The organism is Chitinophaga dinghuensis, from assembly GCF_003259435.1.
Taxonomy (GTDB): Bacteria; Bacteroidota; Bacteroidia; order Chitinophagales; family Chitinophagaceae; genus Chitinophaga; species Chitinophaga dinghuensis.
The window spans coordinates 346,028-461,370 of sequence record NZ_QLMA01000003.1; the positions used below are offsets into that span (position 1 = coordinate 346,028).

Consider the following 115,343-nt stretch of genomic DNA (forward strand, 5'->3'; position numbering starts at 1 on the left):
GTAATGAGATTATTTTGTAGCTTGATTAGGGGCTGATTTGTTCAATCATGAAAGGATAGGGCGAGCATTCGCAGTTTATAAAAGGCATTCATATTTTAATCAAAATAATATCCTTGTACCTTATGCAGCATACCAGTTTTAAAAAATATCCTCTTCCCTTTTTGTTGTGTGGCTTATTCCTTTCAATGTCAGGTTGCGTACCACCACAGCAGAAAAACGTTAAAATAGCAGTGGGAAATACGTCACTCAGTGAACAGCGACTTAAAATTCTTGACAGTGTGGTGTCGTTTAAAGTAGCTTATGAACGATCTCTCAACAAAGCGGAATACAGTAGTGGGCTGGAGGCTGACAAGAAGGCTTATTACAATGCTTTACATCGACTTAAATCCGCCAGGGAGGAGGTCTCCGGCAGTATCAATTTGTTATTGGCTGATACTTCTTATGGAATAAAGGAGATGGTGTCTTTCACATTTGTAGATCCATTATCCTCTTATATAAGTCCTTGCGCTTTAATTTCCAGGAGAGAATTGCTGAAGTTAACCTTGTATAATTTGAAATATATTTCATCCGATTCTGCTTTTGTTTGTCCTGGAGAACATCGATGAAGCAGGAGTGAGGAGGAGTGGGGTTTGAATTTTTTTTTTCTTTTCCTGTGATTTTTTCCTCTCTTACGCGAATAATAAAACAGTAGTGAGATGACAGCTGCACCTCACTACTGTTGTTTCACTTAGAAACCAATATTTACGCCGGCAAAGAAGTTAAATCCTGCCATTGGATAGTAATAATTATCTGGGACTACTTTCCCATTAGCATACATACCATAGGTACTGCCATTGGGTTGGTAGAGATTATTGAAGATGTTATTCAACATCAGTTGCACACCTAATTCGCGGAATAAAGGTTGTGGAATGATGTAATTGAATCGCAGGTCATTTACATAATAAGGATCAAGGCTACTTGCTTTATTGCCAGTGTTGTCCATGTATTGTCTGCTTACATATTTTCCTACCAGATCAATGTTCAGGTTTTTGATGGGTTTAGCGGTCAGGATATAACCGCCAACGAATGCAGGGGAGTAGGAGATATCAGTATTCCCGAATTGCAACGTATGAGGGGTGTTGTCCGCATCGTAGTAGATACCAGCAAAGTCCAGCACTTTGTTTTGGCTGAGGGCTGCATTGGCAGAGAGGGAGAAGATGTGATTTAATTTTACATTTCCCTGGATTTCTACACCGAGGCGGTAACTTTTAGGAATATTGGTACGTACGTAGGCACCTACATCATTGAGTTTGCCGGTTTGAACCAGTTGATTGCGGTAGTTCATGTAGTACACATTTCCTTGGATAGAGGCAATGCTATTACTCCAGTTGTATCCGGCTTCGAGGTCGCGGAGTACTTCGGGTTTCGGTTCATTAGCGCCGATATTGGATTCGAAATCCGTACGGTTAGGTTCTTTATGTCCTACAGCAAAGGAAGCAAATATCCGGTTATTGGTATTGATGTAATAATTGATACCTGCTTTAGGATTAAAGAAATTATAATTCACGTGTGGCTTGTAATCTGGCGCATCATCGAAGCCGTTCATGTTATACTGTACATTCCGGTATTGCATGTCTACAAATAATTGGAAGGCAGTGGTGAGTTTATACTGTCCCTTCCAGTAGATATTGAAATCGTTTTTGTCCGCAGGAAAGCGGTTGTATTCATGATCTTTATCGATGCCGGCATAAGCCCAGATAATTTTATCATAATGCTGACCTTCGTAACGGTTCCAGCCGCCACCGAGGCTCCAGTTGAAGCGGTTACCAGTACGATTTACAGAGAAGATACCGCCATAGAAGTAGTTGTCCAGCCAGAGTTGACGAACAAGATCTGTGGTGTCAACAGTGGCGCCATTGATTTGTACAGGCGTGAGGCCGTAATCCGAAAATGCCTGCTTCGCTTTGTACTCTTCGTAGTATCCGCGGCCACGGGTAAGGTGTCCGGCAACATTGAAATTAAGATGTGAATTAATTTCCTGGTTAAGGAATAACTGGTAATGATCTTGTTGGTAGTTATCAGTTTGATTGTCGTAAGGCGTACCTGGTTTTTCTGTACCGGCAGGATTATAGGTGCGGTCTGTTGACAACAATGCTTGTGGAACGCCATACCAGGCCTGATAAGTTTTCTCTTTTCCGGAGAATACATTCAGTCGTACTGCCGTTTTCTTGGAAATATACGCAGCTGAGGTATAGAATGATTTCAAGTCAGAAGAAGCACGATCAATATAACCGTCAGAAGATATTTTTGACAGACGTGCATCGATGGTGAAGTGATCATTGATTAATCCGGAACCCACTTTAACAGTGTGTTTCCAGCTATTGAATGAACCGAAGCTGTTGCTGATGTCGCCATAGGCTTTGTCGCGGAATTCGTTCGTACTCAGATTGAGCGTTGCACCGAATGCACCAGCTCCATTGGTAGACGTACCTACGCCGCGCTGTAACTCAATACTGTTCACAGAACTGGCGAAATCCGGCATATTCACAAAGAAAGTTCCCTGTGATTCCGCATCGTTGATGGGAATACCATTGACAGTAACATTGATACGCGTAATGTCGGAGCCGCGCACACGCATACCAGTGTAGCCAATGCCTGTACCTGCATCAGAGCTGGTCACTACGGCTGGAAGCTGACTTAACAGAATAGGTAAGTCCTGGCCAAGATTTTCTTTTTTAATCTCCTCAGCAGAAAGTGTACTGTTGACAAAAGGAGAGTTCTTGCCTGCACGGAGACTGCTGATTTCAACTGGTTTCACAAATAGGCCAGTTTCTTCCAGATGAATATCCTGTTTGGTATTGTCAGCTGTCTCAATAGGGGCGGAATATGCTTTGAAGCCTAAATATGTCGCCTGTAATTTGAATTGACCTTTCTTTTTCAGGTGGATGCTGTAATGCCCTTTGCTATCAGTCAGTGTGCCTTGTTGGTTGATGGATACGGATACCCCTTCCAAAGGTTGGCCGTTGGCTTTGTTAGTAACGGTACCGGTTACAACGGATTGTGCTTGTAAAGTACCTGCTGTACCCAGCAGTACCCACAACAGTAACTGTTTCATGTATGTGTATATATTAACTGTTTTTCACTTTCCTAACCAGCATTACCTGGTCCAGGTTCTTTGGGTGTGATCTCAGCCTGAAAGTAAGGCACCCCATGTGAAAGCGACTGAAAGTCGTTTCCGATGCAAAGGTATGCATGACCCAACGAAAAAAATAATAATTTTTATATATCCATGTCCGCAATGAAGAATGAACCACAAGATGTAAAGCAATTCGGATAGTGAAATATAGCATAATAGAGAGATACTATTCATCGCCTTGCATTTGATCATCATCGTTTCAGTCTAAATAGCGCCCACCCTGAAATGTATTGTTTAACCCGTTTAATTTTTTAATGAGATGATTAAACTACAATTGATTGGCCACCTGGGCCGCGACGCCGTATTGAAAGAAGTAAATGGCGTATCCGTATTGAATTTTACCGTAGCCGCCAATGAACGCTTTCGGAATGCAGCCGGCGTACTCCAGGAACGAACTACCTGGGTCGACTGCTCCCTCTGGGACCGACTGAATATGGCGCCTTATCTGTTACAGGGTACAATGGTCTATCTGGAAGGCTCTCCCAAAGTAGACGCCTATATTAGTAATAATACGGGGGCATTGTCAGGAGCGCTACACCTCCGCGTAGGCGCCATTCAACTACTCAGTCGTAAAGAAGAAGAAAAACGAAAAGCAACCGCCTCCAATATTCCTCCAATGCCAGAAGCGGTGCAAGAACAGGAAATGCCCGCAGATGATCTTCCTTTTTAGATCGTGAGAAGGAACCATGTCCCTGTTGCCGATGGGTGAAATTCATGTTTCGCATCCATCAAAATCCAGATCTAACCATAAAATCTAATAGTAAATATATTTATTTATCCCTCGCAAAAATGCCTTTGATCTTGGTCGGTAAATAGCCTGTAATCCGCTGCTATCAATCATTTTGGGGTTTAGTTATATAGTTGTTATCTACTATAAGTCACGCTGTTTAGCGTGACTTATTTGTGTTTTTTGAAAATATATTTGGCGCGAATAGAAAAAAACCTATCTTTGCACCCTCATTGCGAGGTAGAGCAGAGGTAGCTCGTCGGGCTCATAACCCGAAGGTCAGTGGTTCGAATCCGCTCCTCGCTACAAATAGATGCTAAGTGCATCAAAGAAACAGAGCCGAAGAAATTCGGCTTTTTTTATTTGCAGGGAGTTCATACAGCGTTTTTCTCGCATATATATACACAGCGGCGTAGATACAAAGCAGATTGAACCGGATTTTTCCGGGAATACAATATCGACAACAAGAATTTTTGATGGATATTTGAGTAAGATTACACCTTACTCCTTTGCGCTGCTACAGGAAACAACACACAACTAAACAGGGATATGATGCATAAAGCAGGTTTTGTAAACATTTTCGGTAAGCCCAATGCGGGAAAAAGCACACTGTTAAACGCTATCATCGGCGAGAAACTGGCTATTATTTCACCTAAGGTGCAAACCACCAGGCATCGTATTACCGGCGTTCTTACCGAACCTGGATACCAAATCGTTTTTTCCGATACTCCCGGAATCATCGATCCTAAATATAAACTCCATGAAAAAATGATGGGCGCCGTGAAGTCTGCCCTCGAAGATGCAGACGTCGCTCTCCTCATCATGGACGCTAAAGATAACCTGGAAGAAAACCTCGAACTCTTCAGCTCCCTTAAATTAAAGGTTCCTACCATCCTCGTCATCAATAAAATGGATAACCTCCTCCAGGAAGACGTAGATGCTCTCGTGAAAAAATGCGAGGAATGGGGCAAAGCCAAAGTAGTCGTTCCCATCTCTGCCAAACAAGGCAAAAATGTGAAAAACCTCATGGCGGAAATCGTGAACCTCCTCCCGGAAGCAAACCCATTCTATCCGGAAGATACACTAACGGATAAGTCTACACGCTTTTTCGTAGCAGAAATGGTGCGTGAAAAAATCTTCCAGTTATTCGAAGAGGAAATTCCTTATCATACTACAGTAATCGTGACACAGTTCCAGGAAAAGGAAACACTCACAAAAATTACTGCCGAAATAATTGTTACCAGAGAATCACAGAAAGCAATCATCCTTGGTGAAAAAGGAAAATCTATCCGTGAGCTGGGAACAAGAGCCCGTCAGGATATAGAGAAATTTATCGAACGTAAAGTATTCCTTGAACTGTTTGTGAAAGTAAGAGGAAAATGGCGCGATAATGACACCTTCCTGAAAGAATACGGGTACTGATTAATAAATTCCTGGTCTCCACTCCGTAGAGATACAGGTGATTACGACAATCAATTAATTACTAAAAGAGATTATCATGGCTGGATTTACTATTGCCATCGTTGGTCGCCCAAACGTGGGTAAATCAACATTGTTTAACCGCCTGCTGGAACAACGCAAGGCGATTGTGGATGATCAGAGCGGCGTAACCCGCGACCGCCAATATGGTGTGGCTGATTGGAATGGAAAAACCTTCAACGTAATCGATACCGGTGGATTCGTTGCCGGCAGCGATGATGTTTTTGAACGCGAAATTCGCAAACAAGTGAAAATCGCTATGCAGGAAGCAAATCTCCTCCTCTTCCTGACAGATTGTACTACTGGTATCACCGACCTGGACTCAGAAGTAGCAGACCTGCTGCGTCGTAGCTCCAAACCTGTTTACCTCGTAGTAAATAAAGTAGACAACCAACAACGCGCCCTCGAAGCTACAGAGTTTTACAGCCTCGGCTTCGAACATATCTTCTTCCTTTCTTCTATGACAGGTAGCGGTACCGGCGAACTCCTGGATGAGGTGGTAAGTCATATCACAGACGATATGGGCGAGGCCTCTATGGAAACAAACATCCCTAAAATTGCGATCATCGGTCAGCCTAACGTAGGAAAATCTTCCCTGCTGAATGCCCTGATCGGTGAAGAACGTAATATCGTGTCTGATATCGCTGGTACCACCCGCGATACCATCCACACCCACTATAACATGTTCCAGAAAGAATTCATGCTCATCGATACGGCCGGTATCCGCCGTAAAACGAAAGTGCAGGAAGACCTGGAATTCTATTCTGTTATCCGCGCTATCAAAGCCCTGGATGAAGCAGACGTAGTTATGCTCCTCCTCGATGCCGAAAAAGGTATCACTGCGCAAGACCTGAACATCTTCAGTCTCGCTGCCAGAAAAGGGAAAGGCGTAGTGGTACTGGTCAACAAATGGGACCTCATGGAGAAATCCACCAATACGGCACGCGACTATGAGAAAGAACTCAAAAATCGCCTGGCTCCATTCTCTGACGTACCTATCATCTTCACCAGCGTAACAGAAAAACAACGTATTTTCAAAGCCATTGAAGCAGCGCTGGAAGTTTATGAAAACCGTACCCGCAAAATTCAGACTTCTAAACTGAATGATGTGATGCTGAAAGCAATTGAAGCATATCATCCTCCTGTGGTACGCGGTATTCCTATCCGAATCAAATATGTTACCCAGCTGCCTACGCATACGCCTGCGTTTGCGTTCTTCTGTAACCTGCCGGACGATGTGAAAGCGCCTTACAGAAACTACCTGGAAAACCAGATCCGTAGCCATTTTGACTTCCGTGGTGTACCAGTGAAGATTTTCTTCAGAAAGAAATAATTATCAAGTTGTGGGTATAAATATTTTGTAATTTGAAATTATTCTATACCTTTGCGCCGGTTTTAACAAACTATAAACAACACAAGATGAAAAAAGTATTTGTATTCGCAATCGCTGCTGGTATGTTCTTCGTAGCTTGCAATGGCGGTAAATCTGCTAACACTGACTCTACTGCTACTACTGTTGACACTATGGCTGCTCAGCCAGTTGCTCCAGTTGTTGCTGATAGCGCTGCTCACGTTGATACTACTGTTCACGCTGCTGCTGATTCTGCTGCTGCTCAGGCTCCAGCTGCTAAGTAAGAGATTATTTATTGATAATATCTTTCTTGCAAGAAATTGAGAAGCTCATCGCCACGCGGTGAGCTTTTTAATTTTATGAAAGTCGCAACGTCGCAAAAAAAGACCGGGTCTACTCAGTAGACCCGGTCTTTTTTATATATCTGCTATTACAATTAATCGTCCAGTAAACTGCACAGATTCGTCAATTCATCCTGCCTGTAGGCGTCTTTATCTTCCCGGAAACACTTGGAAAGCTCTTCCAGCAATAACTGGATAATCCGCTTATTAGATTGCGGCTTGAAGAAAGACGGCATCGATGGTACAGAAACCCGCTTTAAATAGGTATCCACATCCTGTTGAGTATAAATCTGGCCCTGTATAGGATCTATAAAGAACAGTATCCGGTAATCATCCGGCTCTATAGGCTCTGAAAAGTCCACAAAGGTGTCGAAATAGGCGAGGATAAACTGCCGCGGTATATTCACCGCATAAACCGGTAAATCCAGCATATTACAGAGCGCCTGGTATATGATTCCATTTGTGAATGGATTACCTTTCTTGGATTCTATGACCTGGTTAATGAAAAACTGATTCTTACGCTGGTAAGAGATTTCCTCTCCCTTTAAACCAAAGTAGTTATAAATCATGCTGTTGAGCACGTTTATCTGCTCCAGTGGAGTAAGATAGTTGTTCAGCTCCAGCCAAATATTTCGCTTAATACGTTCTATTTCACTGTTTACCTGTCCTGCTGCCAGATCAGGAAACTGATATCTGGCAGTGAGAATAGCTCCCTGCAAAAGGTCCTGTGCCTCAGATAGGCTCCAATCTCGTAATGCGACCTGCAAATCCTGATAGTGCACACGATGAATGAGCAACTCTATTCGTTCCTGTATAGATTCGTCAATTGTATTCTCCCACAGGTTCTCCAGGTTCGGAATAATTTCTTTACCATACAGCAATATCTTGCTGGCAACGGTATCAAATACTTCCTGATCCGGATCATCCAACAGGTGGAACAAAGCGTTTATTTCTCTGTTTTCGTGCATGTCGACTGTGTAACAATGGTCAATCCCCTCGCCAGTTCCATGAAAATGGCTGTGATTAAGCCTTTTTCTTCCTTGGCGGAGCTTTCTTCTTCGGCGGATTAGCTTTGGCTTCTTCAATAATCGCCTTGGCTTCCTCCACGGTAATGTCTGCGGCCTGGTCTATCCTTTCTTTAGGAATCTTGAAGTTCTTCAGTCCCTGCTTAATATAAGGTCCGTAAGGGCCTTTCAGAATCTGAATTTTCTCTTTCTCAAATACTTTGATAGTACGCTCGTCTTTCGCAGTACGTTTTTCCACGATCAGTGGGGCAACTTCATCCAGTTCCACGGTGTATGGGTCCATTTCCTTCTTCAGGGAATAGAATTTCTTGTCGTGCTGTGCATATGGTCCAAAGCGACCAATATTAATGATCACATCGGAATCTTCGAATTGTCCGAGGTTACGAGGTAAACGGAATAACTCCATAGCCTCTTCCAGGGAAATAGTCTCAATGCTTTGTGTCGGTTTCAGTTTCGCGAAACGTGGTTTCTCTTCATCTTCCGCCTGACCAATCTGAATCATCGGGCCATATCTTCCCATACGGGCTACGATAGGCTTACCGGTCGACTCTTCCACTCCCAACTGACGTTCCCCTTTTACGCGCTCGGCTTTTTCCAGAGTGTTTTCTACATCCTGATGGAAAGGCTGGTAGAATTCTGCCAGCATTTTATTCCAAACCTTACGGCCATGAGCGATTTCGTCAAATTCCCCTTCAATTTTAGCGGTAAAGCCATAATCCATTACGGAATTGAAGTATTGATTGAGGAAATCTGTTACAATCATACCCAGATCGGTAGGGAACAACTTGGACTTTTCAGCGCCGGTGTTCTCGCTTTCTGTCTGCTTGGTGATCTTATCCGCTTTCAGACTCAGAATGCGGAAATCTCTTTTCACACCTTCTTTATCTCTCTTTTCTACATATCCACGTTTCTGAATAGTAGTAATAGTTGGAGCATAGGTAGACGGACGACCAATACCCAGTTCTTCCAGCTTTTTAACGAGACTGGCCTCAGTATATCTTGGCGCAGGACGGGAGAAACGCTCTGTAGCTTTCATCTCCTTCAGGTCCAGTGACTGTTTCACAGACAATGGAGGCAGAGAACCTTCCTGGCTGTCATCTTCATTTACATCTTCATCGTCATGGCCTTCCATATATATTTTCAAGAAGCCATCGAATTTCAGCACCTCTCCGCTGGCTGTCAGCTCTTCATGATTGGTGGAAATATCAATTTTGGCAATGGTCTTCTCCAGCTCTGCATCTGCCATCTGGCTGGCGATCGTACGCTTCCAGATCAGTTCATACAGCTTACGGGCATCCGCATCGTTTACAGTGGTGTTTTCCATGTAAGTAGGACGGATGGCCTCGTGCGCTTCCTGGGCCGACTCATTCTTATTCTTGAATTTTCTATGCTGGTGGTATTTCTCTCCATAGTTACCAGTGATCGCTTTCTGGATATCTGCCAGCGCTGTATCAGAGAGGTTTACGGAGTCAGTACGCATATAGGTGATGTTACCGCTTTCATACAACTTCTGCGCGAGCAGCATGGTTTTAGAAACGCTGTAACCCAGTTTGCGGCTGGCTTCCTGTTGGAGAGTAGAAGTAGTGAAAGGAGCTGCGGGAGATTTCTTCCCTGGTTTTACCTGGATATCCTTTACGGTGTAAGCCGCGCCTACACACTGTTGCAGGAACTTCTCAGCATCCTCTGCAGTCTTGAATTTATTCGGACCTTCCGCCTTAAAGGAAATACTTTTGCCATTGATATCTTTACCGGTAAACCAGGCTTCTACCTTAAATGTACTGACAGCAGAGAAACCATTGATCTCTCTTTCCCGCTCTACAATCAACCGAACAGCAACAGACTGTACACGTCCGGCAGACAAAGAGTTACGCATACTCATTTTGCGCCAGAGAACAGGAGATAATTCAAAACCTACTATACGATCCAGTATACGACGGGCCTGCTGTGCATTGACACGGTCCATATCCAGCATACGCGGATGTTGAACGGCATTTTCAATGGCAGGCTTGGTGATTTCATGGAAAACAATACGTTTGGTACTTTTCGGATCGAGGCCCAATACCTCGCACAAATGCCATGAAATGGCTTCCCCTTCACGGTCCTCATCCGTTGCTAACCATACCTCATCGGTATCTTTGGCCAGCTTCTTCAGGTCTTTTACAACCTTTTCCTTATCTTCCGGTATTACATATTTAGGCTTGAAGTTATTATCGATGTCAATGCCCATGTCATCCTTCTCCAGGTCACGTATGTGACCAAAGCAGGATTTGACTTCAAAGTCCTTTCCCAGAATCTTTTCAATGGTTTTGGCCTTTGCTGGGGACTCAACTATAACTAAATTTTTTGCCATGTATGCTTCTTTAATATGCTGCTAAATACGCAAAATTTCGTAAAATAATAGGTATACGAATTCTGCAAGTATATAAAAGTACCTTGAAAATAAAAAATAAGGTACGCGATTGCTTTAAAATCAGTTGTAATGTAATGAAAAAAACGGGTACCGGCGCAAACGCTGTATATTGGCGGTCTGAATCCCTGTTTATCTACCATCAAATAAATTAATATTAATGGATATTGTAATAGTTGGTACCGGAAACATTGCTCATTGCTTCGGACATATGCTCAAGCTGCATGGTCATCAGGTGTTACAGATTGTAGGCCGTAATCAGGCCAATGCGGCTGAGCTGGGTGACCTGCTCCATGCTCCCTATACGACGGATCTGATGGATATAAATATGGAGGCAGACATGTACCTCCTCGCCGTATCCGATAGTGCCTATCCCATATTAAATGAAGAGTTGCGCCTGGGACGCCGGATGGTAGCTCATACTGCCGGTGCAGTCCCGTTGAGTGCTATCTCCCGTATATCTACTAATATCGGGGTCATCTACCCATTGCAATCTATCAGAAAGGAACTGAAGAATTACCCGCCAATACCCATCATGCTGGAGGCGAGTAATGAAGATGTTTTAAAGAGACTACAAGCCCTCGCGCAGAGTATTGCCTCCCGAATTGCGGTGACAGACTCTCACCAGCGACTCCAATACCACCTGACGGCGGTCCTCTGTAATAACTTTACCAATCATCTCATCGCCAGGGCTAAAGCATACTGCGATAAAGAGAACCTCGACTTCACTTTGCTGCAACCTATTATCAGGGAAACCTTCGACCGGTTGGAGAAATTCCCGCCGGAATCAGTGCAAACCGGCCCTGCCCTTCGTCAGGACGAGGCTACCATGGAATTACACCGCAACCTCCTGGCGGGAGACGAATACCTCCAGTTGGTATATAGCGTATTGTCAGACAGTATTTACAATTTCCATGACAAAGCCAGCAAATAACAGTCTAATCCATAATTCGTAATTTCGCCGCCAACTATGAATATATTATCGCTTTTTAAACCGGTAACTACATTTGTGCTGGATGTAGATGGCGTACTCACGGACGGTACGCTTCAGTTATTACCAGGTGGGGAAATGTCCCGCAAAATGAATATTAAAGATGGCTATGCCATGCAACTGGCTGTGAAAAAAGGTTATCGCGTGGTCATCATTTCAGGCGGAAAGTCTGAAAGTGTGGTAAGTCGCCTCCAGGGCCTCGGCATTAAAAATATATATGTAGGTGTGCTGGATAAAAAAGAAAAACTGCAAGACTACGTATTTGAACATGATCTCCGTTGGGATGAAATCCTCTATATGGGCGATGATATTCCTGACTATGCGCCTATGCAGCTGGTGGGTTTGGCTACCTGCCCTGCCGATGCAGCGCCAGAGATCAAAAGCATCTCCAGGTATGTATCCCCGCTGGGTGGCGGACAAGGCTGTGTAAGGGATATTATGGAAAAGGTGCTCAAACTGAACGGCCACTGGCTGCTGGATGAAGGAATTGCATCCAAATAGCTGTATATCTCACTACAATTATTAATTACTTATCCCATGAAACGCTGGGCTGCATTTTTTAAACTGGTAAGATATCCCAATCTGCTCTATATCGCACTTACCCAGTTCCTGCTGCAGTATTGTGTAGTAGCGCCTGTACTTGCAAGTGTTGGGGAAGAACCCTCCCTGTCGGTACCTCAGTTCGTCCTACTATGCCTGTCTACCGTATTCGTAGCTGCTGCAGGTTATATTATTAACGATTATTTTGATATCAACATCGATATTATAAATAAGCCAGATAAAATGGTATTGGATAAGGTCATTAGTCGCCGCTGGGCGATGGCCTGGCATACCATTTTGAATATGGCGGGTGTGTCTTTAGGCTTTATCGTGGCCTGGAAAACCGGACAGATCTACCTGGGCTTTACGCAAGTAATATGTTCCCTGTTACTGTGGTTCTACAGTACTTCTTTTAAAAGACAGGTATTGATCGGGAATGTAGTTATCTCTCTGCTCACGGCCCTCTCAGTTGTAGTCGTTGGTTTCTACGAAAAGCAGATTTACCATAGCTTCGAGGCGATCATGTCGCCGGTTGGTAGAAAACTCATTCAGATCATCGGTGTTTATGCCCTATTTGCTTTCATTATATCTATGGTCCGGGAAATTGTAAAAGACCTGGAAGATATGATCGGCGATAGTAAAGACGGCTGCCAGACCATTCCTATTATCTGGGGCGTATTGCCTGCAAAGCGTCTTTGTAATTCCCTGCTGTTGATTTTAATGATTACGGTGGTAATGGTCGAAATCAGAGTGGGACTGTTTGGCTGGTTTATGGCGATCGGTTACCTGGTACTTTTTGTTCAGGCGCCACTGGTATATGTTTACCTTCAACTGAAGAAAGCCACTACCGCAGCAGATTATCATAAAGTCAGCTCTATGGTCAAACTCGTTATGCTGACAGGCATCTTATCCATGATCTTTTTCAAAATATTACTCTAAAAATATTACTATAAATGTATACAGGCTCGCCGGTAATTCTGGCATCACAATCGCCCCGCCGGAAACAACTGATGGAACAGGCAGGCATTCCTTTTGTCATTAAAGTGGCAGATACGGATGAATCTTTCCCTGCCACGATGCCTATCCCGGAAGTACCGGTTTTTATCGCCAGACAAAAAGCTGCCGTCATACAAGCCATCTCTTCACCAGAGGAAATCGTAGTAGCTGCGGATACGGTAGTTGTATTGGATAATACTATCATCGGCAAACCCAAAGACAGAGAAGATGCTATCCGCATCCTCACTGCCCTCAGCGGCCGTGAACATCTCGTAATAACGGGTGTGGTTATACGTAGAAATGAGAAAGAAGTGGCCTTTTCCAAAGAAACGGGCGTCTTCTTTAATCCGCTGACACAGGAACAAATAGCCTATTATGTAGATAACTACAAACCTTATGATAAGGCAGGCGCCTATGCTATCCAGGAATGGATCGGTGCAGTAGCTATCGATAAAATCGAAGGTTGTTTCTACAATGTAATGGGCTTGCCTGTGAGCAGAGTAGTAGAGGAGCTGGAGAAATTCGATGCTTAGCTAAATCCCGCGAGGGCGCCTTCGGCGGCTTTGCTCGCAGAGCAGCAAAAGCAGCAAAGCAGCATAAGATTGCGTTTGCTGGTTTCCCGCGAGGGCGCCTTCGGCGCTGTTTCATTTCACGCAAAGCAGCATAAGCAGCAAAGCAGCATAAGCAGCAAAGCAGCATAAGATTACGTTTGCTGGTTTCTCGCAAAGGGCGCAAAGGGCAAAGGATTATGCTGTGTTGTTTGATTGTGTTTTGTTTTAGCTCGCAAAGACATATGTACTATCTCACTAAATCAATTTGCGCTAAAGTATTTGAAGACAAGTACCCAGGAGAGCAGCAGCAAAGCAGCATAAGATTGCGTTTGTTGGTTTCTCGCAAAGGTCGCAAAGGGCAAAGGATTATGCTGTGTTGTTTGATTGTGTTTTGTTTTAGCTCGCAAAGACATATCTACTATCTCACTACATCAATTTGCGCTAAAGTATTTGAAGACAAGTACCCAAGAGAGCAATTGCGGGCTTAACCAAACAACAAAACATACTCCTTTGCCCTTTGCGCCCTTTGCGAGAAACCCCATCGCAACTATCCAACAAACTTCATTGCTGCTTTGCTGCCTGTGCTGCTCTGCGAGCGAAAAAATTATCGGGCAAGTACCCAAGAGAGCATTTGCGCTTTGCGAGAAACCCCATCGCAACTATCCAACAAACTTCATTGCTGCTTTGCTGCCTATGCTGCTCTGCGAGCAAAAATATTAGCGGGCAAGTACCCAAGAGAGCAATTGCGGGCTTAACTAAACAACAAAACATACTCCTTTGCCCTTTGCGAGAAACCCCATCGCAATTATCCAACAAACTTCATTGCTGCTTTGCTGCCTATGCTGCTCTGCGAGCGAAAAAATTATCGGGCAAGTACCCAAAAGAGCTTATGCTGCCCTGCGAGCAAAAAAATACGGCGCAGAGAACTGCGCCGCCGATGGTTGGTTCCGCACTGCGGAAAATGCATTACGGTTGGTGTTTGATCGATTTGTTTTCCTTATACTGAATCCTGACAATACTATTCCAGTACCAGCAGATTCACATCTTTATTTTTCAGCCACTGTGCATCTTTCAGTTTCTGTAGATTGATGGTACCTACTACATAGCGATAAGTAGAAGACTCATATTTTTCAGAGATATTGAAAAACTCGGTCAGATCCACCTGATCAGGAGATTTGTAGCGGAGGTATACTTTCAATTTAACATCGTTGCTGAAAGCAGGCTGATTATTTTGTTTGATTTTTTTATACTCGTAGCGGTAGTTATACAGCAGTGCAGAGATATCGGAGAGTACTGCGCTACCAGTGGCGGTACCACCTGCGCCTTTACCTACAAAGAATTGTTTATCGGTGAAAGCACTTTCCAGTAAGATACCGTTGTATTCGTTGTACACATCATAGAGCAGATTATGTTCTTTCACGAGATGTGGCAGTACGAAAGCGTGTACATTACCGTTATTACGGCGACAGTGACCAATCAGTTTGATGGTACAGTTGCGGGATTTGGCGAATTCGATATCGAAATCGTTCAGGTGATGAATACCGAAGTTGAACACTTCTTCCGGTTTTACGAAAGTACCGAAAGCGTGCAGGAGGAGGATAACGATTTTGAATTTCGGATCGAAACCTTCGATGTCGAGGGTAGGATCAGTTTCAGCGAATCCGAGATCTTGCGCTTGTTGAAGTGCAGTTTCGAAGCTGAGATTTTCTTCAAATATTTTTGTGAGTATATAGTTGGTAGATCCGTTGCAGATCCCTTCTACAGCGTTCAGCAGGTCATTATCATAGTATTCTTCCAGGTTACGGATGATAGGAATACTGGCGCAGCTGGATGCTTCGTAGAGGAAAGGTACTCTGTTTTCAGATTGCAGTTGGTACAGAGAAGCCATGTTTTCAGCAATCATACGTTTGCTGGCGCTAACTACAGCTTTACCATTACGTAATGCAGTGCTAACGATTTCGAATGCTGCATCTGTTTCGTTGATGAGTTCCACAACCACGTCAATGGTAGGATCTTCGAGGATTTCATTTTTATCAGTAGTAAAGTAACTGCTGTCGATTGGTCTTGCTTTGTTAGGGTCTTTAATGCAGATTTTTTTAATTCTTGCATTAATACCTTTTGTTCTGTTCAAAACTTCGTACAATCCTTGTCCTACACAGCCGAATCCGAAAATACCCAAATTGATGATCTTGTTTTCCATACTTTTTTCAAACTTGTTGCGGTCATCAATCAGCTTTGCAGCTATCTGTACCGCCTTTTTATTGTAAAACAGTTATTTGCTTTCCGGCAGGAGAGTTTAATCTGTCCAGTGCCTGTTTAAGGTCGTTGATGAGGTCCTCCGCGTCTTCGATTCCTAGGGAGAGGCGAATGGTGGAGTCCTGCAGACCTGTTTTTTTCCGGAAGTCTTCCGGTATGTTGCGATGTGTCATAGTGGCCGGATGGGCCAGCATGCTTTTTACGCCGCCGAAGCTTTCCGCGAGTTTAAACAGCTTGGTAGCGTTTACGATGCGGATTGCATTTTTGATGTTATCGCTTTTCAGAGAGAAGCTAACGAGTCCGCCGTAGTTCTTTTGTTGTTTACGTGCGATGTGGTGATTTTTATGGGTGGCGAGCCCAGGATAATACACTTTGTCTATCGCAGGATGTGTGCTGAGCCAGTTGGCCACAGCAGTAGCGTTGGCGCATTGTTTTTCCAGTCGGAGTGCAAGCGTTTCGATGCCTCTGATGGTGAGCCATGCTTCGAAGGGGCTGAGGATACTTCCGGAAATATTCTGGTTGTATCTGATCTGGTCAGCGAGTGCTTTGGAATTGGCGACTACCAGTCCTGCAATGACATCGCAATGTCCGGCGAGGTATTTGGAAGCGCTGTGAATCACGATATCGGCGCCTAGTGTGAGCGGTTGTTGCAACAGCGGAGTGCTGAAGGTATTATCTACCACCAGGAGGATATTATGTTGTTTGGCAATTTTGCTGACAGACTTGATGTCTGTAATGCGCAAAGTGGGATTGGTAGGGGATTCCAGCCAGATGACGCGTGTTTTGGGCGTGATAGCTGCCAACACTTTATCCATGTTGCTGGTGTCTACAAAATTCACTTTGATGCCAAAGCGTTCGAACATATGGTTGAATATCTGGAAGATGCCACCATAGGTGTCTTCCACAGCCATAATTTCGTCGCCGGTTTTGAGTAATTTTAAAACAGCATCAATGGCAGACATGCCACTGGCAAAGGCGAAACCTGCATAACCTTCTTCGAGGTTGCAGATCAGGTCTTCCAATACTTTCCTCGTAGGGTTGTTGGCCCTGGAAAATTCGAAACCTTTGTTAATGCCTGGTGATTCCTGCACAAACGTGGACGTTTGATAGATAGGTACGGAAATCGCACCTGTCAGTTCGTCTACCGGAATGCTGTGAATCAGTTGTGTTGCTGTTTTCATTGTCAGAACTGTTTTAATGATGTCAGAATAAGGAAATATATTCTGCAACTTTATCATTAAAAATCAACTTAAACAACCACAAATCCATGAGGGGGTGGGAGAGAGCAAAAAAAAGCTCTTCCTGGTGTTGGAAGAGCCTTTCAAATATATTTATCAGGTGAAGATTAATCTCTGCCAACTTATCTTTCTCCCGACATAGTCAAGAGCAGGAATTAGCACCTTTTTCCTGATGATCAATCAGGAAAGGTTGCTAAGGCATCATTGGGCCAGACCCTCCGCCTTTCTGGATAAGTGATGTGTAAGAACTGGGTGCAAAGGTAAAGGCAGTTTCATCAATTTTCCAAATACTGCGCTGAAATTTTTTTTTAGGGAGACACGTTTCCCTCCATTTTCTGACATATTTTCGTATTAACCAACCATATCTGTATGCCTGTTAACCCTTTGCTCCCAGAGGAGCTACTTCATTTTATCTGGCAGCACCGGCTGTTCCGTCAGCAAGCATTATTTACCACAAATGGAGATCCTGTCAGGGTCCTCTGCCCCGGTATCTATAATCATCATGATGGACCCGACTTTTCGCATGCCAGCATCCATATCGGTACTACCCGATGGGTCGGAAATGTAGAATTGCATGTACGCAGCTCCGACTGGTACCGGCATTTCCATCATCATAATCCAAAATATGCTAATATCATTTTGCATGTCGTATTCCTGGATGATAAGGAAAACAAACCTTTTCCCGCTCCCTGTCTGGAATTGCAGCAACATGTTTCCAAACTGATGTTACGGCATTACTCGGCGTTGAAGAATAATGCCGACTTTATTCCCTGTGCCGGCCTGGCTTCCAGGGTGCCTCCTCTGCATTGGATGGCCTGGGAAGAGCGACTGCTGGCAGATCGCTGGGAACTGAAAATGGAACAATGGCAACAATGGCTGCTGCAATCCAGGTTTAACTGGGATGAAGTCTGTTACCTTGTGCTGGCAGAGGCTTTCGGACTTTCCCAGAACACGGCGCCCATGTTACAACTGGCCCAGTCTCTCCCGTGGAAATTGTTGCTGCGTTACCGCCATGATCTGGTACTGACAGAAGCATTGCTATTCGGACAAGCAGGCATGCTTGCCTGCGATAATCCGGATGCCTATACGCAGGAATTACAGCGGCAGTATACCTGGCTGGCACATAAACATCAGCTGACGCCCCTCCCGGGATCTGTCTGGAAATGGCTGCGGATAAGGCCTTCCAGCTTTCCGGCGATGCGCATCGCCCAACTGGCCACATTACTGCATCATTATCCCCGCTTATTTGCAACCCTGCTGGATATGACTACTCTCTCCGGTTTACAGGAAATCTTTTTCGTAGCGCCATCTCCGTATTGGCAGACACATTATCGCTTAAGTAGCAGCGAAAAGCCTGCCACGGCCACTATTGGCAAACAAGGAGTAAACAGTATTATTATCAATGCCATACTCCCATTGCTGTTTTTTTATGGTAAGGTATGTCACTCATGGTATCGGCGGCAACTGGCCCTGGAATGGCTGTTGCAGCTGCCCGCAGAAGATAATAAGGTGATGAAAGAATGGAAGAAAATTGGAATATATCCACACAATGCACTCGAATCCCAGGGGTTATTACATTTGAAAAAATACTACTGTAATGAAAAGAAATGCCTGCAATGCGCAGTAGGCGCCAGATTGATGATGAAGGAAGGAATTGCAGTGTAGGCAGTGGGGAGATACGGTTACTTAGCCGGCTATGTTGTATTGAAAAACAGTAACCTTTCTTTCAGGCGGCGCCTGAAAAAAGGTTACTGTTTCGCAAGATCGGCATTACCAGTTGAATACTACATTCTGTGCGATATCCGGATGGATACTGTAAGCTACCGGACAAGTATGGGCCGCTCTTTCCAGGATGGTTCTTTCCTTTTCTCCCAGTCCATGGCCGGCAGGCATATCAAAAGTCACGTCTATACCTACGATGCGGCGAGGGTCCGTACCCATGATTTTCTTGATGCTCACTTTGGTGCCTTCAATTTTCCACTCGTTATCTCTTGCCTTGATACCCATGATCGTGAGCATGCAGGAACCAAGAGCGGTAGCCACGAGGTCCGTCGGAGAGAACTTTTGGCCAAGTCCTTTGTTGTCAATTGGCGCATCGGTTTCAATGACAGTACCTGACTGGAGGTGAGTAGCCACTGTGCGCAATTCTCCCTGGTATATAATTTCAGCTGTTTGCATGGTAAATGTTTTGATTTTATTGCAAGTTACAGATTGTGATCAAACCATAAAATAAGTGTATTTTTAATATTCATAACATAACAATACCTTTATCCAAGCGTTTTAATAATATATCAACAGCCCAATTACTGTGAAAAAAATATACTTGATCATCCTTATTTCAGCTATCAGCGGGTCTTTAAGCGCCCAGTCCACGTCTTCGGGAAATCCTTCCAGAACCACTGCTAAGTCAGAAAAAGAGCAGCGAAAGCTGAAACGCATAAAAGTATTCAAGGAACAGGAAGAAGGAGAGAATGTTTTCCAGCGCGATTTCTCGCTGGGCGGCCGCCTCAATACAGACGGCTGGAGCGGTTTTTTTGAGCTGGGATATCGTAAGAGCCGGAAGGTAGTTAACTATTTCCAGTTTGAATTCTCTGAAAAAAAGAGCCTGAAAGAGTATAAGCAACAAGGCTATGCCCCTACTGATATGGGTATTGCCTCCCGTCCTTATGTGTATGGCAAGCAAAATAATTTCTATCCGGTAAAATTGGGCATAGGTCAGCGTTACCTGATTGGAGGTAAAGCGAATAAGAACGGTGTGGAAGTAAGCGCCATCTATTATGGTGGTATTTCCATCGGCCTCCTCAAACCATATTACCTGAGCGTGAATGTAGGCAACGACCAGATCAAGGAAATAAAGTATGATCCCAACGGCCCCTATAAAGATGCCTTCCTGGACCAGTACGCCGTTACTGGCGGTGGCGGCTTTGGTAAAGGCTGGAGCGAAGTGAGTGTGGTTCCTGGTTTACATGCTAAACTGGGTATGCGATTCGACTGGGCCCATTTCAATGAAGTAGTGAGCGCACTGGAGTGCGGGGTGAATGCTGAAATGTATACCAAAAAGATACCTATTATGATAAATGAAGGTAATAAACAGTTCATTTTCAATGCATATGTAGGCCTTCAATTTGGTAAGCGCTGGAATAAGAGATAAGTTATTACCTTTGTTTTCCTAAAGAAAGGAGTAAGCGATGCAAGAATTACCCGTAATAGCTGCCGAACCGGCCACCGCAAGAGTGAAAAAGCCCGAATGGCTGCGTGTAAAGTTACCAATAGGCGAGAACTACAAACAGGTTAGAAACCTCGTAGATACCCATAAATTACATACCATCTGCGAAAGCGGCAACTGCCCTAATATGGGCGAATGCTGGGGCGCCGGCACTGCTACTTTCATGATCCTGGGAAATATCTGTACCCGCAGTTGCGGCTTCTGTGCTGTAGCTACCGGCCGTCCGGACCCCGTTGATCACGATGAACCACAACGCGTAGCGGAAGCTATCTACCTGATGAAGGTAAAGCATGCCGTTATCACCTCCGTAGACCGCGATGAACTGAAAGATGGCGGTTCCATCATCTGGGCAAATACCATTAAAGCCGTACGCGCCCTGAACCCAGACACCACCATGGAAACACTCATCCCTGACTTCCGCGGTCAATGGGAAAATCTCCAACGTATCATTGATGTGGCTCCTGAAATCGTTTCCCATAACCTGGAAACCGTAGAACGCCTCACCAAACAAGTACGTATCCAGGCGAAATATCACCGTAGCCTGGAAGTAATCCGTCGCCTGAAAGAAGGCGGTATGCGTACCAAATCCGGTATCATGCTGGGCCTCGGCGAAACAAAAGAAGAAGTAGTTCAGGCAATGCAGGACCTGTACGATAATGGTTGCGATGTAGTAACACTCGGCCAATATCTGCAACCAACTCCAAAACATCTGCCCGTAGTACGCTTCGTACATCCCGATGAATTTGCAGAACTGCGCGAAATAGGATATCAAATGGGTCTCGACTACGTAGAGGCTGGCCCGTTAGTAAGATCTTCCTATCATGCAGAAAAACATATTTTTAGCGGTCGTAATCAAGGATGATCGGCCCCGTTTTTCACCTAATTGTTAAAATCCACCCATATGGGTGGATTTTTCTTTTTAGAATATTATCTTAGCGCCTCGTTTGAAATAACCTGAGCAACAGTGGACCTACTGTTACCCACTACAAATTCGTTTTACCTGAATACCTACCTGTTACCTGCGGCTGCACTGCATTAGCAATACTATGCACTAAAATTAATTTTGTTGTGCCTGAAAGGGGCAACATACTTGGACGATAATCTGGCTAACACTATGTATCTGCGTATATACATATACGTTATCTCCCTTATTGTCTGCGATTGGAACAAAGAAGAACTGAATGTCAAAAGCCTTTTATGAAAAGAGCATTTTACCTGTTAGCTGTGTCGTGCGGAGTAACGTTTTCCGGCCAACTTCACGCACAGCAACCTACGGACTCTCTGCCAACTACCGCCTCCCTGCAGGATTGTATCCGATATGCATTGGAGCATCAGCCGGTGATTCACCAGTCCGTTATCGATGAAGCAATTACGGATCGCAGTGTAAAAAGTAAACTGGCCGATTGGTACCCACAAGTACAGCTGGACGCCAACTTGCAGCATTACCTGGAATTACCTACGTCTATCTTCGGTGGGAATCCTACCAAAGTAGGCGTGGCCAATAACTCCGCTGCTACCTTTACACTGAACCAGAACCTGTTTACCCGCGACCTCCTCCTTGCTACCAATACGGCAAAGGATGTACGAAAACAGATCAAACAGACCACTACCCGTAACAAAATTGATGTGGTGGCAGATGTTAGTAAAGCATACTATGACGTGCTGCTGACCCAACAACAGATTAATGTGCTGTCAGAAGATATTGTGCGACTGGAACGTAGTCTGAAAGATGCTGTAAACCAATACCAGAGCGGTGTGGTGGATAAAACAGATTCCAAACGGGCTACCATCTCCCTAAACAATGCCAAAGCACAACGTAAGTCTGCCCAGGAATTGCTGAATGCCAAACAAGCATACCTCAAGAACCTGATGGGGTATCCTGCCAATATTGGAGATATCCCTGTGTCCAGCGATACCACTAAAATGGTCGCGGAAGTGAATAACAGCGATACAGCCGTAGTAGCGGACCCTCACAACAGGATTGAGTACCAGTTGCTGAAAACTCAGGAAAGCCTGCTGGAGGCAAATGTGAAATACAACAAGTGGGGCTATCTCCCTTCTGTATCTGCATTTGTTAACTATGCCTTCGCATGGCAGAACCAGAGCTTCGGACAACTATACAGCAACAATTATCCGAACTCCCTGATGGGCATCAAATTGTCGCTCCCCATTTTCCAGGGCGGAAAACGCGTCCATAATATCAGAATGGCCGAGCTGCAACTGGAACGTAATAAATGGGACTTCGAAACGCTGAATAATGCGGTCAATACCCAGTATACACAGGCAATGGCTGCGTACAGGAGTAACCTGAATGACTATCTGACGCTGAAAGAGAATGTGGCGATGGCACAGGATGTATATAATATGCTGCAACTGCAATACAAGGAAGGTATCAAAACCTACCTGGATGTACTGATCTCAGAAACAGAACTGCGTACTGCGCAACTCAGCTACTATAATGCCATGTACCAGGTACTGAGCAGTAAGATAGACTTGCAGAAAGCATTAGGAACCTTAACAGTAAATTATTAAATGGTAACCGGAACGGATATGAAAAAAATGAATCACCTTGTCTTTTTAAGCGCTGCTGGCATACTGGCCTTTTCTGCCTGCAAGGGCCCTGGTCAGAAAGGCGCTCCTGCAATGCCGCCAACATCGGTGAGTATCACGGAGGCTACCGTGGCGCCAGCCGTTTATTACGATAAATACCCGTCTTCAGTGGTGGCACTGAACCAGGTAGAACTGCGCTCACAGGTAGCTGGTTTTATCACCGGTCTCTTTTTCAAAGAAGGAGAAGTGGTACAGAAAGGCAAGCCCCTATATGAAATAGATCGTCGTAAATATGAGGCGGCCTTCCGTCAGGCAGAAGCTGGCGTTGCCAGCGCTCAGGCCAACTACAACAAAGCAAAAAAAGATGATGACCGCTACAAACGCCTGGCAGAACAGGACGCCGTAGCCCGTCAGATCCTCGATAATGCAGAAGCGGCCCTGGAAACCTCCCGTAGCCAACTGGCTGCTGCACAGGCAGTCCTGCTTGCTGCCCGTACTGATCTCGATTACTCTCTGATCAAAGCGCCTTTTACTGGTCGCATCGGCATCTCTCAAGTGAAACTGGGCGCTCAGGTGAGTCCTGGTACCACTCTGTTGAATACCATTTCCAGTGAAAATCCAATTGCGGTAGACTTTGTAGTAAATGAATCCGATGTGTCCCGCTTCGCGGAGATGCAAACCAAACCGGCCGGCGATAGTACTTTCCGCCTCACGCTGCCAGATGGCGCCAATTATCCGCATGCTGGTCATATTCTCGCGATTGACCGTGGTATCGATAATCAGACAGCCACTATCAAGGTTCGCGTAGAATTTGCCAACCCGGAAAATAAACTGATTGCAGGTATGAGCGCAGTATTGAATGTACTGAATCAGCAGTCGGGCCAGCGTCTCATCATCCCTACTAAAGCCCTCACAGAGCAAATGGGCGAATACTTTGTATTCGTGGCAAAAGATAGCATTGCAATCCAGCGTAAAGTACATCTCGGACCAAAAATGCGCGACCAGGTCGTGATCATGGATGGAGTAGATGCAGGCGAAAAGGTAATTACAGAAGGCTTCCAACGTCTGCGCGACAGCGGGAAGATAATGATTGGCATGCCTCCGGCAGGAGCTGCACCGAAGAAATAAGTTCACCAGATTCAACTTTAGATCATGATTGCAAATACTTTTATTAAAAGACCGGTAACTGCAATAGTTATTTCTGTTGTGTTGGTACTGGTGGGATTATTGGCAATGACCAACCTGCCAATAGGACAATATCCGGAGATCTCTCCGCCCACTGTACAGGTAACCGGTACCTACACCGGCGCGGATGCGCAAACCGTTGAACAAACGGTGGCCACGCCCGTGGAAGTACAGGTAAACGGTACTCCCGGTATGACTTATATCTCTACCAACAACACCAGCAGCGGCCAGATGAGCATGACGGTGAACTTCGAAGTAGGTACAGATATCAATATCGCTGCACTGGATGTACAGAACCGTGTGGGTATCGCACAGCCTACCCTGCCACAGGAAGTACAGCGTTTAGGGCTCACCGTTAGAAAGCGTAACCCGAGCATCCTCATGCTGGTAGCGTTGTACTCACCCAAAGGCACACACGATATCACCTTCCTGGACAACTACACCAACGTATACGTGAAGGATGCATTGCTGCGCGCAAAAGGGGTGGGCGATATCTTCACCCGTGCAGACGACTTCTCCATGCGTATCTGGCTGAAACCGGATAAGCTGGCGCAGATGGGCGTTACGGCTGATGATATACGCGCTGCACTCCAGGAACAAAATGCCCAGATTACAGCAGGTTCTGTAGGTGCTCCTCCGCAACCCACCGGACAAACATTCGAGTATAATATCTTCACACAAGGCCGACTCCAAACACCGGAAGAATTCGGAAACATCGTGGTGAAAACCCGTCCCAGCGACGGTTCTCTCGTATATCTGAAAGATGTGGCCCGTATTCAACTGGGTAAATTCAACTACGCTGGTAACAACTTCGTAGACGGTAAACGTGCTGCCTATCTCCTGATCTATCAGGCGCCTGGTAGTAACGCAATCGAAACCGCCGCCAACGTAACTGCCGCTATGGAGGAACTGAAGAAATCATTCCCCAACGACGTAGAATACGTGGTGCCTTTCGAATCCGTTTCCGTGGTGAAAGTATCCATCGAAGAGGTGGTACATACCCTCGTGGAAGCCTTGATACTGGTGGTATTGGTAGTATTCCTCTTCCTGCAAAGCTGGAGAGCGACTATCATCCCTATCCTGGCTATCCCGGTATCGATCATTGCTACCTTTATTTTCTTCCTCCCATTAGGCTTTACCATCAATACGCTTACTCTCTTCGGTTTCGTACTGGCGATTGGTATCGTGGTGGATGATGCCATTGTGGTGGTGGAAGCGGTACAGCATAATATAGACCATGAGAAGATGACGCCGAAGGATGCTACCATCCAGGCGATGAAGGAAATTTCCGGACCGGTAATCGCTATTGCCCTGATTCTGGCAGCTGTATTCGTACCAGTAGGATTCATTCCTGGTATCGTAGGCCGACTCTATCAACAATTCGCTATCACTATCGCGATTTCCGTACTGATTTCTGCTTTCGTGGCATTGTCCCTTACACCGGCGCTTTGTATCCTCATCCTGCGTCCTATGCATCTGGATAAAGACTCCAAAGGTTTGAACAAGTTCTTCTACAAGTTCAACCGCTGGTTTGGTCATACTACTTCCAGGTACTCTATGGGCGTGAAGAAGAGTATCAAATATGCCCGTTACGTAGTGATTCTGCTGCTCTGCATCTTCGTGGGTACGGTGATGTTATTCAAGGGCAAACCAACCGGATTCATCCCTACAGAGGATGACGGACGTATCATCATCACTTTTGACTTGCCGGAATCTTCTTCTACAGAACGTACGGTGGAAATCCTGCATAAGATGATGAAAGATCTGGATGGTACGCCGGGTATTGCGCACTATGCTGCATTGGGTGGATTGAATGCGGTAAGCTTCTCTACCAAATCCAACAGCGGTACCTTGTTCTGTCAGCTGAAACCTTGGAGCGAGCGTAAAGCGGATTCCTTACAGGTATTCGGATTGGTGGCTACCTTACAGAAGAAACTCTCGAAATATAAGGAAGCGAATGTCGTAGTAATTCCTCCTCCGGCCATTCCGGGGCTGGGGCAAACGGCAGGTTTCTCCTTTGTACTGCAACAACGCGCTGCCGGCGATATTAAAGCCTTTGAGAGCGTGCTGCGTACTTTTGTGGATTCTGTGAACAGACGCCCTGAAATAGCCAAAGCGTTCACCTTCTTCACTGCCCGTACGCCAGGTTATCAACTGGATATCGACAGGGAGAAAGCGAAGAAAATGGGTGTGAAAATCTCTGACATTGCCTCTACGCTGCAAACCTATATGGGTAGTGCATATATCAATGATTTCACTATCTATGGGCGTAACTTCCGCGTGGTAACGCAGGCGGATTCCTCTTATCGTGGCGATATTAAGAACCTCAGCGGATTCTTTGTGCGCAATAGTGCTGGTACCATGGTGCCACTGAGCGCCCTCACTTCATACAGGGTGGTGGAAAATGCGCCGGTTATCTCCCATTATAATCTCTTCCGCTCTGCTGAGATCAACGGTAACCCTGCACCAGGCTATAGTTCCGGGGATGCTATCAATGCCCTGAAAGAAGTGGCTGCGAAAGTATTACCTGCAGGTTATGGTTATGAGTTCTCTGGTTTGAGTCGCGAGGAAATATTATCCGGAAGTAAAACGGTATACATCTTTGCGTTGTCTATCATCTTTGTGTTCCTCTTCCTGGCAGCATTGTACGAGAGCTGGTCTGTACCATTCTCTGTACTGCTGGCGGTGCCTATCGGTGCCTTCGGCGCGATTACGGTACTAACGTTCTTGCCTAAACTAAGTAATAACGTATATGCACAGATTGGTCTGATTACGTTGATTGGTTTGTCGGCTAAGAACGCGATCCTGATCGTGGAGTTTGCGAAAGAGCGTGTCGACAGAGGGATGGATGTTGTGACTTCTGCTGTGGAAGCTGCCAAGCTGCGTCTGCGACCAATTATCATGACATCGCTGGCCTTCTTGTTGGGTATCATGCCATTGGTGCTGGCCTCCGGCGCAGGTGCGGAAGCGCGTAAAACCATGGGCTGGACCGTATTGGGCGGTATGTTCACGGCCACCTTCCTGGCCATCTTTATTGTACCTGTACTCTTCGTAGTGATTACGAAACTGGCTTACGGTAAAGAGAAGTTAGCGAAAATGAAAGAAAACTATCAGGCAATTCCTGATCACGATGTTCAAGGACATGGTTGATAATTTCAACTTTATTATCGGCTGTAGTCCCTGCCCGTAGTCCATACTCGGGTATTACATTCCAACCTGTAGTCCCTGTCCGTAGGGCAGGGACTACTAAAAAAATAAAAAAAGGGAATTGACGTCGCAGACGTCAATTCCCTTTTTTTTAATAAAACATATGTTTATGCCTTCAATGTAGCCAATTCCTTCCTCGACAACCAAACCCATTTACGAATAGTCCTCCTGATATACCTAGGATGCAATCCAATCTCCGCTTTTGTTCTTTCAAACTGAGCTTTAGCCTCCTGATTGCGCCCCTGCTTGCGAAGCATCAAACCATAATCGTACATGGCTTCCAGTGAGTGATGCACCTGGATGATTCTCTGATACGCTTTCTCTGCTTTTTCTGTCTCCATGGTGGCTTCCAGTGCTTGTGCATACATCAGTTCATCTGCTACATTACTCATTCTTACACCAGGCATTTTGTTTAGTCTGTCGAAGTTCACCAAACTATCTGCATACTGTTGATGCAGGAACTGAAACCTGGCCAGTTGCAGGATAATCCCCTGATCGGTAGAATAGGAATTTAAGCAGGACTGAGCAAGGCTGATGGCCTTATCGTAATGCTTTTGCTCCGCATAGGCTTCTGCCAGTTGCATTCTGTTGGTAATAGTGTCGGATAACTGCACCCGATTTTCCCATTCCCGGATACGACCGTTGGGAGAAATAAGTCGCAACAGCTGTTGACCGAATGTACCATTGGTAATATCGGGCAATATTTCCAGTACAAAATATACGGCCGCTCCTAATCCTGGTAGAAATATCAACAGATAAATGGCATCGCGGTTCCCACTTCTGAAAGCATGAATGATACACGCTAATTGCAGGACAATAACAAGATAATAATAATCACTCCAAAATGGAATCATAGGTTTCTGGACAATCAGGGGTTCTGTGACTGATTGCGGTAAAAATAATTAAAATAAGAATGGTTTAGTGAGACGCGTTTTTTTTGTTTAATACGTTTACCCTGTACATAACGGCAATGGAAGCCAGTATTAGCAGCAGATAGCTCACCCCCAGGTTGCCGCCGTCTTTGGCGGGTAATACATAAGTGATCAGGTAACTCAAAAAAGACACAATTACATAACATAGTCCACCTGTTAATCCACCTGCGATTCCTGCATTTTTTGGAAACTTCGCCAGACAGTAAGTGAAATAGTTGTTATAGGTAAATCCTGCTCCCACATGGATCAGAAAGGCAAAAAACAGTATGACAGGCAAGGTGTTCAGTCGTTGTAAAGTTAATAACAACAAAGTGGCAAACAGTAACTGTAATACTACGTTGGTATTCATCTTTCGGGTGAAAGGCCGGTTGATCAAGGCTTTCCCGGTGAAGCCGCCTACCATCCAGGCCAGTCCCAGTAGTAGAGAGCAATAACCGGTCACCACTGGAGAGAGGTTAAAATGATGCTCGATGATAAAAGGACCGGACATGTTATATACCATGATCATGCTGTAGCCAAGGCCCAGCATAAGTATGCCCAGCACAAAGCTGCCGGTACGCAGCATACTGGTGTAGATACTGGTGATATTACCCAAATGAAATGGGACGGCATGTTGTAATGTTTCTCCGCTGAATATGACTTCTCCCAGGAATAATACGCCTGCAATGGCTGCGAGGAAGTAGAAATTGGATTCCCAGCCAAAGCTAACTTCCAGATATCCACCTATGAAAGGGGCTACTATAGGGCCTGTAGACCAGATAATGGTGAAAAGACTCAGATAGTGTTTTAGTTTTTCTCCACTGAATAAATCCACGAAGAAAGCGCGTTTGGCCACTACCATCGCGGCAATGGTGATGCCATGAATGATACGCATGGCATAAATAACATAGATATTATGCGTATTGGCAATCGTTATGCAACTGATAAAAAATACAAGTATTGCTGCCAGGGAGATACGATATCTTCCATAGCTATCCAGTAACCCGCCTACAAAAAGTTGGGATACGCCATAGCTGATTAAAAAGAGACTGAGCGTCAGCTGGGCCTGACTGCTGCTGATACCGAGTGCAGCGGTCATGCCTGGCAGCGAGGGCAGGTAAATGTCTGTAGCGAACCCCGACATGGGGATCATGGCAAAAGCCAGTAGGGTAGCGATTCCTATGTTCTTCTTCTTAATTGAGCCTAATTGAATGGTGCTGTCTGTCATGGATTCCTTTATTGTTTCTTCAGACAGCAAAGTTGAGTTATAAGAAAATAAGAATTGTCATATAACCTACAGTTTTGGTGGGATACGGCGTTGACCTTCTTCATCAAACTCATTACTCAACATCCATTCCGTATAACCGGTAATATAGAGGACTCCTGCTACTACAGCGCCTACGGTGATGTACATGAACCAGTCCGACTGCCGGTCAAAAAATAAGGCGCAGCAAATGCCTAATAACACCAGGATACTGCCTACCTGCCTGGAAACCATCGCTGCATCTTTGTTGCCGGCATCCCACATTTCCTGATTACGGGTGGAAAGAAAAGTACGGTATCCATACCAGGTGTTGATACTTTTAGGAGGATAGTGTTTGATAAGGTAGCCCATTAACAGGAATATTAGTCCGCCAAGTAGGGCTGCATTACACCAGGTACTGTGTAGGATATTTACTATCATGGCTTAACGGGGTTTTGGGTTATTATAAGTTACGAATATTATGCCAGTAATAAAAGAGAGGGAGAACCCAAATTTCCCATAAAATGATGCCTAAATGCGCTGGCAGGGACGACTATAAAAGGAAAAGGATTGACGTCGCTGAACGTCAATCCTTTTCCTTTTATATAGTTGTTTACGCTACAATTAGTGTTTGGTGGAGTCTGTAGCTGGTTGCTTTTTCTTTCCAAAGAGGCCATTCAGCACGCCTTTGGCAGATTCGCCTGCCTGCTTGCCGAGGTTTTGTACCCCGTTGCCGCTGGAGGTGCTGTCTTTCTTGCCCAGCAACTGATTTTTCAGTTCATCCTTAACGCTGTTAACTGCCTGATTTTTCAGGGAATTAACGGAGTCGCGCACTGTGCTCTTGATGGTGTCTACCTTATCTTTCACCAACTGTGTAGCTTGTGCTTTCAGGTTATTGGCACTTTCACGAAGGTCTGTTTTCAGGGAAGGTTTCATGATATTACCACCCATCGCTACTGCCAGGTGAACGCTGTCGCCCACATTGACATTCACGCCTCTGCTCTGTGCCTGTGAAGCCAGGCTGTTCACCAGGTTATTGCCGGCAGTACCCATCAGACTGCGTGGCAGCGCCAGTTGGAGACTATAATCCAATGATTGGTCAAAGCCGTGAGATCCGGCAATATCCATGCGGATACCAGCTACCGTCACTTTGAATGGATTCACTTTTACGCGGCCGTTTTCGAAAGCGAAGTAGTTTTTAATATCACGGAGACTGATATCTTTCAGCTGAGAGATATTCAGAGAGCTGGCGAGCTGATCTACCGGTGCGAATTGTTTGAGTACACCTTCAATCAGCAGGAGATTACCATCGCCAGTGAGGGTATTCATATCCGGCATCATATCCTTGCCCAGTTTACCATGCATGGTCAGCTGGGAAGTGATCTTACCATTCAGGAACTTACCGATAGGCATCAGGCTGCGAACAGTGTTGAACGCATTAAATGCCTGTTGTATATCGATGCGTTGTACATCGTAGGTCAGGTTGATATCTGGATTCGCTTTGCTCACTTTAGTGCTGTAGCTACCAGTGATAGCCATCGTACCTTGCAGCGCTTCCGCTTTCAGTTGTTGCATAGACACGGTTTCATCTTTTACCGTCAATGCACCAACGAGATTATTCAGGTCTACTTTATCGTAGTGTACTTTACCTACATTGGCATTCATCGCGATATTCAGATTGGCAGGAACCGGGAATGGCGCACTGCTGGCAGCGGCAGCATCTCCTTCTTTCTTCGCCGCAGGAGTGGCTGCTGGTGCGGTTTCTGTAGCAGGCATCCATTTATCCAGGTTGATCTGGTCTGCTTTCACGTTGAATTTACCGTCCAGCGCTTCGTTTTTCAGCGCATAGGCGAGGAGGTTATTCACTTCTCCATCTGCCTGGAAGTGAGAACCCAGGTATTCTGCATTCAGGTCCTTCACTGTAACGTTTTTAGGATTGAATTGCAGGGCGAGGTTATTCACTTTTACGCCATCAGGATAATCTTTGCTTTTGTATAGCATATTGCTCAGTTGCAGAGAGCCCGCAGCATAGAACTTATCGTATTGCTGCTTTTCGATGGCGCTCATATTACCTTTTGCGCTGATGTCTGCATCGAGAAGACCTTGCAATGCCGTACCTGAAGCCAGTTTAACATACTGGGGAATGGTAGAGAGATCCAATTTACCTTTTGCAGCCGCGTCTACATACATGTCGGAAATAGGTGTTTGCACCAATACCCGCATGTCTACCGGGGTATTATCCATTTCCAGATGGCCTTTGGACATATTGATCACGGTATGATCCGGAACGCCGTCAGGGTTGGATATTTTCACTGCCAGCTGGATGTTTTTAACAGGCTTTGGCAGGTCAGGATACTGGAAGAAACCATCTGTTACAGCGAGGTTCAGACCGAAGGAAGGCATTTGTACAGGAGAGTAATTACCTTTTACATAACCATCGAAAGCGGCTTTACCACTGGTTTTGATCTTGTTGAAATCAGCTGCGTAGATGGCAGGAACCAGCGACAGTAAGTCTTTAAATTCGTTTCCAGGCGATTTGAAGTTGAAATCCATGCCGTAGGTGGAATCATTCACAATACGGAACAGACCCGCGAAATTCAATACCAGGTTGTTTAAAGATGCTTTGGCATCTTTCAGCGTATAAGTGCTGGTGGTATTATCTATCTGGATATCTGCATCCAGTGCAGTTTTTACGCTACTCAGATACGGAATCAGTCCATATTTGAAGGTAACGCCGCTGGCATCTGTATGGGTATTCAGGGTGAATTTATCTTGTGTGAAATCGCCGCTACCTTTGTGATTCAGGCCGGCTACTTCCATGAACATATTTCCCTGACGGTCGTCGTAGCTGATATAGGCATCTTCGATGCTATATTGTTTGAGACTGAGGGCGAAACTGGTTTTGCTGGTATCAGTGGAGGTTTTGGCAGCGGTATCGGGTTTGGTAATATCCCAGTTGGCATGGCCGTCTTTATCTACAATAGCGTGTATACGAGGCTGTATCAGCGCAATATTATAAATGTCCATCTGTTTACCTTTGATAACGCTCATGAGATTGAGGGCTACATCAATTTTGTGTACAGAGAGGAGGGTATCATCTTTGAAACTATCCTTGCCGATGACTTGCAGGTCTTCCAGACCTACCGCCAGGCGGGGAAAATGCCTGATCAGGCTGATGTCTACATCTTTAAAGTCTACTTTGGCATTCAGGTTGTCGTTGAGTTCCGACTTCACTTTGGCCATAATTTTGTCCTTAAAGAAGTAAGGAATAGCAATAGCAGCTAGCAGCAGGATAATAAAGGTGATGCCCGTAAATTTGAGTATCTTCTTGAGCATAGGTTTTGTCTGATTTTAAGATTGTGCGGTGAAATTACCTTATTTCGTAATTTTACGCCCTTCAGGATAAATATTTTTTTTATATGACACCAGAAAGACGGGAAAGATTATTGTCTGTACTTAATAAACGGCAGGGAAATCTGACGGTGGTATTGGAAAATGTGCAGGACCCGCACAATATTTCCGCTGTTATGCGTACATGCGATGCTGTTGGTATACAGGAGATCTATGTACTGAACACCAAAATTCCCCGGCATAAAAAATGGGGCGCCAAAAGTAGCAGTTCTGCCGCCAAGTGGCTGACCGTGCATCAATTTGACAATATTGATGCCTGTTTTGCAGCTTTGCGCGCTAAATATGATAAAATTTTAGCCACACACCTGGCACATGATGCGATAAGCCTCTATGATATTGACTTTACAGGTTCTGTAGCCTTGGTTTTCGGCAATGAACATGCTGGTGTGAGCGAAGAGCTGATCGAAAAAGTAGATGGCAATTTTATCATCCCTCAGATGGGAATTATCAAATCGCTCAATATTTCAGTGGCTTGTGCGGTGAGTATCTATGAAGCGATGCGTCAGAAATCACTGGCCGGGCATTATGATAAACCCGGATTACCAGAGGCGCAGTATAATACACTCCTGGAGCAATGGGGATTTGAAGAAGAGGAGTAACCGTGTCTCCCTAATACATTATATACAAAGAAGTTGTATAAAAAGAAAAGGATTGACGTTGAAAGCGTCAATCCTTTTCTTTTTAGTTTTTACCGCATCGGTATTATCTGAAAGAGATATACTTCTGCTCTGCTTTTATAATCCCATTGAAGAACGTTTCCAGTTCTTTCAGCTGGGCAGCTTCCAATGTTTTGTTACTATTGGTGGTAAAGCGTCTGGTTACTAACAGATGATCATCCGTTACCTTCTTGAATTCCAGCGCATAAGACATATCGCCCATTTTTAGGGTGGTGGTGGAAGGTACCTGGTCAAACTTCTTGCCGTCAGAAAGACGTATATGTATTTCCGTTAGGTAGTTATCTACCGCTTCGTAATCGTGATACATAAATGGATACTGTCTTGGCTCCGGAGTGAAGATATTAGCGGTGGCCACCACTTCCATAAACGGCAGTTTGATCATGTTGATATCGCCCACGTTGATGATCTCGTTCTTCACTGTGAAGTTGGTATTGAGCCACAGGGTGTCTGCCAGGTTATCCAGGTTGTTGAAGTTATACTTATCCAGTACTACCTGGTTTTTGAACGTTCTGCTTACTTGTGCTTGCACGCCGTCTTTGATGTCATCCGGCGTTTTATGGAGATAGTCGCCCCTCAGACCTTCCGTCAGTTCACCAATATATGCACAGTTGGAGTTAATCACCGCATCAGCATCCTTCAATGTCACATCCATCTTACGATACATGGATTTGGCGGTGTAGTTGCTGGCTGGGATAGTTGTCAGTCGCTCGCCTGGTTTGTAATCGTACGGAATATTCAGGATCTGTGCGCCGGCCAGGGAAGACGGTACTATTCCAAATGGCAGCATGTTGGAGGTCAGTTCCTGGTAATAAGTTTTATTATTCGCTTTGAAGGCAATAATGCAATGATTGAAATCCAGCGAAGGTAACTGCATATTATGCTCTCCGTTGTCGCGGGTACTTACGAGGATTAGATTGGCCGGCAGATTCGCTTTGCGGGCAAATGCGAGGAACAGGGTAGACAGGTCTTTACAGTCGCCCAACTTGGTTACCAAAGTTTTACCTGCTTTCTGCGGCACATATGCACCCTGTCTGAAAGATACAGAACTGTAAGAGATATTCTTCTCGATATAATCGTAGATATGCTTCGCTTTCGTTAGGTCGTCAACGTTAGCAACTCCTTTCGGGAAGATTTCCTTGAAGGCCTCATTGATCTCGTAATCTTCTTTGGATTGTTCGCGGGTGATATCGCTGTACCATTCGCCGATTACATCCCAGTCTTTCACGGTGGAGATGTGCAGTACCTTACCTACTTCCGTAATGCCAGGCATGTAGTATTCGCTGCGGATAGGAGGAACATTCTCTTCTCTCCAGCTATACATTTTATACTGCTCATGCTGCGTGATTTTTGGTTTTGCATTGCCGCCATTTCTGTATTCAAAATACAACGGAATGGTATCCGCAACGAGGATATTGTAAGTAGATATGTTGGTAGGCACATAGTCGGAGAGATAAAATTTATCCCAGAACTCCCGCTTCAAACGGCCACGGCCTACGCTTCTTACTTTATAGCTATAGTATACCACATCGCCTACATCCAGTTTGGTGAAGACGATCTGGTTATCATTTGTTTCTGCCGGAATCCTTGCTCCGCTTGGTTTTATGACCTCCGCTTTGGAGATAATCATGTCCTGGTAAACGCCGTTATAGGGGAGTGATATTTCTTTCCAGCGACTAATACCTTTCTTGTTACTGATATAGATAGCGGTATTGATCAGTTGTTCGCCTGCGCCTTCCGGATAGAGGATGACATTTTTTTCATCGAAGATGAATGCGTAGGGTTGGGTGCTGTCTTGCGGTTTCTGGGAATACTTTTCAATCTCTTTGTAGTAATCCATAGCAGGAAAATACTTATCTACTGGTTGTCTGTTTTCCAGCATGCGTAGTTGTTCCCTGTATGCGAATCCGCCAGCATGCAGTGCCAGCGCTTTTTTGAAGTAGAGGACGGCGGAATCCTTCTGTTTCATTTGCGCATAGCTGGTAGCGATGTCTCCCAGTGGCGCATGATGGTAAGGACTGATCTGATGTTCGAGATTCAGATAGTAGATAGCAGAGTCATATTTCTGACTGGCGAAATAATATCTTACCAGTGGCGTATAGGAATCCAGATCATATGGCGCAACATTGAGCATTTTCTTCATCAATGCCACGGCTGCATCTGTTTTACCCTGGTTGAGATATACTTTGCACAGTAAATTGTAGGTGTTGTAATCGTATAGATCTTCGCAATATTTTTCCAGGGCGGCAGTACCTTTTGCAGGATCGTTGTTCATCCTGGTTTCGTACTGGTAAATGGTTTGTACCACCTGTGCATTATTAGGATATCGGGCATAGGCATCTTTCAGTTGCAGCACCATGCTATCGATTTTTTCCTGTTCTGCGAACAGTTGCATTTTTTTGACAGAAGTAATTCTACGTTCGCCTTGCATACCGATTATTTTATTCAGTACTTCCATGGCTTCCGTATAGTTTTTCTCTCCTTCCAGTTTGGCTACTTTGGTGTATAGTATCCAGTAATTATCTGGTACCAGTGTTTTCAAGGTTTCCATGCTTTCTTCCCAATCGCTGCGGTCGGTGGAGCCGGACATGCAATCCAGGTAATAGTTGGTAATGAAAGCATCTTTTGGATAAGCCTTTTGCAGTTTTGCCAACAACGATTTTGCTTTGTCCCATTCCTGGTTGCGGATATATACTCTACTCAGGAGAATGGAATTGATGATATCCTCAGGCTGAGCAGCGATTTGCTTTTTGAAGTATTCTTCTGCGAAGTGAGGTATCAGTGCTGGTTCCTCTTTGGAAGCGTCTATCTGGTATTTTTCTGGTGTTGTTTGAGACACGATTCCGGGAACGGCTCTGTAACGCTGATCTGTGAGGCGAACGATGAAGTTCGGCGCGGTGCCGTCGTCTGTATAGCCTATCTGTACGAGGATGCGGTTGAAGCCTTTGTTCAGATGTACTTTCACTTTCCACCAGTCGAGTTCCGTTATGATTTCTTCAGGCTGGCTGATGACCAGTTTATCGTTTACCCAAACTTTCATGGCGCCGGTTCCACCGAGACATAGGAGCGGATCTATGTCAGACGGGGAATTGACAAATGTTTGTGCGTAGCCTACTGCACTTTTGGAAGAGAAGAAAGAGCCTACAAAGCTCCAGCCTTCGCGGGTAGTATGCAGGGGAACGAACCAATTAACAGGGCTGTTATTATTGCTGCTGACGAAATTGGTACCGGTAGGTTTTTTAACCGGACCGTAGTCTTTGTCGAACCCGCTGCCCATTACGTTATCGAAGGGGCCTACATATGCCCATTCTTCCAGTGCGCCCATGCGTGGATAGAAGGGTTTTGACTGTGCGGCGCGATTGCTTTTCACGTTGTGCATTCCCATGAAATAGGCTGCTGCCGCGTTCATGGAGCCGTTGTAGTTTACGGTATCTGTGAGGATACGTTCGATGTTTTCCAGCTGCACTCCTTCCTTAGCGCCATATTCGCCCAGGATAGGATTGAAGAACCATAATGCATATGCATATGGCGCTGGAGACTGTAGTTCTTTCAGGGGATTGACATACAGTTTTGTGAAGTCGCTATCATAACCGTTCATGTTATTGAGTAACATGAGGGTAGTAATAGCGCTGTTTTTTTTAGGACCTCCTGCCTTGATTGCTTTTTGGAGATAGATAGTGGCAGACTTAAAATCATTTTTGTGAATAGCCTCCCAGGCTTTTTCGTAATCGCCCGCAAATAGCAAAAAGGGGCACAGAGTTAACAAAATAATAGTGCTAACAGCTCTTTTCATGATAAAGGATTTAACATCACAAAAATAAATATTTGTTTTTAGGTATTTATCGTACTAACACTGCCAGTAGCACGGATTTGCTGTGAAATTATCTTGTTGCTAAGAAATCATCTGTTGGGCTAACATGTCTGTGGGATGGGATCTGCGTGTGGTGGAAGCAGGAAAAAGAAGGGATTGATCGTGAAGATCAATCCCTTGTATCGTATATCTGTTTCTTTTCTAGTATCCTGCATTTTGGTTTACGCCAGGATAATTGTTCAGGAAAGAGAGTGGTATTGGTAATTTATCGTTGTTGAATTTGAAGCCTAAAGGTCCCAGTACGTTCATATGGATGCCCCATCTTACGAGGTTATTGAGCGTATTTCCTTCCATCGCTTGTTCCGGACGGGTAGCCTGTTGTATAAAGTTCATGGCTTCCTGTTTGGTAGGTTGAGCGGAACTATTGGTGGGAATACCGATACGATACGCGAGCAAATTGATCATATTCACCGCAATATCCGGAGAGAAGCGGTTGGCCATCTGTTCAGCTCTGATGGTAATCAGTTGATTCAGGTTGATGATGGGCAGGTAGTTTCCTTTTTTGAAGATGGCTTTAAGATCTGGATTACTGATAGGACGCGTGTCTCCCCAAATTATTTCTCTACTGTTATTGGAGGTGTAAGAGTTCATTTTGTTTGTTTCCAGTACTACTGCGCTGTCGTTATCAAAGATAGGCAGGCGGTAGTATTGTGGCCAGGATTCCGTCAGCATAGCGTTGCTATAGTGATTGGAGTTCTGTACAATCAGCGTATAGGCGGCTTCTTTGGACAGATGACTACGATTGGTATTGGATCTGGATAGGTATGGCAGCAGGTGCATTGCGCTGAACATGTCTATATCGGCAGTATAACGGGCCTCATCCGTGTTTGCCAGTTGGAGATTGGCAGGAGGAACCAGTGATGTATAATTGGGCGCCCCGCCGAAAAGATCTGTCAGTTTCATTCTCATATAGGCATGTATACCATTGGCTTCGCCTACCAGGGAGCTATCGTTTGTGGCTTTGAAGGAGAAGGCGGCTATGCGGTTAGCTTTGTTAAAAATGCTGATAGCGTTGTTCCACATTGTCTGGATTTGCGCGTTGCCGGAGCCGGCGCGGTATTGATCCAGTTCGCAATAGCCAGGCAGACTGCTGCAGTTGGCATCATCTGTATATACGGCATCAATTACCGCGACCAGTTGATGCCAGGTATGTACTTCATCGTAAAGATTATTGAGGGCATCTTTTGCAGCCTGGCTGGTGGCAAAAGGTTTGTTGTTGACATTGTCGTCTCTTCCGATGAGAATGCGGATGGTATTCGTTTTACCGCTATCGGATCTTACCAGATCTGCTGGCAGCGTGACGTAGTCGTTGTTATCCAGTTTGTTATCGCCATTTACATCTTTGTAAATGAAGTTTCCGGGATAGGGGAACAGCTCATTGACGCGAGCCGGAATGGTGTAAACCTGGTAGATAGAATCGTATCGATAGCCTTTGTTGCTCTCATTACGTACAGGCATGTTCGTTAGGTCGTCCAGTTTGGCTTCGATGTAATAAGCGGCGGCTGGAAGTCCCTTAAACAGGGCTTTCCCGTTGGCGTCTGTAGTGGTGGAAAAGGCGACCGTTTTTGCGTTGAAGTCGGCCTGCGATTTATACAGGTTTACGGTAACGCCTGTACGTAATACGCCATATGGTTTATCTGTGGCCCATTGTGTGGCGTCGTAAACGGAAATTTCGATTTTAGCGGTGTCGTACTTAACAGGATCTGTGGGGATTACTGGTGCGACAGGATCTTTGGTGGCGCAGGCAGCCAGCAGGAGTAGCCAGGCAGCATTTGCTAATTTTTTCATAGGGATACAAGATTTCATAGGGATGAAAATATAAAAATAGGAGGAAAAATAAAAAAGGACGCCTTGATAAGAAGGCGCCCTTTTTATGTACTTACTTTTTTGATAACCCGAATTATGCGGAGCAGGTCACGCAACCTTCTTCCATGGTGCATACAGCGCCCATCGGTATTTCGTCGATGGAAGGTTCTGCACCGGCAGCTACTACTGGTTGCATTTGTTGACCGCCTTGTTTTTCAACGGTGAACTGAACAGCCTGTGTAGCGGCTTGTGTACGGAGATAATACATACCGGTTTTCAGTCCTTTCTTCCAGGCATAGAAGTGCATAGAAGTCAGTTTACCAGCGGTAGGAGTATCTACGAAGAGGTTGAGTGATTGTGACTGGCAGATGAACGCACCGCGGTCAGCGGCCATGTCGATGATATTACGTTGTTTGATTTCCCATACTGTTTTGTACAGTTCCTTGATATTGGTAGGGATTTCATTGATATTCTGAATAGATCCGTTGTAGGCAATGATCTTGTTTTTCATGTCATTGTCCCACAGGCCCAGTTCTACCAGATCTTTCAGCAGGTGTTTGTTTACTACTACGAATTCTCCACTCAGTACGCGACGGGTGTAGATATTGGAAGTATATGGTTCAAAGCACTCGTTGTTGCCGAGGATCTGAGAGGTAGAAGCGGTTGGCATTGGCGCCAGCAGCAGGGAGTTGCGGATACCGTGTTTTTTTACGGACGCTTTCAGGTTATCCCAGTTCCAGCGAGCGGAAGGCGTTACGCCCCACATATCAAACTGGAAGATACCTTTAGATGCAGGAGAACCGGCGAAGGTAGCATAAGCGCCATCTTTCTTCGCGAGATCATTGGAAGCTTGCATGGCAGCGAAGTAGATAGTTTCAAATATTTCGCTGTTCAGTTTTTTCGCTTCTTCGCTTTCGAATGGATAGCGCATGAGGATGAAGGCATCCGCCAGGCCTTGTACGCCCAGTCCGATAGGACGGTGACGCAGGTTACTGTTGCGGGCTTCTTCCACAGGGTAGTAGTTATGATCGATGATTTTGTTCAGGTTGAGGGTAGCCTGGTAGGTTACCTCATACAATTTCTCATGATCAAACTGACCTTCGTTTACAAAGCGTGGCAGTGCGAGGGAAGCGAGGTTACAAACCGCTACTTCATTTGCATCTGTATATTCGATGATTTCTGTGCAGAGGTTGGAGCTCTTGATAGTACCCAGGTTCTGCTGATTAGATTTACGGTTGGCCGCATCTTTATACAGCAGGTATGGAGTACCGGTTTCGATTTGTGCATCGAGGATAGCGAACCAGAGATCCTGTGCTTTCACGGTTTTGCGTGCACGACCTTCCTGCTCATATTTATGGAAGAGTTGTTCAAACTCTTCACCCCAGCATTCGTGGAGTCCTGGCGCTTCGTGAGGGCAGAACAGGGACCATTCGCCATTTTCTTCTACGCGTTTCATGAACAGGTCTGGTACCCAGAGGGCATAGAACAGATCACGGGCGCGGAGTTCTTCTTTACCGTGGTTTTTACGCAGATCGAGGAATTCGAAGATATCTGCATGCCATGGTTCCAGGTAGATAGCGAAAGCGCCTTTACGTTTACCGCCGCCTTGGTCTACATAACGGGCAGTATCGTTGAATACGCGCAGCATTGGAATGATACCGTTGCTGGTACCGTTGGTGCCGCTGATATAAGAACCTGTTGCACGGATGTTATGGATGCTTAATCCAATACCACCAGCGCTCTGGGAAATTTTCGCTGTTTGTTTGAGGGTATCATAGATACCTTCGATGCTATCGTCCTGCATGGTGAGGAGGAAGCAGGAAGACATCTGCGGTTTTGGCGTACCTGCATTGAAGAGCGTTGGCGTAGCATGTGTAAACCAGCGTTCACTCATCAGGTTATATGTTTTGATCGCAGACTCGATATCTTCTTTGTGGATACCAACAGAAACGCGCATGAACATATGTTGAGGGCGTTCCTGGATACGACCGTCTGTTTTCAGCAGGTAAGAGCGTTCCAGCGTTTTGAAACCGAAGTAGTCAAATGCAAAATCGCGGTCGTAGATGATATTGGAATCCAGAATTTCTGCATTCTTTTCAACGATTTCCCACACATCATCGGAGAGGAGGGCTGCCGACTTACCGGTTTTAGGATCGATATAGTCGTACAGTTTTTTCATCGTTTTAGAGAACGATTTTTCTGTATTCTTATGGAGGTTGCTTACTGCAATGCGGGAAGCCAGCAGGGCATAGTCCGGGTGTTTAGTAGTGAGGGATGCCGCAGTTTCGGCAGCCAGGTTGTCCAGTTCGGTTGTTGTTACGCCATCATATATTCCCTGAATCACTTTTTTTGCAACGTCAATTGCGTCTACGTATTCCGTATTGAAGCCATAACATAGCTTTTCAATACGGGCAGTGATTTTGTCGAATTTCACTGCTTCTTTTCTGCCATCTCTTTTGATTACGAACATGGGGGTGAATTTAAGAGGTTAGAAAAACTTTAGAAATCTTCTTCCAGACTGAAGGTCTGTGATTCTTTACTGCCGCCGAGAACGCCGGCTTTCTGATAGTCGCCTACGCGCTTTTCAAAGAAATTGGTTTTTCCTTGCAGAGAAATCATTTCCATGAAATCGAAAGGATTGGTAGCATTGAATAATTTAGTGTAACCGAGTTCGGATAACCATCTGTCGGCCACAAATTCAATATACTGTTGCATCAGTCGCGCATTCATGCCAATCAGGTCAACAGGCAAAGATTCAGAAACGAATTCTTTTTCAATTTCCACCGCGTTACCAATGATGTGATGTACTTGTTCTTCGCTCAGTTTATTTTGCAGCATGCTATAGAGCAGGCAGGCGAATTCGCAATGCAGTCCTTCGTCTCTGCTGATCAGCTCGTTAGAGAAGGTAAGACCTGGCATCAGTCCGCGTTTTTTCAGCCAGAAGATAGAGCAGAAGCTACCGGAGAAGAAGATGCCTTCCACCGCAGCAAAAGCTACCAGTCTTTCAGCGAAAGAACCATTTTCAATCCAACGTAATGCCCATTCTGCTTTTTTCTTTACAGCAGGCACTGTTTCGATGGCATGAAATAATCTGTCTTTTTCCACTGGATCTTTTACATAAGTATCGATCAACAGTGCATATGTTTCAGAGTGGATATTTTCCATCATGATCTGGAAACCATAGAAGCAGCGCGCTTCCGGAATCTGTACTTCACTCATGAAGTTTACCGCCAGATTCTCGTTTACGATTCCATCACTGGCCGCAAAAAATGCCAGTACATGTGAAATAAAATGGCGTTCCCCATCATTCAAATTGGCCCAGTCTTTTAAATCACTGCCCAGATCAATCTCTTCCGCCGTCCAGAAACTCGCTTCGTGTTTCTTATACTGTTCCCAAATTTTGGGATAGTTGATTGGTAATAACACAAAGCGATCCTTGTTCTCTTTTAAAAGAATTTCATTCTCGTTGTTCATTATATAAATAATTTATGGGTACTGTCGAAGGTTTCTGATTTTCCAATAGGGGGTTAGCATGACTAAAAATCATTATACCACACTACATTCGTTCCGTCATTTTAGCTTCTGAAATCCAAACGCCCAGGATTACAAATGTAAGAGTGATATCTTAGCGAGCTACTTTTAGTTTTCCACGGGTGTGGAAAAAGAGTGTGAGTATTCTTGAACATTAGATCCCTGTTGCGTTTGCACGGAATGTGGATAAAGCACATCTTTATATTTTTTATGTGTGTAAACAATGGGGATATATACCTGTTTTTTATACTGTTTTACCTAAAGTGATGAGCTTCAATAGAAAAAAAGTTGCGGAAAATTTTTGACAATTTTAGGATATATATCTCGCAATTTTTCATATTTACAGTAATAATCATTTTTTATATGTCCGATCCGGTAATTTCACTCCATCAGGTCCGTAAGCATTATCAGGATATATCCGTACTGGATATCCCACAACTGGAGCTTAATACCGGCATCTATTGGCTCAAAGGAGAAAATGGCGCCGGCAAAACCACCTGCATGAAGGTGATGGCCGGTTTACTCCCCTTCCAGGGAGATATTACTATTAATAACACCGTGAATGCCCGACAACATCCGGTACAGTTCCGCCGACTCATCAACTATGCGGAGGCAGAACCGCTCTATCCCGCATTCCTCACCGGTCGGGATCTCCTGCAGCTCTACTTCCGGACAAAAGGCGGAGAACGGGAGCCCATCCTGGAACTGGCTTCCAGAATGGGTGTGGATAACTTTGTGAATAACCCGGTTAGCAGCTATTCCAGCGGAATGTTGAAAAAATTAAGCCTCCTGCTGGCCTTTGCAGGCAACCCCGCCATCATATTACTGGACGAACCACTCATTACCATCGATACCAGAACATTGGAAATACTCTATGATGTCATCCGCACCTGGCATCAGGCAGGTACCTCCTTTCTGATTACCTCCCATCAGCCACTGGACCCAAATGAACTGTCCGTGGCCGGAACTCTCACTATCGCCAACAGAAATATTACTTTGAACTAACATGGGTATTTTCAGGAGGATATTCACCGGTAGATTTTATGTGGAAAACACAGGCTTTTTCCTGGTGTTATTTTATTTTCTCTTTGGAATCGTCAACGGTTCCAATCTGCTTTATTACCATCTCGGACTGATGACCGGCTTTCTCTCCAGCTGGTCGTTCCTCTTGCTGGTGTTGTTTTTATGGCTGCTGTACACACTCAGAATAACGGGGTTTGTTATCAAAACACTGGAACAATCGCCCTACAGCTTTCTCTATAGCACCATGACCTGTATGGATGATAAAGAGAGACGCGGTCTCTGGTTGCGGCTACAGTTTCAGATGTATCTGCCGGTATTTGTGTACGGCCTGATCGCTGCAGGAGTTGGCATCTTCCGACATTATTATTTGCCCGCTGCGATCATTATCCTGTTCAACCTCCTGATGTGCATATGGCCAGTGCGCTTCTATGAGAAGAAACTCTGGCAACCAGACGTGTTTTTCTTTACTACGCGTTTCTCCAGGTGGCTGGACCGACACTTTGTGAAACCGCCGGTACTCTACTTTTACTACGAATTGTTCACCGCCTTTCCCCGTAAAATATTTACGACGAAATTATGGTCGGCCGCCATATTATGGCTTACCTTCTTCCTCATGCGTCAGAGCGATTTTATGGACCTGCGCGCACTCCAACTGGGAATGATCGGCTGCGTATTATTACATACGCAACTGATGATTCACCACCGGGCTTTTGAGGAGATATACCTGCCGTTTATGCTGAATCTTCCGATCAGCACACTGCGGAATTACAGCCGGGTTGCAGGGTTTTATGTCTTGCTACTGATACCTGAAATCATTATTATTTTCTTTCAGAGCAATCATCGGTTCACCATCACTGAAATAATGACTGCGGGCATAACCGGCATGACAATGCTGCTCCTGTTCAGAGTACTCTTGTATTTCCCCCGTATGAACGCAGAAGTACACTTACGCTGGATACTGCTGATTGCTTTCGTAGTGCTGTTTATGATACTCGGTGGTGCGTTATGGTACGCTGTAGCAGGGATGCAACTGGTGGCGGCATTGATATTCTTCAGGAAGTTCCGGGAATATGAACCCTGGATAGAAACAGAATGATTTTCGCAGTATCAGCAGCAGACTGCTGATACTGCGTCTCCCTATATTCTCTTTTCTTTATTCAAAAATTTACGCTGAATTACATCCTGCACAGGAATACCTTCAATCTTACTCTCCAGCCAGGAAATAATATCCAGGTAGAGGAAGGATCTGCGTTCATAAGGGTCCTGTGAAATTACTTCCAGCCTGGTTTTCAGATCCAGGAAGGCATTGCGTAACTCCTTCGGATTGGCATAGATATATTTACGGAGGAATTTCATAATCTCTTCCATCACCAATCCCAAATCTTTGTGCTTGGAAATAAAGTGATATACGGATTTGATCAGATACTCTACCAGACTGTAATTCTCCAGCTCGTAATGTGCAATCAGGTGCAGGATACGGGCAAAACATTGAATATCTGCCCGCAGGTTACCGATTTTTAAATTGATAATTTTGTTGAGATAAATGATCGCCTTGCTATTATCCCCACTTCCAAAATAAAGACAGGCAATTTTGTAGTAGAATACCAATACCCGGTGCTGATCAATCTTCAGGGTATGGTTACTGATTTCTGTTTCCAATTCCGGAACCATCGCCAAACCCTGTGTGAACGTGCCTTCCAGGAAATACCGATTGATCTTCGCCGTGTAAAGATACACGAACGCAGATGTACGGGTATTCTCATGAAAGCATTCCTCATTGTCGGCAATGAAATGCTCCAGTTCACAGAGCGCCGATTTGAACTTCTCCGAATTGGAGGTATAGAAATGCGCAGTGAGCAAGTTATGTTGCGCCTTGATGTATAAGTCCATGTCCGTCTGTTGCAGAGAAGGATACTGCTTGAACAGATCTACCCATTTCTGCGTATAGCGGTAATACATGACGAAATCCTGCAAAATATAGAAGTACCAGCAGGAAGCCTGATACATATACACTTTCTCATAAAAGCTCATTTCTGCCATACGCATGGGAGGGAGCTGACTTTCAAAGAAAGATTTCACCATTTCTGCATCGCGCTCATTGCGGGCATGACCAAGTTTCAGGTACAGGCCATACATGCGCAGCGAAAGGGTAGACAACATGCTGATATTGGTCAGTTGTTGCTGTATTTGTTTGGACTCCGCACTAAGTGCCTCCGCCCTGTTTTCCAGACTACGGGTGATATGCCTGGATTCTATCAGTTTCTCAAATTCAACAATTTCATACCCCAACATCACTTCTTCCTGGTCGAATGCCATTGCTTTGGCTTTACCCAGGATTTTCAGACTTTGGTTATATAAGCCTTTATTGTACAACACCCGGGCATAGTCCAGTTGCTCCCGTAAATCAATGACAGGATCTTTTTGTTTATACAACTGACGCAGACTTGTCAGCAAATGTTTGTAAAGGTGTGCCTTTACGTTTGACAATTGCTGCTTTTTCAGGTCAGGTACCTTCTTCAGTATCTGCTCCTCATCGTAGTCCTTCATTTTGTCCAGCGTGGTGAACAGTTGGATGAAGAGTACGTCTTCCTTGGTATTATTCTTATTAAAAGCCAGCTGAAAACTGCGTTTTTCAGCTTTTGTAAGGGTTTTTATTAATATGAATAATGCATCACTTTGACTGTTGGGCATCGTTAATAAAATCTTATAAATTATTGATAAACAATATGTTGGCGTTTATCGATTGCGTTTATAGGTTGTAATTAAGACAAATTTAGCGATATGTCAAATATATATCGTCCATTAGATTTGAAGGTATAAACAATTTAAAAAGGAAGCAACAAGGATGGGAAAAACGTTATTTGACAAAATCTGGGACGGCCATATCGTGATGAGCAAACCGGGATACCCGGATGCAGTGTACATCAACACGCACTTTATTCACGAGGTAACCAGTCCCCAGGCGTTTGACGGTTTACGTAAACGTGACATTCCGGTATTTCGCCCTGGAAAAACAAGGGCCACCGCGGATCACAACGTACCTACAATGGATCAGCATCTGCCCATTAAGGAGGCGCTGAGTCGCCACCAGGTGGAAATGCTCACCAAAAATACTGCTGAATTTGGCGTGGAACTCTACGGCCTGGGCCATCCATACCAGGGTATTGTTCACGTGATAGGCCCTGAGCTGGGAATTACCCTGCCAGGTATGACTATCGTTTGTGGAGACAGCCATACCTCTACCCACGGAGCCTTTGGCGCCGTAGCGTTTGGGATTGGTACCTCCGAAGTGGAGCAGGTACTGGCTACCCAATGTATCCTCCAGTATAAGCCGAAACGTATGAAAATTGAGGTGAACGGCACTTTGAAGAATGGCGTTCTCTCTAAAGATATCATTCTCTATATCATTTCTAAAATCTCTGCATCCGGCGCTACTGGCTACTTTGTGGAATATGCCGGCGAGGCTATCCGCAGTCTGAGTATGGAAGCGCGCATGACCATCTGTAATATGAGCATCGAAATGGGCGCTCGCGGTGGTATGATCGCTCCGGACGAGACTACCTTTGCTTATATCAAAGGACGTGAATTTGCTCCTCAAGGCGAAGCATGGGATAAAGCCCTGGCATTCTGGCAAACGCTTTACTCCGATGCGGACGCACAGTTTGATGTGGTACTCAACTTCGACGCTGCCGATATTGAACCACAGATTACCTATGGCACTAACCCTGGCATGGGCATGGGCATTACCCAGCACATTCCGGCCCTGAGCCAACTCGATGAAAAAGAAGTGCCTTCGTTTAAGAAGTCGCTCGACTATATGGACCTCCAGCCTGGTGCTCCACTGCTCGGCAAGAAAATCGACTATGTATTCATAGGTAGCTGTACCAACTCCCGCATTGAAGACCTCCGTCTGGTGGCTGATTTCGTGAAAGGTAAACAGAAAGCCGAAGACGTAGTGGTTTGGATTGTACCGGGTTCCAAACAAGTGGAAGCGCAAGCTAAAGCAGAAGGAATCGATAAAGTATTGATGGAAGCAGGTTTCCAGCTGCGGGAACCAGGTTGCTCTGCATGTCTGGGTATGAATGAAGATAAAGTGCCTGCAGGTATGTATTGCATCTCTACCTCCAATCGCAACTTCGAAGGCCGTCAGGGACCTAATGCCCGTACCTTCCTCGCTAGCCCGCTTACAGCTGCCGCTGCCGCTATCACCGGACGAGTTACAGATGTAAGAGAACTGGTGTAATTAACTACCACGACTAAACGTATTACCATGAACTACTGGAATGCTGACTTATACAAAGACCAACACGCCTTCGTGTTCGAACAGGGGAATAGCTTGATCGAATGGTTACAGCCACAACCCGGATCTGCCATCCTGGACCTGGGTTGCGGTACCGGTGAACTGACCGCCAAACTGGCGGAAACAGGGGCGGAAGTGATAGGCCTCGATGCTTCCGAAAGCATGATTGCCAGTGCCAGAAAGCATTTTCCGGATATTCATTTCGAAATCGCCGACGGGACTAACTTTCAACTGCCTTCCCTGTTTGATGGTATTTTCTCCAACGCCACCCTTCACTGGATTCTTGAACCAGAAAAAGTGATCGAACGCATGTATGCCCATCTCAAACCGGGTGGCCGACTAGCTTTCGAAATGGGTGGAAAAGGTAATGTAAACAGCATTCTCAGAGAACTGGAATACGTGATGCAGGAAAAAGGATATACCTACGAACCACTCTGGTTCTTCCCCTCTCCGGCAGAATATTGCACTCTGCTCGAAAAAGCAGGATTCACTATTGAAAGAGTACATTTCTACGACAGGCCTACCAAACTCCATGATCCTCAGAACGGCATCAGCACCTGGCTGGAAATGTTTGGCGATCATTTCTTCTCAGCAGTACCGGAACAAGTGAAAAAGGAAATACTGCAGAAAGTACAACAGGAGCTGGGACCAGCCTTGACCAGAGAAGGTAATTTATATGCAGACTACGTCCGGTTGAGAGTAGCTGCCGTCAAAAAATAATTTATAATGAGCAAGATATTTCAACACTTAGTTTCTTCAGCGGTACCTGTACCCATTGAAAATATTGATACAGACCAGATCATCCCTGCACGCTTCCTGAAAGCTACCACCAGGGACGGTTTCGGTGAGAACCTGTTCCGCGACTGGCGCTTTGAGGCAGATAATACGCCTAAAGCAGATTTCGTCCTCAACAATCCTATCTACAGCGGCAAAATTCTGGTAGCCGGCAAAAACTTTGGCTGTGGCTCCTCCCGCGAACATGCTGCCTGGGCAATTGCAGATTATGGCTTCAAAGTAGTAGTGAGCAGCTTTTTTGCAGATATCTTCAAAAATAATGCACTCAACAACTTCATCCTCCCCGTACAGGTGAGTGAAGACTTCCTGGATAAAATTTTCAAAGCCATCGAAAACGATCCGAAAGCAGCGATTGAAGTGGACCTGGAAAACCAGTTCATTAAAATCAACGCTACCGGTGAACAGGAAAAATTCGATATCAATCCCTACAAAAAAACCTGTCTGCTCAACGGCTACGATGACATCGATTATCTGCTGAGTCTTCGTTCGGAAATTGAAACCTACGAAGCATCCAGACCATTCAATTTTTAAACACACCATAAACATCAAAATAAAGTACACTCTACATGGGCGTTGAAAAGAAAATATTAGTAATACCAGGCGATGGTATCGGACAGGAAGTAACAGCATGGGGTCAGAAAGTATTGGCTACTATCGCTAACAACTACAATCATACTTTTCATTTTGAAGAGGGCATGATGGGACACGTAGCCATTGAAGCTACTGGCGATCCTTTACCGGATTCCACTTTGGATAAAGCCAGGAACAGCGATGCTATTCTGTTTGGCGCTATCGGTCATGCGAAATATGACAATGATCCAACGCTGAAAGTAAGACCAGAACAAGGTCTGCTGAAAATCCGCAAGGAGCTGGGATTATATGCCAACCTGCGTCCTATCAAACTGTTTGACGAGCTGCTGGAAGCTTCCAGCATCAAGCCGGAAATCCTTCGTGGCGCCGATATTCTCTTTTTCCGCGAACTGACTGGTGACGTTTATTTTGGTGAAAAGAAAAGATCTGAAGATCGTAGCAGCGCTTCCGACCTGATGATTTATCACCGTTACGAAGTAGAACGTATTGCCCGTAAAGCATATGAAGCTGCGCGTACCCGTCGTAGTAAACTGTGCTCTGTAGATAAAGCAAACGTACTGGAAGCAAGCCGCCTGTGGAGAGAAGTAGTACAGGAAATTGCGAAAGAATATCCAGACGTGGCAACAGAACATATGTTCATTGACAATGCCGCCATGCAGCTGATCAAAGATCCTAAACGCTTTGATGTGGTACTGACAGGTAACCTGTTTGGAGATATCCTGACAGATGAAGCCTCTCAGATCGCGGGTTCCATGGGTATGCTGGCATCTGCCTCTGTGGGTGATAAAGTAGGTTTCTATGAGCCTATCCACGGTTCGGCGCATGATATTGCTGGTAAAGGTATTGCCAATCCGCTGGCCTCTATCTTGTCTGCGGCACTGATGCTGGATATTTCCTTCGGACTGAAAACGGAATCACAGCGCGTGATCAAAGCGGTAGAAGCTACACTGCGCCAGGGTTACAGAACAATGGATATTGCCAACAAACATACCGAGAACGAATTCATTATGGGTACAGACGCGATGGGCGCGAAAGTACTGGAGAACCTGAACTAATCTTACTAAACCGAAAATAGTTACACTATCATGGATAAAAATCGTGTATACGTCTTTGATACCACCCTGCGCGATGGTGAACAGGTGCCAGGATGCCAGTTAACGACTGTAGAAAAAATTGAAATCGCAAAGAAACTGGAAGCGCTCGGCGTGGATATCATCGAGGCTGGTTTTCCTATCTCCAGCCCTGGCGATTTCCAGAGTGTGGTGGAAATTTCCAAAGCTATCTCAGAGCCAGTAATTTGCGCGCTGACCCGCGCCAATACAAAAGATATAGACGCTGCTGCTGATGCGCTCCGCTTCGCAAAACGTGGCCGTATTCATACAGGTATCGGATCTTCCGATATGCATATCAAATACAAATTCAACAGTACCCGTGAGGAAATCCTCCAGCGTGCAGTAGATGCTGTAAAATATGCCCGCAGATTCACTGATGATGTGGAATTCTACGCTGAAGATGCCGGTCGCGCAGATAATGCTTATCTCGCTCAGATGATTGAAGCAGTCATCGCCGCAGGCGCTACCACTGTGAATATTCCTGATACCAACGGTTATTGCTTACCTGATCAGTACGGCGCTAAAATCAAGTACCTGATGGATCATGTATCCAATATCGATAAAGCAATCATTTCCGTTCACTGTCATAATGACCTCGGACTGGCCACCGCCAATACAATCGCAGGTATTCAAAATGGTGCACGCCAGGTAGAATGTACTATCAACGGTATCGGAGAACGTGCAGGTAATACTTCTCTGGAAGAAGTAGCCATGATTCTGAAAACGCATCATGCCCTCGGTTATCATACAAACATCAACTCTAAAGGAATCTACGAAATCAGTAACATGGTTTCTTCGATGATGCGCATGCCTGTGCAGCCAAACAAAGCGATTGTAGGTCGCAATGCGTTTGCACACAGCTCCGGTATCCACCAGGATGGCGTACTGAAACATCGCGAAAACTATGAAATCCTGAATCCGGAAGATGTAGGTATCAACTCCAATGCGATCATCCTGACAGCCCGTAGCGGCCGTCATGCGCTGAAGCATCACCTGGAGCGCCTCGGATATAAAATTGATAAAATCAACCTGGATGAAGTATACGAACGCTTCCTCCTGATGGCAGATAATAAGAAAGAAATTTCTGATGCTGATCTGCTGCAACTGATGGGCGATGGCGATACCAAAACTTATGATGACAAAGGTATCAAAGTAACCCTGTTACAAGTGGTATGTGGCGATCCTTTGCGCCCAATGGCTACGGTGAAATTGCTCATCAATGGCCAGGAGAAAGAAGCCAGCGCCGCAGGTAACGGTCCTGTAAACGCTACCATCAACGCTATTCACGAGATCATTAAAGATGATATCGATCTGGACGAATTCAGTATCCAGGCGATGCATGGAGGTTCCGAAGATGTAAGTAAAGTAAATATGCGCGTTAAATATAACGGGCAGTCTTACTACGGCTTCGGTTATTCCACAGACATCGTAAACGCTTCTGTACATGCCTATGTAGATGCTTTAAATAAAATCTACTAGTATTCATAACGATTGATTTACGTTTGATTTCGGCCGCTGAAGTAGTGCCTCAGCGGCCACTTTTTTTTAGAGTTTATTGCAGGATGATCGTCACTCTTCTGTTCTTTTTCCTGTTCTCTTCAGATGTATTTGGTACCAGTGGCTGTGTAGCTCCTGCTGATGTAGTAGTGATCCTTTCTGCTGCCACTCCTTTATTGACCAGATAGGTGCTGGCTGCCTGTGCTCTTGCTGCACCCACTTTCATATTCGTTGTAGCGCTTCCAATATCACAGGTATGTCCGATAATCTGGATTTTAATATCCTGGTATTTTACTAAAATTGCAGCTACACTGTCCAGTTGCTCTTTTGCACCGTCTGGTATCTCTATCTGTCCAAGCTTTCCGAATAATACTGGTCTCTTAATAATGACGGTATCGGTGGCTGTCGGAATGGCTTTAATAGGCGTAGGTGCTAACTGCTGTTGTTCGCGGATAGCTGGAACTGGCGTGGGTTCTTTTACCATTACCATCGTATCTTTTATAGGTGCTGGCGTTGATGGCGGGGGAGCTGTCTGCTGCACTTTCTGATGTCTGACTGCTGGAATGCCCAGTCTTACCTGGATACCCAACCCCAACATGCGCGCATTGTCAACCGCGTCTGTTTTTAGCAGACTGTTTCCCTGTACATTACTGATACTGGTTGGATGATATGCTACCAAAGCGGCAGGAGATGCATTGTCCCGAATATTATTTAAGCCATAGTCTATATAAAGACCTGTATATAACCTCAAGTTATTCAGTTGAAAACTAAATCCAGTGGCTGCACTGAGCGTTACGGCAGGTTTTAATGTCTGGCCGCCTTTCGATTTCCAGTTGTTAACAGCACCAAATCCATGCTGTGGAAGATCTTTCAATTCGATATTGTAATCAGGATAATAACCACTTAATATCAATTGGTCTGCACTCGCTTCATATTTCACACTGAAAGGGAAAAGTAATTTTGCACCACCATTGATATACCACTGTGTTTTTCCTAAGGTATGATACTGGAACAGTACCGGGATACCTGCGGCCAGAAAGCGTTGCTGCTCTGTGTATCCATGGGTGAGCACATCGAATCTGAAAGCAGAACCGACATCATCCACCTGGTAAGACGAAAATGTTTGCCCATCCCGGATCTTCATCTTTGATACATAATTTCCTATCGTAATCCCGGTGATAATGCCCGTTTTTTTTCCTAACGGAAACGTATATCCGATATCCAGTATGCCTCCGGGCAGTAACTGACTGTTTTGTACTCCCGCTTTATATTTTAATCCCTGTAACCCTCCGCTAAGTCCTATTCCTAATTCCTGTGCACTTACCGTTTGTGATATTGTTATCAGGCATAGACAAGCGCCTGTTATATGTTTGATCATGATCTCTCTGATTATAAAAGTGTATAAAAATCTGCCAGACTGCGCTGGCAGATTTTATCAGTTGACAATAACATTTGTAGTGGCGCGCTGTCCGTTGGAAAGCATCAATGTGATGATATAGAATCCTCCATTCATCGGCATTTTGACTTGGTTAACCGGGAGCACCGTTTTTAACTGATCCACCGTTTTACCAGTGATATCAGTCATGAGCAGTATCGCTCCCGTTAATTCGGTAGTGGTATAGCGACAGGTAATTGTTGCCATTGCTCCTTTTGCAACCGGATTTGGAGATACGCTGATACCGCCACTTACTGGAGAGGTGGAGGTTACGCTGAGCGGACACGTTTGTCTTGTATTACCACTCTTATCTGTAGCCATCACGTAATAAGTGCCGTTCAAACCGCCATTTTCACTATAGTACTGGCCTGTGGCTCCTGCTACAATCGAATTATTCTTATACCACTGCCATGCCCGGTAATCATTGCTACTGTTGTCAAATAATAACACATCATTCCAGTGTTGCCTTATCATGGAAGGCAGCATTACGGTAAGATTATTGGAGATACTGGTGGCTTCATAATTGTTGTCGCCGGCTTGTGTAGCGGTGATCACAGCAGCCCCACTACCCGACGCCGTAAGGGTATTTCCATTGATGGTGGCAATATTGCTGGATGTACTATAACTGACTGGTAATCCACTGTTAGATGTCGCATTCAGCTGAATCGTTTTGTTATTATCACAGCCAATGGCGAGCGACTGAGACCAACTGATAGTCTGTGTGGCCTTGGTAATCGTAAATGTATTTCCTGTGAATGTGAGTGTGTAATTATTACCAGGATTAATGCTTCCCTGGTTTATAGCGTATGTGCCGGCATTTTCACCCGCGTCTCTGCTTAAACTTCCGTTCAACTTATCTCCATTTTTTAAACCGGTAGCAGTATAAGTTAATGCCGGATCATTGGAGCCATATACCTTTGTCTTTGCATCTGCATTAATCGTTAACGTTGCTGGCGTGATGCTCAGGTTGTTATTAAGGAATGAAATGGTATAATTATTTCCGGCAGATAACGAACCCTGTGTAATGCTGTAAACGCCTACATTTTCGCCTGCATTTCGGCCTAATGTTCCATGGATTTGATCATTGCCAATCAGTCCGGTGGAAGTATAGGTGAATAACGGATCTACGGAACCATACACTTTGGTTTTGGCATCAGGCGTTACAGTAATGGTGGCCGGAGTAATATTGAGCCCACTGCCATTAAAGTTAACCGTATAGTTATTTCCGGCGGATAATGAACCCTTTGTAATATTGTAATTTCCTACATCTTCTCCTGCATTTCTGGTCAATGCACCTGTGATTTGGTCATTGCCTACAAGTCCCGTTGTAGTATAGGTAAATGCAGGATCTCCGTTGCCATATATTTTTGATTTGGCATCTGCATTTATGGTAAGTGTTGCAGGAATAATACTTAATAAATTGCTGTTGAAAACAATCGTATAGTTTTTACCGGCAGACACGGAGCCCTGAGAGATGCTGTAATTACTCACGTTCTCGCCTGCATTCCGGCTCAATGTACCGGTGATGGGATCATTATTAAACAGACCAGTCGGCGTATAAGTAAGTGCAGGATCTCCGGTGCCATATACTTTGGATTGAGGATTGGCATTGATTGTCAGAGTGGCCGGCGAGATGTTCAAATCATTGCTGGTAAAGATAATCGTATAATTATTACCGGCAGACACGGAGCCTTGTGTAATGCTGTAGTTACCCACATCTTCACCTGTATTCCGCCCTAATGAACCGGTAATCGGGTCATTATTTAACAGGCCGGATGTGGTATAGGTAAGCGCGGGGTCAGCAGTGCCGTACACTTTAGATTTCGCATCGGCTTGGATGGTAATCGTTGCCGGAGTGATACGCATGGTGTTGGCATTGAATACAACCATATAGTTGTTGCTGACAGTCAGAGAACCGAGTGTGATGTTGTAGTTACCTACATTCTCACCAATATTTCTGCCTAATGTACCTGCAATAGGATCATTGTTTACCAAACCATTTATACTATAAGTGAATGCAGGATCACTTGCGCCATACGTCTTGGATGCTGCATTTGCCGTGATCGTTAATGTCGCAGGCGAAATGTTGAGTTTATTACCTACATAGGTAATTGTGTAATTACCTCCAGCTGATAACGTACCCAGTGTAATGTTATAGTTGCCGATGTTCGTTCCGGCGTCTCTTGTTAAATTACCTGTGACCTGATCTGAACCAACGAGGCCGATTACATTATAGGTTAATGTTGGATCTGGGGCGCCATAGAGTTTGGTTTTTGCATCGGCGCTAATAGCCAAATTCGCAGGCGTGATGATTAGCACATTTCCGATATAACGGATGATGTAATTATTACCGGCGCTCAATGAGCCCTGAGAGATGGCATAAGAACCTACGTCTGCACCTGCAATTCTCGTTAATGCACCTGTTATCGGATCGTTATTGATAAGTCCGGATACATTATAAGTAAGCGTAGGATCAGCTGTACCATACACTTTAGATTTGCCGATGGCGGTAATGGTCAACTGTTTTGCAGTAACGGTAACATTAAAGTTGATGGCAGTTGCAGCTGTATATTCGTTGTTTCCATTCTGGCTGGCTGTAATTTGAGCAGTACCAACACCAGTAAAGGTAATCAGTCCTGCATTATCAACAGTGGCTACATTGTTGTTGTTGCTGCTGTACGAAACCGTAAGTCCGGATGTAGAAGTGGCAGCGCCATTGATGGCAACATCGCCATAAGTAGCCGATATATTACTGTTCGGTGTTTGGGTATTGAAGGTTAGCGTCTGTGGTTTTTTGTTGACAGTAAGTATTGCCGGATCGGCAATCGTGCGCTGGGAACAGGAATTGCTGATGATTACACGGTACTTATTTCCATTCATAGATGCAGAAACCGGTGAGATGCTTAAACTACTGGTATTTACGCCGGCATATGGGGCGACTCCCGCAAGATTGGTAAAACCGGAACTTGTGTCTTCCTGCCAGGTGTAGCTTAATCCCGTTTCCGCAGTACTAACGCTGAAAGTAGCAGTACTTCCCGCATTAACTGTGCTGTTTGCGGGCGGAGTGATGATGGTTGGAGCAGTAGAGAGTTTCACCGTTACTGGTGTCCTGACGGTATTGGTACAGCCGGAGCTAGTTCGGGTAGCTTCTGCATATAAAGTTTGTTGTCCTGTAACCGTGCCGGTGGTAAGGTTGCTGCCGATGGCCAGCAGATTACCGGCTGTTGCAGCATCATACCATTTTATATCTGCATTGAGAGCGCTTGCGTTTAACGTTATAGGTGTTCCAGTGCATGATATTGCCGGATTGGGCGTTACTACCGGCGAGGCTACCATCCTGGATACATAGTAAATTCGTGCGGAAGAGATGTTGTTGCCACTGCCGTCAATACTTAGATTAAAACGATCATAGTTCGACTTGGGCGCATATTTAATATAAATGGTATTCCCATCAATACTTACTTTCAGATTACTAGGCGCATCTGCAAGGCTGATGAGATCAACATTGTTGGTACTACCATTGGAGGAGTTAAGACGAATGTATCTCAATATATCTGCTGTAGGCAATACATTGGGTAGATCCATCTTTATAGTGACGGTATCTGTTGGCGTACCGTCATTAAATATAAAGGTTTGAGCAAGTCCACCCGTCACCCCTGGCGGAAATTGCATTGTGCTAAAGTTGGTGGTGTCGCGATCTATTGCCCAAGCTGGATCACTAATGCCGCATAATAAACATACGCCCGTTATAGTGGTGGTAGTACTAACAGGCAAGTCACAGATGAGGGATTGCCCGGCCAGATTAAAGTTCTTAGGATTATTGTTCCCATTTGAAGTCTGGTAATAGGTATTGCCTGTAATACCGCCTGTATTATATTCTGTGACCTTCACTGTATAATTAGCGGAGGTATTAAGACCACTTATATTAACGGAATTGCCCGCACCATTATACACACAATACCATCCGCTGTTACCAATCTGAGCGCCGGCTTTAAATACGGTGTTGGCAGCATATTCCTGCAGATCTATAGGAGATGCGGCACTGGAACCTTCGTTGATGAATACCGCTCTCTTTTCGCCATCTCCGTTTGTCCAACTAATAGTTGCGCCAGTGGCCGATTTATCACTGATGACAATATCCTTTGCCTGCACTGCTGGAGCTACAACAATATTGGCAAGATAGGATGCAATTAAACTTGAACCCGGAATAGCCGCTACAACATCTGTTCTGCCATCTCCGTTAAAATCTCCTGTAACAGTGGCTGCTACTGCATTATTCAAATCAGTGATATCGATGCTGGAAGTACTGACGCCATATGTTTTGTTGGCAGTAGCTGAAAGATTAGGGTATGCCGATATCCAGGGTGCTGCCTGATTAGCACTGATTAAATCCGGATAGCCGTCTCCGTTAATATCTCCTAAGGACATATTAGCGGATGCTTTTGAAACCGGTACATCGATAGTGGTACTCAATTTAACAGTACCTACCGTGCTTTCATTGAGGCAGACTAATATATCAGCGGTATGGTATACTATCGCATCAAGTGTACCGTTGCCGTCAAAATCAGAAAAGGTAACGCTTATAGGATTCGCTTTCACTGGGAAAACTACGGCTGAAGAGAAGTTGATATTCCCCGGAGTGCTCTTGTTCAGACTAACCGTCAGCCCATCGTTACCAACAGTAATCAGGTCTGGCAGATTATCGCCATCCACATCAACCAGTTTTGAAAAAAATTGCTGGCTGTTGAAGTTGTTAAATATCGACGGAGTAGCAAATTTAAACTCGGATTTTTTGGTGCTGATATTTCTGAGAACCCCCACTTCTCCGGTACTGTTCTTAGCTACAACAATATCTGTCAAACCATCTCCATCCACATCAACGACGTCGCTAAACTCAGGTAAGAGGGTGGTATTAAAGGCAATAGTACTCCAATTGCCGGCAATAGCGGCGTTAGGATATACCATTACTTCCCCGGAGGTTCCGTTGATCATAGGAATGACCATATCCATCTTACCATCGCCGTCGAAATCGGCTATGGATGGACGAAGTGCCGACTGATGACGCGTGTCTGTTTGTACCGGCCCATTTCTGAAAGAGAGTGTATTGCTGCTGGTGGTATTCTGGATGATAGCAAAATTCACCACGCCTGATCCATTACCATTATCCGAAGCCACCAGATCCAGCTTTCCATCATTATCCAGGTCGGCAGCCACCAGGGAGTTAGGTTTAAAGGCCAGCGACACCGGCACATTGGCATTTCTCAAATCATATTTCCCTAGCGTATTACGGGATGGATTTACTGTTTGATGAAATTGTTGTCTGCTGGTAGCAGTCAGGCCATTATCGACATTGGTAACGGTAACCGGGCCAAGCGCAGTACCCGTTGGTATTTGAGCAATGAGTGAATTGGTACCCAGACCTGTCACAGTAGCTCTGATACCGCCTATTGTTACCAAATTATTTGCAGCGGCAGGATTCATATTAGTGCCTGTAATGGTAATGCTGCTTCCTGTATTCGCTTTCGCCGGAGAGATCGATGTTATTTGTGGCGCTAAACTCGTATTATTCTGATAAACAGAATAAGCATGCCCATTAGAGCTGGCAATAATAATGTCAGGTTTATTGTCATTATTTAAATCAGCAATAGCGTTGAATGTCGGGTAAACAGAAGTTTCAAGCGTTATAGCGGGTTCAAATTTGACTCTTGGACTTACTGATTTATTCAACAGAATTCCGGCTCTATAGGTATTATTACCAAAGTTATTGGCATAACTAATCAGTAAATCGGCTTGCTGATCCCCATTGAGGTCTGCAATGGAAATGCCTGTAGGACTCCCGGGTAATGGTGTTTCTGAAACAAATGTAAAATCAGAGGAGCCAGAAGCAGTGGTGTTATTATAGAATGATATAGCGGGATTATTGGGATAGCAAATTGCCAGATCGATTCTTCCATCGGGGATAAAGTCATAGAACCCAATATCAGAAGGCGTTTCACGGAGCGGGTATGATTGCGTTGAACGAATATAGAAACTACCACTGGACATACCACCCTCCAGGATATGAAAACCAGGGAGCAGTTGAGAAATACCAATGATATCGGGTATGCCATCATAATTGATATCGCGGATATAGATGCGCTTTAATCCCATTGAGGTGCCGAAAGACTGGGCGGAAAACGAAATATTAGTGGCGGTACTGTTATTCTGCAACATCGTCAACTTGCCTGCGGTATTGTCGCTGATTAAAACATCCGGTAATCCGTCCATGTTCACATCTGCCACCGTCATTGTGGTTGGGGTCATGCCGGCGTCAATGTAGGTATCTACTTTCATCGTGTTTACATCGCCGGTATTGAGTAATACCTGAATGCGGCTGCTGCCGTAGGTAGATACCAGTAAGTCAGGATATCCGTCCCTGTTAATATCTCCGGAAGCAATGGAAATAGGAGGTCCATCGGAAGAAGTAATAAAGCGGGTATTTGGATTGAAGGAAACCGCTATGGAGGAACTGGTATTTGTGGTTATACTGATTTGTGGCGGCATATTGGCGCCATTGATGCTGACAATATCCGGCTTACCATCCCTGTTTACATCCATTAGCAGAAAATCACTCAGGGCGCCGCCGATAGAACCGTCGGAGACATGCCCGTAGAATTGAAAATCCCGCGGTATTAATCCTGTTTTCTGTGGATATATGAGGGGCATAAACTTCTCCCGGGAGGTGGCAGTATAGCCGGTTACTTTGTTGTATACCGTTATGAAGTCATAGTCAACTCCCTGTGGTACCCTAACGGTTATCACAGAATTGACCATACTCGCAATAGTGCCTACTTTCCCACCGAAGTAAACCACATTCTGCATAGGGTTGGGATCAAAGCCACGGCCCTTGACGGTAATCAGGTCTCCTGCTTTTCCTGTGGGGTCTATTTCATCAATCTGTATACTGGTTTGAGCGAAACTTTGTACAGAAAAATAACAACTGAAAATAAGTAATAATAAAATTCGCACTCCTGCGAATGACGGGCGCTTCATCTGAGGTATCATGGGTATAGATTGGATAAATACGCCGTAAAAATATCAATATTTCCTATAGATTTATAAACCGTATATGTAAATATAGATGCCTGAAACCGTTGTCTGTAATGAGGTTAGGTGGTTCAGAAGAAAAGTTGAGGGGTTAACGAGGTTATATCTCAGTGAAATAAATATCTATTTAAAATACAATATCCATCAGGGGATATTTTTTATAATCAGGCAGATAGAAATGCCACCATTCCGTACTACTTCCTTTAAAGCCGCATGCTTTCATAGTATCGCGCAGTAAATTACGATTAGCCGTTACCGTTGGGTCCTTGGGCTGATAGTTTTGATGCGCTTTAAAGGTAAAATCGTCAAAGTCGGTAGGCATAGCCACCGGCTTACCTGTTTTGAGATCTACCATACTTAAGTCGATGGCTACGCCGCGGTTATGGCCGGAGCCTTTGCGGGGATCGGCGGCATACAAGTCGTTCGGTACTATTTTAAACATCAGCTCTGTACATCGATAGGGCCGGTAGGCATCATATATTAATAGTCCGAAACCTTTCTTGTGGAGGATTTCCTGCACCTTCTTCAGCGCAATGGCTGCCGGGCGGCGTAAGTATATCCCGGTGGACGTATATAATTGCTGATGCGTAAAGTTATTGGTAGTGGCGTATCGTACGTCTTTCTTTATCCCTGGTATAAAATGCTCCAGGTCTACCAGTTGCTGGCTGCTGTCTTTCTTTACCAGTTGCTCATATTGATGCTTCTCCTGTAAAACGGCCAGTCCATACTTATTTAAGGGGATTTGTTGGGCAGACACGGTGTAGTAGCCAGTGGTTCCAGCAAGCAATAAAACGATTAATTTCAATCTCATATCGGTCATAAATTCACATAAATACCTCAAAAATTACGGAATATTGTGAAAATTAGGCAAGAAAGTATAAAATACGGCGAAAATACAATTGCTAAGCACTTGCTATAATAGGTATTTTAGAACCCTTAAATTTTTATAAAAATGGAGCTGTTCAGATTAGATAATAAAGTGGCGGTTATTACCGGTGGTGGTAGCGGCATAGGGCAGGCAATCGCGAAGAGTTTTGGCGCACAGGGTGCAGCAGTGCATATCCTGGAATTGAATGAAGAAGGTGGCAAAGGAACTGCTGCCGAAATTATTGCGGATGGTGGAAAGGCACAGGTACATGCCTGCAACGTAGCCGACCAGGCTGCGGTAATTGCCGTGATGAACAATATTATCCAATCTGCCGGTAAGCTGGATATCCTGGTAAACTGTGCTGGCATTGCGCATGTAGGTAAGTTGGAAGGCACTGCTGAACAGGATTTCGACAGAGTATACCAGGTGAATGTAAAAGGTACTTACAATTGCATGTATGCGGTGATTGAGCAGATGAAACAGCAGGGTGGCGGCGTTATCCTGAACATCGCATCTATCGCTTCCAGCGTAGGTATTCCTGACAGATTTGCTTACTCTATGAGTAAAGGCGCCGTACTCACGATGACGCTCTCCGTGGCAAAAGATTACCTGGGAAATAATATCCGCTGTAATTGTGTATCTCCAGCCAGAGTACATACGCCGTTTGTAGATGGTTTTATCGCTAAAAACTATCCTGGTAAAGAAGCGGAAATGTTCGATAAACTGAGTAAGACACAGCCTATCGGTCGTATGGCTAAACCTGCGGAAGTAGGAAATCTAGCTCTTTACCTTTGCTCTGATGAGGCTGGTTTTATCACTGGCTGCGATTACCCAATTGACGGTGGATTTATCAGACTGAATAACTAGAAAGTTTAATGTGATGAACGTAACTTTAGGCCGAATGCCTATATTTAAACTTATTCATCACAAATATTAATACTTCCATGAAACACGTTCCCGTTTACCTGGCGTTAGCCGCTTTAGGGTTTGCCGCATGTAACAATAATCAGAAATCGGCAAATGGCTCCAGCCAGCAATCTGATTCCGTTCCTATGACTCCTGCAACGCCTGCAGGAAAAGTGGACGTAACCATTAAGAACAGGAATAAAGATACCGCCGAAGTAGTCATTAAATTCGCTATCAACGGGCAGGAAAAGGAGAAATCATTCGAACAGGCCGTTCTCAAAGAAGGTGCAGACAATGACGTTATCCGCATTGCCTGGGATAAACCGAACAGCGCTTACATCGGTGTAGTAAAACCTAACCGTACGCCAAGATACTACCATGCCAGCGTAGACAGTAGCAGCAAAGATCTGAAGATTTTCTGGGCTACCGTTCCGCCAAAACCAGTATGGCTGTATATGGAAAATGTACAAGGTCTTGGTAAAGTGGCCGCTGCAGGCGCTTCTACCAATGCGTATAAAAAGAATATCAAATCCGGCAATATCATTGAAAACTTTATTGTCAACATCAAACCTACAGACAATCCAGACGAGGTAGTGCTCTACGTGGAGTTTGCAGGCGTGAATAAAACAATGACGATGCCGGTACCTAAAGGTTACAAACCTACTATTCAGACTACCAACCAACCAGAACTGGTTTACTTCTCCATGGAAAAAGATGGAAAACTGGATGCGGTAATGGAACTGAAAGTAGAAGATGGACGCCTGCAGGTGCAGCACATTAAAGAAGTAAAATAATAACGAACAAATAAAAAGATTGTAATGAAACTTATCAGGTTTGGTTTACCAGGTGCAGAGAAACCAGGTGTTGTTACTGACGCTGGAATGTTTGATGTCAGCGCATTTGGCGAGGATTATGGCGAGAAATTTTTTGAAACGGATGGTCTGAACCGTCTGGCGGCATGGTGGTCTGCCAATGGCAGCAACTGCCCTCAGGTACCTGCTGATACCCGCCTGGGTTCCGCTGTTCAGCGTCCTTCCAAAATTGTGTGCATTGGTCTGAACTATGCCGATCACGCTAAAGAAACGAATGCGCAGATCCCTGCTGAACCAATCGTATTCTTTAAAAGTACTTCCTCCCTGGTAGGTCCTAATGATAACGTAATCATTCCGCGTAACTCTGAAAAAACAGACTGGGAAGTGGAACTGGCCGTAGTAATTGGCAAAAAAGCCAGCTATGTGGACGAAAAAGATGCTATGGATTATGTGGCCGGTTACTGCCTGCACAACGATTATAGCGAACGCGCTTTCCAACTGGAAAGAGGCGGCCAGTGGGTAAAGGGTAAGAGTGCCGACTCTTTCGCTCCTTTAGGTCCATGGATGGCTACCAAAGATGAAATCGCTGATGTTGATAACCTGCGCCTCTGGCTTACCGTAAACGGTCAGAAAATGCAGGATGGCAATACCTCCAATTTCATCTTCAAAGTGCCTTTCCTGGTACATTACCTGAGCCAGTTTATGACACTGCTCCCTGGCGATGTGATCTCCACAGGTACGCCTGCTGGTGTTGGCCTGGGTATGAATCCTCAGGTGTACATCAAACCAGGAGACGTAATTGAACTGGGCATCGATGGCCTGGGTACTTCCAAACAAACAGCTGTAGCTTACAAATAATATGACACAGAGATATTGCCTGGCATTGGATCTGGTCAACGACCCGCAGCTGATCGGCGAATATGAAGCCTATCACCGCGAAGTATGGCCGGAAATCAAGAAAAGTATCACCGACAGCGGCATTACGGCAATGGAAATCTACCGTGCCGGTAACCGCCTGTTTATGATCATGGAAACAGATGCTTCCTTCTCCTTTGAGCGCAAAGGAGCCATGGATGCCACTAATCCCAAAGTACAGGAATGGGAACAGCTGATGTGGAAATATCAGCAGGCTATCCCCGTTGCTAAAGAAGGAGAGAAGTGGGTACTGATGGACAAGATTTTTTCTTTATAGCTTATTTACGCCACGATACCCCACACATGGGCTTCGTGGCGTAACTGTAAACAGACGTTATGATTATTGATGCGCACCAACATTTCTGGAAGTATGATCCCATCCGCGATGCGTGGATCGATGATACAATGGAAGTGATCCGGAACGACTTCTTCCCGGAACACCTGGCGCCTGTGTTCAAAGCACATGGCATCGATGGTTGCGTTGCCGTTCAGGCAGACCAGTCCGACAAAGAATCAGCCTTCCTGCTGGACCTGGCCGCAAAACACGATTTTATTAAAGGAGTAGTAGGATGGACAGACCTCCGCTCTCCCGATATCCATACGCAACTGGCTCATTATGCCAGCTTCCCGCGCATGAAAGGATTTCGTCATATTGTTCAGGGGGAACCAGATCCCATGTTCCTGCTGAGGGAAGATTTTTGCCATGGGATACTGGCCCTTGCACAATACGATTTTACCTACGATATTCTCGTATATCCGAAACAGTTACCTGCTGTAGAACAGTTCGTAAAACGCTTCCCGGAACAACGATTGATCATCGATCATCTGGCCAAACCCGATTTCAAATCAGGCGAACTGGCCGAATGGGCAACCTCCATGAAACGGATTGCTGAGTCGCCTAATGTTTACTGTAAAGTAAGCGGACTGGTAACAGAAGCCGACTGGCAACATTGGGAGGCGAGACACTTTGCTCCCTTCCTGGATATTGCCCTTGATGCATTTGGGGCCGACAGACTCGTATACGGCTCCGACTGGCCGGTATGTCTTCTCGCCGCCGAATATGGAGAAGTAAAAGGTATCATTACCGATTTTATCAGCCGACTGAGCATAACAGAACAGCAGCAAATAATGGGTGGCAATGCCATCACATTCTATCATTTATAATTTATTGATGACATGGATTTAGGATTACAGGATAAAGTGATTATTGTTACCGGTGGCGCCAAAGGTATTGGTGAAGCAATCTCCCGCCTGATTGCAGAAGAAGGCGGCGTAGCCGTTATCGCTGGCCGCAACGCAGCAGATAATGAAAAAACAGCCAACGCTATTATTGCTGCTGGTGGTAAAGCCTTCGCAGTGTCCGGTGAACTGGGCAGAGTGGAAGACTGTAAAAAAGTAATTGATGCTACCGTTGAGAAATATGGTAAGATAGACGGTCTGGTAAACAATGCCGGCGCTAACGATGGCGTAGGCCTGGAAAACGGCAGCCCTGAAGGATTTATGAAATCCCTTCAGAATAACCTGTCGCACTACTATAACCTGGCCCATTATGCACTGCCATATCTGAAAGCCACTAAAGGGAATATCGTTAACATTGGTTCCAAAGTAGCAACTACCGGACAAGGAAATACTTCCGGCTATGCTGCTTCCAAAGGAGCAATCAATGCCCTGACCCGTGAATGGGCAGTAGAATTAATGCCTTATTCCATCCGTGTAAATACAGTGATTCCTGCAGAAGTATGGACCCCACTGTACGAAACCTGGATCAATTCCCTGCCTAATCCACAGGAAAAACTGGCGTCTATCACGTCAAAAATTCCTTTCGAAAAAAGAATGACCACTTCCGAAGAAATCGCCAACACCACTGTGTTCCTGCTCTCTGGAAGATCTTCTCATACAACCGGACAAATTCTATACGTAGACGGAGGTTATACACACCTCGACCGTTCCATTAGCTAGGCACTGCCAACTGATACACACTTAATATTCACCTGAACACAAAATCTCGTTATGGCCGGAGGCGCAGTCAGTAATTCCACCTATACCAGCAAAGCTCCAGTAGGAGGGAAACAAACCAATTACCTGTTTCCGTTTATTCTGGTAACAAGTCTTTTCTTTTTATGGGGCCTTGCATATGGCCTGTTGGATGTGCTGAATAAGCATTTCCAGGAAGTATTAAATATTACGCCACGCAGATCTACCCTGTTACAAGGCGCCTATTTCGGCGCTTACTTCCTGATGGCATTGCCAGCCGGCGCCTTCATGAATAAATTCGGGTACAAAAAAGGTATTATCATGGGACTCCTGCTCTATGCGGCAGGCGCTTTCCTGTTCTTTCCTGCTGCTAATGCCCTGAGTTTTGACTTTTTCCTGATGGCATTGTTTATCCTGGCTTGCGGACTGGCATGCCTGGAAACAGCTGCTAATCCTTATGTAACTGTACTGGGTTCGCCTGCAACTTCTGAACAAAGACTGAATCTTTCCCAATGTTTTAACGGCCTGGGATCATTCCTGGGACCCATCATTGGCGGTGCATTGTTTTTTGGTAGCGGCAAAGATGATCTGTCTACCGTAAAACTGACATATATCGTTATTGGGATTGTAGTACTGCTCATCGCAGGATTCTTCTACAAAACTGCACTTCCGGAAATTAAGGAAGATGTAGCGGAAGGTCCGGAAGTAGTGGCAGACGAACGTCCGCTGTTTGCACATAAACATTTTGTGCTGGGAGTAGTAGCCCAGTTCTTTTATGTGGCAGCCCAGGTAGGTGTTGGCGCTTTATTTATCAACTATGTAACCACTTATTGGGAAGGCGCTTCCAATGAAAAAGCAGCCTATCTGCTGTCTGCAGGTATGGTGCTGTTCCTGGCAGGTCGTTTTGTAGGTACAGCTATCATGCGTAAAGTAGCGCCTAATAAGCTGCTGGCACTTTTTGCCATTATCAATGTGGTATTATGTGCGGTAGTAATGAGTGGCAAAGGCGCAGTTTCAGTATATGCGCTGATCGCGGTGTTCTTCTTTATGTCTATTATGTTCCCCACCATCTTCGCACTGGGTGTGAAAGATCTGGGTAAAAATACCAAGAAAGGAGCTTCCTTTATTGTAATGTCCATCGTAGGTGGCGCTGCCGTACCTTACCTGATGGGAGTGGTTACAGAAGCACAATCACTGGCATTCTCCTATGGTATCCCATTAGTATGCTTTGTTGTAGTATTCTACTATGGCGCGCTGGGATATCGCAGAAAATAGTATCAGCTAACGAATAGTTAGTAGTTATATCCGCAAAATCATCGTATCTTCCTGACATAAACAGGATATCATGATTTTGCGGATTTTTCATTCCAGGCTGACTATCCTCCTATCCGGAACCCTGCTGGTATTGGCCTCTTGCTCTAAAACGGCAAATACTTCCCTCGTTAGTACACCTGTCACCTCTGTTCAGATTCAGTTTTATAACTATGTCGGCAACGTGCCGCTCCAGCGTAACGTAGGCGCGTATACGAATACTGCCGGCGAACAATATACCGTTTCCAAATTGCTCTATTATGTCAGCAATTTCCAACTGACAGACGCAAACGGTAAAACCATTACCCTGCCACAACGGTATTTCCTCGTAGACGATGCCACAGACTCCACCAAAAAGATAACGCTGGACAGTGTGCCCGCCGGACAATACACCGCCGTGAAATGGGTGATAGGAGTGGACAGCATCCGTAATGTCAGCGGAGCCCAGGCCGGAGCCCTGGCGCCAGAAAATGGTATGTTCTGGACCTGGAACAGCGGCTATATCATGGCCAAAATGGAAGGAAACTCTCCCCAGTCCACCACCGCATTGAAGGATTTTCAGTTTCACATAGGCGGCTTTAAACAGCCTTATAATGCCCTGAAAGTAATTACGGTTACCTTCCCGTCCACTTTGACGGTAAGTCCGGATAATCAAGCCAAAATCAATATAAAGGCAGATGCAGACAAATGGTTTCATACGCCCAATACCGTTAGCATCGCGCAGAGCAGCGTAATCATGGCTGCCGGCGCAAATGCAATGGCAGTTGCAGAAAACTATCAGCAGATGTTTTCTGTTTTGTCTATAGCAAACTAAGCTGCAATAACAACCTATGAATCGTAAAGCGTTTTATATCATTGGCATAGTATGCCTTGTATTACTGATCGCACACGCCTGTAAAAAAGGCTCTGGCGGTCCCGACGGCTCCGTGTCTCCCCAACCCTTTACCCTGCAACTCCCTCCCGGATTCCCTGCCCCTGTATATGACTTTTCACAGAATCCACTTACCAAAGAAGGGATTGCACTCGGCAGATTTATGTTTTACGACTATCGGTTATCGAAAGATAGCACCGTCTCCTGCGGCTTCTGTCATCAGCAGTTCGCAGCCTTCGGCCACTTCGATCATGCCCTCAGTCACGGTGTTGGCGGCCGTCAGGGCAACCGCTCCGTACCGGTTATTTTTAATATGCTGTTCCAGAAAGAATTCATGTGGGATGGAGGCGTCAATAACCTGGAGATTCAACCCCTCACTCCATTAACAGACCCTAATGAAATGGGCGTGGATTTGAAAGTACTCATCGGCAAAATGCAATCAGATCCCCAATACCGGAAAATGTTCCGCGATGCCTACGGTACAGAGGAAATTACCAGCCAGCGCATGTTCCGGGCTATTACCCAATTTGTGGCTACAATGGTATCCGGCAACAGTAAATATGATTCTATTGTCAATCATGTGGGAGGCGCTGCATTTACTGCGGAAGAACAAGCAGGTTATAAAATCTATCAACAGAAATGCGCTACCTGTCATAAAGAGCCATTGTTCACCGATCTCTCTTATCGCAGTAACGGATTACCTTACCTCAAACAGCTCAACGATGTCGGCAGAATGAAAATTACCGGCAACACAGCCGATTACCTGAAGTTCAAAGTACCTACACTGCGTAATATCATTAAGAGCTCTCCCTATATGCATGACGGCCGCTTCTTTGATATCTACCAGGTGTTTGACTTCTATGATCATGGAGTAGAAGTAACTGCCTCCACAGATCCGCTGGTGAAAAATGGTATCCCACTTACGGATGCGGAAAAACGACAACTCTACTTTTTCCTCAATACCCTGACAGATTATACGCTGATACAGAGTACCGCATTAAGTGAAGTAAAGATCAACTAAGCCTTCGCTTTCCAACAATCGCCGAAATGGTCGTTGACCATACCTACCGCCTGCATATAGGCGTAACAGATAGTGCTGCCTACAAATTTAAACCCGCGTTTCAGCAAGTCTTTACTCATGGCATCGGAGATAGCCGTTTTCGCAGGAACCTGCCTCATGTCACTGAATTTATTTTCAATCGGCTTATGATTGACAAACGACCAGATATATTTATCAAAACTGCCGAATTCCTTTTGTACCGCCAGAAAAGCTTTGGCATTGGTAATCGTGGCATTTATTTTTAAACGGTTGCGAATGATGCCTGCGTTCTGCATCAATGCTTCCACTTTTTGCTCATCGTACTTCGCGATTTTCTTCGCATCCCAGTTGTCGAATGCTTTGCGGTAATTCTCCCGTTTCACGAGTACTGTATACCAGCTTAAGCCAGCCTGTGCACCTTCCAGATTCAGCATTTCAAAGAGATGTTTATCATCATGCTGCGGAGTGCCCCATTCATTGTCGTGATAGTCAATGTAGAGCTGATCTTTAGTGCACCAGCTGCACCTTACTTTTTCTTTTGTTGCCATAGTTCAAATATACTTGCTTTTAGAAGGCTGCCCAAACAACAAAACAGTCACCGCACATAGTACGGTGACTGTTCCATTATCGGAAAAATAATCAGATTATAATTCCCATTCATTGATGAGTCGACGTACTTTTTCTTTGTACTCGCCCAGTTCATTCATGGTTTCATTGATGAAGCTGTTATGTTCCAGGCTTCCTACCACGATATTCATTTCTTTCTCACTATTGTAAGTCATTTTGCGGAATGGATTATTATAATCCTTTTCCCTTGATTTGTAGATGCCTTCAGCCATCCACTCCAGCGTCTGAATGCTGTCTACCATCCACTGGGAAAGCTGTTCCGTAGTGAAATTTTTCAACGGTACATCTTTTACTTCCAGCATACTGGCTACGGCATGTTGCAGTTTATCGCCGGGATATTCCTTGCTGATATCGCTGTAGGCTTCATGGAGCTGCTGCCACCCTGAAATACGGTTCTTGCGTATCTTTTGTTTCAGCGCTTCCACCGTATCAGTCTTCATCAGTTGTCCGCCGATGTTCAGCCATGGCGTGCGCTTGGCGTTCTTTACGGCCGCTTGCAACGCAATAAATGAAGGCTTTCCGGCGGCTACGATATTTTTGATACCATAGTACACAATCAGATCCCGGAAAATAGGATAAGCTTTATGTACTTTCAATAGCATGGTACGACGGTTACTGTTCTCGAAATTATCTACGTAAATAGTTAATCTGCTCACATCTTCCGGTTTTTCCAGCAAAAGTTCTTTTCCTTTTTTTCGTAGATCCTTCTCCGTTAGTTCCTTTTTCGGAGTGTTTTCAGGCAGTGCCAGCCAGGCTTTTGCTGTAGCAATTTCCATGATGGCCATCGCCTGGAACATTTCTTCCACAGAGTCGGGCGCGAGATAGTCGTATTCTATCAGCTGCACTTTATCCGTACGCTTGTCTCTGTCTACATACTTCCAGGAGTTCCTGGCGATGGCATACATGTTATACATGAACCAGTATGCAGGCATGACGCGCAGCGTATTATCATGTTCGTCATTGCTTACGAGCGAGAATGGAATCTGGATATTTAACTCCGACATATAATTTCCTTTGGAAAGTAATGTGAAGTTGGCAAAGCGGGAGTTATGTTTCAGACTTACACAGAGACCAGGCCAGAATCCTCTGCCGGCAATGATTTCACCATCGGCGCCACGGGAGTTGTGATTAGAACCAACTGTTGCGCCGGCGGCCATATTACTCTGTCCCATCACCAGGGATGCACAAAGGAAAGAGTTGTTATGGTGTTGTTCATGTGCCGGGAAGATGAGTGAGTTCAGTACTTCGCAGCAGGAGATCGTAGAATTATTACCGAGATAAGAGTTGATCAGACGTGCGCCATATTTCAGCTGACTGTGAGACGCCATTACAAAACGTACAGCTTTTACGCCATAGAAAATACGACAGCCATAACCAATAATGCCATTCACCAGTTCGCAGCCTTCTCCAATCTGGGAGCGGGCTTCCGCATTACTGTTGATGGTCAGGTTTTTCAGTTTGTTGGCCCCTTTCAGGTAAGCGTCCGTACCGATGGTAACGTCTTTGATCATGCGGCAGTTTTTGACTACCGTACGATCGCCCACCATACCATAGTAGCCGCGTCTTTTATCAAATTGTTTTTCGGTAAAATTGCGGAACTGTTGTTGTAGTTGCTCATCATCTCTGTAACGGGTCCACAGATAAGCATCTCCGGGGAGCATGCCATCAAATGGCAGCACAGAACGACCTCCGTTTTCATTGCAGAGTTCCAGTTCTATCCGCAGATTTTCCGGCTCGGCGCTTTTGATAATGCCGTTCCCGAATTTTGCTACATCGGAAGTTACCATCTCGTTTACATTGGCGATGATCACTTCATTACCGAGGATGTAGTGGGAGAGATAATTGACATTATGCACCACTACGTTATCTCCGAAGTCACAAGCACAGATCGTGCTGTTGTAAAGGCCAACAGGCAGTTTCAGATTACGATACTCCAGATAGTAGGGTTCCAGCTTACCGATGCGCACCATTCCGAAGAAATGGCAGTGCTGTACCAGCTGCGGATTGAATTCATTGGATACGAAGATGTTATTCCAGTTGTCGGAAGTATTGTCATTACGCACCAGTGCTTCCACCTCATAGGCTGTGAGCTGGCGGTACTGATCCTGTCGTTGCCATTGTTCATTACGCAGGTAGTACTCGTCTTTCCCTTTTGGAAGTTCGTCTTCAATAAAATTATACCCCAGTTGTTCCAGGGGCATTTTTCGGATGTTGTTCATGGATACAAACTTAAGTCTATTCAACAGTTACACTCTTTGCGAGGTTTCTGGGTTTATCCACATCATATCCTTTTGATACGCCGATGTGATAAGCCAGTAACTGCAAAGGTATAACACTAATGATTGGCGCAACCAGTTCATCTGCTGCTGGTACTACAATCACATCGTCTGCCATAGACGGAATAGTATCGTCTCCTTCTGTTACAACCGCTATCACCTTGCCTTTGCGGGCTTTGATCTCCTGAATATTGGAGACAATTTTTTCGTAATAACTATCTTTCGTTGCAACAATTACTACAGGTAAATTTTCATCTACCAGTGCAATAGGACCATGTTTCATTTCTGCAGCAGGGTATCCTTCTGCATGTATGTACGAAATCTCTTTCAGTTTGAGCGCGCCTTCGAGGGCAACAGGGAAATTGTATCCGCGGCCCAGGTAGAGGAAGTCGCGTGCATCTTTATATTTCTCTGCTATTTTATGTACCTGATCATTCAGTGCTAATGCGGTGGCTACTTTATCGGGTACCGCATTCATTTCATCCAGGAGATGCTGGAATCGTTGAGCCGTGATAGTGCCTTTCTCGATTCCTACTTTCAGCGCGATGAGTGCGAGTACGGTCAGCTGTGCGGTGAATGCCTTGGTACTGGCTACGCCAATTTCAGGGCCTGCGTGCGTATAAGCGCCGGCATCGGAAATGCGTGCAATAGAGGAGCCTACTACATTACATACGCCTAAGATGATGGCCCCTTTCTCTCTTGCACTGTCTATGGCCACCAGTGTATCGGCTGTCTCGCCAGACTGTGATATTGCAATTATTACATCGCCTTTTCCTACCACCGGATTCCTGTATCGGAATTCAGATGCATATTCTACCTCAACGGGTATACGACATAATTCTTCAATCATGTATTCTGCTACCAGACCGGCATGCCAGCTGGTTCCACATGCTACGATGATGATACGGTTAGCATTTTTCAGCAGGTCCATATGCTCGCGGATACCGCCTAATGTCAGCGTACCTTTTGGCGCATCCAGACGGCCGCGCATACTATCATAGATCGTTTGTGGCTGCTCAAAAATTTCTTTCAGCATGAAGTGGTCATAACCGCCTTTTTCAATAGCCGCGAGGTCCATATCCAGTTTTTGGATGTATGGCGTCTGACGTTCGTTGCTGATATTTTTCAGGATCAGTTCATCCGGTTTGATGATTGCAATTTCATAATCATTTACGTACACTACTTCTTTGGTGTATTCAATGATAGGAGAGGCGTCCGATGCGAGGAAATGTTCATCTTTACCTACGCCGATAACGAGCGGACTACCTTTCCTGGCAGCGATGAGCGTATCCGGATGTTCTTCGTCCAGGAGCACGATTACATAAGCGCCTACTACGCGTTTGAGGGCGATACGCAGGGCTTCTTCCAGCGGACAGTTATTGCTCTTTTTAATTTCTTCAATGAAGTGCAGGAGCACTTCGGTATCTGTGTCGCTTTGAAAAACATGTCCTTTACTTTCCAGCTCTTGTTTCAGCTGTACATAGTTTTCGATGATACCATTGTGTACCATTGCCAGTTTACCATCGCTGGAAACGTGAGGGTGGGCATTCCGGTCGCAAGGCTCACCATGTGTGGCCCAACGGGTGTGGCCAATGGCAATGCGGCTGCGCATATCTTTGCCGGAAGCATATTCTTCCAGTGCGGCCACTTTGTCCTTCTTTTTATAAACTTTGAGTCCATCATTGATGATAGCAACTCCAGCGCTGTCATACCCACGGTATTCCAGTCTTTTAAGGCCTTTCAAGACGATCGGATAAGCTTCTCGCTGCCCGATATAAGCTACGATTCCACACATATGGTTCTTATATTTTTTGTTGAGGTTTTGATTTGGGAGATAGAATTATAAATACAGATAAACTGCCTGCGGAGAGGCAGCTAGTTTAACATGACGCGTGCATTCAAAAAATGTTAAAAGTTAAAAATAAAAAAGGGATACGGTGAGATGATAAGCAGCAATTAACGCAGTGTTAATACTGTTTTTCATCATTCACCGTATCCCTGTAATGTCTTACTATGGGGACAGGTACGAGTTACTTCAGAAGCGTTTCGTTAAAGAGTTTCAAAATTCTTTTGTACTCGTCTGTCCAGCTGCTGGGGGTAGTAAATCCGTGATCTTCTACGGGAAATACCGCCAGCTCCCAATTATCTTTGCCCAGTTCAATCAGACGTTGTGACAATCGCACAATATCCTCGAAATGAACGTTTGTGTCTACCATTCCATGACACATCAGCAGTTTGCCTTTCAGTCCTTCCGCATGGTAGATTGGGGAGGAGCGAAGATACGCAATACTATCCTTAAATGGCTCATTCAGGATATTACTGGTGTACCCGTGGTTGTAGTGTGCCCAGTCGGTTACGCTTCTCAGCGCAGCTCCTGCTGCAAAGGTACCTGGTTTGGTAAACATAGCCATGAGCGTCATAAATCCGCCATAACTACCGCCATAAATACCTATGCGTTTGGCATCTACACCTGCTTTTTCTGCCATATATTTTGCTGCATCCACTTCGTCGTCCAGGTCTTTTCCGCCCATGAAACGATAGATGCCTGTTCTCCAGTTGCGACCATACCCGGAACTGCCGCGGTAATCCACGTCCATCACAGTATAGCCGAGATCTGTCAGCAGATTATGGAACATGTATTCCCTGAAATACTGACTCCACCAACGATGCGCATTTTGCAAATACCCGGCACCATGTACAAAAATTACGCCTGCTCCGTTTTTCCTGGCCGGATCAGGGGTATATAACCTGGCATAGACCTGCTGATTATCGCCACTGGTATAGGTGATCAGCTGGGGAACGCGCCAGTTATAACTCTTAAATTCGGCCGATTGTGCCAAATTCGTTACCTGTTGGGCTTTTGCGCCAGGAGTATTTGGTTGGATATACAACTCCCATGGCTGATTGGAAGAGGAATAACGGAAAGCAATCCACTTTTCATCCGGACTAACAGTTACCTCATTCGCGCCTTGCATTGTGGTAATTCGTTCCGTTTTTCCACTAACGAGACTCAACTTGTAGAATTGTTTCTCACCAGGATGTACCTCATTGGTGCTGATATAGAAAGTTTTTTTATCTCTGGACAATTCCGCTTCCTGTACTTCATAATTGCCACTGGTAAGCTGTTTTTGTTCTCCCGTCAGCACGTTGGTAGTATAGAGATGCGAATATCCGCTGGCTTCCGACTGATACCAGCAGGTATTGTCATCAATCCAGCCCAGGTTAGCGCCGCCAAAGCTCCATCCTATACCAGGGCCTGCAATCCAGGCTTCATCCCGTTGACGATTCACAGATTTCAGTTTGCCGGTAGCTGGGTCCAGCAGGGCAATCCAACGATCTTTATTGTCCTGCGAACGAATATCCATTATTGCATGTTTGCCATTGTCTGTCCAGTAAGGTCCGTTAATAATGACTTCTCTTACAACAGCGGAATCTTTTTTCGTATAGTCTTTTACGTAATCAGGCTGATCCTTGATCCCTGGCAGTTCTTTGATGCTGATGGCGAGTACGGTATCGGCCACGCGATCATAGACAAAGCTGGTAAAACTCCCTTCAGGAGCGCCTACTTTTTCGCGGGAAGGAATGTCTGTGGTGAAACCGGTGCTGGTTACATAGTCGGGAACGATGGTGCTTTTAGCGTCTTTGGGCGCAGCAAACAGGCGATAGGTAATATATCTGCCATCAGGACTAATCTGTACATTCTGTACATCTTTATCTTCTGTATATAAGGACCGCAGCGGCTTTGGCGCGTTTTGTTTATTATAGGCAGTAGCTGCATCTGCTTTCGCTTTTTTATCGCGGATAATGTCCAGCAATTGCAGCTGCTGGGCTTTTAGCCATTTTTCCTGGGCATTTCCTTTGTCCAGATCTGATTTTTCCGGTGGCGGAGGCGTACCGGATTTGAAGTTGGTGAGCTGGGAAATGGCGCCATCAGCGCGGTTCCAGGTAAATAAATCGCGTCCTTGCTGGAAGGCAATTGCTTGTTCATTATTGGTGAAGACAGCGCCGTATTCCTGTGCAGTGGTATTGGTAATACGAATGACTTTACCAGTTTTGGTATCCATCAGATAGACATCGCCATAGAAGGAATAGGCCAGCAACGAGTGGTCTGCGTTGTAGGTGCCATTTTTCCTGGCATTTAGCAGGGCCCTGTCTGCGGCCGCCGTTTTATTCGGATGGATATCCTTGGTATGAATAAAGTACATGGAATCGGCTATGGCCTTCTCTGGATTCCAGTTGAAATAGACTGTTTGATTATCGGCGCCCCAGAATATACGGTCAGGGGAAGTGCCCATCCACTTTGGGTCCCGCATGATTTTGTCGACCGTTAATGGCGACAATTGGGCATAGGTGGCATTGGCTGATAAAAAAATAATGGCAGGTAGGAACCATTTTCTCATAGCGGTTGATAAATTTGTTGGGAATTAAAAGTAATGGATAAACTCAGAAAATCCTTTAGGAACCATTTTCTCATAGCGGTTGATAAATTTGTTGGGAATTAAAAGTAATGGATAAACTCAGAAAATCCTTCATTAAAGGATATTCGGTCCCATTATTATATGCCTTAACTTTATAGTATGCGAATCCTGTGTTTCATTGCCCTGATGGGTCTTATTGCCTGTAAGCCCAAGTCTCCTGCCCGGTTGCCTATACCGGTTTCGGAAGACACGACCTTTCTCACCGGCACTTTTTACCTGGTACGACATGCAGAACGATATGAGGGGCATGATTCTACACTGACGCCGGAAGGACACGCCAGGGCCGGAGCATTATATCATCTCCTTAAAGATTCCGCTATCAACAAGATATATATTACACCTTATCGTCGTAGTATCCAGACTGCAGATAGTCTGCGTTTATTATTACCGGCAGACACGAGCTTCTACAAACCGGATACCTCCGGTGAATCCCTGATTTATGAGCTAACAAGGCATGAAGACTGGGGGAAGCATGTGGTCATCATTGGGCATTCCAATACCTTGATTCCTATTATTCGTAGTCTGGGCGCAAAGTCGCCAGTGGATTCTATTGGAGACAAAGAGTATGACCGGTTGTTTATTATTCGCAAAACCCATGAGGGGACTACGATTAAGTCTACCTGTTACTAATGCGAATATCCATCGCGGATTTTGAAAACGACATCTTCGATGTCGTTTTGGTTGGTTCCGCGCTTCGCGCGGTATTGCTGCGCAAGTTGGGTGAATAGCGCGTTTGGCTGTTAGCAAAATAGGATTGGTTTAAGTTGATGTGTCAAACATCCATCTGCGCCGTTATCCCAACACGATCCGTTCCGCTCGCAATGTCAAACGCTTATCTCCGCGCCGTCAACAAAACATAATCAGTTCTTCCCCAAACGTCAAACGGCGCCGATAGGCGCCGTTTGACAAAAAAAATATCTCCACTATTAGAGTAAAATTCCCCTCATTAAGGTATAAGCCACTGTAAAATAGATCAACAACCCTGTTACATCTACGAGCGTCGCTACAAACGGCGCCGAAGATGTCGCCGGATCGGCTCCAAGTTTCTTCAGCAACAACGGCAACATAGAGCCCGAAAGGGTCCCCCACAAAACCACCCCGATCAGGGAAATACCTACTGTCATCCCAATGAGGATAGTATGTTCACCATAGGTATGGAAGAAGGTGTTCCAGAGCAGGATACGAATAAATCCGATGGCGCCGAGCACACTTCCCAGCAGTACGCCGGAAATAAGCTCTCTGCGCATTACCCGCCACCAGTCGCCGATCGTGATCTCCCCAAGCGCCATAGCCTGGATAATCAGGGTAGAAGCTTGAGAACCACTGTTGCCGCCACTGGAAATAATCAACGGTACAAAGAGCGCCAGTACCACCGCTTTGGCAATTTCATCTTCGAAAAAGCCCATGGCAGTAGCAGTAAGCATCTCGCCGATGAACAAGACTACGAGCCAGCCTATACGTTTTTTTACCAACTTAAGCAGTGGCATGTCCAGATAGGGCTCATCCAATGCCTCGGTACCCCCGATTTTCTGGATATCTTCTGTATGTTCTTCATTGGCAATCCACAACATATCGTCGATGGTGACAATACCGAGGAGGATACCCTGATCGTCTACAACGGGAAGGGCTACACGGTTCTCCATCCGGAATACCTGTATGGCTTCTTCCTGGTCATCGTTGACATGCAGGGATACAAAACGGTCGTCCATCAGGGTGTGTACCACCGTATCCGTAGATACCAACAGGAATTCCCTGATACGGAAGTCATCCAGCAAATGGCCGTTGCTGTCGATCACATAAATTACATCAATCGTTTCACTATCCTTTCCATATTCCCGGATATAATCCAGGACCTGTTTCACTGTCCACTCCTCCCGAACGGCTATATAGTCCGGGGTCATGATACGGCCCACGCTGTTCTCCTTGTACCCCAACAGGGACAACGTGATACGGCGCTCTTCCGGATCAAGGAGCTTAATCAGCTCCTTTACCGCCTCACTAGGAAGTTCTTCCAGGAAAGAGGTACGGTCATCCGCGGGCAGTTCATTCAAAAGCTCGGCGATTTTGGCGGGGGCTAACGATTTGATTACATCCTCTTGCAGAGGAAAGTCGAGAATACGGAATGCAGCAGCAGCGCGACTAATAGAGAGATTATTGATAATAACCCCTGCTTCATCAGGCTCCTCATGAATAAGTTCTGCAATGTCCGTAATCAGCTGGTCGTCCAGGTAAACTGTCAATTCACGGTAGTTTTTCTCCTCCGTCAGCTCACTGAACTTTTCCTGTAATGCTTCATTTTCCATGTACAAATTGACTCTGGCTGCGAAATTAAGTTAAAATAGTACGCATAAGGGCAGGAACTATAATATTTCTCCCACATGCTGACGAATATTACCACAGATGCTGTCTGTTGGCAGATCATTGGCATCTTTACCAAACGGATCTTCAATCTCTTCGGCAATCAATTCCAGACTGGCCAGAACGAAGAAAATGAAGACAATCATAGGTATTATCAGGTAACCCAGACTAAATACATAGCCAAAGGGCATCGTCATGATATAAAAAAAGATGAACTTCTTAATAAATACAGAATAAGAAAAAGGGATAGGCGTATTCTTGATTCGTTCGCAAGCGCCGCAAACTTCTGTAAATGATTGTAATTCGTTGTTCAGGATGATGAGCTGGTCGCCACTGAGTTGGCCCTCCCGGTGTAATTCCATGGTTTTCTGCATCATCAGGCCCGCTAGCTGATTGGGGATATGTTTGTTGGGATCTATGTCGACAGACGCGCCTCCTGGCAAGGCTTCCATCTCTTCAGGCAGCCATAATTTACGAAGGTGATTTTTCAAACTGAATGCATAATTGGGGATCATCACCTTAAACCAGGCCCTGGCCGCGGTATTGCTGGCAGGTAACATTGCCTGCAGCTTGATGGCGAAATTACGGCTGCTATTCACGATAGTGCCCCACTGCCTGCGACCCTCCCACCAACGGTCATAGGCAGTATTCGTGCGAAAGACCAGCAGCAGGGATATCACAAAACCCAGCAATCCATGCATCAACGAGATATTTTTCACTTCACTGTTAGCCGATAGCTTCCAGTATTCCAGTTCCAGCCAGGCTATTGCACCAGAGTAAATAGACAAGGCTATGAACATGGGAAAGAGCTTTCTTACCGTATCCGCTTTGTGAATACGGAAGATAAACGTAAACCAGTCCTTTGGATTATAATTTATCATCAGTCCTTATTGTTTCAAAATACAAAAATTGCACGACCCCCAAATAATGCTTTCGGGGCGCAAACCTAAAATTTTTCAGGATGATTTTGATAACTTCCTGCTTTAACTTTACTTTACGCCTTCTTTTATATGAATTAGTGCTATGATTAAGCCATACTTATACGTGCAAAAATCCAAAGGCAAAGGCCGTGGAGTTTTTACAAATGAAGACATTCCTGCAGGAACAAGGATAGAAACATCCCCAGTACTGGTACTCAACCACGAAGATACCGTCCTGGCCGATAAAACTTTCCTGCATAACTATATTTTCCTCTGGGGCGACGACGAATCCGAATCCTGCATTTCATTAGGTTTCTGCTCCATCTATAACCATGATTACACACCTAACTGTAAGTATGAAATGGATTTTGAAGAGGAAACCATGAGCATTATTACCCGTCGCGCTATCAAAAAAGGGGAAGAACTGTTCATCAACTACAACGGCGCCCCTAACAGCAAATCTCCACTCTGGTTCGACGTGAAATCCGATGAAGAGAAAGCGGCTACCGGCGAGAAAAAAGCTAAAAAAGCCAAAGAGAAGGATAAAGAGAAAAAGAAGAAAAAGTAAGTAATTACGAATCTTTGCTACCAGATTACCGGATATTTCCCACCAGGTTTTTCCGGTAATCTATAATTATGCAGATTCGTTATTATTTTGTAATATTGTATAAGTGCTTATATAATTTACCGACATGTCATTCTACGCATCCTTAGGTCATCTCGTTTTCGGCACACGTCTGCGCCGCCTCAGCGAATACTTCCTCATGGAAGTGAATAAAGTCTATGAGCAGGAAGGCATTCCCTTCGATGCCAGCTGGTTTCCGGTATTCTATATCCTCTCGGAAGGCCAACCCATGCCCATGATAGACATCGCTGATAAACTGGAAATATCTCACAGCGCCGTCAGTCAGATGGTGACCAATCTCCGTAAACGAGGACTGGTACGTACCGATTCCTGCAATGACGACCGTCGCCGCCAACTCGTGGCCTTCACCCCGGAAGGAGAAGAGCTCCTAAAAAGAGTACAACCCATCTGGGCAGCCATCACCAAAGCCATGGAAGGCGTGGCAGAAGAAAATAAACATAGCCGCAAAATACTGGAAGCCATTACCGAAATGGAACAATCCGTGCAGCAAGTGCCACTTTCTGAAAGAGTAAGACGAGAAATTTAATCATACACCAAAGCAATACATCACCATTAACAACCTTACAATGACCAACGTTTTCAATTACGGTATCGATACCTTAACGGTGGGAACAGTCCTGGACATCGCCAGCGGAAAAACCAAAGGCGTCCTCTCTCCGGAAGCCATTGCCCGTATCCAGGCCAGCGCCGGATATGTACAAACCATCGTATCCCAACATACTACTGTATACGGCATCAACACTGGTTTTGGCCCGCTCTGCGATACCAAAATCTCTGAGGAAGATACCCGTGCCCTTCAATATAATATCCTGCAAAGCCATAGCGTTGGCGTAGGAGAAAGCATTCCGGAAGAAGTAGCCCGCATCATGCTCATCACCAAAGTGCATGCACTGGCTCAAGGCTATTCCGGCGCGGCTCTTGCTACACTGGAACGCATCATCTGGCACATCGATCACCAGGTAACGCCACTGGTGCCTGAAAAAGGCTCTGTAGGCGCTTCCGGAGATCTGGCCCCACTTTCCCATCTCTTCCTCCCACTCATCGGATTAGGAAAAGTATGGTACAAAGGCCAGAAAACAGATATGCAGGCTGTATTACAACAGGAAGGACTGCAACCAGTAGCACTCGGCCCTAAAGAAGGCCTCGCCCTTATCAACGGTACACAGTTTATCCTCTCCTTTGCAGTGAAAGCGGTAGCCCGCCTCCACAACGCTTTGGATGCTGCCGATATCATCGGAGCCCTCTCATTGGAAGGCCTTATGGGCACGTCCAAACCCTTTGACCCGCGTCTCCACACTATCAGACCTTTCGCTGGTAATCAACTGGTAGCACACCGACTGAAAACCATGCTGGACGGCAGCGAAATCATGTATTCGCATGTTGACTGCGGCCGGGTACAAGACCCATACTCCCTCCGCTGTATGCCCCAGGTACATGGCGCTTCCCGCACTGCATGGCAGCATCTCCATCACCTGACTACCATCGAACTGAATTCGGTAACAGATAACCCGATTATCTTCAGCGCAGAGGATACCATCAGCGGCGGTAACTTCCACGGTCAGCCTATGGCATTGCCGCTGGATTACGCTACTGTGGCGGCTGCAGAACTGGGTAATATCTCTGATCGTCGTTGTTATATGATGATTGAAGGCCGATTCGGCTTGCCTAAACTGTTGATCCAGGACGCAGGACTGAACTCCGGTTTCATGATTCCACAATATACTACCGCTGCTCTGGTAACAGAGAATAAAACGCTTTGCTTCCCAGCCAGCGCGGATAGCGTACCTACTTCTCTCGGTCAGGAAGATCACGTATCCATGGGTTCTATCAGTGGCCGTAAACTGAATCAGGTTATTTCAAACCTGGAATATATCCTCGCGATTGAACTGCTGTATGCCGCACAGGCGATCGATTTCCGCCGTCCGCTGAAATCAGGACCTGTTCTGGAAGCAGTACATGCATTCACCCGTCAGCATGTAACCTTCGCTGACAAGGACCGCATCTTTGCCCACGATATCGAAGCATTACACAATATCATCACCAATCAATCCCTGGTAAGCGTTGCCAACGAGGCAGCTACCAGCCATCAATTATCTTTAAACGGTATTTATCATGAACAGTTTGGACTTTATTAAATCCTACGCGGCTCACCCGCATTATAAAGCGCCGCATGGCGCCACGCTGCACGCTAAATCATGGCAAACAGAAGCGCCCCTGCGTATGCTGCTGAATAACCTTGATCATGAAGTAGCCGAAAACCCCGAAGAATTGGTGGTATATGGTGGTATTGGTCAGGCTGCCCGCAATCGCGAAGCGCTGGAAAAAATTATTAAAATCCTCCTGGAACTGGATGAGAATCACTCCCTGCTGGTGCAATCAGGTAAACCTGTAGGTATCGTTCGTACCCATCCGCAAGCGCCACGCGTTATGCTGGCCAACAGCAACCTTGTACCTAAATGGGCTACCTGGGAGCACTTCAATGAATTGCGTGCCAAAGGCCTGATGATGTACGGACAAATGACAGCCGGCAGCTGGATTTATATCGGTACCCAGGGTATTCTTCAGGGTACCTACGAAACCTTTATGGAATGCGGTCGTCAGCATTTTGGCGGCAGCCTGAAAGGTAAACTCCTGGTAACTGCGGGTATCGGCGGTATGGGTGGCGCTCAGCCACTGGCAGCCACCATGGCAGGCGCTGTTTTCCTCGGCGCTGATATCGATCCTACCCGTATCCAGAAACGTATTGATACCCGCTATATCGATCGCATGACCCACTCTTATGAAGAGGCGGTGCAATGGGCGAAAGAAGCCATGGAAAAAGGCGAAGCCCTCTCTATCGGTTTGGTAAGCGATGCCGGCGACATGCTGGAAAGACTTCTGAAAGATGGTATCATCCCGGATATCCTGACAGACCAAACTTCCGCGCACGATCCAATCAACGGTTATATTCCTAATGGCATGTCCCTGGAAGCCGCTATTGATCTGCGTAAGAAAGATCCTGCGCATTACAAACAACTGTCGCTGAAAAGCATGGCCCGTCACGTAGGCTTCATGCTGGAAATGCAGCAGAAAGGCGCTGTTACCTTCGATTACGGTAATAACCTCCGCGAATTCGCAAAAGAAGGCGGAGAACCAAATGCATTCAATTTCCCTGGATTCACGCCTGCGTATATCCGTCCACTTTTCTGCGAAGGAAAAGGACCTTTCCGCTGGGTAGCCCTCTCCGGCGATCCTGAGGATATCTATACTACAGACAAAGCCCTCATGGAGGCTTTCCCTGAAAATACACACCTCATCAACTGGCTCAAACAGGCACAGGAAAAAGTAGCCTTCCAGGGATTACCTGCCCGCATCTGCTGGCTGGGCCTCGGCGAACGCGAAAAAGCCGGCCTCATTTTCAATGACCTGGTGAAAACAGGTAAAGTGAAAGCGCCTATCGTTATCGGCCGCGATCACCTGGATTGTGGTTCCGTAGCTTCTCCAAACAGAGAAACAGAATCCATGAAAGATGGTTCCGATGCAGTGAGCGATTGGACTCTCCTCAACCTGATGTCCAACACAGGCGGCGGTGCTACATGGGTATCTTTCCACCATGGCGGCGGCGTAGGTATGGGCTATTCCCAGCATGCCGGTATGGTCGTGCTGGCCGATGGTACAGAACGCGCAGCAGAATGTCTGCGCCGTGTGCTCTTCAACGACCCTGCAATGGGTATCTTCCGCCATGCAGATGCCGGATATGATAAAGCACAGGAATGGGCTGAGAAATTTGGTATCAATATCTAAATTTACTACCGATGTTAATAGGTCCTTTTACACAGATACTTCCCATGAGCGGACTTCCGCTGAAAGGAGCGCTGCAGGATGAACAACTGCCAGTGATCCCCAATGGAGGTATTGTTGTGGAAAATGATAAAATTCTTGCTGTGGGCGACTTTAAGTCGCTCCAGCAAGAATACGCCGGACATGAACTACATTGGATCGATACGCCAATGGTACTCATGCCAGGATTCATAGACTGTCATACGCATATTTGCTTTGATGGCAGTCGCAGCCGGGATTACGCTATGCGTATCGCCGGTAAGTCCTATCTTGAAATTGCCCGTGCAGGTGGTGGTATCTGGGACTCTGTCACAAAAACGCGTGTAGCCGATACCGTTACACTGGCGGAAAATACGGTTGCCCGTGCGAACCGTCACCTTCAGGAAGGTGTTACTACCATAGAGGTGAAGAGTGGATACGGCCTCAATTTTGAGAGTGAAGTGAAGATGCTGCGCGCTATCCAGCAGGCAGGGTTGCATACTAAAGCAACACTGATCCCTACTTGTCTGGCGGCACATATGAAACCACGCGATTTTGAAGGCACTGAAGCGGAATACCTGGAGGTGGTTTTAAATGAACTGCTACCGGTTTTAAAACAGGAATCGCTGACTAACCGTGTGGATATCTTCATTGAAGAAACCGCCTTTTCATCCGCAGCAGCTACCAGTTACCTGCAAAAGGCAGCAGCATTGGGATTTGCAGCCACCGTTCATGCGGATCAGTTTACCGCAGGCGGCGCAGAAGTGGCAGTGGCGGTAAATGCACTCTCTGCCGATCACCTGGAAGCAAGCACAGATAAGGAAATACAGCTACTGGCTCAATCAGATACGGTAGCGGTGGTATTACCGGGCGCTTCGCTGGGATTAGGCATGCATTATGCACCAGCACGGAAATTGCTGAATGAAGGAGCATGCGTGGCCATTGCGAGCGACTGGAATCCGGGCTCTGCGCCTATGGGCGATCTGCTGATGCAGGCAGCGGTTATGAGTGCTGCGGAAAAGCTTTCCTCTGCGGAAGTATTTGCTGCACTGACTTTCAGAGCTGCGCCGGCATTGCAACTGACAGATGTAGGAAAACTGTCGCCAGGCTTTGTGGCGGATATGCAGGCATATCCAACTGCGGATTACCGGGATATCCTTTATTTCCAGGGAAAACTCAAGCCTTCCTGTGTGTGGAAGAAAGGTGAAATAGTTACGAACTTATGATAACAAATGAATTCTATCATCCAACAGCTGCCGGTACCTGGGCAGGTCGTACAGATGGCGCTTCGCCGGATCTGTTGCGCTGGCATCAGGTAGTACAGCCGGTGGATCTGTTGAAAGCCTCTTTGCCTAAACTTAACCCTGGTCAGAAAGGTGTTGCCTTGTTAGGCTTCGCCTGTGATGAAGGCGTAAGGAGAAATAAGGGCAGAGTAGGGGCCAAAGATGGTCCTGCCGCCATTCGTGCGGTATTGGGCAATCTGCCGGTACATATTACAGAAGGCGCTGTGTTAGTAGATGCAGGTGATGTAGCTTGTCTGGATGGCCGCATGGAAAATGCACAGGAGGTACTGAGCGAAGTGGTGAAGTCCATATTGATTGCAGGCTATCTACCTGTGTTATTAGGCGGCGGTCATGAAATTGCATATGGCCATGCCCGCGGTATCCGCGAATACAGTAAGCATAAACTGGCGAAAGTAGGATATATCAATTTCGATGCACATTTCGATAACCGGGTGCCTGGTGCGGAAGGCCCAAGCTCTGGGACCAGCTTTTTCCAACTGGCACAGGAAGCCAAACTGGCCGGAGAACCTTTTCATTACCTGGCCTTAGGTATTCAAAAGCTGGGAAATACCCGTCAGCTTTTCAATATTGCCGGTGAGTCAGGTGCAACATATGTAGGGGCAGACGCGTTTCATTTGAATGATAAGGATACCCTCTTTGCTGCCATCCAGCATTTCCTCAGCCAGGTGGATTATGTATATCTGACTACCTGTCTGGACGTATTTGCAGCACCATATGCGCCAGGCGTCAGCGCTACCGCGTATAATGGTATTGTGCCAAACGGCCTTTTCCTGGAAAGCTTCCGTGCTATCCTGGCCAGTGGCAAAGTAAAAGGTACAGATATCGCAGAACTGAATCCAGCGCTGGATTTCGATAATAGAACCGCGAAACTCGCTGCGGCACTAGTTTTCGAAATCGTGATGTCTTACTGTGGCGAAGATTAATTTCTTTGCTCGCAAAGCAACAAAGCAGCAAAGCAGCAAAGATTGCGTTTTGTTCGTTTCACGCAAAGGCGCAAAGGAATTAAAGGATTATGTTTTGTTGTTTATTTAAGCCCGCAAAGGCTCTCATGGGTACTTCTCCTTATAATTTTCTAATCTAAAAAGTATAGTGAGATAGTAGTTCTGTACTTTGCGAGCTTCTAAAACAAAACACAATCATATAACAAAGCACAATCCTTTAATTCCTTTGCGCCTTTGCGAGAACAAATGATAGGCTGATCTCCGCATTAATCTCTTTGCTGCTTTGCTGCCCTGTTGCTTTGCGAGCAAAAAAACCGCGCCGAAGGCGCAAGAAACCCCCATCCATGATAAAGGCAACTTTATTTGACTACCTCCAAACAGAATGCACCGCCCTCACTGCGGCGCATGATAAACTATTGATTCATCCCCGGAACCCCGCAGCAGTCCACGAACAGCGGGTAGGCGTCAAGAAACTCCGCGCTTTTTTCGCACTCACAGATCAAATTCCGCATCTTTCGTTTAAGCATGGCCGTTATCTCAATAAACTACGGGTATTGCAATCTATTGCCGGTATTGCCAGGGATGCACAATTACAGGCACGTGCATTAGGCATTATTGAAAAACGGGAAAAATGGCGCTTTGCCTATGCTCATATGATCTTACAGGAACGTCAGGAGGTAGCGGCAGAACTACTGACTACCGCCAGTAAGCGGTTAAAGCCAGGAACCCTGAAGGAGCTGCCGAACCTGTTCCGCCAGAAGCTGGAAAAGGTACCGGAAACAAGACTGATGGCAGATCTGCTTGAATATATTAATGATCAGTATAGGGAGATAGCCAGTCCTGGAATGCGTGCCGGACACGCAGCCTGGCATGAAGTCAGAAAACAAATGAAAGCCATTTATTATCAGTTGAGTATTCTTAAACCAATACTACCGGCAGATCCGCAATACAAGCAGATGCAGACTTTCACCAAAAGAGGCGGGGAACTACTCGGCAACTGGCACGACCTCAACGAATTGCACCTGTTTACGCAAAACACCATTCGTAAAGCTAAAAAAGAAAGCTTGCAGGTGCCTGTGAAAGCCCTGCTGCTATTGAAAACGCTCAAACAAAATGCGCAGGAGGAATTGGCCCTGAGCGCTGCGTATCTCCATAAAAAATAACTTGCTTAAAAGACTATCGTCTTATTGCCGATAACCATTACTCTGTCGTCTATGTGGGCTTTTACTGCACGGGTTAACACGTGTCTCTCTATATCCCTGCCCAGCATCACCAGATCAGCCACCGCATGTTTATGCGTAACCCTGGCTACATCCTGTTCAATAATCGGTCCTTCATCTAACTCGTCTGTGACATAATGGGCAGTGGCGCCAATCAACTTCACACCTCTGTTATAGGCATGTTGATAAGGCCTTGCGCCCGCAAAAGCCGGGAGAAATGAATGATGAATATTAATGATGCGGTGTGGATATAAACTGACAAATTGGGGAGACAAAATCTGCATATACCTGGCCAGTACCATAAAATCTACCTGGTGTTCCCGCAATAATTGAACGATTGCCGCTTCCTGTTCCTCTTTAGTAGCAGCGGTAACTGGCAGATAATAAAAAGGAATGCCCAGCTGCTTACAATCATTTTCCAGGCTGTTATGATTGGAAATCACCAGTGGAATATCCACTTGTAATTCCCCGCTGCGCCAGCGCCAGAGCAGATCCAGCATGCAGTGGTCATACGCAGAAACCAGGATGGCCATGCGTTTCCGATGATGAGAATAACTGAATTGCCATTCCATTTGCAGCGGCGTAGCCACCCGCTCCTGGAATGCCTGTTGAAACCCTGGCTGCTCCTGGATTTCCAATTCCATACGCATAAAAAATAAACCTTCCGCAGGATCGGTGCTGTGTTGACTGGCATCCAGTATATTTGCACCGGATTGGAACAAAAATTGTGAAACACCAGCTACAATACCTGGTTTATCAGGGCAGCTAATTAATAATCGGGCAGTTTTCGGGGAGATGTCAAGTTGTTCCATTATGTATCAATCTGGAGTCTGGCTGCCCAAAATAGAGAAAAATCATTGAAAAAAATAGGCTTGATGTCGGACACCCATAGCTACCTGCATCCGCAGGTATTTCAATATTTTGAAGGTGTCGATGAAATATGGCATGCCGGAGATATTGGCGATAGTAAGATAGCCGACCAACTGGAGGCATTTAAACCTTTTCGCGCCGTTTGGGGAAACATCGATGGGAAGGATATCCGTATCAGATATCCGGAAACCCTGCATTTTAACCTGGAAGGAGTACAGGTGATGATCACACATATTGGTGGATACCCTGGCAAATATGCCCCAGGCGTGAAGGCGGAACTGATCGCCCATCAATCCAAATTATTCATCTGCGGCCATTCGCATATCCTGAAAGTAATGCCCGACCCCAGCCTGGGATTACTCCACATGAATCCGGGGGCCTGTGGTCAGCAAGGCTGGCATAAAGTAAAAACACTACTCCGCTTTCAACTGGAAGTAGGACGTATTCAACAACTGGAAGTAATAGAATTGCCTAAATAACGACAAAAAGCCATCATTTGGCTATTTTTTGAGGGTTTTGGAAGGGGAATTAGTATCTTGCCGCGCCCCGCAATAGAATGACGCATATGACTAAACGATTATTCCTGTTAGCTTGTCTTATCTGTGCCGCTTTAATCCCTGCGGCCGGACAAAATGCGTTCTGGAGATTCCTCAAAACAGAAACAGACAGCGCTTACGTGGAAGACTATACGAATGAGCTCACAGCCCGACTTTACTCCTCCCGGAAATATAATCGCTATGATATTGTGGATGTTAAGCTGAAAAAAGATATTCTATATCGTCCCAATTCGCCCATGAATATTGGCTTTGGTGCGAATTACAAATTTCTGGGCCTTAACCTGGGATTCAATTTCCCCTTCGTTAACAGACATAATGAAAAGTATGGGCAGACGAAATACCTCGACCTGCAAACCCATATATATCTTCGGAAGATTGTAGTGGACTTCTACGGGCAAACGTATAAAGGCTTTTATATTGCGAACCCGGACAAAGTGTTTGGAAAAGAATATGTAACACAAAACCCATATCCACAACGGCCGGATATACGCAATACAGCAGTGGGACTGAATGCGCAGTATATTTTCAATGATAAGAAATTCTCTTACCGTGCACCTAACCTGCAGAATGAATATCAAAAGCGCAGCGCAGGCTCCTTCCTGGTAGGTGGAGATATCTTCCATGTACAGGTAAAAGGAGATTCCTCACTGGTACCTTATTACCTGGAGGATACCGCGTTTCTACACGATTTTCACTATCATAAATCCAGCATCATCAGTACTACGGCCAATGCCGGTTATGCTTATACTTTTGTATATAAACACCATTGGTTTTTATCCTTATCTGTAACAGGAGGATTGGGGGTAAACCGCACCAAACTATTCCTCGAAGATGGCAGTATTTCCAGGAGTTTCGGCTGGCAGATCAACAGTACGGTGCGTGCCGCTTTAGGTTATAATTCGGCCAATTTCTTCGCCGGCATCCATTATGTAGGAACTTCCAACCGAAGCGAGATGCCTTTGCCAAATGCCTTTCAGACCTTTGGCGCAGGCAATTTAAGGTTAAGTATTGTAAGGCGCTTTCCAGTGAATCGCAAGCTTAGCTTTCCTTCACGGAAGGTATCCACTTAGGCCCTTCCAGCGGTTTATACTGCTCCATTTGCTCCAGCAGCAAATGGATATCTGCACTGTGCAGCAGCATTTCCCGGTTAGCATCCGAGAGAAATCCGTTGGCCGACATATTCACACTCAGCGCAATCAACGCATCATAAAAGCCATTTGTATTCAACAGGCCAACAGGTTTATTATGCAATCCCAGTTGTCCCCAGGTGAGCATTTCATATAATTCCTCCATCGTGCCAAAGCCGCCAGGCAAAGCAATGACGCCATCGCATAGTTCATTCATTTTTGCTTTGCGCTCATGCATGGTATCTGTGAGAATCAGCTCTGACAGCCCCACATGTGCCAGCTCCTTTTGTTGAAGGAAGTGGGGGAGTACGCCAATCACCTCGCCGCCTTCAGAGAGGGCGCCATCTGCTACGGCTCCCATCAGTCCCACTCTTGCGCCACCATACACAAGACCAATGCCTTTTTGGGCAAGGGTAGCGCCCAAAAGCATCGCCTGTTCCCGGAAAATATTATCATTTCCCATGCTTGAACCACAATAAACCGCTATTCGTTTCATATTATAAAGTTGCAATTTCGTTTTCAATATTAATTCTGGCACGTTGTTCGCGCTCATTCCTGAAAATTTCTGTACGGTAAATAAAAGGCATATCCAGGAAATGATACAGCACTTTTTTCCGGCCAGGAAAATATAGTTCATCCGGAAACATCGCATACTCCCTGCGGATATTGGCTGCATATTCCTGATATACTGCCGGCTCCGCACCCAATATCTCCAGGTCCAGATCCAGCAAAAGGTTCGTATCTGTGTTACTGTTTGTTGCCGGGTGGGTTTTGGTAGCAAGGATCAGGTCCTGTACCTGTTTCCGCTCTTCTTCCCAAAATTCTATCTTTTCCAGGAAAAACAGGGCTTTTTCGGCACTTTTCTCCTCGTTATCCTTCGCTGTAGCATCGTAAATGACATCATGGAAGAAAATAGCAAAGAGGAAAGCATCTTTATCCCGGATCAACGCTTCATGGGAGACTGCACTATTCAGCATGTTGCGTATATGCGTCATCGTATGATAATAACGGCCGCTTTCCGCATAATGTGTACTAAGATCAGCAAAGGTTTGTGATATAAGCGCCTGATCTGACGTGTACTTCTCACATAAATCTGTCCAGAGATAAGTAGTAATAGACGAATGCATATGGACAAATGTAGGGTTTATTCTATCAGGGATAGTGCAGGAGGATTTGATATTTATGCTAACTATTGGATAAAAAAGCATCATCATGATAAAGCGATTGTTAACCGCGACTTTGAGTATCCTTTTATCTATGGGAACCGTACTGGCACAAAAGCCGGAAGTATCCCTCAGCGCCGGGTTTGCAGATCCTGGCGAATGGATATGTAAACTCTTGCCAATGGAAAACGGAAATACCTTGTTTTTCCAATTTTCCCCTAAAAAAGGCATAAAAGCCACTGTTTATGATATCCATCACCAGGTAGCATCCGAGGAGAATAATCAAATATCCTTCTTTAATGAAAAGCAATTGAGCCGCGTCTATTTCAGGGGATTGTTTGAAATGAATGGACAGGCGGTGTTGTTCCTGGTCCGTTATCAGCGAAAGAGTTCCACTTTATACCGTTTCGTTTTCAATGGTAATACCGGTAAACTGGAAACGGAAACAGTGGTGGATGATGTCGCCAGGTCTCCTATGATCATGGGAATTAAAGGTATCCCAGATTTTTATGTTAAGAAAGACCCGGCTTCAGGATACTATGCTGTGGCCACACTGAACCTGCAAACAGGCTATGCCAACCGGGAGATCAAGGTAACGCATTATTCTCCTGCACACCAGGTCGTTAATCAATTGAGTTATACTTCCCCAGCGGAACAGTATAAATATTTGGTGCTGCAAGATATGTATGTGCATGGAGCGGATTATGTCTTCCTGACAACAGTTGGTTTTAATATAGCCTTATCACGCAAAAACGCCAAGGTTTTTGTAACGCGTTTATCCAATGGGAACGAAAAAATCAAAGAACAATATATAGAGTTTGGACCGCTGCGGGCAGAACCTTTAATCGTGGTAAAATATAATCCGGCGAATCAACTGATTTATATGTTATCTGCCGTTGGGGCCAAAACTTCCTGGCAGGAATCGGTCATGCATACTGCTGATGATGATATGTTGCTGAAGATGCATACCATTAACCCGGCAACAATGGAGTTGAGCCCTGAAGCATATATTACCCATCCGGGATTAACAGCATATGTCAAATCGAATCTGAAGAATAAGCAGCCTTACAAAGGAATTATACAGGATTTCAGACCGCATCAGGATGGAACTGTTACCATATTACAGGAAGAAATGTATGGTACTATAGATACTTCTTCCTCTATGGTGATATCTCCCGGACTGACCAATGCAGGCAGTACCCAGTTGGGGAACATAGGTATCTTTCGGGTGAATGCGGCCGGAAAAGAGTTGCCCGGTAGTTATGCGATCGCGAAATCGCAGTATACAGATCATTACCTGCGGCCATATCTGATTTACAGAAGGCCGGAAATAGGCTGGAACTACTACACAGAAGTACAACTTACAGGAATATACAATGATAGCTACTGCTCCTATGACTATTTGGAGGCGGCCGACAAATCCTATACTATCTATAATGACTTTCCGGTGAATGTCAATAAAAGAACAGAAGATCACAGAAAGAAAAGGGCGATGTTGTCTTTTAGTAATTCCAATACAGTTGTGGCTTGGTTTGATGGGAACAGCGTGCAACAGCGCTATCTTTTTGGGGAACCGGAAGAGCAAGTTGCCCGTTACAGCAAAATAGATATGATCACCCGTGGCCCGGGAGATCAATCATTTGTAACGTTGATGATTGTACGAAAAGGCAATCAGAAAGAGGCACATATTGCCTGGGTGAAGTTCTGAGTATATAATTTATGAAATTGGGACCGTCTTCTTATTCACGATACTGCACTAGTGAAATATAATTATCGAGTCTATTATATATATAATGATGTTTTTTAAAAATATATAGATTGCGTAAATAAAATATTTCACTATTCTGTCATGATTAAGAAAATTCTGTCGATTGCTGCCTTGAACCTGATGTTTACGGCAGGAATTACTATGGCACAAGGCCAGACCCCGGAAGTAAGTCGTAGTGTTAGCTTTAAAGAACCTTCAGCTGGAGCATGTAAGTTATTACAAATGAAAAATGGAAATACCCTGTTCTTCCATTTTTCTAAAAAGAAAGGCATTGAGGTGGCGGTATTTGATACAAAGCATAAAATGTCGCCCATAGTCAACAACCATGTGGAGTCCTTCAAAACGAAGCAGCTGGGTACTTCTGACTTCAAGGGTTTATTTGAAATCAACGGCCAGGCACTATTGTTTTTAGTGCGTTATGAGCATAGATCTCCGTTATTATACCGGTTTACATTTGATGGTAAGTCAGGTAAGCTGATTGAGGAGAAAGTAGTGGGCGAGATAGAGAAATTGCCGATTACAGCTGGTTATGCGGTGGTTTATGGTGGAGTAGGACTTCCTTCCTTCGATGTTAAGAAAGATCCGGAATCAGACTACTACGCTGTTGCTACCATCAATACTTTTGCACATGAAAGCAATGCCCGGATAAAAATTACACATTATTCCCCAGAGCATAAGGTGATTAATGAAGGAAATTATGCCTCTCCTAAGAATAAGTACAAATATCTGAACCTGTTGGAAATGTATGTTCACGGAGATGAGTATGTATTTCTGACCACATTTGGCTATAACACGGCGAAATCAGGAGGTAAGGATTCTAAAGTTTTTGTTTCCCGTTTATCCAAGGGTAGCAAAGATATCGCAGGGGAGTATATGAGTTCTGCGAGAAGTATAGAAAGCCCAATTGTGGGGTTAAAGTATAATGCTGTCAATAAGCAGTTATACATGCTTTCCGGGGTAAATGCGAAGAGCATTGGTCTGGAGCATACCATGTATAGTGCAGACGGGAACATGGTATTGAAGATGAATACGATTGATCCTGCCTCGCTGAAGATAAGCCCGGATGCCTTTGTAAAACATCCTGAGTTGTCGTCCTATGCACAGAAGAATCTGAAGTATAAGAATCCATATACAGGGGTTATCCAGGATTTTAGGTTGCATGAAGATGGAACTGCGACGATCATGTTTGAGGAATTGGAAGCCAAGGTTAGTACGTCTTCGTACATGTCTGCCTCTGGTAGTTTTTCTTCTTCAACGCATACCAGCACCCGACTGGGAGATATTGGCGTAGTAAGGGTAAGTGCGGATGGAAAGGAGATGCCGGGAAGTTATGCTATTGCAAAATCGCAGTTTACAAATGGCTGGCTGAGTCCATATTACCTTTACCGTAGAGCGGAAACTGGTTGGAATTATAATCGGGGAGCTTTTAAAGGAGGCGCCAACAACAATAACTTCTTCTCATTTGATTACATGTATGTCAATGATAAGGCATATGCTATTTACAATGACTTCTCAGAAAACATTGAGCGGGAGGATGAAAATTACAGAGGCCGGAAGAAAATGAGAGGCGTAAGCGATGCTAATACTGTATTGGCTTGGTATGATGGAGAGAAAATACAACGCAGTTATCTCTTTGGCGATCCTGGAAATAAGGATATTGCCCGTTTCAGCAGGATTGATATGAATACGCACAGTGCGGATGAAAAGTCATTTGCTACTTTAATGATTGAGCGTAAGGGACGTAAGAAAGAAGCTTACATAGTATGGGTGAAATTCTAGGAGTTGTGTCTCTCTAAAAAATAAAAAAACGGACAGCAATTGCTGTCCGTTTTTCATTTATGTCCATTTCAAATGGCGATTAAGCTTTTTTTGCGAACTCTGCACGGATTACGTTCAGAGCGCCACCAGCTTTAAACCATTGGATTTGTTGTTCGTTGTAAGTATGGTTTACAGCAAATTCATCTTTGCTACCATCTTTGTGATTCAGTACAACAGTCAGCTGGCTGCCAGGAACGAAGCTAGTCAGACCCAGGATATCGATGTTGTCATCTTCCTGTACTTTATCGTAGTCTTCTTTGTTAGCAAAAGTCAGTGCCAGCATACCTTGTTTTTTCAGGTTAGTTTCGTGGATACGGGCGAAAGATTTCACCAGGATAGCACGAACGCCGAGGTGACGTGGTTCCATTGCAGCGTGTTCGCGGCTGGAGCCTTCACCATAGTTTTCATCACCTACAACTACTGCACCCAGACCAGCAGCTTTGTAAGCGCGCATGGTAGCTGGAACTGCACCGTATTCACCAGTCAGTTCGTTTTTAACGGTATCAGTTTTGTCGTTGAATGCGTTTACAGCACCGATCAGCATGTTGTTGGAAATGTTATCCAGGTGACCGCGGAATTTCAACCATGGACCTGCCATAGAGATGTGGTCAGTAGTACATTTACCTTTTGCTTTGATCAGGAGTTTCAGACCTTTCAGATCAGTACCTTCCCAGGCAGCGAATGGAGCCAGCAGCTGCAGACGCTGAGATTCTGGAGATACGATTACCTGTACATTGCTACCGTCAGCGGCAGGAGCTTGGTAACCGGCATCTTCTACTGCGAAGCCTTTAACAGGCAGTTCAAAACCTTTAGGTTCATCCAGTTTCACATCTTCGCCGTTTTTGTTTTTCAGCGTGTCGGTGAGTGGGTTGAAAGTCAGGCTACCAGCGATGGCCAGTGCAGTAACGATTTCTGGAGAAGCAACGAAAGCGTGGGTAGAAGCCAGACCGTCGTTTCTTTTCGCGAAGTTACGGTTGAAAGAAGTGATGATGGAGTTCTTACGGTTAGGATCATCGATGTGACGAGCCCATTGACCAATACAAGGTCCGCAAGCGTTAGCCAGTACAACACCACCTACCTGAGCGAAAGTGTTCAGTAAACCATCTCTTTCGATAGTGTAACGAACCAGCTCAGAGCCAGGAGTGATAGTATATTCGGATTTCATACCCAGACCTTTGTCAATAGCTTGTTGAGCGAGAGACGCAGAACGGGAGATATCTTCGTAAGAAGAGTTGGTGCAGGAACCGATCAGGGCTACTTCCAGTTTCTCTGGCCAGTTGTTTTCTTTAACTGCCTGAGCGAATTTGGAGATAGGCCAAGCCAGATCCGGAGTGAAAGGACCATTTACATATGGTTCCAGTTCATCCAGGTTGATTTCAATTACCTGATCATAGTATTTCGCAGGATCAGCGTAAACTTCAGCATCCGGACGCAGGTGTTCTTTCACTGCATCAGCAGCTGCAGCTACATCTGCTCTGCTGGTGAGTTTCAGATAGTCGCCCATTTTCTCGTCATAACCAAACAGAGAGCAGGTAGCGCCGATTTCAGCACCCATGTTACAGATAGTTGCTTTACCTGTAGCGCTGAAGCTGTCAGCACCTTCGCCAAAGTATTCAACGATGCAGCCAGTACCACCTTTTACAGTGAGGATACCTGCCACTTTCAGAATGATATCTTTTGCAGAAGTCCAGCCACTCATTTTACCGGTCAGTTTAACACCGATCAGTTTAGGCATTTTAAGCTCCCAAGGCAGACCAGCCATAACGTCTACGGCGTCAGCACCACCCACACCGATAGCGATCATACCCAGACCACCGGCATTTGGAGTGTGAGAGTCAGTACCAATCATCATACCGCCAGGGAATGCATAGTTTTCCAGCACTACCTGGTGAATGATACCAGCGCCTGGTTTCCAGAAACCAATGCCGTATTTATCGGAGATAGAAGACAGGAAGTCGTAAACTTCTTTGTTGGTATTGTTAGCAGCTGCGAGATCTTTTGCAGCGCCGTTTTCAGCTTGTATGAGGTGATCACAGTGTACAGTAGAAGGAACCGCAACTTTGTCACGACCACAGGTCATGAACTGGAGCAACGCCATCTGGGCAGTTGCATCCTGCATAGCTACACGGTCAGGTGCAAATTCAACATAAGATTTGCCTCTTTCATAAGGAGTAGCGGTTGGTGCAAAAAGGTGTGCGTATAAAATCTTTTCGGCCAGAGTGAGCGGACGACCTAACATCTTCCGGGTCGCTTCCACCTTACCCGGCAATGCCGCATACACTCCTTTAATCATGTCAATATCAAACACCATGATAGAAAAATATTTAAGAGCGGTTAAAAATTGCTTGCAAAATTAAACATTAATCAACAAGTTTTCGAATTAAATACCATGAAGATGAAACCTCACAATGTTAATGTTAATTATTATATTAAATAATTGAACATCGTTCAGCCAGGCAGTTTCACCGCAGTGTATGACAATAATCTGATTATCAGGGAGAAATAAGTACGCCATATTGCCGCGGCAAGGCTTGTTTTTATAGGTGAAATATGATAAATTTGAAGCATGAACCGAATTAAAGACTTCGTGGAATGGAAGGCCTTCGGTGTCTGCAGTACTATCGGTGATAAACTTGGTGTTGCTACCTCCCGAATTCGCCTTTTTTTCATTTATGCCACTTTCCTAACCATGGGATCACCCGTCATTGTTTATATGATCCTCGCCTTTTGGGTTAATATGAAAAATTATATCCTGAATGCGCGCCGTAATCCCGTGCGTTACCTTTAAAATTTGTATTTGATAGCTTTCATATTATATTTGGCGCTTATCTAAGTGCTCAGAAATTCTATGAAAAATTTATTAACCCTGGCGTTCCTCGGAGCTGCCATCTCCCTGTCTTCCTGTAGTAGCAAGAAAGAGGATCCGAAGCCACCTGTTGATCCAATTGTAACACCGCCTAAAAGTTGCATGTTAGCCAGTGTCACAGGGATTTTCAACCCGGACCAATACATGACTTTTGGCCCCGTGAAATTCAAATATGATGAGAAAGGAAGGATAATACAGTCAGACTGGGGCCTTCCCGTGAATGTCACCTACGGCGATAATACTGTCACCATGAAGACTTTGGCGAGTAACAACAACGTTATTGAGTCCCGGATTTACATACTGGATAAGAATACCCAAAAACCAAAGTATGCGCTGGTATCCACTTTTATGGCCAACGGAGAACCCCTGGGCATGGATTCTGTCAGCTTCGTTTATGACAATCAAGGACGCCTGCTTAGAGAAGTCCCTTATGGATATGGACAAACCAGTACCCAACGTGATTCCACCGTTTATACCTACGATCAAAATGGGAATATTTCAGAAATGATTTTAGGTGGAGAGAAAATGACCTACACTTATACAGATAAGGCCTATTCTCCGGCTGCACGCTGGCTGGGATATGTTCCCAAACAATTCGCCCTCTTCTTGCCATTTGGCGATGAGGTAAAGAATAATATCAAACATATCACTATCTCCCAACTCCGCCCTAGAGATTACGATAAGCTGTACACTGATCTGGAATATTCCTATGTCTATGATAAATGGGGTACCAGACTAGACACTGTGTATATGGACTATAAAATGATCAATGGTACCACCGGCAGATGCCATTTTAATATAGAAAATAACTGTAAGTAACAGCTGTTATAATAGAAAAAGCGCATCTGCATTGATTTTGCAGATGCGCTTTTCTTTATAACTTATGCATTAATCCAAATGAAAATTAGTCATACCATGATAATGGTTTTCTAATTCATTTAGCGTGATATGATGCTTCAGCTCTCTGAACTCATCCCTGTAATGTAACACCAGCAAAGGCTCATGTCCATCCGGGAACCAACGTACAGAAAATGGCCCTCTTACATAAAGCGTACCCTTTCCTGGACCCGACTGCGCATCATCTACATGAAACTGTAATTTGAGTAAGGTTTCTGGCGTCAGATGGACGGGTTGAAGATTATCCAAATCATACCAGAATTCGTTTTCGTTTTCAGTGGCCACCAGCACTTTCTTTTCAATATGATCCACCTGAATAATTTTACCAGGTTTTTCTACTCCTCCAAAATTGGTAATCACTGTATCACCGGATTTCAAATGGTGTAAGTTTATCATACAGTAAACGATTTAAGTGTTATATGAATATACGTAAAACGCCGTAAATCGTCAAGATGTTCGCCACGAAAAGAATCAACTATTTTACCACCTTACGGATCTCCACCAGTTTTTCCAGCAGTTCTTCCAAATGATCTAGCTGCAGCATGTTTGCGCCATCAGATTTCGCGCATGCAGGATTAGGATGCGTTTCAATGAACAAGCCATCTGCCCCGGTTGCAATCGCCGCTTTAGCAATAGTGCTGATCATTTTCGGATTACCTCCGGTTACGCCACCAGGCTGATTCGGCTGCTGCAGCGAATGCGTACAGTCCATAATCACCGGATGACCAAATTCACGCATCACTGGAATATTACGGTAGTCTACCACCAGATCCTGATACCCAAAGGTAGTACCACGCTCTGTCAACATAATATTGTTATTGCCAGCTCCTTTGATTTTCTCTACTGCAAATTTCATAGACTCGCCACTGAGAAACTGACCTTTTTTCACATTCACTACCTTCCCCGTTTCTGCTGCAGCTAACAGAATGTCTGTCTGACGACAAAGAAAAGCAGGTATCTGCAATACATCCACATAAGCAGCCGCCATCGCAGCTTCCGCAGCAGAGTGAATATCTGAAGTTACGGGTACGTTAAATGTCTTACCTATTTTCTGTAACAGCTCCAGTCCTTCTACATCTCCAATGCCAGTGAAAGAATGAGCGCTGGTACGATTGGCTTTACGATAGGACGCTTTGAAAATATAAGGGATTTCCAGGCGCTTACAGATGCCGCTAACTTTCTCGGCAACGGTCATCAATAACTCTTCTTCTTCAATCACGCAGGGACCTGCAATCAGGAAGAAGTTCTCCGGGTTATACTGTTCCTGGAACAATGATTTTAAATGCTTCATCTTGAATTTTTTTCTGTTGAATCAGGTTGCAAAGGTAACTTTTATATCTCAGTTATAACCCCCTTCCACAACCACAGAATTCCCTGAATGTCATAATATTGTAATCCAGCAACTATTCCACTCACAAAAGGTCTGGGCTATTGTTATTACATTGTCATGGCCGGTATGGGACTGCTCGGAAATAGCGGGGAACCCGTTAATATTACGTCCGTTTTCAAAATATTGCTTCAATATAAAGTTGTTATGAAGAAAGATAAGATCCTGGTAATTGGCGCCTGTGGACAAATTGGCGTAGAGCTGACGCTGGCGCTCAGGAAAATGTATGGTGAAGCCAACGTACTGGCCTCCGACCTCCGTGAAGAACATGACCTGCTGAAGGGCACTGGCCCATATGTGTCGCTGGATGTGATGAATAAGGAAATGCTGCACGTACTGGTGATCCGTCACAATATTACCCAGATCTATCTGCTGGCGGCAATCCTGTCTGCTACCGGTGAGAAAAATCCATTGCTGGCATGGCATATCAATATGCAATCCCTGCTCAACGTACTGGATATCGCGAAAGAAGAACACCTGGATAAAGTATACTGGCCTAGCTCAATCGCTGTATTCGGCCCGAACTCTCCTATGCAGGAAACGCCGCAGCATACTATCATTGAACCTACTACTATCTACGGTATCAGCAAATTTGCCGGTGAAAGATGGTGCGAATATTACAACCACCGCTATGGCGTGGATGTGAGAAGTCTGCGTTACCCAGGCCTGATCAGCTATAAATCAGCTCCAGGTGGTGGTACTACAGATTATGCAGTGGAAATCTTCCATGAAGCAAAAGAGAATCAGAAGTATACCAGCTTCCTCTCTGAAAATACTTATCTGCCCATGATGTACATGCCAGATGCGATCCGCGCCACCATCGAACTGATGGAAGCTGACGCCTCTAAGATTTCCATCAGATCAGCATATAACCTTTCTGCCATGAGCTTCTCTCCAAAAGAGATTGCTGCAGAAATCAAGAAACATATTCCTGAATTCACTATTAGTTATGAGCCGGATTACCGCCAGCAGATTGCTGATGGCTGGCCAAACAGCATGGACGATAATCTCGCCAGACAAGACTGGGGTTGGAAACATGAATATGATCTGGCGAAGATGACCAAAGATATGCTGGAGAACATCTAAACCATATCCTTGAATAATAACTATTCTTAAAATGCAGAAAGCCGGCCTTTACATCGTGAGCCGGCTTTTCTGTTGTATATATCTTCTGATCTATTCTATAAATCCAACGCCTACAGTGGTGTTATTGAATTCATCTATCAGGATGAATGCGCCATTGGCAGGATTGCTGGCGTAAGTATCTGCCAGTATGGGAGACGCGGTTCTTAAGGTAATGCTGCCGATATCATTCAATCCGAGCGAGGCTTTACCTTCTACTGGCTGGTGACTGGTCACATCTGTTACGTAGTGGAGCTGCTGTACTTTGGCTTTCACCCGGTTAACGCCATGTTGCACCAGGTAAGTCTTACCAACCGTCAATGGTTGTTGGTCCATCCAGCAGATATGCGCTTTAATCTCTTTCAACTGCTGTGGCTGATCATCTGGTTTAACCAGCATATTTCCTCTGCTGCTGTCAATCTCATCTTCCAGCGTAATCACAACACTTTCTCTCGCCTGGGCCGTCTGTAGCTGCTTTTCAAACTGTTCAATCGTTTTGATTTTGCTTTTCTGACCGGAAGGCAGACTAATCACCTCCTCGCCTACACTAAAATGACCACTGGCCACTTTCCCTGCAAATCCTCTGAAATCGTGATACTCCGTTGTTCTCGGACGAATAACACTCTGAATAGGGAAGCGGGCAGGATGCTGACTATCTGCATGATCAAAGCTGACCTGCTCCAGATAATCCAGCAGGGTAGGACCCTGGTACCAGCTGATAGCGCCATTGGTAGTAGCCACATTTTCGCCATAGAGAGAAGATACCGGAATGAATACGACATCCTGTGCCTGGTAAGAAGTGTTGGCCAGCAATTGCTGGAACTCCTCTACAATCTGGTTAAAGCGTGCCTGGTTATATTCTACCAGGTCCATTTTGTTGACGCATACCACGAGGTAGGGTATACGTAGCAGACTGGCAATAAAGAAATGCCTGTAAGTCTGTTCCACAATGCCTTTGCGGGCATCGATCAAAATCAGGGATACCTGCGCATTGGAAGCGCCGGTGACCATGTTACGGGTATATTCAATATGGCCGGGCGTATCGGCAATAATATATTTACGGGTAGGAGTGGAAAAGTAGATATGTGCAACATCTATGGTGATGCCCTGCTCTCTTTCTGCTACCAGTCCGTCTGTCAGCAAAGAGAGATCCGTGAAATCCAGCCCTTTGCGTTTACTGGCGGCGTGGAGCGCCTCCATTTTATCCTGGGGGATGGAATTGGTATCGTAGAGTAAGCGGCCTATGAGTGTGCTTTTACCATCGTCAACACTGCCGGAAGTGGCTATACGTAATACTTCCATTATCATTGTATTTTGGGCAGTACTAAAATTACTACCGGATGATTCCGTGCCGGGTGGACGGAGTATTGTTATTTTGCCTTGCGGTATTATCAGCTGCGGATTAGAAATATCCTGCCTGTTTGCGTTTTTCCATAGCAGCTTCGGAGCGTTTATCATCAATACGCGCGCCGCGTTCAGAGATTTTGGCTTCCATAATCTCTGCGATGATATCTTCCAGTTTATCTGCTTCAGAAAGTACGGCAGCGGTACAGGTCATATCGCCTACGGTACGGAAACGTACGGTTTGGCGGAATGGCACTTCGTCTGCAGTGGTGTTGAGATAGGAAGAATAAGGCCAATAGAGTCCGTCGCGCTCAATGATTTCTCTTTCATGTGCAAAATAAATAGAAGGAATTTCCAGCTTTTCACGGCGGATATAATTCCATACATCTAATTCTGTCCAGTTGGAAATGGGGAATACGCGTACGTTTTCGCCGATATTAATTTTACCGTTGAGGATATCGAAGAGTTCAGGACGTTGCATTTTTGCATTCCATTGTCCGAATTCATCTCTCACGGAGAATATTCTTTCTTTGGCGCGGGCTTTCTCTTCATCGCGTCTGGCGCCGCCGATGCAGGCATCAAATTTACCTTCTTCGATGGCATCCAGCAGGGTCACTGTTTGCAGGGCATTTCTGCTGGCATATTTGCCGGTTTCTTCCTGTACTTTACCTTGATTGATGCTATCCTGTACGGAACGCACAATAAGATCCAGTCCCAGCGATTCCACGAGCCAGTCGCGGAACTGAATGGTTTCAGGGAAGTTATGACCGGTATCTACATGGAGTAACGGAAATGGAATTTTTCCCGGAAAAAAAGCTTTTTGGGCAAGTCTGACAAGTGTGATAGAGTCCTTTCCACCTGAGAAAAGCAACACAGGCTTCTCGAACTGGGCGGCTGTTTCACGAAGAATATAAATAGCTTCATCCTCCAGTGCCTGCGGAAATTCCCAATTGATCTGATTCGTCATTGGACTATAATTAAGTTAATGCAAATATATTTAATGTGTTTGGAAATTAGCCATGGAGGCCACATTCCTTGTGAGATTGCTCCCACCACCAGCGGCCGGCTCTTGGGTGTTCGCCTGGTTCGATGGCGCGGGTACATGGAGCGCATCCAATACTGATGAAGCCTTTGTCGTGCAGTTTGTTGTATGGAACAAGGTTGGCCGACAGATAAGCCAGCGTCTCATCATATCCCCAATGAATCAGGGGATTATATTTGTATAACCGTCTTTGTTCATCCCACTCGATTATCTTCATATCATGACGGTTGTCCGACTGTTCTGCGCGCAATCCGGTGATCCATACTTTTACGCCTTCCAGGGCTCTGTTCAGGGGGACTACTTTTCGTATGCCACAACATTCTTTTCTGTTTTCTACGGATTCATAAAAGCTGTTGGGTCCCTTTTTTTGCAGGAGCTGTTCTATAGCTGCGGTTTCAGGGAAATACACGTCAATGGGCTGTTTGTAGCGTGCCATTGTCAGATCGATCAGGTCATAGGTTTCCTGGAACAGTCGTCCTGTATCCAGGGTAAATACCTTGACTGGTAGTTGGTTTCGCCAGATAATATCTGCGATTACCTGGTCTTCCTGGCCAAAAGAGGTACTGAAAGCAACCGCGCCGGGATATTGCTCGGTTAAATATCGGATGCCTTCTACTACCGACTTATTGTCCAGTGCAGTGGTAATGTCTGTCATGTAATACTTCCTTATGGTGATATACTTGTGCCAGCAAGTATACAAAAATACATAAATCCTATAAAAAAGATAGACTAAATAGAAAAATGGGTAAAAAAAATACCTCTGCAATCGCAGAGGTATTCTAAGTAGTTGGAAATCTATCTTTTAGCTATTTCTAGTTAAGATGTCTTTCAGTGTTTTGTTTTCCAGAATTTTCAAGGCGGAATCCCTTACTCTTCCCATTACTTCGTTGAGGCCACATACAGCTTCATCGCGGCAGTTTTCGCAACGTTCATAATAATTCAGGCTCACGCAGGGAAGCAGGGCAATAGGTCCGTCGAGCAGGCGTATAATCCTTGCCAGCGGAACTTCTTTTGGAGGTTTCATGAGGTAATAACCTCCTCCCTTGCCTTTTTTACTGCCCAGAATGCCGGCGTTTTTCAACTCCAGCAGGATATTTTCAAGAAATTTAATTGATATGTTTTTTTCCTGCGCTATCTCAGAAATAAGGATAGGTCCTTTGTCAACATTCTCGGCCAGATAGATTAAAGCGTGAAATGCGTATTGTGTTTTTTTCGATAACATACCGTCTGATTTGCATCCCTCCTGGATGAACTTTAAGTGCAGCGAACATTATTTATCTGAACAAATATAAGTTGTTCCTGCGTCTTTTGGACATTTTGGCTTTAGAGGTTCAGCACATCCTTCATGGAGTACACTCCGGATTTACCTTTCAGCCACTCTGCGGCTACTACAGCACCTGCTGCAAAGCCTTCGCGACTATGTGCAGTGTGGGTGATGCTGATATCGTCTATAGGAGAGGTATAAGTTACGGTGTGGGTGCCTGGCGCCGGATCTATACGCTTGGAGATGATCACCAGTTTATCTTCTACTGAACTTTCCTGGTTAATCCACTCATGTTTACGAGGAATGCCTGCCAGTACTTGTTCCGCCAGCGTAATAGCGGTGCCGCTTGGGCTGTCCTTTTTCTGGGTGTGGTGGATTTCTTCCATGCGCACGTCGTACTGTGGCTGGGTAGACATCAGTTCGGCCAGTCTTTTATTTACTTCAAAGAAGATATTCACACCGATGCTGAAATTGGTAGCATGGAGGAATCCTTTCCCTTCTTTGGTGGCAATGGCATTAACTTCCGGGAGTTTTTCCAGCCAGCCGGTGGTGCCGGAAACAACAGGTACATTGGCTTCGAAGCACTTCATCACATTGGAATAAGCTGTTTCCGGAGTGCTGAATTCTATGGCTACATCTGCCTGGCCCAGGTGTTCCTTTTCCAGCAGGTGTTTATTGTTTAAATCTACTCTGAGAATTACTTCGTGTCCTTTGGCAGTGGCAATGGCATCAATGGCTTTACCCATTTTACCATATCCGATAAGCGCAATTTTCATGACCTGACTTGTTTTATATTGGTTGCTGATAGGTGTTATCTGCCTGCGTAATACAGTCGCTTCGATTTCTTACCTCCAACGGAGATATTAACACCTATTCCTAAAGTACGATTGTTGATAATGGTGGGTGAAATCCGCATGGTGAGGTCATTGGATACGTCGAATGACCGCAGATGCGCAAACACCGTTGCATCTACTATGTTCAGTCCGTAGGAGAGTACAAAGAACAATACGGAATAATCCACATATTCCCGGTACTGGTCCCTGATAACCTTGATGGCATCTGCTGGATATATACGGGGATAGATCGTTTCAAACTCATCATGTATATCCGGATTATTCAGCATACGGATACGATAAGCATCACGGTAACGCTTATACTCTTTCATATTGAAGATGAAAAAGCCGGTACAGGTACCAATGGCAGCATATACCAGTGGTATTTTCCAGTATTCCCGGTTATAAGCTTGTCCTAACCCTGGTAATACAGCAGAATAGAGTGCTGCTTTCCTGGGACTATGGATTTTAGGTTCCACTGCTGCCCGCATATCTGCGGTGGAGTCGATCCGGATGCCTTGAATGGCGGAGTCGGACGACAAATGCGCGGCCCTGCTGCTATCTATCTGAGATTTCAGTACAGGCGCCACGGTATCAGCCTGTGATGGCACAGGAGATGCAGCTACTGCCGGTAGTGAGGTCACTACCAGCAGCAGGAGAAAAATATTGCGTAAAAAATGAGTGATCTGTCCAGCCTTAGCCACCGTAAATGTCTATTTTTTCCAGAATACTGTTCAGTTCTTCGTCTGAATAGAATTCGATCATGATACTGCCTTTTCCGTTCTTATCCCTGTCCAGTTTAACTTTAGTGGAGAAGTGTGATGCCAGGTTATCCTGAATTTTCTGGAATGCTGGCGCCAGTTTGATTTTTGCCTTTTGCTGGTTTCCTTTATTATCTTCTGCCTGATGCATGCGGCGGGCCAGTTCTTCTGTTTGACGAACGGAAAGACCACTTTTCAGGATTTCATTAAAAAGGAACAATTGATTTTCCACCTTTTCGATACCGGTGAGTACACGGGCATGGCCCATGCTCAGGATACCATTGCGTACTGCCACCTGGATATCAGGAGGAAGTTTCAGCAGGCGAATATAGTTGGTAACAGTACTTCTTTCTTTGCCCATACGGTCGGCTACTTGTTCCTGTGTCAGATTACACTCTTCCATCAGGCGTTTGTAGCTAAGCCCAACCTCTATGGCGTTCAGGTTTTCGCGTTGCAGGTTTTCCAGCAGGGCGAGTTCCAGCAGTTCCTGGTCGTTGACCTGGCGAACATAAGCCGGAATATCTTTCAGTCCTGCCATTTTGCTGGCACGCAGCCTGCGTTCACCTGCAATCAGCTGGAATTTTTTATTGCTGATTTTGGCTACAGTAATAGGCTGGATAATATCATGCAGCTGGATTGACTGACTCAATTCCTGTAATGCCATCTCATCAAAATCACGGCGGGGCTGTTTGGGATTGGTCACAATCTGGTCCAGGGGAATACGCTCTATTCCGGCAGCAGTAGTAGCTACAGCAGCTTTATCGCCGAGTGCGCCGGCGGTTTGCTTCAGGTCTGTATCAATATTCTGCAGGAGTGAGCGGATGCCTTTACCCAGCGCCTCTTTCTTACTTGGATTGGTCATCGTTAATTGCTAAGATTTTATCTTTTGTTTTGATTTTCGTGAAGTTATGTTTCTGCAGAATTTCCTTGGCCAGGTTCAGGTAATTAATGGCGCCGGTGCTGGCTGCATCGTACATAATAACGGATTTACCAAAGCTAGGGGCTTCTCCCAGTTTGGTATTGCGATGTATAATAGTATTGAAGACGCTTTCTTCAAAATGCTGCTTTACCTCATCCACCACTTGGTTGCTGAGTCGCAGACGTCCATCGTACATAGTCATGAGAATACCCTCAATTTCCAGCTCCGTATTTAAACGGCTCTGCACAATTTTAATGGTATTCAACAGTTTACCCAACCCTTCCAGTGCAAAGAACTCACACTGTACCGGAATAATCACGGAATTTGAAGCCACCAGGGCATTCACCGTAATCAATCCTAAAGAAGGAGAGCAGTCAACAATGATAAAATCATAATCCGCCTGGACACTTTCTATCACTTGCTTCATCACCCTTTCCCTGGTGGGATGGTTGATCAGCTCCAGTTCAGCGCCTACCAGGTCTATATGGGAAGGGAGTACTTTTAAATTAGGAGTGTCTGATTCCAGGATCACATCTTTGGCCTGGACATCATTGACCATACAGTCATACAGACTTTGCTGCACATTGCGCAGGTCAAAGCCAAGACCAGTGGTGCTATTGGCCTGAGGATCGGCATCTACCAGCAGCGTCTTGAACTCCAGCACGGCCAGGCTGCTTGCCAGGTTGATTGCACTTGTAGTTTTTCCTACGCCACCTTTCTGGTTAGCGATTGCGATAATTCTTGCCATTGTCTAAAATAATAATTCAAGGTTTATTTATAGGATATAAAGGATAATTCTGTCTTACCACCTATTCCTCAAACCTCTGTAGTGCTCCCTATTTCCGGTAACAATAATTCCAACCCCGCTTCGTCAAATTGCTCAATTGCTCCCTTATGATCAATTTTAATATAGCCAAAAGTATCGAAGTGGACACCAATTATTTTGCTACACTCGATCATTTCAGCTGCCGCAATCGCATCTTCCACACCCATCGTGAAATTATCACCAATCGGTAACACTGCGAAATTTAGTTTGGCAGCCATCGGTACCAGCTCCATATCAAATGTCAACGCCGTATCGCCGCTATAATAAAAATTTCCTTCGTCTGTAATGAAAATGAACCCCATCGGGTTGCCGCCATAACTGCCATCTGGTAAACCGCTACTATGCTGCGCTACAGTACACTTTACCACGCCAAAATCAAACTTCCACTTACCGCCCGTATTCATGGGATGTAATTTCTCCAGGCCTTGCTTACCAGCCCAGGTAACTATCTCAAAGTTAGATACTACGGTGGCGCCTGTACGCTTTGCTACCTCTACCAAATCAGCAGTATGGTCCTCATGTCCGTGCGATACAAAAATGTAATCTGCCTGTATCGCTTCTATATCAACTTTTTTTGCCAGCTCATTATGACGGATAAATGGATCAAACAAGATCTTCTTACCCTTTATTTCTACAGCAAAGCAGGAATGTCCGTAGTAGGTGAATTTCATAAATTAAATATTTGAATGAATTACAGATCCGATTACACATCTCTTCTGCCTGTAATTTGGATTTCAATATTAATTTTACACAATTAAAAGTAACCCCAATCGGACAAAAATACAACGATTAGGTAAAAATCAGGCGCTGTAGTATATTTATTTATTCACACAATATAACTTTGAAAGCAATCTCCCGCTCTCACACTACCTGGCGCCCATGTTAATGGGTTAATTCCTAATAACTTCTGATTGTTTCAAATGTAACGGTTTCTTTCCCACGAAAAAAAATAAAACATACAATTAATATTCTTGTTATTCGTCTTCAGATTAACTGAATGATATTTAACTTTTTGGAGCGAGGCAGAATCATTACCTTGCCCAATTAATCATATTAATAGAAAATTTAATAATGAGACCTGGCTCGAATTCGTTTCTTCTAATATTTATCCTCCTGTTGCTGGACATTTATGTATTCCAAGCCGTGAAAGCTATGGTGTACATGTCATCTCCCCGGGTCAGAAATATTACCTATAGTACCTATTGGCTTATTTCTATCTCCTGCCTGCTGATCGTCGCCCTGTTACCATATATTAAATGGCATCACTGGCCGGCAGCCGTACGCTCTTATGTACTCGCTATTATTATAGGTCTGGTAGTCGCCAAACTACTTGCCGCCGTTTTCCTCCTCCTGGACGATGTCAGAAGAGGAATCACCTGGCTGATTCGCCGCTTCTCCGCACCCAAAGACGTAACCACAGAAGCCGTAAACGGACTTTCCCGTTCCCAATTCCTGAACAGACTGGGCCTCATCGCAGGTGGTAGTCTCTTTGCGACTCTCGTATACGGTTTTTCTAATAAGTATAATTATCATGTACGCAAGCTAAAACTGTCTTTTGCACACCTGCCAGCCAGTTTTAAAGGACTGCGTATCGTACAGATATCCGATATCCACTCCGGTAGTTTCGCAAATCGCGAGGCTGTACTGAAAGGCGTGAAAATGATCAATGACCAGAAAGCAGATCTCATTCTGTTTACCGGCGACCTGGTCAACGACCGCGCCATGGAAATGGAACAGTGGATGGATGTATTTAGTCAGGTAAAAGCCCCTATGGGAGTGTTTTCTACCTTAGGGAACCATGACTATGGCGATTATTACCCTTGGCCCGACAAGCAGCCAAACGGCTACAGCGCCATGCAGCATCAGAACCTGGAACACCTGAAACGCATACACGGAGAACTCGGCTGGAACCTCATGATGAACGAAAGCGCCATTCTCTCCCGTGGCAATGATAAAATCGCCTTGCTGGGTGTGGAAAACTGGAGCGCTATGTCCCGCTTTCCTAAATATGGGGACCTGAAAAGAGCCCATGAAGGCGTCGCTGAGATTCCGTTTAAGATCCTGCTTTCCCACGACCCAACCCACTGGGATGCACAAGTAAGACCGGAATATCCAGATATTGCCCTCATGCTGGCAGGCCATACCCATGGCATGCAGTTCGGCATTGAAATCCCCGGCCTGAAATGGAGCCCGGCACAATATATTTACAAGGAATGGGCCGGCCTCTATAAGAAAGGAGAACAGTTCCTCTATGTAAACCGTGGCTTCGGCTTCCTCGGATACCCAGGAAGAGTAGGCGTACTCCCGGAAATTACCGTTATAGATCTCGTTTAAAGAAATCAGCCCCGCTTGTTTATCGACAAATAAGCGGGGTATACCTATACTTAATGCCTCTTCACCCACACCTTACCCTCTTTAATCGACTTTAACACCTATATTGCGATTCATATAAAAATTAGGGTAAAAGCATTTTCATGCGCGTATACTTTATATTCCTGTTGCTGTTTTGCATCCATTCTGCGATGGGCCAAACTTTAGCTGAGCTGGAAAACCAGTTGGACTCACTGTTGCGCAAAAAAGAGAAAAGTGAGCTGGTTATCGGTATTGGATATGGCAATAATCCCGCTTATGGAAGCAAAGTCCCCAATTACGACGAACCGCTCGTAATGAAAACTTTTATTACCCCATCCCTGACTTACTACCATAAAAGTGGCTTCTATACCAGTTTTAGCGGATATTACCTCTTTAATGCCTTTCAAAAACCCTGGTTTGAATGGGATTTCACAGCCGGATATGACTATTCTAAGAATGATAACTTCCTGACTGGCGTATCCTATACACGGTATTTCTTTGCAGATAGTAGCGATGTGCCGCTATCACCCATCAAAAATGAAACCTTCGCCTACTTCTATTACAGGGGATGGTGGCTGCAGCCGGGAATAAGCCTGGACTATGGCTGGGGAAAGACGGTTACGGAAGGCCTGCATACCCTGGAAACCTTACAGGGGAGCGACTTTAACCTCATCGCCACTATTCGTCATCCATTTATCTTTACCGGTGCGCTATCCGCCAAAGATGCCATACTACTTACTCCATCTGTATCATTGACGATGGGAACGGCCAATTATTACAGTAATCTGAAAGCTTTTCAATATTATACCCGCGCCCCAAAAGTGAATAAATTGGTGAAGCATCCGGGAAAGGAAACATCCATGGAACAGAAAACAGGATTTCAACCGAGAGCCGTGGATCTCACCGTTAATTTCTCCTATCTTATTGGTAAAGTGACCATCTCTCCTTGTTACACGATGTTCAAAACTTTTAATCTCGGTGAAAGTAGCCTCCTGAGCTACTTTACGGCTCGTGTCTCCTATACGTTCTAGAAATTTTAACATATAGCACGGATTTTGTATAAAACGCCTCCGCGGACAGTCGTAGGGGTAAGAGTCCTGCCATACGTCTATATTTTAACCATGACATTAATCTCGATTTTATGAAAAAACTCATGCTTGCTGTTGTACTGATGTCAGTAACAGCTGTTTCGTCTGTAAATGCGCAATCTCTGCTGCGCTGGGGTGTTAAAGGTGGCGCCAACCTGGGTAAACTCGACGGTACCGGTTATCAGAATGGATTCAACCTGGGATACCACCTGGGAGCTTTCGTTCAACTGAACCTGGTAAAAGGTTTCGGAGTACAGGGAGAAGCAATTTTCTCTTCTACCAAAACCAAAACCACTGATGATTTTAGCCAGATTTACAACACTGGTAACCTGAATGACAACGGTAAAAATATCAATCTCAACTACCTGAGCATTCCGCTGTTGGCAAACATTGACTTGGGTACTCCGCGACTGAAACTCCAGCTCGGACCTCAGTTCGGCGCACTGGTGAGCGACAAAAAAGTATTTGGTGCGGCGAATCAGGCCTTTAAAGGTGGTGAAATTTCCGGTGTTGGCGGTCTCTGGCTGCAACTGCCGATTATCAACATCTCTGCCCGTTACATCATCGGCTTCAACGATGTAAAAGATATGAGCAGCGTTACCAACACCAGCAACTGGAAGAACCAATCTATCCAGTTAGGTGTAGGCGTAACCCTCTAAGCTCAGCCATAATCATTAAAGAACGCTTTTATTGCTACTTATTTTGGATAGTAGCAATAAAAGCGTTTCCTTTTGGCAGGGGTTTTCACTTGGCATTAATCTTGACTAGGTACCCCTGCTATTAATCCGAGCGGATTTGGTTGGCTAATCTGACAGAATGTCCTCGGTGGCTTTAAATATTTCAGATGAACAGATTTTATTTAGGAAATTCGGAAGATGAAATGGAGTTCATGCCTATTATTCCCTTGAGTGAAGATGGAGAGGGGCTGGAGGATGAAAAGATCCCCGATGAACTGGCATTATTACCATTACGCAATACAGTACTCTTTCCTGGTGTAGTGATTCCTATCACTGTTGGCAGGGATAAATCCATAAAGGCAGTAAACGATGCATACAAGACTGACAAAATGGTCGGTGTTGTGGCGCAAAAAGACAGTTCAATAGAAGATCCTACTGTAGAAGACCTCAGTGAAGTAGGTACAGTAGCTCGTATCGTTAAATTGATTAAAATGCCCGATGGTGGCACCACTATCATCATCCAGGGCCGTAAACGCTTCAAAATTGAAGAGATCGTTACGGAAGAACCTTATTTCAAGGCTAAAGTGGAAATCCTTCAGGATGAGAATGCAGAAGATGATACAGAGTTTGAAGCCTACATTGCGTCTATTAAAGACCTGGCGGCTCAAATTATTCAGTTATCTCCTAACCTGCCTTCAGAAGCCAGCATTATCCTGAAGAATATTGAAAATGCTTCTTTCCTGGTGCATTTCGTTTCTTCAAACCTGAATTCAGAGCTGAAGGATAAACAGCAATTGCTGGAAATCAACAACCTGCGCCAACGCGCGGAGTTACTGATGAAACTCCTGCAAACAGAACTGCAACTCGCAGAACTGAAAAACAAGATTACCAATAAAACCAAGGCGGATCTTGATAAGCAACAGCGCGATTACTTCCTGCAACAGCAGATGAAGTCGATCAAAGAAGAGCTGGGCGGCGATTCCAACGACCGTGAAATCCGTGAGATGAAACGCAAGGCAGAAGACAAAAAATGGCCTGCTGCCGCTGCGGAAGCTTTCACCAAAGGGATTGAAAAACTGGAGCGTATGCATCCAAGCACCCCTGATTACAGCGTGGTGTACAATCACCTGGATCTCTTGCTGGACCTGCCTTGGAACGAATATACTACCGATAGCTACGACCTGAAAAAGGCAAAGAAAGTATTGGATAACGATCATTACGGTATGGAGAAAATCAAGGAACGTATCCTGGAATACCTGGCCGTACTGAAACTGAAAGGAGACATGAAATCTCCTATCCTTTGCTTTGTAGGCCCTCCGGGTATCGGTAAAACCTCTCTGGGCCGCTCTATTGCCAACGCGGTAGGACGTAAATATGTACGTTTAAGTCTGGGTGGTATGCACGACGAAAGCGAAATCCGCGGACATCGTAAAACCTATATCGGTGCGATGCCTGGTCGTATTGTGCAGTCGATCCGTAAAATAAAATCTTCCAATCCGGTAATGATCCTGGATGAGATAGATAAACTGGCCAATGACCATAGAGGAGACCCGAGTTCCGCTATGCTGGAAGTGCTGGACCCAGAACAGAACAGTACTTTCTATGATAACTACCTGGAACTGGAATATGACCTGAGCAAGGTATTATTCATTGCTACAGCAAATAATATCAGCGCTATCCCAGCGCCACTGCGCGACAGGCTGGAAATCATTGACTTGAGCGGTTATAGCATTGAAGAGAAAGTAGAAATCGCGAAACGTCACCTGGTACCGAAACAGAAGGAAGCACATGGACTGAAAGACATGAAATTCCGTATATCCAATAACGTTATTGAGCATATCATTTCGGATTATACCCGGGAAAGTGGGGTTCGTGAGCTGGACAGACAGTTTGCTTCCATTATGCGTAACCTCGCGAAGGAAGTGGCTATGGAAAACGAGCTGCCAGATGCAGTTTCTAACGAACGGGTAGAGGAGATTCTGGGTAAGCCGCGTTATTCCAATGAGATCTATAAAGTAGGAAATCCTCCGGGAGTAGCTGTAGGGCTGGCATGGACGTACGTAGGCGGAGAAATTCTGTTTATTGAAAGCAGTCTGAGTGAAGGTAAAGGCGATCTGAAACTGACCGGTAACTTGGGTAATGTGATGAAAGAATCCGCAGTAACGGCACTGACCTACCTGCAAGCGAATGCGGCTACTTACAATATCGATCCTAAGGTATTCAGAGAGAAGAGCGTACATATTCATATTCCAGAAGGAGCAGTGCCTAAAGACGGGCCTAGTGCAGGTATTACCATGCTGACAGCCCTGGCGTCATTGTTTACTGGCCGGAAGGTGAAATCTTACCTGGCAATGTCTGGCGAGATTACGCTGCGTGGACAGGTATTACCGGTAGGTGGGCTGAAAGAAAAAATTCTGGCGGCGAAACGTGCAGGTATCCGTGAAATCATCCTCTGCTGGCAGAATGAGAAAGATATCAGAGACATTAATCCGGATTATATCAAAGGTTTGAAGTTTCATTATGTGAAGCAAATGAACCAAGTGCTGGATATTGCGTTATTAAAGAAGTAAAATCCGTGTATCATTACTGTCAATCCTGACGGTAACTATAATAAAATTCATACCGGTTTTGTTGTGACCCCGGTATGGATCATGTTGATTGTTTTAAGGGTTCGATAAAGCCATTTGCGATAAGTGAGTGGCTTTATCGCTTTTTATGTGGCTCGCAAAGGCGCAAAGGAGGTTTTTGCTCGCAGAGCAGCAAAGCAGCAGAGCAGCAAAGAAAGTGGAGAAGAGAAGGAGTGGAGGAGTAAATAGTGAAGATGTTTGATGGAGATAAAAAAGGGAGACGCCAGTCCGCGGACTGGC

90 protein-coding genes, 1 tRNA gene and 2 riboswitches are annotated in these 115,343 nt (G+C 45.2%); of the genes, 52 read left to right on the forward strand and 39 right to left on the reverse strand.

What is annotated here, in order from left to right:
- Positions 1-230 precede the first annotated feature (230 nt).
- The gene (locus CLV59_RS10505; protein ID WP_146616160.1) at positions 231-605 is read left to right on the forward strand and encodes a hypothetical protein; all 375 of its coding nucleotides are present in this window, start codon (positions 231-233) and stop codon (positions 603-605) included.
- A gap of 122 nt (positions 606-727) precedes the next feature.
- Here the strand turns inward: CLV59_RS10505 and CLV59_RS10510 are convergent, their stop codons facing one another.
- On the reverse strand, positions 728-3,094 hold the full coding sequence (locus CLV59_RS10510) for a TonB-dependent receptor (RefSeq protein ID WP_111591986.1): 2,367 nt from the start codon (positions 3,092-3,094) through the stop codon (positions 728-730).
- 12 nt (positions 3,095-3,106) lie between these two features.
- Positions 3,107-3,200, reverse strand: a riboswitch (TPP riboswitch).
- Positions 3,201-3,434: 234 nt separating this feature from the next.
- Between CLV59_RS10510 and CLV59_RS10515 the strand changes: the two genes are divergently transcribed.
- The 5 genes from CLV59_RS10515 (at position 3,435) to CLV59_RS10535 (ending at position 7,016) form a co-directional block, all read left to right on the forward strand.
- A complete protein-coding gene (locus CLV59_RS10515) occupies positions 3,435-3,845 on the forward strand; it encodes a single-stranded DNA-binding protein (protein WP_111591987.1) in 411 nt (136 codons plus the stop codon).
- Between the two features lie 291 nt (positions 3,846-4,136).
- Positions 4,137-4,208: transfer RNA gene (locus tag CLV59_RS10520), tRNA-Met, on the forward strand.
- Between the two features lie 243 nt (positions 4,209-4,451).
- Positions 4,452-5,324, forward strand: coding sequence for a GTPase Era (era, locus tag CLV59_RS10525; protein WP_111591988.1), 873 nt, complete (start codon positions 4,452-4,454; stop codon positions 5,322-5,324).
- 76 nt (positions 5,325-5,400) lie between these two features.
- Entirely contained in the window at positions 5,401-6,714 is a 1,314-nt protein-coding gene (der, locus tag CLV59_RS10530; protein ID WP_111591989.1) for a ribosome biogenesis GTPase Der, read from the forward strand.
- Positions 6,715-6,800: 86 nt separating this feature from the next.
- A complete protein-coding gene (locus CLV59_RS10535) occupies positions 6,801-7,016 on the forward strand; it encodes a hypothetical protein (protein ID WP_111591990.1) in 216 nt (71 codons plus the stop codon).
- 152 nt (positions 7,017-7,168) lie between these two features.
- Here CLV59_RS10535 and CLV59_RS10540 read toward each other — a convergent pair whose 3' ends face one another.
- Both CLV59_RS10540 and topA read right to left on the reverse strand, forming a co-directional pair.
- Positions 7,169-8,041 carry a transglutaminase-like domain-containing protein gene (locus CLV59_RS10540; RefSeq protein WP_111591991.1) on the reverse strand — a complete coding sequence of 291 codons (873 nt, stop codon included), beginning with the start codon at positions 8,039-8,041 and terminating at the stop codon, positions 7,169-7,171.
- A gap of 55 nt (positions 8,042-8,096) precedes the next feature.
- Positions 8,097-10,448 carry a type I DNA topoisomerase gene (gene topA / locus CLV59_RS10545; protein WP_111591992.1) on the reverse strand — a complete coding sequence of 784 codons (2,352 nt, stop codon included), beginning with the start codon at positions 10,446-10,448 and terminating at the stop codon, positions 8,097-8,099.
- A gap of 217 nt (positions 10,449-10,665) precedes the next feature.
- Between topA and CLV59_RS10555 the strand changes: the two genes are divergently transcribed.
- From CLV59_RS10555 to CLV59_RS10570, 4 genes are read left to right on the forward strand one after another with little or no spacing between them, the layout of a single operon-like run.
- Positions 10,666-11,439: a Rossmann-like and DUF2520 domain-containing protein gene (locus tag CLV59_RS10555; RefSeq protein ID WP_111591994.1), complete on the forward strand. Its 774-nt coding sequence runs from the start codon at positions 10,666-10,668 to the stop codon at positions 11,437-11,439.
- Positions 11,440-11,475: 36 nt separating this feature from the next.
- Complete coding sequence (locus CLV59_RS10560) at positions 11,476-11,997, forward strand: KdsC family phosphatase (RefSeq protein ID WP_111591995.1); 522 nt, start codon at positions 11,476-11,478, stop codon at positions 11,995-11,997.
- Between the two features lie 36 nt (positions 11,998-12,033).
- The gene (locus CLV59_RS10565; RefSeq protein ID WP_111591996.1) at positions 12,034-12,975 is read left to right on the forward strand and encodes a geranylgeranylglycerol-phosphate geranylgeranyltransferase; all 942 of its coding nucleotides are present in this window, start codon (positions 12,034-12,036) and stop codon (positions 12,973-12,975) included.
- A gap of 14 nt (positions 12,976-12,989) precedes the next feature.
- Entirely contained in the window at positions 12,990-13,565 is a 576-nt protein-coding gene (locus CLV59_RS10570) for a Maf family nucleotide pyrophosphatase (RefSeq protein WP_111591997.1), read from the forward strand.
- A 1,036-nt stretch (positions 13,566-14,601) separates the two neighbouring features.
- On the opposite strand, the gene CLV59_RS10580 is transcribed toward CLV59_RS10570, so the two are convergent.
- Together CLV59_RS10580 and CLV59_RS10585 are read right to left on the reverse strand one after the other, a co-directional pair.
- Positions 14,602-15,783, reverse strand: coding sequence for a homoserine dehydrogenase (locus CLV59_RS10580; RefSeq protein WP_111591999.1), 1,182 nt, complete (start codon positions 15,781-15,783; stop codon positions 14,602-14,604).
- Between the two features lie 58 nt (positions 15,784-15,841).
- Positions 15,842-17,020, reverse strand: a complete 1,179-nt coding sequence (locus tag CLV59_RS10585; protein ID WP_111592000.1) for a trans-sulfuration enzyme family protein — start codon at positions 17,018-17,020, stop codon at positions 15,842-15,844.
- A gap of 176 nt (positions 17,021-17,196) precedes the next feature.
- Positions 17,197-17,314, reverse strand: a riboswitch (SAM riboswitch).
- A gap of 132 nt (positions 17,315-17,446) precedes the next feature.
- Here CLV59_RS10585 and CLV59_RS10590 point away from each other — a divergent pair.
- A complete protein-coding gene (locus CLV59_RS10590) occupies positions 17,447-18,742 on the forward strand; it encodes a DUF2851 family protein (protein WP_111592001.1) in 1,296 nt (431 codons plus the stop codon).
- 105 nt (positions 18,743-18,847) lie between these two features.
- Here CLV59_RS10590 and CLV59_RS10595 read toward each other — a convergent pair whose 3' ends face one another.
- On the reverse strand, positions 18,848-19,255 hold the full coding sequence (locus tag CLV59_RS10595) for an OsmC family protein (RefSeq protein ID WP_111592002.1): 408 nt from the start codon (positions 19,253-19,255) through the stop codon (positions 18,848-18,850).
- Between the two features lie 130 nt (positions 19,256-19,385).
- On the opposite strand from CLV59_RS10595, the gene CLV59_RS10600 reads away from it, so the two are divergent.
- The 5 genes from CLV59_RS10600 (at position 19,386) to CLV59_RS10620 (ending at position 27,188) form a co-directional block, all read left to right on the forward strand.
- Positions 19,386-20,228 carry a hypothetical protein gene (locus CLV59_RS10600; protein ID WP_146616161.1) on the forward strand — a complete coding sequence of 281 codons (843 nt, stop codon included), beginning with the start codon at positions 19,386-19,388 and terminating at the stop codon, positions 20,226-20,228.
- 37 nt (positions 20,229-20,265) lie between these two features.
- Positions 20,266-21,165 (forward strand): lipoyl synthase, encoded by a 900-nt coding sequence (gene lipA, locus CLV59_RS10605; RefSeq protein ID WP_111592004.1) that lies wholly within the window; start codon positions 20,266-20,268, stop codon positions 21,163-21,165.
- A gap of 335 nt (positions 21,166-21,500) precedes the next feature.
- The gene (locus tag CLV59_RS10610; protein WP_111592005.1) at positions 21,501-22,835 is read left to right on the forward strand and encodes a TolC family protein; all 1,335 of its coding nucleotides are present in this window, start codon (positions 21,501-21,503) and stop codon (positions 22,833-22,835) included.
- A gap of 18 nt (positions 22,836-22,853) precedes the next feature.
- On the forward strand, positions 22,854-23,981 hold the full coding sequence (locus CLV59_RS10615; RefSeq protein WP_111592332.1) for an efflux RND transporter periplasmic adaptor subunit: 1,128 nt from the start codon (positions 22,854-22,856) through the stop codon (positions 23,979-23,981).
- Positions 23,982-24,005: 24 nt separating this feature from the next.
- Positions 24,006-27,188 (forward strand): efflux RND transporter permease subunit, encoded by a 3,183-nt coding sequence (locus CLV59_RS10620; RefSeq protein ID WP_111592006.1) that lies wholly within the window; start codon positions 24,006-24,008, stop codon positions 27,186-27,188.
- Positions 27,189-27,352: 164 nt separating this feature from the next.
- On the opposite strand, the gene CLV59_RS10625 is transcribed toward CLV59_RS10620, so the two are convergent.
- The 4 genes from CLV59_RS10625 to CLV59_RS10640 form a co-directional block, all read right to left on the reverse strand.
- Positions 27,353-28,099 carry a tetratricopeptide repeat protein gene (locus CLV59_RS10625; protein WP_111592007.1) on the reverse strand — a complete coding sequence of 249 codons (747 nt, stop codon included), beginning with the start codon at positions 28,097-28,099 and terminating at the stop codon, positions 27,353-27,355.
- Between the two features lie 64 nt (positions 28,100-28,163).
- Positions 28,164-29,384 carry an MFS transporter gene (locus tag CLV59_RS10630; protein ID WP_111592008.1) on the reverse strand — a complete coding sequence of 407 codons (1,221 nt, stop codon included), beginning with the start codon at positions 29,382-29,384 and terminating at the stop codon, positions 28,164-28,166.
- A gap of 66 nt (positions 29,385-29,450) precedes the next feature.
- Positions 29,451-29,840 (reverse strand): SdpI family protein, encoded by a 390-nt coding sequence (locus tag CLV59_RS10635; RefSeq protein ID WP_111592009.1) that lies wholly within the window; start codon positions 29,838-29,840, stop codon positions 29,451-29,453.
- A 183-nt stretch (positions 29,841-30,023) separates the two neighbouring features.
- Positions 30,024-32,735, reverse strand: coding sequence for an AsmA-like C-terminal region-containing protein (locus tag CLV59_RS10640; RefSeq protein WP_111592010.1), 2,712 nt, complete (start codon positions 32,733-32,735; stop codon positions 30,024-30,026).
- A gap of 83 nt (positions 32,736-32,818) precedes the next feature.
- On the opposite strand from CLV59_RS10640, the gene CLV59_RS10645 reads away from it, so the two are divergent.
- On the forward strand, positions 32,819-33,409 hold the full coding sequence (locus tag CLV59_RS10645) for a TrmH family RNA methyltransferase (RefSeq protein WP_111592011.1): 591 nt from the start codon (positions 32,819-32,821) through the stop codon (positions 33,407-33,409).
- Between the two features lie 103 nt (positions 33,410-33,512).
- Here CLV59_RS10645 and CLV59_RS10650 read toward each other — a convergent pair whose 3' ends face one another.
- The 4 genes from CLV59_RS10650 to CLV59_RS10665 all read right to left on the reverse strand — a co-directional run bounded on the left by CLV59_RS10650 (position 33,513) and on the right by CLV59_RS10665 (position 42,635).
- The gene (locus CLV59_RS10650) at positions 33,513-37,277 is read right to left on the reverse strand and encodes a DUF3857 domain-containing protein (protein WP_111592012.1); all 3,765 of its coding nucleotides are present in this window, start codon (positions 37,275-37,277) and stop codon (positions 33,513-33,515) included.
- A gap of 219 nt (positions 37,278-37,496) precedes the next feature.
- Entirely contained in the window at positions 37,497-39,143 is a 1,647-nt protein-coding gene (locus tag CLV59_RS10655; RefSeq protein WP_111592013.1) for a hypothetical protein, read from the reverse strand.
- A 112-nt stretch (positions 39,144-39,255) separates the two neighbouring features.
- Positions 39,256-41,631, reverse strand: coding sequence for a ribonucleoside-diphosphate reductase subunit alpha (locus CLV59_RS10660; RefSeq protein ID WP_111592014.1), 2,376 nt, complete (start codon positions 41,629-41,631; stop codon positions 39,256-39,258).
- A gap of 29 nt (positions 41,632-41,660) precedes the next feature.
- The gene (locus CLV59_RS10665; protein ID WP_111592015.1) at positions 41,661-42,635 is read right to left on the reverse strand and encodes a ribonucleoside-diphosphate reductase small subunit; all 975 of its coding nucleotides are present in this window, start codon (positions 42,633-42,635) and stop codon (positions 41,661-41,663) included.
- A gap of 420 nt (positions 42,636-43,055) precedes the next feature.
- On the opposite strand from CLV59_RS10665, the gene CLV59_RS10670 reads away from it, so the two are divergent.
- Both CLV59_RS10670 and CLV59_RS10675 read left to right on the forward strand, forming a co-directional pair.
- On the forward strand, positions 43,056-43,697 hold the full coding sequence (locus CLV59_RS10670; protein ID WP_111592016.1) for an ABC transporter ATP-binding protein: 642 nt from the start codon (positions 43,056-43,058) through the stop codon (positions 43,695-43,697).
- Between the two features lies 1 nt (position 43,698).
- Positions 43,699-44,811: a hypothetical protein gene (locus CLV59_RS10675; protein WP_111592017.1), complete on the forward strand. Its 1,113-nt coding sequence runs from the start codon at positions 43,699-43,701 to the stop codon at positions 44,809-44,811.
- A 41-nt stretch (positions 44,812-44,852) separates the two neighbouring features.
- On the opposite strand, the gene CLV59_RS10680 is transcribed toward CLV59_RS10675, so the two are convergent.
- A complete protein-coding gene (locus CLV59_RS10680; RefSeq protein ID WP_111592018.1) occupies positions 44,853-46,406 on the reverse strand; it encodes a hypothetical protein in 1,554 nt (517 codons plus the stop codon).
- 154 nt (positions 46,407-46,560) lie between these two features.
- Between CLV59_RS10680 and leuC the strand changes: the two genes are divergently transcribed.
- From leuC to CLV59_RS10705, 5 genes are read left to right on the forward strand one after another with little or no spacing between them, the layout of a single operon-like run.
- Entirely contained in the window at positions 46,561-47,958 is a 1,398-nt protein-coding gene (leuC, locus tag CLV59_RS10685) for a 3-isopropylmalate dehydratase large subunit (protein ID WP_111592019.1), read from the forward strand.
- Between the two features lie 27 nt (positions 47,959-47,985).
- Positions 47,986-48,735, forward strand: coding sequence for a class I SAM-dependent methyltransferase (locus tag CLV59_RS10690; RefSeq protein ID WP_111592020.1), 750 nt, complete (start codon positions 47,986-47,988; stop codon positions 48,733-48,735).
- A gap of 6 nt (positions 48,736-48,741) precedes the next feature.
- Positions 48,742-49,341, forward strand: coding sequence for a 3-isopropylmalate dehydratase small subunit (gene leuD, locus CLV59_RS10695; RefSeq protein WP_111592021.1), 600 nt, complete (start codon positions 48,742-48,744; stop codon positions 49,339-49,341).
- Positions 49,342-49,376: 35 nt separating this feature from the next.
- The gene (gene leuB / locus CLV59_RS10700; protein ID WP_111592022.1) at positions 49,377-50,456 is read left to right on the forward strand and encodes a 3-isopropylmalate dehydrogenase; all 1,080 of its coding nucleotides are present in this window, start codon (positions 49,377-49,379) and stop codon (positions 50,454-50,456) included.
- A gap of 30 nt (positions 50,457-50,486) precedes the next feature.
- On the forward strand, positions 50,487-51,992 hold the full coding sequence (locus tag CLV59_RS10705) for a 2-isopropylmalate synthase (protein WP_111592023.1): 1,506 nt from the start codon (positions 50,487-50,489) through the stop codon (positions 51,990-51,992).
- A gap of 73 nt (positions 51,993-52,065) precedes the next feature.
- On the opposite strand, the gene CLV59_RS10710 is transcribed toward CLV59_RS10705, so the two are convergent.
- From CLV59_RS10710 to CLV59_RS10720, 3 genes are all read right to left on the reverse strand, one after another.
- Positions 52,066-53,388: an OmpA family protein gene (locus CLV59_RS10710; RefSeq protein ID WP_111592024.1), complete on the reverse strand. Its 1,323-nt coding sequence runs from the start codon at positions 53,386-53,388 to the stop codon at positions 52,066-52,068.
- Positions 53,389-53,445: 57 nt separating this feature from the next.
- Positions 53,446-60,489, reverse strand: coding sequence for an MBG domain-containing protein (locus tag CLV59_RS10715; RefSeq protein WP_111592025.1), 7,044 nt, complete (start codon positions 60,487-60,489; stop codon positions 53,446-53,448).
- 169 nt (positions 60,490-60,658) lie between these two features.
- Positions 60,659-61,342 (reverse strand): M15 family metallopeptidase, encoded by a 684-nt coding sequence (locus CLV59_RS10720; protein WP_170137706.1) that lies wholly within the window; start codon positions 61,340-61,342, stop codon positions 60,659-60,661.
- A gap of 141 nt (positions 61,343-61,483) precedes the next feature.
- Here CLV59_RS10720 and CLV59_RS10725 point away from each other — a divergent pair, with 141 nt between their 5' ends.
- The 9 genes from CLV59_RS10725 (at position 61,484) to CLV59_RS10765 (ending at position 69,209) form a co-directional block, all read left to right on the forward strand.
- Positions 61,484-62,266: an SDR family NAD(P)-dependent oxidoreductase gene (locus CLV59_RS10725; RefSeq protein WP_211323800.1), complete on the forward strand. Its 783-nt coding sequence runs from the start codon at positions 61,484-61,486 to the stop codon at positions 62,264-62,266.
- 77 nt (positions 62,267-62,343) lie between these two features.
- Positions 62,344-63,099: a hypothetical protein gene (locus CLV59_RS10730; protein WP_111592027.1), complete on the forward strand. Its 756-nt coding sequence runs from the start codon at positions 62,344-62,346 to the stop codon at positions 63,097-63,099.
- A 24-nt stretch (positions 63,100-63,123) separates the two neighbouring features.
- Positions 63,124-63,975 (forward strand): fumarylacetoacetate hydrolase family protein, encoded by an 852-nt coding sequence (locus tag CLV59_RS10735; RefSeq protein ID WP_111592028.1) that lies wholly within the window; start codon positions 63,124-63,126, stop codon positions 63,973-63,975.
- A 1-nt stretch (position 63,976) separates the two neighbouring features.
- Complete coding sequence (locus CLV59_RS10740; protein WP_111592029.1) at positions 63,977-64,309, forward strand: L-rhamnose mutarotase; 333 nt, start codon at positions 63,977-63,979, stop codon at positions 64,307-64,309.
- Positions 64,310-64,368: 59 nt separating this feature from the next.
- Complete coding sequence (locus tag CLV59_RS10745) at positions 64,369-65,196, forward strand: amidohydrolase family protein (protein WP_111592030.1); 828 nt, start codon at positions 64,369-64,371, stop codon at positions 65,194-65,196.
- A gap of 12 nt (positions 65,197-65,208) precedes the next feature.
- Positions 65,209-65,991 carry an L-fucose dehydrogenase gene (locus CLV59_RS10750; protein WP_111592031.1) on the forward strand — a complete coding sequence of 261 codons (783 nt, stop codon included), beginning with the start codon at positions 65,209-65,211 and terminating at the stop codon, positions 65,989-65,991.
- A 51-nt stretch (positions 65,992-66,042) separates the two neighbouring features.
- Entirely contained in the window at positions 66,043-67,281 is a 1,239-nt protein-coding gene (locus CLV59_RS10755; protein WP_111592032.1) for a sugar MFS transporter, read from the forward strand.
- A 70-nt stretch (positions 67,282-67,351) separates the two neighbouring features.
- Complete coding sequence (locus CLV59_RS10760; protein ID WP_111592033.1) at positions 67,352-68,131, forward strand: MbnP family protein; 780 nt, start codon at positions 67,352-67,354, stop codon at positions 68,129-68,131.
- Between the two features lie 16 nt (positions 68,132-68,147).
- The gene (locus tag CLV59_RS10765; protein ID WP_111592034.1) at positions 68,148-69,209 is read left to right on the forward strand and encodes a cytochrome-c peroxidase; all 1,062 of its coding nucleotides are present in this window, start codon (positions 68,148-68,150) and stop codon (positions 69,207-69,209) included.
- Here CLV59_RS10765 and CLV59_RS10770 read toward each other — a convergent pair.
- The 4 genes from CLV59_RS10770 to CLV59_RS10785 all read right to left on the reverse strand — a co-directional run bounded on the left by CLV59_RS10770 (position 69,206) and on the right by CLV59_RS10785 (position 76,530).
- Entirely contained in the window at positions 69,206-69,775 is a 570-nt protein-coding gene (locus tag CLV59_RS10770) for a DNA-3-methyladenine glycosylase I (protein ID WP_111592035.1), read from the reverse strand. The two genes, CLV59_RS10765 and CLV59_RS10770, sit on opposite strands and share 4 nt — an antisense overlap.
- Positions 69,776-69,871: 96 nt before the next feature.
- Positions 69,872-72,073 carry a DUF4954 family protein gene (locus CLV59_RS10775; protein ID WP_111592036.1) on the reverse strand — a complete coding sequence of 734 codons (2,202 nt, stop codon included), beginning with the start codon at positions 72,071-72,073 and terminating at the stop codon, positions 69,872-69,874.
- 16 nt (positions 72,074-72,089) lie between these two features.
- Entirely contained in the window at positions 72,090-73,925 is a 1,836-nt protein-coding gene (gene glmS, locus CLV59_RS10780; protein WP_111592037.1) for a glutamine--fructose-6-phosphate transaminase (isomerizing), read from the reverse strand.
- A 235-nt stretch (positions 73,926-74,160) separates the two neighbouring features.
- Positions 74,161-76,530, reverse strand: a complete 2,370-nt coding sequence (locus CLV59_RS10785) for a S9 family peptidase (protein WP_111592038.1) — start codon at positions 76,528-76,530, stop codon at positions 74,161-74,163.
- A gap of 177 nt (positions 76,531-76,707) precedes the next feature.
- On the opposite strand from CLV59_RS10785, the gene CLV59_RS10790 reads away from it, so the two are divergent.
- A complete protein-coding gene (locus CLV59_RS10790; RefSeq protein ID WP_111592039.1) occupies positions 76,708-77,238 on the forward strand; it encodes a histidine phosphatase family protein in 531 nt (176 codons plus the stop codon).
- Between the two features lie 296 nt (positions 77,239-77,534).
- On the opposite strand, the gene mgtE is transcribed toward CLV59_RS10790, so the two are convergent.
- Positions 77,535-78,911 (reverse strand): magnesium transporter, encoded by a 1,377-nt coding sequence (gene mgtE, locus CLV59_RS10795; protein WP_111592040.1) that lies wholly within the window; start codon positions 78,909-78,911, stop codon positions 77,535-77,537.
- 57 nt (positions 78,912-78,968) lie between these two features.
- Positions 78,969-79,847: a bestrophin family protein gene (locus CLV59_RS10800; RefSeq protein ID WP_111592041.1), complete on the reverse strand. Its 879-nt coding sequence runs from the start codon at positions 79,845-79,847 to the stop codon at positions 78,969-78,971.
- A gap of 163 nt (positions 79,848-80,010) precedes the next feature.
- On the opposite strand from CLV59_RS10800, the gene CLV59_RS10805 reads away from it, so the two are divergent.
- From CLV59_RS10805 to CLV59_RS10835, 7 genes are all read left to right on the forward strand, one after another.
- On the forward strand, positions 80,011-80,454 hold the full coding sequence (locus CLV59_RS10805) for an SET domain-containing protein-lysine N-methyltransferase (RefSeq protein ID WP_245950850.1): 444 nt from the start codon (positions 80,011-80,013) through the stop codon (positions 80,452-80,454).
- Positions 80,455-80,578: 124 nt separating this feature from the next.
- Positions 80,579-81,058 carry a MarR family winged helix-turn-helix transcriptional regulator gene (locus CLV59_RS10810; protein ID WP_111592043.1) on the forward strand — a complete coding sequence of 160 codons (480 nt, stop codon included), beginning with the start codon at positions 80,579-80,581 and terminating at the stop codon, positions 81,056-81,058.
- A gap of 40 nt (positions 81,059-81,098) precedes the next feature.
- A complete protein-coding gene (gene hutH / locus CLV59_RS10815) occupies positions 81,099-82,667 on the forward strand; it encodes a histidine ammonia-lyase (protein ID WP_111592044.1) in 1,569 nt (522 codons plus the stop codon).
- A complete protein-coding gene (gene hutU, locus CLV59_RS10820) occupies positions 82,645-84,315 on the forward strand; it encodes a urocanate hydratase (protein ID WP_111592045.1) in 1,671 nt (556 codons plus the stop codon). Before hutH ends, hutU begins: the two co-directional genes overlap by 23 nt.
- A gap of 11 nt (positions 84,316-84,326) precedes the next feature.
- Positions 84,327-85,556: an imidazolonepropionase gene (gene hutI, locus CLV59_RS10825; protein ID WP_111592046.1), complete on the forward strand. Its 1,230-nt coding sequence runs from the start codon at positions 84,327-84,329 to the stop codon at positions 85,554-85,556.
- On the forward strand, positions 85,553-86,557 hold the full coding sequence (gene hutG, locus CLV59_RS10830; protein ID WP_111592047.1) for a formimidoylglutamase: 1,005 nt from the start codon (positions 85,553-85,555) through the stop codon (positions 86,555-86,557). The genes hutI and hutG overlap by 4 nt, the downstream gene beginning before the upstream one ends.
- Before the next feature lie 362 nt (positions 86,558-86,919).
- Positions 86,920-87,738, forward strand: a complete 819-nt coding sequence (locus CLV59_RS10835) for a CHAD domain-containing protein (protein ID WP_111592048.1) — start codon at positions 86,920-86,922, stop codon at positions 87,736-87,738.
- A 5-nt stretch (positions 87,739-87,743) separates the two neighbouring features.
- Here the strand turns inward: CLV59_RS10835 and purU are convergent, their stop codons facing one another.
- Positions 87,744-88,607, reverse strand: a complete 864-nt coding sequence (gene purU, locus CLV59_RS10840; protein ID WP_111592049.1) for a formyltetrahydrofolate deformylase — start codon at positions 88,605-88,607, stop codon at positions 87,744-87,746.
- A 63-nt stretch (positions 88,608-88,670) separates the two neighbouring features.
- On the opposite strand from purU, the gene CLV59_RS10845 reads away from it, so the two are divergent.
- Together CLV59_RS10845 and CLV59_RS10850 are read left to right on the forward strand one after the other, a co-directional pair.
- Positions 88,671-89,144 (forward strand): metallophosphoesterase family protein, encoded by a 474-nt coding sequence (locus CLV59_RS10845; RefSeq protein WP_262511899.1) that lies wholly within the window; start codon positions 88,671-88,673, stop codon positions 89,142-89,144.
- Positions 89,145-89,230: 86 nt separating this feature from the next.
- Positions 89,231-90,292: a DUF4421 domain-containing protein gene (locus CLV59_RS10850; protein WP_170137707.1), complete on the forward strand. Its 1,062-nt coding sequence runs from the start codon at positions 89,231-89,233 to the stop codon at positions 90,290-90,292.
- Here the strand turns inward: CLV59_RS10850 and CLV59_RS10855 are convergent.
- The gene (locus CLV59_RS10855) at positions 90,261-90,845 is read right to left on the reverse strand and encodes an LOG family protein (protein ID WP_111592051.1); all 585 of its coding nucleotides are present in this window, start codon (positions 90,843-90,845) and stop codon (positions 90,261-90,263) included. The genes CLV59_RS10850 and CLV59_RS10855 overlap by 32 nt on opposite strands.
- A 1-nt stretch (position 90,846) precedes the next feature.
- Entirely contained in the window at positions 90,847-91,476 is a 630-nt protein-coding gene (locus CLV59_RS10860) for an HD domain-containing protein (protein WP_146616162.1), read from the reverse strand.
- Positions 91,477-91,561: 85 nt separating this feature from the next.
- On the opposite strand from CLV59_RS10860, the gene CLV59_RS10865 reads away from it, so the two are divergent.
- Complete coding sequence (locus tag CLV59_RS10865; protein WP_146616163.1) at positions 91,562-93,220, forward strand: hypothetical protein; 1,659 nt, start codon at positions 91,562-91,564, stop codon at positions 93,218-93,220.
- Positions 93,221-93,361: 141 nt separating this feature from the next.
- Positions 93,362-95,059 carry a hypothetical protein gene (locus tag CLV59_RS10870; protein WP_111592054.1) on the forward strand — a complete coding sequence of 566 codons (1,698 nt, stop codon included), beginning with the start codon at positions 93,362-93,364 and terminating at the stop codon, positions 95,057-95,059.
- A gap of 79 nt (positions 95,060-95,138) precedes the next feature.
- On the opposite strand, the gene CLV59_RS10875 is transcribed toward CLV59_RS10870, so the two are convergent.
- The gene (locus CLV59_RS10875) at positions 95,139-97,409 is read right to left on the reverse strand and encodes an aconitate hydratase (protein ID WP_111592055.1); all 2,271 of its coding nucleotides are present in this window, start codon (positions 97,407-97,409) and stop codon (positions 95,139-95,141) included.
- Positions 97,410-97,664: 255 nt separating this feature from the next.
- Here CLV59_RS10875 and CLV59_RS10880 point away from each other — a divergent pair, with 255 nt between their 5' ends.
- Both CLV59_RS10880 and CLV59_RS10885 read left to right on the forward strand, forming a co-directional pair.
- Complete coding sequence (locus tag CLV59_RS10880) at positions 97,665-97,886, forward strand: PspC domain-containing protein (protein ID WP_111592056.1); 222 nt, start codon at positions 97,665-97,667, stop codon at positions 97,884-97,886.
- 60 nt (positions 97,887-97,946) lie between these two features.
- Positions 97,947-98,783 (forward strand): hypothetical protein, encoded by an 837-nt coding sequence (locus CLV59_RS10885; RefSeq protein ID WP_111592057.1) that lies wholly within the window; start codon positions 97,947-97,949, stop codon positions 98,781-98,783.
- 69 nt (positions 98,784-98,852) lie between these two features.
- Here the strand turns inward: CLV59_RS10885 and CLV59_RS10890 are convergent, their stop codons facing one another.
- Both CLV59_RS10890 and kdsA read right to left on the reverse strand, forming a co-directional pair.
- On the reverse strand, positions 98,853-99,257 hold the full coding sequence (locus CLV59_RS10890) for a hypothetical protein (protein WP_111592058.1): 405 nt from the start codon (positions 99,255-99,257) through the stop codon (positions 98,853-98,855).
- 79 nt (positions 99,258-99,336) lie between these two features.
- Positions 99,337-100,152, reverse strand: a complete 816-nt coding sequence (kdsA, locus tag CLV59_RS10895; RefSeq protein ID WP_111592059.1) for a 3-deoxy-8-phosphooctulonate synthase — start codon at positions 100,150-100,152, stop codon at positions 99,337-99,339.
- 243 nt (positions 100,153-100,395) lie between these two features.
- Between kdsA and CLV59_RS10900 the strand changes: the two genes are divergently transcribed.
- On the forward strand, positions 100,396-101,334 hold the full coding sequence (locus CLV59_RS10900; RefSeq protein WP_111592335.1) for an NAD-dependent epimerase/dehydratase family protein: 939 nt from the start codon (positions 100,396-100,398) through the stop codon (positions 101,332-101,334).
- Positions 101,335-101,424: 90 nt separating this feature from the next.
- Here the strand turns inward: CLV59_RS10900 and CLV59_RS10905 are convergent, their stop codons facing one another.
- From CLV59_RS10905 to CLV59_RS10945, 9 genes are all read right to left on the reverse strand, one after another.
- Positions 101,425-102,672, reverse strand: a complete 1,248-nt coding sequence (locus CLV59_RS10905; RefSeq protein ID WP_111592336.1) for a sulfate adenylyltransferase subunit 1 — start codon at positions 102,670-102,672, stop codon at positions 101,425-101,427.
- A gap of 100 nt (positions 102,673-102,772) precedes the next feature.
- Complete coding sequence (gene cysD, locus CLV59_RS10910; RefSeq protein WP_111592060.1) at positions 102,773-103,681, reverse strand: sulfate adenylyltransferase subunit CysD; 909 nt, start codon at positions 103,679-103,681, stop codon at positions 102,773-102,775.
- Positions 103,682-103,727: 46 nt separating this feature from the next.
- Positions 103,728-104,411, reverse strand: coding sequence for a phosphoadenylyl-sulfate reductase (locus CLV59_RS10915; protein WP_111592061.1), 684 nt, complete (start codon positions 104,409-104,411; stop codon positions 103,728-103,730).
- A 147-nt stretch (positions 104,412-104,558) separates the two neighbouring features.
- Positions 104,559-104,978 (reverse strand): RrF2 family transcriptional regulator, encoded by a 420-nt coding sequence (locus CLV59_RS10920; protein ID WP_111592062.1) that lies wholly within the window; start codon positions 104,976-104,978, stop codon positions 104,559-104,561.
- A gap of 101 nt (positions 104,979-105,079) precedes the next feature.
- Positions 105,080-105,796, reverse strand: coding sequence for a 4-hydroxy-tetrahydrodipicolinate reductase (gene dapB, locus CLV59_RS10925; RefSeq protein WP_111592063.1), 717 nt, complete (start codon positions 105,794-105,796; stop codon positions 105,080-105,082).
- Positions 105,797-105,831: 35 nt separating this feature from the next.
- The gene (locus CLV59_RS10930) at positions 105,832-106,557 is read right to left on the reverse strand and encodes a DUF5683 domain-containing protein (RefSeq protein WP_111592064.1); all 726 of its coding nucleotides are present in this window, start codon (positions 106,555-106,557) and stop codon (positions 105,832-105,834) included.
- Positions 106,550-107,476 carry a ParB/RepB/Spo0J family partition protein gene (locus CLV59_RS10935; protein ID WP_111592065.1) on the reverse strand — a complete coding sequence of 309 codons (927 nt, stop codon included), beginning with the start codon at positions 107,474-107,476 and terminating at the stop codon, positions 106,550-106,552. The genes CLV59_RS10930 and CLV59_RS10935 overlap by 8 nt, the downstream gene beginning before the upstream one ends.
- A complete protein-coding gene (locus CLV59_RS10940; protein ID WP_111592066.1) occupies positions 107,460-108,281 on the reverse strand; it encodes a ParA family protein in 822 nt (273 codons plus the stop codon). Before CLV59_RS10940 ends, CLV59_RS10935 begins: the two co-directional genes overlap by 17 nt.
- A gap of 68 nt (positions 108,282-108,349) precedes the next feature.
- Positions 108,350-109,030 carry a metal-dependent hydrolase gene (locus CLV59_RS10945; RefSeq protein WP_111592067.1) on the reverse strand — a complete coding sequence of 227 codons (681 nt, stop codon included), beginning with the start codon at positions 109,028-109,030 and terminating at the stop codon, positions 108,350-108,352.
- A 490-nt stretch (positions 109,031-109,520) separates the two neighbouring features.
- Between CLV59_RS10945 and CLV59_RS10950 the strand changes: the two genes are divergently transcribed.
- The 4 genes from CLV59_RS10950 (at position 109,521) to lon (ending at position 115,046) form a co-directional block, all read left to right on the forward strand.
- Positions 109,521-110,693 carry a metallophosphoesterase gene (locus CLV59_RS10950; RefSeq protein ID WP_245950851.1) on the forward strand — a complete coding sequence of 391 codons (1,173 nt, stop codon included), beginning with the start codon at positions 109,521-109,523 and terminating at the stop codon, positions 110,691-110,693.
- A 140-nt stretch (positions 110,694-110,833) separates the two neighbouring features.
- Entirely contained in the window at positions 110,834-111,742 is a 909-nt protein-coding gene (locus CLV59_RS10955) for a hypothetical protein (RefSeq protein WP_111592069.1), read from the forward strand.
- A 110-nt stretch (positions 111,743-111,852) separates the two neighbouring features.
- Entirely contained in the window at positions 111,853-112,458 is a 606-nt protein-coding gene (locus CLV59_RS10960) for a porin family protein (RefSeq protein ID WP_111592070.1), read from the forward strand.
- A gap of 185 nt (positions 112,459-112,643) precedes the next feature.
- Positions 112,644-115,046, forward strand: coding sequence for an endopeptidase La (gene lon, locus CLV59_RS10965; RefSeq protein ID WP_111592071.1), 2,403 nt, complete (start codon positions 112,644-112,646; stop codon positions 115,044-115,046).
- Positions 115,047-115,343 lie beyond the last annotated feature (297 nt).

Coding starts and splice junctions, on each gene's coding strand:
- CLV59_RS10955 (WP_111592069.1), top strand. CDS start 110,834: ATGCGCGTATACTTTATATTCCTGTTGCTGTTTTGCATCCATTCTGCG.
- CLV59_RS10540 (WP_111591991.1), bottom strand. CDS start 8,041: ATGCACGAAAACAGAGAAATAAACGCTTTGTTCCACCTGTTGGATGAT.
- CLV59_RS10590 (WP_111592001.1), top strand. CDS start 17,447: ATGCCTGTTAACCCTTTGCTCCCAGAGGAGCTACTTCATTTTATCTGG.
- purU (WP_111592049.1), bottom strand. CDS start 88,607: ATGGAACAACTTGACATCTCCCCGAAAACTGCCCGATTATTAATTAGC.
- CLV59_RS10585 (WP_111592000.1), bottom strand. CDS start 17,020: ATGAAAACAGCAACACAACTGATTCACAGCATTCCGGTAGACGAACTG.
- CLV59_RS10680 (WP_111592018.1), bottom strand. CDS start 46,406: ATGCCCAACAGTCAAAGTGATGCATTATTCATATTAATAAAAACCCTT.
- cysD (WP_111592060.1), bottom strand. CDS start 103,681: ATGACGAATCAGATCAATTGGGAATTTCCGCAGGCACTGGAGGATGAA.
- CLV59_RS10630 (WP_111592008.1), bottom strand. CDS start 29,384: ATGACAGACAGCACCATTCAATTAGGCTCAATTAAGAAGAAGAACATA.
- CLV59_RS10570 (WP_111591997.1), top strand. CDS start 12,990: ATGTATACAGGCTCGCCGGTAATTCTGGCATCACAATCGCCCCGCCGG.
- CLV59_RS10675 (WP_111592017.1), top strand. CDS start 43,699: ATGGGTATTTTCAGGAGGATATTCACCGGTAGATTTTATGTGGAAAAC.
- CLV59_RS10740 (WP_111592029.1), top strand. CDS start 63,977: ATGACACAGAGATATTGCCTGGCATTGGATCTGGTCAACGACCCGCAG.
- CLV59_RS10860 (WP_146616162.1), bottom strand. CDS start 91,476: ATGCATTCGTCTATTACTACTTATCTCTGGACAGATTTATGTGAGAAG.
- CLV59_RS10620 (WP_111592006.1), top strand. CDS start 24,006: ATGATTGCAAATACTTTTATTAAAAGACCGGTAACTGCAATAGTTATT.
- CLV59_RS10715 (WP_111592025.1), bottom strand. CDS start 60,489: ATGATACCTCAGATGAAGCGCCCGTCATTCGCAGGAGTGCGAATTTTA.
- CLV59_RS10880 (WP_111592056.1), top strand. CDS start 97,665: ATGAACCGAATTAAAGACTTCGTGGAATGGAAGGCCTTCGGTGTCTGC.
- topA (WP_111591992.1), bottom strand. CDS start 10,448: ATGGCAAAAAATTTAGTTATAGTTGAGTCCCCAGCAAAGGCCAAAACC.
- CLV59_RS10900 (WP_111592335.1), top strand. CDS start 100,396: ATGAAGAAAGATAAGATCCTGGTAATTGGCGCCTGTGGACAAATTGGC.
- CLV59_RS10745 (WP_111592030.1), top strand. CDS start 64,369: ATGATTATTGATGCGCACCAACATTTCTGGAAGTATGATCCCATCCGC.
- CLV59_RS10535 (WP_111591990.1), top strand. CDS start 6,801: ATGAAAAAAGTATTTGTATTCGCAATCGCTGCTGGTATGTTCTTCGTA.
- CLV59_RS10950 (WP_245950851.1), top strand. CDS start 109,521: ATGTCATCTCCCCGGGTCAGAAATATTACCTATAGTACCTATTGGCTT.
- dapB (WP_111592063.1), bottom strand. CDS start 105,796: ATGAAAATTGCGCTTATCGGATATGGTAAAATGGGTAAAGCCATTGAT.
- CLV59_RS10690 (WP_111592020.1), top strand. CDS start 47,986: ATGAACTACTGGAATGCTGACTTATACAAAGACCAACACGCCTTCGTG.
- hutH (WP_111592044.1), top strand. CDS start 81,099: ATGACCAACGTTTTCAATTACGGTATCGATACCTTAACGGTGGGAACA.
- leuD (WP_111592021.1), top strand. CDS start 48,742: ATGAGCAAGATATTTCAACACTTAGTTTCTTCAGCGGTACCTGTACCC.
- CLV59_RS10655 (WP_111592013.1), bottom strand. CDS start 39,143: ATGAAAAAATTAGCAAATGCTGCCTGGCTACTCCTGCTGGCTGCCTGC.
- CLV59_RS10610 (WP_111592005.1), top strand. CDS start 21,501: ATGAAAAGAGCATTTTACCTGTTAGCTGTGTCGTGCGGAGTAACGTTT.
- CLV59_RS10845 (WP_262511899.1), top strand. CDS start 88,671: ATGTCGGACACCCATAGCTACCTGCATCCGCAGGTATTTCAATATTTT.
- CLV59_RS10670 (WP_111592016.1), top strand. CDS start 43,056: ATGTCCGATCCGGTAATTTCACTCCATCAGGTCCGTAAGCATTATCAG.
- CLV59_RS10750 (WP_111592031.1), top strand. CDS start 65,209: ATGGATTTAGGATTACAGGATAAAGTGATTATTGTTACCGGTGGCGCC.
- CLV59_RS10790 (WP_111592039.1), top strand. CDS start 76,708: ATGCGAATCCTGTGTTTCATTGCCCTGATGGGTCTTATTGCCTGTAAG.
- hutI (WP_111592046.1), top strand. CDS start 84,327: ATGTTAATAGGTCCTTTTACACAGATACTTCCCATGAGCGGACTTCCG.
- CLV59_RS10865 (WP_146616163.1), top strand. CDS start 91,562: ATGATAAAGCGATTGTTAACCGCGACTTTGAGTATCCTTTTATCTATG.
- CLV59_RS10735 (WP_111592028.1), top strand. CDS start 63,124: ATGAAACTTATCAGGTTTGGTTTACCAGGTGCAGAGAAACCAGGTGTT.
- hutG (WP_111592047.1), top strand. CDS start 85,553: ATGATAACAAATGAATTCTATCATCCAACAGCTGCCGGTACCTGGGCA.
- lipA (WP_111592004.1), top strand. CDS start 20,266: ATGCAAGAATTACCCGTAATAGCTGCCGAACCGGCCACCGCAAGAGTG.
- CLV59_RS10665 (WP_111592015.1), bottom strand. CDS start 42,635: ATGAACAACGAGAATGAAATTCTTTTAAAAGAGAACAAGGATCGCTTT.
- CLV59_RS10595 (WP_111592002.1), bottom strand. CDS start 19,255: ATGCAAACAGCTGAAATTATATACCAGGGAGAATTGCGCACAGTGGCT.
- CLV59_RS10635 (WP_111592009.1), bottom strand. CDS start 29,840: ATGATAGTAAATATCCTACACAGTACCTGGTGTAATGCAGCCCTACTT.
- CLV59_RS10940 (WP_111592066.1), bottom strand. CDS start 108,281: ATGGCAAGAATTATCGCAATCGCTAACCAGAAAGGTGGCGTAGGAAAA.
- CLV59_RS10625 (WP_111592007.1), bottom strand. CDS start 28,099: ATGATTCCATTTTGGAGTGATTATTATTATCTTGTTATTGTCCTGCAA.
- CLV59_RS10660 (WP_111592014.1), bottom strand. CDS start 41,631: ATGTTCGTAATCAAAAGAGATGGCAGAAAAGAAGCAGTGAAATTCGAC.
- CLV59_RS10565 (WP_111591996.1), top strand. CDS start 12,034: ATGAAACGCTGGGCTGCATTTTTTAAACTGGTAAGATATCCCAATCTG.
- CLV59_RS10650 (WP_111592012.1), bottom strand. CDS start 37,277: ATGAAAAGAGCTGTTAGCACTATTATTTTGTTAACTCTGTGCCCCTTT.
- CLV59_RS10890 (WP_111592058.1), bottom strand. CDS start 99,257: ATGATAAACTTACACCATTTGAAATCCGGTGATACAGTGATTACCAAT.
- leuC (WP_111592019.1), top strand. CDS start 46,561: ATGGGAAAAACGTTATTTGACAAAATCTGGGACGGCCATATCGTGATG.
- kdsA (WP_111592059.1), bottom strand. CDS start 100,152: ATGAAGCATTTAAAATCATTGTTCCAGGAACAGTATAACCCGGAGAAC.
- CLV59_RS10870 (WP_111592054.1), top strand. CDS start 93,362: ATGATTAAGAAAATTCTGTCGATTGCTGCCTTGAACCTGATGTTTACG.
- era (WP_111591988.1), top strand. CDS start 4,452: ATGATGCATAAAGCAGGTTTTGTAAACATTTTCGGTAAGCCCAATGCG.
- CLV59_RS10560 (WP_111591995.1), top strand. CDS start 11,476: ATGAATATATTATCGCTTTTTAAACCGGTAACTACATTTGTGCTGGAT.
- mgtE (WP_111592040.1), bottom strand. CDS start 78,911: ATGGAAAATGAAGCATTACAGGAAAAGTTCAGTGAGCTGACGGAGGAG.
- CLV59_RS10850 (WP_170137707.1), top strand. CDS start 89,231: ATGACTAAACGATTATTCCTGTTAGCTTGTCTTATCTGTGCCGCTTTA.
- CLV59_RS10760 (WP_111592033.1), top strand. CDS start 67,352: ATGATTTTGCGGATTTTTCATTCCAGGCTGACTATCCTCCTATCCGGA.
- CLV59_RS10960 (WP_111592070.1), top strand. CDS start 111,853: ATGAAAAAACTCATGCTTGCTGTTGTACTGATGTCAGTAACAGCTGTT.
- leuB (WP_111592022.1), top strand. CDS start 49,377: ATGGGCGTTGAAAAGAAAATATTAGTAATACCAGGCGATGGTATCGGA.
- lon (WP_111592071.1), top strand. CDS start 112,644: ATGAACAGATTTTATTTAGGAAATTCGGAAGATGAAATGGAGTTCATG.
- CLV59_RS10915 (WP_111592061.1), bottom strand. CDS start 104,411: ATGACAGACATTACCACTGCACTGGACAATAAGTCGGTAGTAGAAGGC.
- CLV59_RS10810 (WP_111592043.1), top strand. CDS start 80,579: ATGTCATTCTACGCATCCTTAGGTCATCTCGTTTTCGGCACACGTCTG.
- CLV59_RS10640 (WP_111592010.1), bottom strand. CDS start 32,735: ATGCTCAAGAAGATACTCAAATTTACGGGCATCACCTTTATTATCCTG.
- CLV59_RS10645 (WP_111592011.1), top strand. CDS start 32,819: ATGACACCAGAAAGACGGGAAAGATTATTGTCTGTACTTAATAAACGG.
- glmS (WP_111592037.1), bottom strand. CDS start 73,925: ATGTGTGGAATCGTAGCTTATATCGGGCAGCGAGAAGCTTATCCGATC.
- CLV59_RS10755 (WP_111592032.1), top strand. CDS start 66,043: ATGGCCGGAGGCGCAGTCAGTAATTCCACCTATACCAGCAAAGCTCCA.
- CLV59_RS10705 (WP_111592023.1), top strand. CDS start 50,487: ATGGATAAAAATCGTGTATACGTCTTTGATACCACCCTGCGCGATGGT.
- CLV59_RS10905 (WP_111592336.1), bottom strand. CDS start 102,672: ATGGAAGTATTACGTATAGCCACTTCCGGCAGTGTTGACGATGGTAAA.
- CLV59_RS10920 (WP_111592062.1), bottom strand. CDS start 104,978: ATGTTATCGAAAAAAACACAATACGCATTTCACGCTTTAATCTATCTG.
- CLV59_RS10730 (WP_111592027.1), top strand. CDS start 62,344: ATGAAACACGTTCCCGTTTACCTGGCGTTAGCCGCTTTAGGGTTTGCC.
- CLV59_RS10775 (WP_111592036.1), bottom strand. CDS start 72,073: ATGAACAACATCCGAAAAATGCCCCTGGAACAACTGGGGTATAATTTT.
- CLV59_RS10770 (WP_111592035.1), bottom strand. CDS start 69,775: ATGGCAACAAAAGAAAAAGTAAGGTGCAGCTGGTGCACTAAAGATCAG.
- CLV59_RS10885 (WP_111592057.1), top strand. CDS start 97,947: ATGAAAAATTTATTAACCCTGGCGTTCCTCGGAGCTGCCATCTCCCTG.
- CLV59_RS10615 (WP_111592332.1), top strand. CDS start 22,854: ATGAAAAAAATGAATCACCTTGTCTTTTTAAGCGCTGCTGGCATACTG.
- CLV59_RS10855 (WP_111592051.1), bottom strand. CDS start 90,845: ATGAAACGAATAGCGGTTTATTGTGGTTCAAGCATGGGAAATGATAAT.
- CLV59_RS10720 (WP_170137706.1), bottom strand. CDS start 61,342: ATGAGATTGAAATTAATCGTTTTATTGCTTGCTGGAACCACTGGCTAC.
- CLV59_RS10515 (WP_111591987.1), top strand. CDS start 3,435: ATGATTAAACTACAATTGATTGGCCACCTGGGCCGCGACGCCGTATTG.
- CLV59_RS10725 (WP_211323800.1), top strand. CDS start 61,484: ATGGAGCTGTTCAGATTAGATAATAAAGTGGCGGTTATTACCGGTGGT.
- CLV59_RS10935 (WP_111592065.1), bottom strand. CDS start 107,476: ATGACCAATCCAAGTAAGAAAGAGGCGCTGGGTAAAGGCATCCGCTCA.
- hutU (WP_111592045.1), top strand. CDS start 82,645: ATGAACAGTTTGGACTTTATTAAATCCTACGCGGCTCACCCGCATTAT.
- CLV59_RS10510 (WP_111591986.1), bottom strand. CDS start 3,094: ATGAAACAGTTACTGTTGTGGGTACTGCTGGGTACAGCAGGTACTTTA.
- CLV59_RS10835 (WP_111592048.1), top strand. CDS start 86,920: ATGATAAAGGCAACTTTATTTGACTACCTCCAAACAGAATGCACCGCC.
- CLV59_RS10875 (WP_111592055.1), bottom strand. CDS start 97,409: ATGGTGTTTGATATTGACATGATTAAAGGAGTGTATGCGGCATTGCCG.
- CLV59_RS10765 (WP_111592034.1), top strand. CDS start 68,148: ATGAATCGTAAAGCGTTTTATATCATTGGCATAGTATGCCTTGTATTA.
- der (WP_111591989.1), top strand. CDS start 5,401: ATGGCTGGATTTACTATTGCCATCGTTGGTCGCCCAAACGTGGGTAAA.
- CLV59_RS10710 (WP_111592024.1), bottom strand. CDS start 53,388: ATGATCAAACATATAACAGGCGCTTGTCTATGCCTGATAACAATATCA.
- CLV59_RS10580 (WP_111591999.1), bottom strand. CDS start 15,783: ATGGAAAACAAGATCATCAATTTGGGTATTTTCGGATTCGGCTGTGTA.
- CLV59_RS10555 (WP_111591994.1), top strand. CDS start 10,666: ATGGATATTGTAATAGTTGGTACCGGAAACATTGCTCATTGCTTCGGA.
- CLV59_RS10800 (WP_111592041.1), bottom strand. CDS start 79,847: ATGATAAATTATAATCCAAAGGACTGGTTTACGTTTATCTTCCGTATT.
- CLV59_RS10785 (WP_111592038.1), bottom strand. CDS start 76,530: ATGAGAAAATGGTTCCTACCTGCCATTATTTTTTTATCAGCCAATGCC.
- CLV59_RS10945 (WP_111592067.1), bottom strand. CDS start 109,030: ATGAAATTCACCTACTACGGACATTCCTGCTTTGCTGTAGAAATAAAG.